At 55.7% G+C, this 97,077-nt stretch carries 84 protein-coding genes, 2 pseudogenes and 2 riboswitches (2 of these 88 cut by a window edge); of the genes and pseudogenes, 69 read left to right on the forward strand and 17 right to left on the reverse strand.

What is annotated here, in order from left to right:
- The 5 genes from nrdE to AC2TF6_RS04030 form a co-directional block, all read right to left on the reverse strand.
- Positions 1–192 carry the 5' portion of a class 1b ribonucleoside-diphosphate reductase subunit alpha gene (gene nrdE, locus AC2TF6_RS04010; protein ID WP_491310006.1) on the reverse strand. Its footprint begins 1,893 nt before the window's first position, so only the first 192 of its 2,085 coding nucleotides appear in the window; the start codon lies at positions 190–192; its stop codon lies beyond the left edge, outside the window.
- Positions 179–538: a class Ib ribonucleoside-diphosphate reductase assembly flavoprotein NrdI gene (nrdI, locus tag AC2TF6_RS04015; protein ID WP_491310007.1), complete on the reverse strand. Its 360-nt coding sequence runs from the start codon at positions 536–538 to the stop codon at positions 179–181. The genes nrdE and nrdI overlap by 14 nt, the downstream gene beginning before the upstream one ends.
- 290 nt (positions 539–828) lie before the next feature.
- A riboswitch (cobalamin riboswitch) is annotated at positions 829–1,024 on the reverse strand.
- A 295-nt stretch (positions 1,025–1,319) separates the two neighbouring features.
- A complete protein-coding gene (locus AC2TF6_RS04020) occupies positions 1,320–1,730 on the reverse strand; it encodes a hypothetical protein (protein WP_491310008.1) in 411 nt (136 codons plus the stop codon).
- Between the two features lie 289 nt (positions 1,731–2,019).
- The gene (locus AC2TF6_RS04025) at positions 2,020–2,973 is read right to left on the reverse strand and encodes an aldolase catalytic domain-containing protein (RefSeq protein WP_009676343.1); all 954 of its coding nucleotides are present in this window, start codon (positions 2,971–2,973) and stop codon (positions 2,020–2,022) included.
- A gap of 200 nt (positions 2,974–3,173) precedes the next feature.
- Positions 3,174–3,488, reverse strand: coding sequence for a hypothetical protein (locus AC2TF6_RS04030; RefSeq protein ID WP_491310009.1), 315 nt, complete (start codon positions 3,486–3,488; stop codon positions 3,174–3,176).
- Positions 3,489–3,620: 132 nt separating this feature from the next.
- On the opposite strand from AC2TF6_RS04030, the gene AC2TF6_RS04035 reads away from it, so the two are divergent.
- From AC2TF6_RS04035 to AC2TF6_RS04045, 3 genes are all read left to right on the forward strand, one after another.
- On the forward strand, positions 3,621–4,319 hold the full coding sequence (locus tag AC2TF6_RS04035) for an ABC transporter ATP-binding protein (RefSeq protein WP_218231501.1): 699 nt from the start codon (positions 3,621–3,623) through the stop codon (positions 4,317–4,319).
- Between the two features lie 13 nt (positions 4,320–4,332).
- Complete coding sequence (locus AC2TF6_RS04040) at positions 4,333–5,553, forward strand: ABC transporter permease (protein ID WP_491310010.1); 1,221 nt, start codon at positions 4,333–4,335, stop codon at positions 5,551–5,553.
- A gap of 109 nt (positions 5,554–5,662) precedes the next feature.
- Positions 5,663–6,145: a hypothetical protein gene (locus AC2TF6_RS04045; protein ID WP_491310011.1), complete on the forward strand. Its 483-nt coding sequence runs from the start codon at positions 5,663–5,665 to the stop codon at positions 6,143–6,145.
- Positions 6,146–6,678: 533 nt separating this feature from the next.
- On the opposite strand, the gene AC2TF6_RS04050 is transcribed toward AC2TF6_RS04045, so the two are convergent.
- Both AC2TF6_RS04050 and AC2TF6_RS04055 read right to left on the reverse strand, forming a co-directional pair.
- Positions 6,679–7,953 (reverse strand): BaiN/RdsA family NAD(P)/FAD-dependent oxidoreductase, encoded by a 1,275-nt coding sequence (locus AC2TF6_RS04050; protein ID WP_491310012.1) that lies wholly within the window; start codon positions 7,951–7,953, stop codon positions 6,679–6,681.
- Positions 7,954–8,187: 234 nt separating this feature from the next.
- Positions 8,188–9,255, reverse strand: coding sequence for a metallophosphoesterase family protein (locus AC2TF6_RS04055; RefSeq protein WP_491310013.1), 1,068 nt, complete (start codon positions 9,253–9,255; stop codon positions 8,188–8,190).
- 226 nt (positions 9,256–9,481) lie between these two features.
- Here AC2TF6_RS04055 and AC2TF6_RS04060 point away from each other — a divergent pair, with 226 nt between their 5' ends.
- The 10 genes and pseudogenes from AC2TF6_RS04060 (at position 9,482) to acpS (ending at position 17,131) form a co-directional block, all read left to right on the forward strand.
- Complete coding sequence (locus AC2TF6_RS04060; protein WP_326052709.1) at positions 9,482–9,775, forward strand: LiaF transmembrane domain-containing protein; 294 nt, start codon at positions 9,482–9,484, stop codon at positions 9,773–9,775.
- 35 nt (positions 9,776–9,810) lie between these two features.
- Entirely contained in the window at positions 9,811–10,473 is a 663-nt protein-coding gene (locus AC2TF6_RS04065) for a PspA/IM30 family protein (RefSeq protein ID WP_491310014.1), read from the forward strand.
- 3 nt (positions 10,474–10,476) lie between these two features.
- A complete protein-coding gene (locus tag AC2TF6_RS04070) occupies positions 10,477–10,980 on the forward strand; it encodes a PspC domain-containing protein (RefSeq protein ID WP_491310015.1) in 504 nt (167 codons plus the stop codon).
- A gap of 2 nt (positions 10,981–10,982) precedes the next feature.
- A complete protein-coding gene (locus AC2TF6_RS04075) occupies positions 10,983–11,681 on the forward strand; it encodes a PspA/IM30 family protein (RefSeq protein ID WP_009676348.1) in 699 nt (232 codons plus the stop codon).
- 271 nt (positions 11,682–11,952) lie between these two features.
- A complete protein-coding gene (locus AC2TF6_RS04080) occupies positions 11,953–12,081 on the forward strand; it encodes a hypothetical protein (RefSeq protein WP_255246872.1) in 129 nt (42 codons plus the stop codon).
- 125 nt (positions 12,082–12,206) lie between these two features.
- Positions 12,207–12,641 (forward strand): BrxA/BrxB family bacilliredoxin, encoded by a 435-nt coding sequence (locus AC2TF6_RS04085; protein WP_009676320.1) that lies wholly within the window; start codon positions 12,207–12,209, stop codon positions 12,639–12,641.
- 488 nt (positions 12,642–13,129) lie between these two features.
- Positions 13,130–15,097, forward strand: a pseudogene (locus AC2TF6_RS04090) (glycosyl hydrolase family 18 protein); the annotation flags it as partial.
- A gap of 15 nt (positions 15,098–15,112) precedes the next feature.
- A pseudogene (locus AC2TF6_RS04095) lies at positions 15,113–15,391 on the forward strand (cellulose binding domain-containing protein); the annotation flags it as partial.
- A gap of 131 nt (positions 15,392–15,522) precedes the next feature.
- Positions 15,523–16,332 carry an NAD(+) synthase gene (gene nadE, locus AC2TF6_RS04100; RefSeq protein WP_491310016.1) on the forward strand — a complete coding sequence of 270 codons (810 nt, stop codon included), beginning with the start codon at positions 15,523–15,525 and terminating at the stop codon, positions 16,330–16,332.
- A gap of 412 nt (positions 16,333–16,744) precedes the next feature.
- Positions 16,745–17,131 (forward strand): holo-ACP synthase, encoded by a 387-nt coding sequence (gene acpS / locus AC2TF6_RS04105; protein WP_491310017.1) that lies wholly within the window; start codon positions 16,745–16,747, stop codon positions 17,129–17,131.
- A 614-nt stretch (positions 17,132–17,745) separates the two neighbouring features.
- Here acpS and AC2TF6_RS04110 read toward each other — a convergent pair.
- A complete protein-coding gene (locus tag AC2TF6_RS04110) occupies positions 17,746–18,300 on the reverse strand; it encodes a hypothetical protein (RefSeq protein ID WP_491310018.1) in 555 nt (184 codons plus the stop codon).
- A 296-nt stretch (positions 18,301–18,596) separates the two neighbouring features.
- Between AC2TF6_RS04110 and mutY the strand changes: the two genes are divergently transcribed.
- A complete protein-coding gene (gene mutY, locus AC2TF6_RS04115) occupies positions 18,597–19,958 on the forward strand; it encodes an A/G-specific adenine glycosylase (RefSeq protein WP_491311588.1) in 1,362 nt (453 codons plus the stop codon).
- 348 nt (positions 19,959–20,306) lie between these two features.
- Here mutY and AC2TF6_RS04120 read toward each other — a convergent pair whose 3' ends face one another.
- Together AC2TF6_RS04120 and yfhS are read right to left on the reverse strand one after the other, a co-directional pair.
- On the reverse strand, positions 20,307–20,921 hold the full coding sequence (locus AC2TF6_RS04120; protein ID WP_009676925.1) for a superoxide dismutase: 615 nt from the start codon (positions 20,919–20,921) through the stop codon (positions 20,307–20,309).
- A gap of 94 nt (positions 20,922–21,015) precedes the next feature.
- Positions 21,016–21,204 (reverse strand): mother cell protein YfhS, encoded by a 189-nt coding sequence (gene yfhS, locus AC2TF6_RS04125; protein ID WP_491310019.1) that lies wholly within the window; start codon positions 21,202–21,204, stop codon positions 21,016–21,018.
- Positions 21,205–21,623: 419 nt separating this feature from the next.
- Between yfhS and AC2TF6_RS04130 the strand changes: the two genes are divergently transcribed.
- The 22 genes from AC2TF6_RS04130 to AC2TF6_RS04235 all read left to right on the forward strand — a co-directional run bounded on the left by AC2TF6_RS04130 (position 21,624) and on the right by AC2TF6_RS04235 (position 43,951).
- Complete coding sequence (locus tag AC2TF6_RS04130; protein ID WP_009676921.1) at positions 21,624–22,517, forward strand: carbohydrate ABC transporter permease; 894 nt, start codon at positions 21,624–21,626, stop codon at positions 22,515–22,517.
- Entirely contained in the window at positions 22,514–23,398 is an 885-nt protein-coding gene (locus tag AC2TF6_RS04135; protein ID WP_491310020.1) for a carbohydrate ABC transporter permease, read from the forward strand. Before AC2TF6_RS04130 ends, AC2TF6_RS04135 begins: the two co-directional genes overlap by 4 nt.
- A gap of 31 nt (positions 23,399–23,429) precedes the next feature.
- On the forward strand, positions 23,430–24,809 hold the full coding sequence (locus tag AC2TF6_RS04140) for an ABC transporter substrate-binding protein (protein WP_491310021.1): 1,380 nt from the start codon (positions 23,430–23,432) through the stop codon (positions 24,807–24,809).
- Positions 24,810–24,872: 63 nt separating this feature from the next.
- The gene (locus AC2TF6_RS04145; RefSeq protein WP_491310022.1) at positions 24,873–25,892 is read left to right on the forward strand and encodes a LacI family DNA-binding transcriptional regulator; all 1,020 of its coding nucleotides are present in this window, start codon (positions 24,873–24,875) and stop codon (positions 25,890–25,892) included.
- A gap of 61 nt (positions 25,893–25,953) precedes the next feature.
- Positions 25,954–26,916, forward strand: a complete 963-nt coding sequence (locus AC2TF6_RS04150; protein ID WP_491310023.1) for an N-acetylglucosamine kinase — start codon at positions 25,954–25,956, stop codon at positions 26,914–26,916.
- A gap of 22 nt (positions 26,917–26,938) precedes the next feature.
- A complete protein-coding gene (locus AC2TF6_RS04155; RefSeq protein WP_491310024.1) occupies positions 26,939–28,261 on the forward strand; it encodes a 6-phospho-beta-glucosidase in 1,323 nt (440 codons plus the stop codon).
- Between the two features lie 382 nt (positions 28,262–28,643).
- Complete coding sequence (locus AC2TF6_RS04160; RefSeq protein WP_016423621.1) at positions 28,644–29,075, forward strand: GNAT family N-acetyltransferase; 432 nt, start codon at positions 28,644–28,646, stop codon at positions 29,073–29,075.
- A gap of 280 nt (positions 29,076–29,355) precedes the next feature.
- Positions 29,356–29,907: a DUF402 domain-containing protein gene (locus tag AC2TF6_RS04165; protein ID WP_491310025.1), complete on the forward strand. Its 552-nt coding sequence runs from the start codon at positions 29,356–29,358 to the stop codon at positions 29,905–29,907.
- A 1-nt stretch (position 29,908) separates the two neighbouring features.
- Positions 29,909–30,517: a signal peptidase I gene (gene lepB / locus AC2TF6_RS04170; RefSeq protein WP_491310026.1), complete on the forward strand. Its 609-nt coding sequence runs from the start codon at positions 29,909–29,911 to the stop codon at positions 30,515–30,517.
- 146 nt (positions 30,518–30,663) lie between these two features.
- On the forward strand, positions 30,664–31,911 hold the full coding sequence (gene queG, locus AC2TF6_RS04175; RefSeq protein ID WP_491310027.1) for a tRNA epoxyqueuosine(34) reductase QueG: 1,248 nt from the start codon (positions 30,664–30,666) through the stop codon (positions 31,909–31,911).
- 73 nt (positions 31,912–31,984) lie between these two features.
- Positions 31,985–32,581 carry a methylated-DNA--[protein]-cysteine S-methyltransferase gene (locus AC2TF6_RS04180; protein WP_491310028.1) on the forward strand — a complete coding sequence of 199 codons (597 nt, stop codon included), beginning with the start codon at positions 31,985–31,987 and terminating at the stop codon, positions 32,579–32,581.
- Positions 32,578–33,609: an HD-GYP domain-containing protein gene (locus AC2TF6_RS04185; RefSeq protein ID WP_491310029.1), complete on the forward strand. Its 1,032-nt coding sequence runs from the start codon at positions 32,578–32,580 to the stop codon at positions 33,607–33,609. The genes AC2TF6_RS04180 and AC2TF6_RS04185 overlap by 4 nt, the downstream gene beginning before the upstream one ends.
- Positions 33,610–33,687: 78 nt before the next feature.
- Positions 33,688–33,930, forward strand: coding sequence for a YneF family protein (locus AC2TF6_RS04190; RefSeq protein WP_009676878.1), 243 nt, complete (start codon positions 33,688–33,690; stop codon positions 33,928–33,930).
- A gap of 93 nt (positions 33,931–34,023) precedes the next feature.
- Complete coding sequence (locus tag AC2TF6_RS04195) at positions 34,024–34,632, forward strand: TetR/AcrR family transcriptional regulator (protein ID WP_370000524.1); 609 nt, start codon at positions 34,024–34,026, stop codon at positions 34,630–34,632.
- On the forward strand, positions 34,622–35,209 hold the full coding sequence (gene folE / locus AC2TF6_RS04200) for a GTP cyclohydrolase I FolE (RefSeq protein ID WP_326055868.1): 588 nt from the start codon (positions 34,622–34,624) through the stop codon (positions 35,207–35,209). Before AC2TF6_RS04195 ends, folE begins: the two co-directional genes overlap by 11 nt.
- Before the next feature lie 332 nt (positions 35,210–35,541).
- Positions 35,542–36,648 (forward strand): putative 2-aminoethylphosphonate ABC transporter substrate-binding protein, encoded by a 1,107-nt coding sequence (locus AC2TF6_RS04205; RefSeq protein WP_491310030.1) that lies wholly within the window; start codon positions 35,542–35,544, stop codon positions 36,646–36,648.
- 71 nt (positions 36,649–36,719) lie between these two features.
- Entirely contained in the window at positions 36,720–37,766 is a 1,047-nt protein-coding gene (locus AC2TF6_RS04210) for a putative 2-aminoethylphosphonate ABC transporter ATP-binding protein (RefSeq protein ID WP_491310031.1), read from the forward strand.
- Positions 37,767–37,784: 18 nt separating this feature from the next.
- Positions 37,785–39,545, forward strand: a complete 1,761-nt coding sequence (locus AC2TF6_RS04215; RefSeq protein WP_491310032.1) for a putative 2-aminoethylphosphonate ABC transporter permease subunit — start codon at positions 37,785–37,787, stop codon at positions 39,543–39,545.
- A gap of 128 nt (positions 39,546–39,673) precedes the next feature.
- Complete coding sequence (gene phnX, locus AC2TF6_RS04220) at positions 39,674–40,516, forward strand: phosphonoacetaldehyde hydrolase (protein ID WP_491310033.1); 843 nt, start codon at positions 39,674–39,676, stop codon at positions 40,514–40,516.
- Positions 40,517–40,559: 43 nt separating this feature from the next.
- On the forward strand, positions 40,560–41,687 hold the full coding sequence (gene phnW / locus AC2TF6_RS04225) for a 2-aminoethylphosphonate--pyruvate transaminase (protein WP_491311589.1): 1,128 nt from the start codon (positions 40,560–40,562) through the stop codon (positions 41,685–41,687).
- A 67-nt stretch (positions 41,688–41,754) separates the two neighbouring features.
- Positions 41,755–42,939, forward strand: coding sequence for a saccharopine dehydrogenase family protein (locus AC2TF6_RS04230; protein WP_491310034.1), 1,185 nt, complete (start codon positions 41,755–41,757; stop codon positions 42,937–42,939).
- Positions 42,940–43,165: 226 nt separating this feature from the next.
- Positions 43,166–43,951, forward strand: coding sequence for a DeoR/GlpR family DNA-binding transcription regulator (locus AC2TF6_RS04235; protein ID WP_491310035.1), 786 nt, complete (start codon positions 43,166–43,168; stop codon positions 43,949–43,951).
- A gap of 267 nt (positions 43,952–44,218) precedes the next feature.
- Here AC2TF6_RS04235 and AC2TF6_RS04240 read toward each other — a convergent pair whose 3' ends face one another.
- Positions 44,219–46,015: a Fe-Mn family superoxide dismutase gene (locus AC2TF6_RS04240; RefSeq protein WP_491310036.1), complete on the reverse strand. Its 1,797-nt coding sequence runs from the start codon at positions 46,013–46,015 to the stop codon at positions 44,219–44,221.
- A 68-nt stretch (positions 46,016–46,083) separates the two neighbouring features.
- The gene (locus AC2TF6_RS04245) at positions 46,084–47,097 is read right to left on the reverse strand and encodes an alpha/beta hydrolase (RefSeq protein ID WP_491310037.1); all 1,014 of its coding nucleotides are present in this window, start codon (positions 47,095–47,097) and stop codon (positions 46,084–46,086) included.
- Positions 47,098–47,394: 297 nt separating this feature from the next.
- On the opposite strand from AC2TF6_RS04245, the gene AC2TF6_RS04250 reads away from it, so the two are divergent.
- From AC2TF6_RS04250 to AC2TF6_RS04260, 3 genes are all read left to right on the forward strand, one after another.
- The gene (locus AC2TF6_RS04250; RefSeq protein ID WP_009676919.1) at positions 47,395–48,135 is read left to right on the forward strand and encodes an IclR family transcriptional regulator; all 741 of its coding nucleotides are present in this window, start codon (positions 47,395–47,397) and stop codon (positions 48,133–48,135) included.
- Positions 48,136–48,622: 487 nt separating this feature from the next.
- Positions 48,623–49,558: a cation diffusion facilitator family transporter gene (locus tag AC2TF6_RS04255; protein ID WP_491310038.1), complete on the forward strand. Its 936-nt coding sequence runs from the start codon at positions 48,623–48,625 to the stop codon at positions 49,556–49,558.
- A gap of 267 nt (positions 49,559–49,825) precedes the next feature.
- Positions 49,826–50,026 carry a DUF1272 domain-containing protein gene (locus tag AC2TF6_RS04260; RefSeq protein ID WP_491310039.1) on the forward strand — a complete coding sequence of 67 codons (201 nt, stop codon included), beginning with the start codon at positions 49,826–49,828 and terminating at the stop codon, positions 50,024–50,026.
- Positions 50,027–50,233: 207 nt separating this feature from the next.
- Here the strand turns inward: AC2TF6_RS04260 and acnA are convergent, their stop codons facing one another.
- The gene (gene acnA, locus AC2TF6_RS04265) at positions 50,234–52,942 is read right to left on the reverse strand and encodes an aconitate hydratase AcnA (protein WP_491310040.1); all 2,709 of its coding nucleotides are present in this window, start codon (positions 52,940–52,942) and stop codon (positions 50,234–50,236) included.
- Between the two features lie 268 nt (positions 52,943–53,210).
- Here acnA and AC2TF6_RS04270 point away from each other — a divergent pair, with 268 nt between their 5' ends.
- The 9 genes from AC2TF6_RS04270 (at position 53,211) to AC2TF6_RS04310 (ending at position 61,427) form a co-directional block, all read left to right on the forward strand.
- The gene (locus AC2TF6_RS04270; protein ID WP_491310041.1) at positions 53,211–54,233 is read left to right on the forward strand and encodes an amidase domain-containing protein; all 1,023 of its coding nucleotides are present in this window, start codon (positions 53,211–53,213) and stop codon (positions 54,231–54,233) included.
- A 33-nt stretch (positions 54,234–54,266) separates the two neighbouring features.
- Entirely contained in the window at positions 54,267–55,406 is a 1,140-nt protein-coding gene (locus AC2TF6_RS04275; protein WP_491310042.1) for a D-alanine--D-alanine ligase, read from the forward strand.
- 164 nt (positions 55,407–55,570) lie between these two features.
- Complete coding sequence (locus AC2TF6_RS04280) at positions 55,571–55,894, forward strand: hypothetical protein (RefSeq protein WP_009676907.1); 324 nt, start codon at positions 55,571–55,573, stop codon at positions 55,892–55,894.
- A 213-nt stretch (positions 55,895–56,107) separates the two neighbouring features.
- Positions 56,108–57,109 carry a UV DNA damage repair endonuclease UvsE gene (gene uvsE, locus AC2TF6_RS04285; protein WP_009676914.1) on the forward strand — a complete coding sequence of 334 codons (1,002 nt, stop codon included), beginning with the start codon at positions 56,108–56,110 and terminating at the stop codon, positions 57,107–57,109.
- A 221-nt stretch (positions 57,110–57,330) separates the two neighbouring features.
- Entirely contained in the window at positions 57,331–58,107 is a 777-nt protein-coding gene (gene fabI, locus AC2TF6_RS04290) for an enoyl-ACP reductase FabI (protein WP_009676877.1), read from the forward strand.
- A gap of 206 nt (positions 58,108–58,313) precedes the next feature.
- Entirely contained in the window at positions 58,314–59,141 is an 828-nt protein-coding gene (locus tag AC2TF6_RS04295; RefSeq protein ID WP_491310043.1) for a hypothetical protein, read from the forward strand.
- Entirely contained in the window at positions 59,141–59,635 is a 495-nt protein-coding gene (locus tag AC2TF6_RS04300) for a S24/S26 family peptidase (protein ID WP_491310044.1), read from the forward strand. Before AC2TF6_RS04295 ends, AC2TF6_RS04300 begins: the two co-directional genes overlap by 1 nt.
- A gap of 144 nt (positions 59,636–59,779) precedes the next feature.
- A complete protein-coding gene (locus AC2TF6_RS04305; RefSeq protein WP_491310045.1) occupies positions 59,780–60,640 on the forward strand; it encodes an inositol monophosphatase family protein in 861 nt (286 codons plus the stop codon).
- A 133-nt stretch (positions 60,641–60,773) separates the two neighbouring features.
- The gene (locus AC2TF6_RS04310) at positions 60,774–61,427 is read left to right on the forward strand and encodes a hypothetical protein (protein ID WP_491310046.1); all 654 of its coding nucleotides are present in this window, start codon (positions 60,774–60,776) and stop codon (positions 61,425–61,427) included.
- Positions 61,428–61,686: 259 nt separating this feature from the next.
- On the opposite strand, the gene AC2TF6_RS04315 is transcribed toward AC2TF6_RS04310, so the two are convergent.
- Positions 61,687–62,580, reverse strand: coding sequence for an AraC family transcriptional regulator (locus AC2TF6_RS04315; protein WP_009676905.1), 894 nt, complete (start codon positions 62,578–62,580; stop codon positions 61,687–61,689).
- Between the two features lie 171 nt (positions 62,581–62,751).
- Here AC2TF6_RS04315 and AC2TF6_RS04320 point away from each other — a divergent pair, with 171 nt between their 5' ends.
- The 7 genes from AC2TF6_RS04320 to AC2TF6_RS04350 all read left to right on the forward strand — a co-directional run bounded on the left by AC2TF6_RS04320 (position 62,752) and on the right by AC2TF6_RS04350 (position 72,111).
- The gene (locus AC2TF6_RS04320; RefSeq protein WP_491310047.1) at positions 62,752–63,510 is read left to right on the forward strand and encodes a sugar phosphate isomerase/epimerase family protein; all 759 of its coding nucleotides are present in this window, start codon (positions 62,752–62,754) and stop codon (positions 63,508–63,510) included.
- Positions 63,511–63,783: 273 nt separating this feature from the next.
- The gene (gene bioB / locus AC2TF6_RS04325) at positions 63,784–64,803 is read left to right on the forward strand and encodes a biotin synthase BioB (RefSeq protein ID WP_491310048.1); all 1,020 of its coding nucleotides are present in this window, start codon (positions 63,784–63,786) and stop codon (positions 64,801–64,803) included.
- Positions 64,804–65,016: 213 nt separating this feature from the next.
- A complete protein-coding gene (locus AC2TF6_RS04330) occupies positions 65,017–65,985 on the forward strand; it encodes an ABC transporter permease (protein ID WP_009676918.1) in 969 nt (322 codons plus the stop codon).
- Between the two features lie 25 nt (positions 65,986–66,010).
- On the forward strand, positions 66,011–66,907 hold the full coding sequence (locus tag AC2TF6_RS04335; protein WP_491310049.1) for a carbohydrate ABC transporter permease: 897 nt from the start codon (positions 66,011–66,013) through the stop codon (positions 66,905–66,907).
- 90 nt (positions 66,908–66,997) lie between these two features.
- Complete coding sequence (locus tag AC2TF6_RS04340; protein ID WP_491310050.1) at positions 66,998–68,638, forward strand: extracellular solute-binding protein; 1,641 nt, start codon at positions 66,998–67,000, stop codon at positions 68,636–68,638.
- Positions 68,639–68,731: 93 nt separating this feature from the next.
- Entirely contained in the window at positions 68,732–70,303 is a 1,572-nt protein-coding gene (locus AC2TF6_RS04345) for a response regulator (RefSeq protein ID WP_491310051.1), read from the forward strand.
- Between the two features lie 41 nt (positions 70,304–70,344).
- Positions 70,345–72,111: a sensor histidine kinase gene (locus tag AC2TF6_RS04350; RefSeq protein WP_491310052.1), complete on the forward strand. Its 1,767-nt coding sequence runs from the start codon at positions 70,345–70,347 to the stop codon at positions 72,109–72,111.
- Between the two features lie 302 nt (positions 72,112–72,413).
- Here AC2TF6_RS04350 and AC2TF6_RS04355 read toward each other — a convergent pair whose 3' ends face one another.
- Together AC2TF6_RS04355 and AC2TF6_RS04360 are read right to left on the reverse strand one after the other, a co-directional pair.
- Complete coding sequence (locus AC2TF6_RS04355; protein ID WP_491310053.1) at positions 72,414–73,724, reverse strand: glutamate-1-semialdehyde 2,1-aminomutase; 1,311 nt, start codon at positions 73,722–73,724, stop codon at positions 72,414–72,416.
- A 124-nt stretch (positions 73,725–73,848) separates the two neighbouring features.
- Positions 73,849–74,937, reverse strand: a complete 1,089-nt coding sequence (locus tag AC2TF6_RS04360) for an LCP family protein (RefSeq protein ID WP_491310054.1) — start codon at positions 74,935–74,937, stop codon at positions 73,849–73,851.
- Between the two features lie 275 nt (positions 74,938–75,212).
- On the opposite strand from AC2TF6_RS04360, the gene AC2TF6_RS04365 reads away from it, so the two are divergent.
- The 5 genes from AC2TF6_RS04365 (at position 75,213) to bcp (ending at position 79,397) form a co-directional block, all read left to right on the forward strand.
- Positions 75,213–76,295 carry an ABC transporter ATP-binding protein gene (locus AC2TF6_RS04365; protein ID WP_491310055.1) on the forward strand — a complete coding sequence of 361 codons (1,083 nt, stop codon included), beginning with the start codon at positions 75,213–75,215 and terminating at the stop codon, positions 76,293–76,295.
- Positions 76,288–77,082 (forward strand): ABC transporter permease, encoded by a 795-nt coding sequence (locus AC2TF6_RS04370; protein WP_491310056.1) that lies wholly within the window; start codon positions 76,288–76,290, stop codon positions 77,080–77,082. The genes AC2TF6_RS04365 and AC2TF6_RS04370 overlap by 8 nt, the downstream gene beginning before the upstream one ends.
- A gap of 3 nt (positions 77,083–77,085) precedes the next feature.
- The gene (locus AC2TF6_RS04375; protein ID WP_491310057.1) at positions 77,086–77,871 is read left to right on the forward strand and encodes an ABC transporter permease; all 786 of its coding nucleotides are present in this window, start codon (positions 77,086–77,088) and stop codon (positions 77,869–77,871) included.
- Between the two features lie 152 nt (positions 77,872–78,023).
- Entirely contained in the window at positions 78,024–78,761 is a 738-nt protein-coding gene (locus AC2TF6_RS04380; protein WP_491310058.1) for a hypothetical protein, read from the forward strand.
- 171 nt (positions 78,762–78,932) lie between these two features.
- A complete protein-coding gene (gene bcp, locus AC2TF6_RS04385) occupies positions 78,933–79,397 on the forward strand; it encodes a thioredoxin-dependent thiol peroxidase (protein WP_491310059.1) in 465 nt (154 codons plus the stop codon).
- A 67-nt stretch (positions 79,398–79,464) separates the two neighbouring features.
- Here bcp and AC2TF6_RS04390 read toward each other — a convergent pair whose 3' ends face one another.
- Positions 79,465–80,625, reverse strand: a complete 1,161-nt coding sequence (locus AC2TF6_RS04390) for a Gfo/Idh/MocA family protein (RefSeq protein ID WP_491310060.1) — start codon at positions 80,623–80,625, stop codon at positions 79,465–79,467.
- Positions 80,626–80,787: 162 nt separating this feature from the next.
- On the opposite strand from AC2TF6_RS04390, the gene AC2TF6_RS04395 reads away from it, so the two are divergent.
- From AC2TF6_RS04395 to AC2TF6_RS04435, 9 genes are all read left to right on the forward strand, one after another.
- Complete coding sequence (locus AC2TF6_RS04395) at positions 80,788–81,558, forward strand: nucleotidyltransferase domain-containing protein (RefSeq protein ID WP_491310061.1); 771 nt, start codon at positions 80,788–80,790, stop codon at positions 81,556–81,558.
- 147 nt (positions 81,559–81,705) lie between these two features.
- Complete coding sequence (locus AC2TF6_RS04400) at positions 81,706–83,073, forward strand: polysaccharide deacetylase family protein (RefSeq protein ID WP_491310062.1); 1,368 nt, start codon at positions 81,706–81,708, stop codon at positions 83,071–83,073.
- Between the two features lie 72 nt (positions 83,074–83,145).
- Positions 83,146–84,126 carry an AAA family ATPase gene (locus AC2TF6_RS04405; RefSeq protein ID WP_491310063.1) on the forward strand — a complete coding sequence of 327 codons (981 nt, stop codon included), beginning with the start codon at positions 83,146–83,148 and terminating at the stop codon, positions 84,124–84,126.
- Between the two features lie 9 nt (positions 84,127–84,135).
- Positions 84,136–85,977, forward strand: a complete 1,842-nt coding sequence (locus AC2TF6_RS04410) for a DUF58 domain-containing protein (RefSeq protein WP_491310064.1) — start codon at positions 84,136–84,138, stop codon at positions 85,975–85,977.
- Positions 85,964–88,906 carry a DUF4129 domain-containing transglutaminase family protein gene (locus AC2TF6_RS04415; RefSeq protein ID WP_491310065.1) on the forward strand — a complete coding sequence of 981 codons (2,943 nt, stop codon included), beginning with the start codon at positions 85,964–85,966 and terminating at the stop codon, positions 88,904–88,906. The genes AC2TF6_RS04410 and AC2TF6_RS04415 overlap by 14 nt, the downstream gene beginning before the upstream one ends.
- Positions 88,907–88,970: 64 nt before the next feature.
- Positions 88,971–90,515: a glutamine-hydrolyzing GMP synthase gene (guaA, locus tag AC2TF6_RS04420; protein WP_491310066.1), complete on the forward strand. Its 1,545-nt coding sequence runs from the start codon at positions 88,971–88,973 to the stop codon at positions 90,513–90,515.
- A gap of 171 nt (positions 90,516–90,686) precedes the next feature.
- Positions 90,687–90,786, forward strand: a riboswitch (purine riboswitch).
- Between the two features lie 186 nt (positions 90,787–90,972).
- On the forward strand, positions 90,973–92,379 hold the full coding sequence (locus tag AC2TF6_RS04425; RefSeq protein ID WP_491310067.1) for an NCS2 family permease: 1,407 nt from the start codon (positions 90,973–90,975) through the stop codon (positions 92,377–92,379).
- A gap of 296 nt (positions 92,380–92,675) precedes the next feature.
- On the forward strand, positions 92,676–93,950 hold the full coding sequence (locus tag AC2TF6_RS04430) for an S-layer homology domain-containing protein (RefSeq protein WP_491310068.1): 1,275 nt from the start codon (positions 92,676–92,678) through the stop codon (positions 93,948–93,950).
- Between the two features lie 194 nt (positions 93,951–94,144).
- Positions 94,145–97,077, forward strand: partial view of a DUF5704 domain-containing protein gene (locus tag AC2TF6_RS04435; protein ID WP_491310069.1) — the 5' portion only. 445 nt of this gene lie beyond the right edge of the window; only the first 2,933 of its 3,378 coding nucleotides appear in the window; it begins with the start codon at positions 94,145–94,147; the stop codon falls past the right edge of the window.

Genomic DNA, 97,077 nt, shown 5'->3' on the forward strand with positions numbered 1-97,077 from the left:
GTGTTCGTACACGTTCTCGTAGAAATCTTCGCCGATCAGATAATCGTAGCGTTCTTTGATGCTGCCGAAAGGAACGGTCTGCCCCTGCACTTCCTCAAGGAAGGCGTCCAGCGCTTCGCGGTCTTTCTCCAGACGGTAAAACCCGTCTTCCCCCGGTATCATAAGTTCGTTGTTCAGTTCAATATGCTTCAAGATGGCGCACCCCTTTATGGAATCGTTCCACGTCGCTAGACGTGCCGGAAAGTTCGAATTTGGCAAGCACCGGAACACCGTATGCCGATGAAATGCGGTCGGCGCTCAGGGCAAAGGATTGTCCCCAGTTCTGGTTGCCGCTTGCGGCTACACCGCGCAGAAGGGAAGAGTGATGTTTCAGAAAGTCCAGCACTTTGCCGGGAATTTGACCGAATCCGGTCGTATAGGTAACAAGGACGAACGGCTCCTGGATCGTCAAATCCTCTTCGATCCGTACGGCCTTCACATTCAGCTTGTTAATGAATCGTTGAACATTTCCCGTACGGGAATCGTAAACTACCAGCATGGAAGCATCTTCCTTTCCACTCTTTCAAAAATACGGGGCGCGCCGACCACGGGAAGTAGTCGGCGCGCCCGGATGAAAGCCGCTCCTTGTGTGACAAAGAGCGGCTCTAAATTCACAGTCAGCTTCCAGCCCTTTCGCGCGCCGCTGACGGCTCTGCAAAAAGGCTGGCTGAAGCCGCGCGTACAAGCCGGCTGCCCGGCTCCCCGCCCGAAGGCGGAAGAGGGGGACAGCCAGGCTAGGCGGCTGTATGTGAAAAACGTCCGGACACCTCCCTATCTCCCGTAGGTTCAGCGGTGTCTTTCAGACAGGCAGGTCTCCTGGCTCCAGGTTCATTGCGCCCCTCCGCGGCCTTCCCGACGGCATTCGTCAGTGGCGGTATGGGTGGGGCGCTCCCCGTTGACAGTGGCGGGACCGCGCCGGATTCTCACCGGACTTCCCTTTTGATTCCCGCCTAGTAGGCGGGAAACCTGTCCAATCCATATATAGTCTATATATAGTGAATATGTAGGTGATAGATATGAATTTACCTCAATATATTGTGGTTTGTCAACTGTGCGTAAGGACCCAACAAGGGGAGGAAAACCGAGATATAAGGCGAAAAAGGTGTGATAACCTGCCCATAAACGGGCGAGATTTTATTTCGGATTCTTTTTATTTCGACAAATTTTGCGGGCGGCGGAGGAACGTGCATCCAAGCTGATTTTCGATGTGCTGCGCGGGAGTTTGTTCATGCACGCACGAAAAAGGATCAAGCTCCTGACGAACGGAGCTTGATCCTTTTTTACAGGTTTAGATTCTTTTTGTCGTTTTTTTTATAGAGGATCATTAGTCCTGCAAGTATCCACTCGATCACATGCAAAGCGACAGACAGGGTAAGGGCGGATAAAAAATCCTTGATGTACACACCGGGAATCAGATGAGCAAAAACATAAATCAGAAGACAGTCCGCAATTATCGTAATGATTTGTCTGCTGTAAATAGAGGGAGGCCGTTTGAGTCCGTAGCGGATCAGTGCATGGATTAGAGGATGAATAAAAGTCTCGAAGAACAGGAAGCTCAGCAGGATGACCAGGGAGAAAGTGAAGAGATCCGCTTTGCCGGTAAAACTGATTAGGGTGCTGGTATGCTCAATGCCCCGGAAGAAGAGCATATATAAGAAAGCAAAACCGGTGACTGGCGCAAGGATAAGCAAAGAAAAGAGCGGGATCGCCCAAATTTTCGTCTTCCATGATGGTCTTGGCTCCTTATCCCGGAGTGACAAATAATTAAGCGCGCTGTTTCAAAAGCATCGTGTTTGGTTTTGGCAGACATGGTCTCACCCCAGTGGTTAATAAGATGGGGTTCTTTTCCATGGACCACTATACCAAACCGAAATTTTTAAGAAAATTAACGAAAGTTAACGGAGAGAGAAGGATTTCAAAATTCCCGGAGCCGGCAAAGCAAAAAGATCCCTTCCCGGAGGAAAGGATCTTTTAAGGTGATTAATTGTTGGCGATAGTTTCCGGCGTTGTCAGCTTGTCGTAGAACTCGACGTACTTGTCCTTGTCTGCGGTGTTGCGGACAGCCATGGCTACGCGCGGGTGTTCGTTGAGCGTTCCGGCGACCATGTATGGAATGATGTAGCCCCACTCCACTTTCTCGCGCATGGCGACCATGTGGCGTTCGATCAGGTCCAGGACGGGACGCACGTCGTAACGCGGGTTTTTCAGGTAGCTGACGAGCAGCTCGGTGGTGCAGTTGCCTGCCGCGCGGCCCATGCCGAAGACGGAGGTGTCGAGGAACTCGACGCCTTTCTCGGCACCGATTACGGTGTTGGAGAACGCGAGCTGCATATTGTTATGCATATGAAGGCCCAGTTTCTTCTCCGGAAGAAGACGCTGGAATTTATTGACCATATAGTCGATATCCTTATGATTCATGCTGCCGTACGAATCGACGACGTATACCACGTCGACCGGACTTTTGTTGATGAGCTCGAACGCTTCGTTGAGTTCGTTTTCCATCACGTGGGAGAGCGCCATGATGTTCAGCGTGGTTTCGTAACCCATGTCGTGGAACTTTTGTACCAGCTGCAGACCCTTGTCCACATCTTTGATATAAGAAGCTACGCGAATCAGATCCAGCTGGCTCTGCTCGCGGGGGAGAATGTCGTTCTCGTCGACGCGGCCGATATCCACGAGCGCGGAAAGCTTCGTATCGTTTTTGGTAGGGATAACCTCACGCAGGAAATCCTCATTCAGAAAACGCCAAGGGCCCGCATTGTCGCTTTTCAGGAGCTTGGCCGAGTTTTTGTAACCGATCTCCATATATTCAACGCCGGCTGCGTTTAAGCCGCGATACATATCCTGAACAAATTCCACGCTAAAATCCCAATTGTTGACGAGTCCTCCGTCGCGTATCGTACAATCGAGAATTTTATGCTGATCGTGTTTCATTTCGGTACCCTCCAAAAGCCGCATACCGGCTCAACTTTTTGCTATATTATCACGCATCTGATAAGGGTTGTCAATCAATCGGCGCAATTGTCGGACAAACGAAAGAACTGACAGACGGTCAAATAAAAAAGCGGACCCCCTAAGGGAATCCGCCTTTTTACAGGTTCCGGCGCCGCATGCCTTCTTTTGTAAGTCCGGGTTTACCGGACGAGGACAAGCTTACCAATGAGTGGCAGCGGTTTCATTCTGCCGTCATGGGCGTTCCGGATTCCGATAAAAGCCAGCGCGAAGACGGAGATATCCAGGGGAGGCATAAGCAGGTTCTCCACACCCGGAAGCAGCCCGAGCAGCAGATGCGCGAAAACCGCGTAGAGCAGGAGCAGCAGCCCCTGGTTCGCATGGTACATCGCGAATCTGGAATGCCTGGCAACCATCAGCGGCAAACAAAAAATCAGATAAGCGGACATGGCGGCGGATTTGTTGCTGTCGATATCAGAGGAATTGTGATTGTGCATACGCGGACACCTCACACTCAGAATCGAAAACATGAAGCCGGAGAAATTTCTGCTATACTTCTACTATAGAATATGCATACCCCGTTTGAAAAGGGATAGACGCAGGCTGGATGCGGAAATGGAGGAATTTATTTGGAAAAAGCTTCGGTTCATATAAAAAAGGCGGGATACGGCGATTCCGGCGCGATTTTGCGGGATATCGACTTCCGTATCCTGGAGGGCCAGTTGATCGGTCTGATCGGGCCCAACGGCGCAGGCAAAAGCACGACCATCAAGAGCATGCTCGGCCTGCTGAAGGATGTCGAGGGGAACATCGAATTTGCCGACGGACGGGCTTCGGTGGCTTATGTGCCGGAACAGCCGGTGCTGTACGAGGAGCTCACGCTGTGGGAGCACATGGAGCTTGCGGCGGCGGCCTACGGGCTGGAGCGCCCGGTCTTCGAGGAACGGGCGGAGGCGCTGCTGGCCCAGTTTAAGCTGTCCGGTGACCGGCACCGGCTGCCGGTGGCCTTCTCCAAAGGCATGCAGCAGAAGGTGATGCTCATCATCGGCTTCCTTAACCGGCCCTCCTTGTACATCGTCGACGAGCCGTTCATCGGACTGGACCCGAGGGCGACGAAGGACTTCCTGGAGCTGCTGCGGAAGGAGCGGGAGAGGGGAGCGGGCATTCTGATGAGCACCCACGTGCTCGATACCGCGGAGCGCATCTGCGACTCTTTCCTGCTGCTCAGCGAAGGGCGGATCGTAGCGCAGGGGACGCTGGACGAAGTGCGGCAGGAATCGGGACTGCCGGACGGTACTCTCTTCGACTGCTTCCATGCGCTGGTCTGAGGAGGGGGAGAAGATGAACATGACACCGGCAAAATTATTCAAGCGAAGGCTGCTCGATGACTGGACCTACCAGTACCGCATTCTGCGCACGGCGGTAGACTGGACGGTGGCTGTGTATCTAATCGTTCCGGCCCTGATCTTCGCCTTCATTTATTATTCGGCGTGGTGGCGGACGCCGCCCGAATGGTTCGGCTATATCCCGGCATCGCTGGTCGCCGTTTTCTTGTATCTGTTCGCCTGGTCCGGCACCGTCCGCTTCTTCATCGAGGAAGCGGACCAGCTCTTCCTCGTCCGCAGCGAAGGCTGGATGCCCGCGATCAAGCGCCGCGGGCTTCTGTACTCGCTGGGGCTGCAGGCGCTGACGACGGCCCTGCTGGCCGGCGCTCTGCTGCCCCTGCTGCGCGCGGAAGGCTCGGGCGGCGCGCTGAAGCTTGCGGCCCTGTTCCTGGCCGTCTACGCGGCCAAGGTCAACCTGGGCCTGCTGCGCCAGCTTGCGGCGCTCGCCTGGGCGGGATGGAAGCGAGTGGCCGCTTCCATCGTGCTGTTCGCGGCAGGCTTTCTCATCTACTGGGCCTGCGTCCAGTTGATTCTGACGGATACTGCCGCGGGCTATCTCGCCGGGCCGCTGCTGCTTGCGGCCGTGGTTCCGCTCAGCCGCCGCCGTCTGCGGGCGGCGGGAGCGTTCTATCCCGACGTTCAGCGGGAGCGGGAGGCGAGGCTGAAGCTCGCCTCCCTGATGCTCCGCGGCATCGTCGAGGGCAAGAAGCCGCGGCAGCGCCGGGCTCCGCTGGTGCTGGGCCGCTCACAGCGGGTGGTCCGCGGGACGGGCGCTTCGGCGGTTCTGGCCGATTCGCTCGTCAAGTCGGTCCTCCGCCGGCCCGGCCAGTGGAAGCTGTACGCTCAGCTGACGGCTGTGCTCGCGTTCGCCGCATGGCGGCTTCCCGGTCCGATGCACGTCGTCCTGTGGGCCATCGCCGCTTTCGTGCTGGCCTACTGGATGAAGTCGGTCGCGCGGGAAACGCTGGGCGCTTCCTTCTTCCGCATGTTCGCGTGGAGCGAAATCAGCAAGCAGGAGGCGCTCCGCAAAGCGTCGTTCGCTCTGGCCGTGCCCGGACTTGCGCTGATCGGGCTTGTCGCGGGCGGCAGCATCTCGCTGCCGCTGGGGATTGCCGCTCTTGTGCTTTCCGTGCCCGCCGCGTATGCGGCCGCCTTTCTGGTGACCATCTGGTATTAAACGCCAGGGTTTGGCGAACACTAAGGGCGACCGGCAAGCGTGCGTCCCGGGTAGGAAGCTCGGTAGGAAGAGCGCACGGCGGATCTGACAGCACCGGAAAGGATGCCTTATGAGCGACACACCGATATTTTTCGAATTTCCGCAGGAACGAGATATGCGGCTTGCTTATGATACGTTGTTTGAGCTGGGCTACCGGCCGGGCGTCAATGCTTCGGAAGGAAAGTCTACGCTGCACATCCATGTGGAAGGGCAAGACCTTGCTTCCGCCATGCAGATCGCCCAGGCCCACGCGGGTGAGCTGATCGACGCGCCGCCTGCCGCCGAGGTCAGTTACAGCGAACCGGAGGCTTACGCGGCGGCGTACGATCTCGACACGATCCGGATCCCGGCTCACTTGATCCAGGATCCGGAGGAGGACGCGCCGGAAGGGACCTTGGCTGCTGTGCGCGGCGGGGACAGGCTCGGCAGCGTTCCGGACGCTTATACCGGTGCGGCGGGTGCGGGTGCCGACGGCTCGTACGAGGAGCCGCAGCGGCAGTTTGACCCGTCCGACGACGATCTGGACCGGTTCTCGGCCGGGATTCATTTATGAGACGGAGCTGCCCTGCGGGTCCCGGCTGTTCGCCGGACGTCCCGCGAGCTCTTGGCGCATAGCAGAGGCGGAGCGCCCCATGAGGATGGTCGTTGCATGATCCCGTCATCCTATTGTTATTCAGCGGCAGCGGATACCGGCAGGAACACGGCCGATCCGCGGCAGCCTGAACTCTCTTCGCCAGAACGACAAAAAAAACCAGCCTCTCCGGAAGGAGGAGTTGGTTTTTTTGGTTTAGACGGGGCGGTAATGTCCCGTTTGTTCAGCGCTTGGCTGTGCGATGTCATCCGGCCTGGCGGGCGGCTTCGAAGCACCCGCTCTGCGCGGAAACAGGCTGCATTTTACAGGGAGGCAGCTCCCTGCTTCCATCGGCATGCCGCAAGAGAATATGCTGCTAGAAGTCCTTCTCGATTCCCGAAAGACCCATGGGTGACGAATGGAACGGCACCGTACGTCCGATTTTCTCCGCTTTTCGTGCCGCATCGCAGCCGGTTAACGGCGATTCCTTTTTCCTTATGCCGCAGTCCCGCCTCTTAAACAGTCACTTCCTCCGCCCGCATAGCCGCATGCTTGCCCGCCGTATAACCCGTGGCGAAAGCCGCCGTAATGTTGTAGCCGCCCGTATACCCGTGAATATCCAGAACCTCGCCGCAAAAAAACAGGCCCTCCGTCAGCTTGGATTCCATCGTTTTGGGATCGATTTCTTTCAAGTTCACGCCTCCGCCGGTGACGAAGGCTTCCTCGATCGACAAAGTTCCGTTAACGCGGAGAGGGAAAGCTTTCAGGAGCTTGCTCAGCTCCATCCAGTTCTGCTTGGGCAGGTTGGCGTGGGTGAGCGCCTCGTCCAGCTCCGCTTTTCGGAGCAGCAGGGGAATGAGCCGCTCGGAAACGGCGCTCTTCAGCACGTTCTTGATCGCCCGTTTCGGTTCGGCCGCGGCGAGCGCCAGCGTCTGTTCGTACACTTCCTCCGTACTCCGGTCGGGGAACAGGTCGATAGTCAGCTCGACGCTGTCCTTCTGCGACTTGCGGAGTTCCTTGACGACGAACTGGCTGCAGCGCAGCGAGATGGGGCCCGAGATCCCGAAATGCGTAAAAATCATATCGCCTTGATGGGTAATCAGCTTCTTGCCCTTGGCGTTCCATACGGTAAGCGCCGCATTGCGCAGCGACAAGCCCTGCAGCTCCCGGCTTTTGATAAAAGGCTCAGCCGAAGTGAGCGGCACTTCCGTAGGAAAAAGCTCGGTAATGGTATGACCGGCCGCCTCCGCCCAAGCGTAGCCGTCGCCCGTCGAACCCGTGTGAGGCACGGACTTGCCGCCGGAAGCGACGATCACGCATTTGCCGCGCAGCGTTTCCCCGCTTTGCAGCCGCACGCCGGTCGTCCGCCCGTCCTCGTAAAGCACGCGGTCTACGGAGCAGTGGGTCCGGATGGTTACGCCTTGGCCGCGCACTTGGCGGATCAGCGTATCTACGACGGTTTTGGCTTTATCGGAAACGGGGAACATGCGCCCGTTGTCTTCCTCTTTCAGCCGGATGCCGAGATTTTCAAAGAAAGCGATAATATCCTGGTTGTTGAAATGAGAGAAGGCGCTGTATAAAAAACGGCCGTTGCCGGGAATGTGCCGGATGAGCTCGTCCATTTCCTTATTATTTGTGACGTTGCAGCGTCCGCCGCCCGAAATTCCGAGCTTCCGGCCCAATTTGTCGCCTTTGTCCAACAGAAGCACGCTGGCTCCGTCCGCGCTTGCGGCGACGCCGGCCATAAGACCCGCCGAACCGCCGCCGATAATAATGACATCGTAAATCATGTAGTTGTAAACTCCCTGAACCTTCGAATTTTATTCGATCATATCACGGATCGTCCGCTTTTCAAACCGGTAGGGATCGCGCCTTTGAAGGGGGTATGGAGGCGAAATTGGAAGGGACCGGCGGGCGATCAGGGAAGGGGCGAACCGCAGAAGTCTCCGCGGCGAGCCGGGGAACGAAGAGAGCGTCCAGCTTTCTCTCTTTTCTTATTATATAGGTCAGCTTAAAATGGCAGCTCAGGACGGGTTCAGCTCGTGAACGTAGGTACCGATCCACGACCGGCTGTAATGCTCCCGGACCCGGATGACCAGCTTGTCCGGATATACCTGGACAAGAAGACTCTCGCTCTTAGCCGGATTTACCGGCTTTTGATGGAAATCAAGAACTTTCCGTACCGAGGAAGATCCGACGGAGAGAAAATCGGTCGGGACTGCCTGACCGCCCAGACTCCAGTCGTAATGGGAGTGGCCGGAGAAAAGAACGGCCTGCGGATAGTCCGCCAATACGCGGCGGAACGCTTTATAGTCCGTTACGCCCCGCTCCTGCCCGGAGCCTTTCAGCGTATGGACAAGAGGCTGGTGCAGGAAGACGAAGACCGGCCTGCCGGGGTGCGTCCGGGAAGCCTCGGACAAGCGCCCGTCGAGCCAGTTCATCTGCTCTGCTGACAAGTAAGCGTCCTCCCGGGCATCTTTGACGACGTCCCGGTAGCCTTCTCCGCTGAGGAAGATGAACGTGTATCCGGCCATCTCCGCCGCATGGTAGGGCTTCTCGTAGCCGAAGCAGCGTGTGAACAGTCCGACCGCCTCGCGTGTGGACCAGAACGGATTGAGCCGGCTCGTATCGATAGAGCCGAACGGCGTACGCCACATCCGGTAATACTCGTGATTGCCCATTGTCGCATGAAGAGGCGGATGGGGCATGGCGTTCAGCACCGCTGCCAGCGCGTTGTAATCCGCCGGATTGCCGTCGGTCAAGTCGCCGTTCAGCACCATCATGCCGCTGTCCGGCGCTAGAGCCGCATGATCCAGTAAAGCCGTCCGCAGGAGATCCTGCGACAGTTTGTCGTGCGCCTCGATATGAATGTCGCTCAGCACGGAAAACGTCAGCAGCGCCCGGGGCGTCTCTTCCGAGGAAGCCGTCCGTTCGCCGTCCGCTCCGGCTCCGGCTTGCTGCCCGGAGTGCTGCGGTGGCGCTGCGGCAAGCAAAGCTTCTGCCGCAGGGACCGTCTGCCAGCCCGGAGGGAGAAGGCAGACGGCTGTGCAGCAGGCCAGAAAAACCGCGGCGGCACGCTGAAAAGGTTTCACGGCACAACACCTCCGTCTCCATTGTCAGGGTCATTTGGGTTAGTGTTCCTTGCCGCCTGTTTTTTATGCGTACGACCCGGGCCGGAGCCCGGTTATCCTGAGGTCGGATACCGGCCCCGACTTAGGTCCAGGACCAAAAACCGCCGCGAGTCCGTTTTGGCGAATGCCGCTGTCGACTAGAATAAAGACATAAGACAACCACAACGAAAGGCGGTGACGCAAAAAGATGAAACGCAATCCTAACATGGGTCTCGCGATCGTGCTGATCGCATTCGGAGCCTGGCTGATTCTCAGCAAACTGGGCATTCACCTGGGTCCGATTATGAGTTACCTGATTCCGATCGGCATGATCGTGGTCGGCTACTTCGGAATTCAGAGAGGCAGTAAGCTGGGCTGGGTAATCGCCCTTCTCGGTATCTTCGCCCTTCTAGGCAAAATGACGACATTGTTCATTATCCTGATCGCTGTCGCCATGATCGCGTTCGGTGTATCGATGCTGAAAGGCACGTCCAATTCCTAAGCCCAAGACGCTGATAAAAGAAGGTGGTAAATACAATGAGCATTCTGAAACGAATTCGTGATATAACGGTAGCAACGCTGAACGAGCGGCTGGAAGAAAGCGAAGATCCCATTCGCCTGATCGACCAATATCTCTCGGCCAAGAGAGAACAGCTCATGCAAAGCGAGCGTTTGTATCAGCAGTGCACGGCGCATGCCTCCTCGCTGAGACAACAATACTTAAGTGCACTGGAAACGAAAGAGAAACGCGAGCAGCAGGCCGCACTCGCCCTGAAAGCGGGCGAAGAGAATATGGCCCGCCTGATCCTTCACGAGAAGCTTCAGGCCGAAGAGCGCAGCGACCAGTACCGCGGCCTCTACGAGCAGGCCGGACAATCGGCCGCCGAGCTGGAAGAAGAGCTTCAGGCCATGCGCGCCGATTACCAGGAAGTGCTCGACAAGCGGGGCTACTACATGGCCCGCATGGAGTCGGCCAGGTTGCAGCAGCGGCTGAACTCGCGCCTGGGTTACGGAGAGGGTTCCTCGTCGCCCCGTATGTTTTACCGGATGGAAGAGCACGTATCTGATATGGAGATGCAGGCACACGTCCTTCGCGACCTGCGCCGTACAACCCGGGAGGGCGGCTCCGAGAACTCGAATCCGGCTTTAGAGAAGGAGCTTGAGGCGCTGCGCCGCAAGATTAACCGGGAGGAGTCATAATACATGAGAAAACTATACCGCTCGCGCACCGACAAGAAAGTAACGGGACTTTGCGGCGGACTTGCGGAAGTGTTGAACGTCGATGCAACCCTGCTGCGGCTGCTCACAGTCGTCGCGGTGTTCATCACCAGCGGTTCGCTGATCCTGCTTTACTTCATCGCCAGCTTTATCGTTCCGAAGGAACCGGGCTTCGACCCACCGCGCGGTCCTTACGGACCGGGTCCGTACGGCGGAGACTCCTACGGTCCTTACGGCAACGCCAACAACAATAACTACGGCGGGAACCAGGCTTACAACGGCTGGAACGGCAAAGAGGCTAAACACGGCAGACAGCAGTCGGCCGCAGGTTCCTCTTTCGGAGCGCCCAAGGCTGACAATATTGATGAAATGATGAAAGATATCGAGAAAAAAGCGATGCAGCGCGAAATCGAAGAGCTTCGCGGCAAGCTCGACCGCATGGAAAAGCAACAAAAACCAACTAATAACGATTCCAAAGGAGATGTATAAACATGGGAGTTTTTTCGAGAATTAAAGATATGACTAAGGCGTCTATTCACGAGGTATTGGATAAAGTCGAAGATCCGGTCGTTATGCTCAACCAGTATATTCGTGACATGGAAGAAGAAATCGCGAAAGCGGAAGTGACCGTGGCGAAGCAAATCGCCAACGAGCGCAAGCTGAAACAGCGCCTGGAAGAAAGCGTACGCCTATCCGCCGACCGTGAAGGCAGAGCGGCAGCCGCGCTGAAAGACGGCGAGGAGCAAGCGGCACGCCAAGCGCTTGAGGAAAAACTGTACCACGACGAGAAAATCGCCGAGTATACCGATCTTCACGAAGCTTCCAAAGGTCATGCGTCTGAACTGACCCAACAGCTTCACGACATGAAAGACGAGTATTACAAGCTGCGCAACAAGCGCAATGAGCTTGTGGCCCGCACACAGCTGGCCAAAGCGAAAAAACAAATGGCGCAAGTGAGCTATAACGGCGTGATCGAAAGCGGCAATGCCTCCAGAGGCTTCCAGCGCATCGAAGAGAAAATCATCCAACTGGAAGTGGAAGCGGAAATCGCCCGCAAGCCTTACGTACCGGCATCCGGTTACAGCAGCGTGTCGAGCTACAATCCGTCCGATTCCGCCAAGCAGGCCAAAGTCGACGAGCAGCTCCAGCAGTTGAAGAACAAAATCGGCGGTACGAAAGCCGAGAAGTAATCGGCTTCGCAGCAGCCTTACGACTGACCGGCAGGCGCCGGAATTCAGAGCAGGAATTCCGCGCCGCCTCCGGCCGGTTCTTGCCGCAATAAGCGGCACCTCTTGCACAGCTATACCTGACCTTGCCTTCGGAGATCGGACTCCGGAGGCTTTTTTTCTGTCCGCTCCCTGGTTGATTGACCGTCATGCGACGCGGCTCCGCAGGCGACAAGAGCGAATTGCCCTCCAACGTGGTGCGCATACTACGGAAAAGAAAGGAGATGAACCCCGAATGGCTAAATCCAACAATTCCAAAGAGCAGGATATTCACGAAAAAGAAAATAAACAACGCAAAAGCACCCCGTCCGAATCCGGCGGCGTCGACAAAAAACTGAGCGGGCCGAATTTTCCCGCGACGTAGCGGCATTTAGGGCCTTGCGGACGCGATGGATCTTATCCAGCCCCTTTGCTTTCTTTTCCTCCGATTGTATAATGGAATGGAAAAGAAAATGTCCATGACATTGATCACAGGGGAGTGAACCGATTATGGTGATGTCTTTTGACTCATATATGAGAGACATGGTACAACCAATGCGTGAGGATCTGACCCGCATCGGCGTGAAGGAACTTCTGACGCCCGAGCAGGCAGCGGAAACGCTGGAGAATTCGGAAGGAACGCTGCTGCTCGTTATCAACTCCGTTTGCGGCTGCGCGGCGGGCCAATGCCGTCCCGGCGTTGCCAAAGCTCTGCAGAACGAAGTGAAGCCGGATCACCTGTACACCGTGTTCGCCGGTCAGGAGAAAGAAGCGACGGCTAAAGCCCGCGAATATCTGGCGCCTTATCCGCCTTCGTCGCCTTCGATCGCGCTGTTTAAAGACGGCCAACTGGTGCATTTTATCCAGCGTCACCAAATCGAAGACCGTTCCGCCGACATGATTGCCGGCGATCTGACGGATGCCTTCGAAAAGTACTGCAAATAAGAACGAGACCGTTAACCGGTCCGTTCTCAATAAAGCAAGCTCCTGCGGCCGTCTTTTGACGGAAGCGGGGGCTTTTTTCTTGTCCACGGGAGGGCTTCGCGCGGCGTACGGCTTAAATTAGTCATGTGGCCCTAACACGTTGAGCATATCAGACTATAGCCCGGCCCGGAGGAATTGAGTAAAGTTTTAATATAAAGAGAGCGTTTCCAAGATGTGGGGATCGGGAAACGTCCGTGGACGTGAGTGTAAAACGAACAGCTGAATCCGGAGGCGGGCATGATTTTTTTCATGCGGCCCGGAGGAGGTGATTGAGCGGATAAAAGTCGGATGAGCGGGGCAAGTACAAACGGCGGCAGGACGCTGATTACAAAGCGGCGGAATGAAGCAAGCAAAAGGAGGTTTTTTGAAAGCGTTTACTAAACATCAAAAAGATCATCCACTCAAACGAGAAAGAAGGGAAATAAATGAAAAGCAACAAAAAAATAAAAATGACCTGGCTGGGTTTCTTTGCGCTTCTGCTGGCGCTGCTCCCTCTGTTCAACACGGGCGCGGGCAGAGCTTCGGCGGCCGAACCGGCCAAAATCGTCGGGTATTTTACCTCCTGGGGGATTTACGGCCGCAATTATCAAGTTAAAGATATCGACGGCTCCAAATTGACTCATTTGAATTATGCCTTTGCGGACATTTGCTGGGGCGGGGTGCACGGCAACAATTCGACCGACAGCCCTAACAAGCAGACGTGGTCTTGTACGGATTCACATGTGCCTCTGCAATCCAAATCCGTTCCGAACGGAACGATTGTGGTTGGAGAGCCGTGGGCGGACGTAAATACGCCGTACTCCGGCTACTCGTACGAGGAGTGCGACCAGAAGGCGCTTTGCGGCAACTTTGCGGGTCTACGCGACCTCAAGAAAAAGAACCCGTCGCTCAAAACGCTCATCTCCGTGGGCGGCTGGACTTGGTCCAACCGTTTCTCCGATGTGGCGGCCAACGCGACTACGCGCGAAACTTTCGCCAATTCCGCTGTCGAGTTTATCCGCACGTACGGTTTTGACGGTGTAGATCTGGACTGGGAGTATCCCGTAGCGGGCGGCCTGTCCGGCAACACCTACAGCCCTGCGGATAAGCAGAACTACACGCTTCTGCTCAAAAAAGTCCGCGAGAAATTGGACGCGGCCGGAACTACTGACGGCAAGAAATACCTCTTGACCATCGCGTCCGGCGCCAGCCAGAAGTATGCGAACAACACGGAGCTTTCCGAGATCGCCAAAACCGTCGATTGGATCAACATCATGACCTATGATTTCCACGGCGGCTGGGAAAAATCAACCAACCACAACGCGGCGCTTTATCCGGACCCGAACGATCCGTCCACGGGAGACATCAAGAAGTACAACACGAGCGACGCGATCGATATTTACTTCCAGTCGGGCGTTCCCGCCAACAAGCTGGTACTGGGCCTTCCTTTCTACGGCAAGGGCTGGAAAGGCTGCGCTGCGGGACCGAACAATGACGGCCAATATCAGACCTGCACACCGGGCTGGGACGGCAGCGTTCTGCCGACCGGCACTTGGGACGACTGGGCGTCCGGTAACAGCGGCACGTTCGATTACGGCGATATCATGGCCAACTATGTGAACAAAAACGGCTTCTCCCGTTACTGGAACGACACGACCAAAACGCCGTATCTGTTCAACCCGACGAGCGGCACGTTCATCTCCTATGAAGACACGCAATCCATTGCCGCCAAAACGGCTTACATCAAAAGCAAAGGCCTGGCCGGCGCGATGTTCTGGGAAACCAGCTCCGACTGCCGCACCAGCCCGAAATTCTCCTGCACCACCAAGCTGCTCGATAAAGTAGCGGCCGATCTTCTGAGCCCCGTAACACCGGATACACAGGCTCCGACAGCGGTTACGAATCTGATTTCCACCGGCAAAACGTCGACCAGCGTAACCTTGAGCTGGACGGCCGCGACGGATAACGTGGGTGTAGTCGGTTACGAAGTGTCCTACGGCACGACGAAAGTCAATGTGACGGGAACCACCGCCAACATCACGGGCCTGACGGCCAATACCGCTTATACGTTCACCGTAAAAGCGAAAGACGCGGCAGGCAACGTATCCGCACCGGCTTCCGTAAACGTAACGACGGATGGCGGAACGACAACCCCGGATACGCAGGCTCCGACAGCGGTCACGAACCTCGTCTCCACCGGTAAAACATCGACCAGCGCAGCTCTTAGCTGGACAGCAGCGACGGATAACGTAGGCGTTACGGGCTATGACGTCACATACGGCACGAAAACCGTCTCCACGACGGCGACAAGCCTCAACGTGACCGATCTTACGCCGAACACAGCCTATACGTTCACGGTCAAAGCCAAGGATGCGGCGGGCAACATATCCGCTCCGGCTTCCGTCACGGTTACCACGGACCCAGCGACGAACCCGGGCTCTCCGGTTCAGCCGACCTTCACGGTAACGAGCGATTGGGGAACGGGCTACAACTTCAGCTTCTCCATCAAGAACACGGGAACGACCCCGATCACGAACTGGAAGCTGGAATTCGACTACACGGGAAGCATCACGTCCGTCTGGGATGCATCCATCGTCAGTTCCGCCAATAATCATTTCGTGATCAAAGGCGCAGGCTGGAACAACACGCTTCAGCCCGGAGCTACCGTTACTTTCGGAGGCGCGGGACTTGTCAAAGCCCAACCGACGAACATTGTGGTAACAGGCAGCTAATCCGCTGCGGATTTTGAAGTGAGGTAATCTGACATGAAAAACCGTCCCGGCCATCCTTTTGGTGGTTGGGGCGGTTTTCTTTGTGGTAAGATAAGTTCAAACCTTAGGTGTGGAGAAGGAGGATTTTTTTAATGAGCCTGCAGCAGGAAATTATCAAAGAACTTGGCGTTAAACCGCAGATCGACGTTCAGGAAGAAATCCGCAGACGCGTAGATTTCCTGAAGCAGTATGTAAAATCGGCTGGCGTATCCGGTCTGCTGATTGCCATAAGCGGGGGCATCGACAGCGCCGTTGCCGCCGGTCTGTGCAAAATAGCGACGGACGAGCTGACGGAAGAGAGCGGCAAAGAGTATAAGACAGTCGGCGTTTTCCAGCCGTACGGGACACAAGAGGATATTCATGACAGCTATGCGACGGCAGAAGCGTTCAACCTCAAATACCGCATGGAAACCAATATCGAAGAAGCGGTGAACGAGATCGCGCTCGAAGTCGAGTTCGGTCTGAAAAATGCGGGCGACTCCCGTCATATGAGTAAAGAAGGCAAGGGCAACGTGAAGGCGAGAACACGGATGGTCGTGCAGTATGCCATCGCTTTCGAAATGAACTTGCTCGTCGTCGGTACGGATCATGCTTCCGAGGCGATTACGGGATTCTTTACGAAGTGGGGCGACGGCGCCGTCGATATCACTCCTCTCAGCTCACTCAACAAGCGTCAGGTACGCGCTCTGGCGGCCGAGCTGGGCGTTCCGGACAGTGTGCTGCATAAAGCTCCGACTGCCGGACTGTGGGAAGGACAGACGGACGAGAAGGAACTTGGAGTCAGCTACGAGGACAACAGCAACTATCTGGAAGGCAAAGCGATCGATCCGGCCGCCGCGGAAAAACTCGAGAAGCATTATATGAAAACGAGACATAAGCGCGGCCGCATTCCCGGCATCTAAATCCGAGCGTTCAGGCGGAAACTTGGCTGGTATTCGGAGACATGTTCTTTTTCGGGAAAAAGATAAAAAAGCGGAGGAGCGGAGCTCTTTCGCTTCTTTTGTGTATGCCAGTGCTGCGGTTTTACCGGAGGACGGCAGGCGGATTCCGGTTCCTCCTTTTCCGGAGCGCGCCAAGTTGCGCACAGATCAGCCAGAGCCGTAATTTATGCAGATCCTGCGAGTCCGAGGGGGCGGTCAGGCGAAGCGCAGCCAATGCCCGGAGCGGAACAGTACAGTACGGCTGGATGTGCAGGCTGACTGTTTTATTTTTGTATATTGAAGGCGCCTCCCGGCTTGACCTCGCGGAATGGCCGTGCCACAATCAGGCAAGGTGAACGAAACGGAAAAAAGGATAAGTAACGGAGGCGTACACATGATTATCGGAGTCGGAATGGACATGGTTGACATCGCCCGTGTAGCGGGATTGCTGGGGGAAGAGAGCGGAGATCGGTTCATGCGGAGGATTTTAACCGAAGAAGAACAGCAGCTTGCAGCCGGGAAAAGAGGCAGGCTGGCCGAGTTTACGGCAGGGCGTTTTGCCGCGAAAGAGGCCGTGGTCAAAGCGTTGGGGTGCGGAATCGGCCGCCAGGCGGGGTTTCATGACGTCAGCGTCCTTCCGGACGAGTCGGGTAAGCCCCATTGTTTCCTATCCGAGAGGACGAGGCAGAGGCTGGGGCTCGGACAGGACGTTGTCATTCATTTGAGCATTACACACACGGATACGATGGCGGCGGCCTACGCGGTTGTCGAGCGGCCTTAGCCCGGAAAATGCCGGAAGGCGGAATACACTCACGGTTAAGGGACGTTATGAAGGCGCATCGGAAGTTGAGCGGGCCTGCTTAACAGCGCTTGTCAGGTATGCGGTAAATCGCCATCAAGCGGAAGCCTCAAGAAGGCGTACAGTGTAAGCCGGCATTCGGAGGATAAAACGCGAAGGTAAATGAAAATCCACAGTCGCGGTCAAACGCGAACGGTAAGCGAAAGGGACTGCTGTAGAACATAGAACGGCAAGCGAAAACGGAGAGCTATAGAACGGTAAACGGAACGGAGAGCTATAATCTGGCGCTCTTCTGAGTGCAGTCCGTGTGCGCTGTCAAAGCGGGCCGATGGAGCGCTGGACAAAAGGCTGGGTGTTTTGTAAACTCCCCGGCGCAAAAAAAGACAGCCCGTTTCCGAAGCTGTCCGAGCTGCCTGATTCTGTGCCCAGAGGGCCGTGCGGTTGACTGCCGTAAGCAAGGCGAGCGCCGCACCACCACGCCCCGGGAGCCGCGACTCAAAGATGGAAAGCCGTCTGAGCCGGGCCGGCGGCCAAGCGGAGAGCTTGGCACGTGAGGCAGAGCCTGCGAGACAGACGGCCGCAAAAAACTTGCGGGGCTATCCCGTCGCAGGCGTCAGCGGCCTTGTCAGGGACCAGGCGCAAACGAGCAGGCTGAGGCCGCTCATCCCTTGCAAAATGACGCCGGAGTAGCCCAAATACCAGAGGGCCATCACGATCGTAAGCGCGAAGAGCCACAGGCCGAGCCAGAAAAGCCGGCGGTCGGCGGCCGCTCCGAGCAGGACGAAAACGACCGAGAGCAGGAACGCCCTCAGAAGCGCGACGAAATAAGGGCCGACCGCCTGCACATATTCGAGCACGGCTACGGCGCCGATCAGCATAACGGCGGGAAAGGCGAGCATAACGAGGGAAATGGAGCCTTCGCGCGCGGCGCCGGCTTTGCGGCGCATTTTTACCCAGATCACGATGCTGGCAAGCACGGCCGCCGCGAATATTCCCTGTGCGAGCCAGTCTAAATCGACCCATTCCTGAAAGAAATCGACCGCCGCCGCGACGACTCCCTGAATGCCCCATACAGCCAGATAAGGCGCGAGCCAGCGAAAGCCGGAAGGAATCATGGCCGGTCTGCCGGGTGCCGTTCGGGCTTCTTTCATTTTGTACAACCTCCGTTCCCGAATCCAATCATCCGAAAAAGTCCGAATACGACAAGAATACCCAATTCAGCCCGCAAAAACAAGCAAAGGCCGGCCAGTTCCATCCTCCCCTCTTTTGCTTTATAATAAAAGGTTGTGGGTGTTCAAAACGTGAGCCCCGGAGAGGAGAGGGAATCCAGGTGGCAGAGCTTGAACGGCAGCAGGAACGCAATGAGCCGGTACCGGCTGAAGAAGGACAAGTTCCGGAGAAGCCGAAGAAAACAAAATCGGCATCCAAAACGGATAAAACACCGCCGGTGGAATACCCGACGGAACAAAAACGATTTTTCTCCGCCAATTTGTTGGCGTGGTATTTGATACATCGCCGCGATCTCCCGTGGAGACGCAGCCGCAACCCTTATTATATCTGGATTTCGGAAGTTATGCTCCAGCAGACGAGAGTGGACACGGTGATACCGTATTTCCACCGGTTCGTCGATTTGTTCCCGACGGTAGAGGCTTTGGCCGAAGCCCCGGAGGATGAGGTTCTGAAAGCGTGGGAAGGGCTCGGCTACTATTCCCGCGCGAGGAACCTCCAGCAGGCCGTACGCGAGGTTCACGAGCGTTACGGGGGCATCGTGCCGGACACGAAGGAGGACATCTCCTCCCTCAGAGGGGTAGGCCCGTATACGTCGGGCGCGATTCTCAGCATCGCGTACAACAAGCCGGAGCCCGCCGTCGACGGCAACGTCATGCGGGTGCTTTCGCGCTACTTCCTCATCGAGGACGATATCGCGAAGCCCGCCGCAAGAGTGGGGATGGAGCGGCTGGCCCGCGATCTCATCCCCGAAGGCTCCGCGGGGGACTTCAACCAGGCGCTGATGGAACTCGGCGCCATGGTCTGCACCCCGCGCTCGCCGCAGTGCCTGACCTGCCCGGTCATGGACCACTGCTCGGGCAGGCTGGCCGGCAGGGAAGAGACCCTGCCGGTGAAGAGCAAGGCCAAGCCGCCGAAGCCGGAGCGGCGGCTTGTGGCCCTGATCGAGGGCGAGGGCGAGAACGCCGGGCGGATACTGATCCGCCAGCGGCCCCAGGAGGGCCTCCTCGCCCGCATGTGGGAGCTGCCGCACGTAGAGCTGCGGGCGACCGCCTCCGGCGGCGCCCGCGGCTCCCTCGCGGCAGCGGAACCTCCCGGCCCCGAGGGCGGGCCGGGGCTGCTTCTCGCGGCGGCGGATGAAGCCGCCGCATCTTCCACCGCCGTGGATCGGCCAGCGGAGGCACAGCCTGCCGTCGGCAGCGCGGCCGCCGGGCCGGAAGCGCCGGCGAAGCGGGGCCGCCGCGGCAAAGCCGCCGCTGCGGGGAGCGAGGCTCCCGCAGCCTGGCCGGGCGATGCGCACAGCATGGAGCAGCTGCGCATCGCGCTGGCCGAGGAGGAGCACGTGGACGTGCTCCCGCAGGGCTGGATCGCCAATACGAACCACACCTTCAGCCATCTCTACTGGGACATGAAGGTGTTCCGGTGCCGGCTCGGCGGCCAGGGAGGCGCTCCCGCGGGGCAGCTTCCTTACCGCTACCGCTGGATGTCGCCGGAGGAGCTGGAGCGCTACGCGTTCCCGAACGTGTTCCTGCGCGTCTTGAAGATGTACGCGGAGGAACAGGGCGTATGGGCGGGGAAGTAGACCCGGCCGCCGTATAAACGCGCATCACCGGGAAGTAAAGCGCGACAAGGGCTCTGAACCGTTCCTTCGCAGATCCTTCAGCGCCTCGGTTGTTAGCTAGGCATCGCATTCGCTGCTGGATCTGTTCGGAAGAGTCACGGTCGCCGGCAGCCGGTTCTCCCTTGCCCCGTATGTCACGCTCCTGAGCTGAGCAAGCACGAAGAACGTGTACCGCACCGGAAAGGGCAGATTCTTTATGCCTTATAAACGCATTCCCATAAAAACATTCTTATAGACAATACAGCCTCATATAAAAAAGACGCCCTCCCAGGCTTATCGCCTGGGGAGGGCGTCTTGCGTATGCCGGAATTATTTCTTAGCGGCTTCGTAACGCTTGTTAACGGCATCCCAGTTAACAACGTTCCAGAAAGCGGAGATGTAGTCCGGACGTTTGTTTTGGTATTTCAGGTAGTAAGCGTGCTCCCATACGTCCAGTCCGAGAAGCGGAGTGTCGCCTTCGAAGAGCGGGCTGTCCTGGTTAGGAAGGCTGTATACTTTCAGCTGGCCGTCTTTACCGAGCGCAAGCCATGCCCAGCCGCTGCCGAAACGGGTAGTAGCCGCTTTGGCGAAATCTTCTTTGAATTTATCGAAACCGCCCAGCTCGCTGTCGATAGCTTGAGCCAAAGCGCCGGTAGGCTGACCGCCGGCGTTAGGAGCGATGGTTTCCCAGAAGAGGGAGTGGTTGGCGTGTCCGCCGCCGTTGTTGCGTACTGCAGTGCGGATCGCTTCCGGAATGCTGTTCAGATCGCTGATCAGGTCTTCCAGGGATTTGTTCTGAAGGTCGGCATGGCCTTCAAGTGCCGCGTTCAGGTTCGTTACGTATGTGTTGTGATGACGGTCGTGGTGAATTTCCATCGTTGTTGCGTCGATGTGCGGTTCCAGTGCGTTATTCGGATAAGGTAGAGCCGGTAATTGATGTGCCATGATTTGAATACCTCCTAAGCGATATGTTAACACTTACCTGTTTATTATAAGACGATTTTTGATAGTAAATCAACATTTATGTATATTAAGTCGGTTAGACCGTATTCTCCCGCCTTCTTTCAATCTCCCGGATGACCTGCGCGTGTATAGCCGTACCCTGTGCGTTGAGCCAGGGAGACAGCTCGCTCATCACCGAATGGTGATAAGATAATTCTTCTTCATCCCAGGCGGAAGCGTCCAGTGAACTCAGTTCGTGCAGATGCCGTTTTTCCTGCTGTGCCATTTTTTTTCACCTCCTTTTATTAAGAATGACCGGAAACCGGAGTTATTATCAGAAATTTTCTGCAAGAAGGCGCCGGGAAGATGTGAAGAAGACGGGGGTGAGGTTTAGAAGAACCGGAAAGGACAACATTTTTCTTTACCGCATGATTTGTAAGCGCTATACATTTTTGCTTGCAAAAGCAAATAAGGGATTGACACCCGGCATGAAAGCGTTTATCTTAAATTTATAAAAGTTAAACCCTTTTAATTTTTGAGAACAAGCTGACACGGATGACAGAAAAGGAATTTGAAGTGGTTTGCGAGGTTTTAGGCTGAAAAATGGGCATAATATCCAGAAATCCGAATCGGTTTACATGGAAATCATGTCTTTTATTTTTGGACTAAAATTAAAGCGTTTTAACTTTCGGAAGGAAGGATGCCATGAGAACCAAAACGGCAAGGCACCAAACGCTCTGGTTTTACATCTTCATTTCACCCTGGCTGATCGGAGCTGTTCTGTTTGCCCTGTATCCCATCGTATCATCAGCTTATTACAGTTTTACCGAGTATGACATCGTAAATCCCCCGAAATGGGTCGGCTTTCAGAACTACGTCGATTTGTTCCACGATGATATCTTTTGGATTTCCATCTGGGCTACCGTGCGGTATACGCTGCTGAGCGTTCCGATCCAGCTTGGGCTTTCGCTTCTTTTCGCGCTCCTGCTCAATCAGAAAATCCCGTTCAAAGGTTTTTTCCGGACGGTCATGTATTTCCCGAGCATGATATCGGGTGTGGCTATGGCTCTGATCTGGATGTGGATTTTCAATCCGCAGAGCGGGCTGCTCAATCAGGGGCTCAGCCTGCTGGGACTGCCCGGGCCGCTTTGGCTGTTCGACGAGAAGTGGGCCATCTTCGCTCTCGTGCTCATGTCGCTGTGGACCGTAGGCGGGGGAATGGTCATCTTCCTGGCCGGTTTGCAAAGCGTGCCGCCAAGTCTGTACGAAGCGGCCGAACTGGACGGCGTAACGCGCCTCCGCTCCTTCTGGCACATTACGCTGCCGATGATCTCGCCCGTGTTCCTTTTTCAGCTGATCATGGGTCTGATCGAGTCTTTCCAGGTCTTTACCCAAGCGTTCATCATGACCAAGGGCGGACCGAACTATTCGACGATGTTCTATGTGTATTACCTGTATCAGAACGCCTTCAAGAACTTCAAGATGGGCTATGCTTCCGCGATGGCCTGGCTGCTGCTGATCGTCGTCATGGTCCTTGCCCTGCTTATTATGAAAGGCTCTAAACGATTCGTTCATTACGAAGGGGGAGACGGAGTTTGAGCGGCACGGTGCATACACAGCCCGGTCGGGCCTATAAACCTTCGAAGCTGAAGGCGGGACGCAGGACGTGGTTCGACTGGTTCGTCTTCGCAATGCTGATCGTCCTGTCGGTCTTGATGATTTTGCCGTCGGTTCACATGCTGTCCACGGCTTTCAAAACGCGGGCGGAGTCACTGAGATTCCCGCCGACGATCCTGCCGGATAAATTCGTAACGGAAAACTTCAAGAAATTGTTCGAGCTCGATTTTCTCAACTGGTATCAGAACAGCCTGCTCATCGGCATTATGACGGTGATCGGCACGGTGCTTTCTTCCGCTCTGGTCGCCTACGGTTTTTCGCGGTACCGGGCGAAGGGCAAGGACGCCCTGTTCGCTTTTCTGCTGGCCACGATGATGCTGCCTTACCCGGCCGTCATGATCCCGCAGTTCATCCTGTTCAAGGAACTCGGATGGATCGATACGTTCCTGCCGCTGATCGTTCCGGCCTTTCTAGGCTCCGCCTATTTTATATTCCTGCTCAGGCAGTTCTATACCTCCCTGAGCAACGAGCTTTTCGAAGCGGCCAAAGTCGACGGCTGCTCGGAGCTCCGCCAGTGGTGGAGCATCGCCCTTCCGCTGTCGGGCCCAGCCCTGGCGACCGTCGCCATCTTCTCCTTCATCTGGAGCTGGAACGACCTGCTCGGGCAGGTGCTTTATCTGAACTCGACCGAGAAGTTCACTCTGCCGATCGGTATGGCCGGCATGGTGTCCTCGACCACGCGCCCTCCTTCCTGGAACGTCGTTATGGCCGCATCTCTGCTGGCGCTGGTGCCGATTCTGGTTTTATTCTCCGTCGCGCAGCGCTATTTCGTACAGAGCATCGTGCTGACGGGTGTGAAATAAGAGAGGGAAACAATAAGGAGGTCTACCTTAAATGTGGATGACTAGAAAACCGTATCATATGACGCTCGCGGCCGTATTGGCGGCGTCGGTAACGCTGGCGGGCTGTTCCGGGGGAGACAAGAAGACCGAGGGAACGGGCGGTTCCGGCAAGCCGGGAGAAAACGTAACGATTACCCACTACACCCAGGACGCGCCGGACAAAGCCTACGTGGAGCAGCTCATTCCGGAATTCGAGAAGAAGTTCCCCAACATCAAGGTCAAGGTGGTAAAAGCACCTTACGAGCAATTCGAATCGAAGCTGCAGAGCATGGTAGCCGCCGGCAATTCGCCGGACGTCACTTCCCACTGGGGCGATGCGGGCTTCGCGGAATATTACAACAAAGGCTTGGTCCGCGACATAACGGATCTTCTGAAAGAAGACAACTTCAAACCTTCCGACTATGGAATTTCGGATCATTTGATGGATATCTACAAAGTCAATGGCAAAACTTATGGAATTCCTGTCTATAGTTACGTATCTGTTCTCGTATATAATAAGGATATGTTTGACAAGGCAGGAATTCCGTACCCTCCGTCCGATTATGAAGACAAATCGTGGACATTCGAGAAGATGCAGGAATATGCCAAGAAGCTGACCAAAATATCCAAAAACCTGAACGATACCCAGTACGGCATCGATTGGGGCTGGTCCGAGAGAGATATGAGACCGCTTTATTTCGGCGCCAGCACGTATCCGGAAGAAACGTTTACGAAGAACGGGGGCAACCCGGAGGTTTCCAAATTCAATTCGCCTGAAGTGAAAGACGCTTACCGGACGTTGTTCGATATGATGCACAAAGACAAAAGCATGATCGATCCCGTTACGACCAAAGCTGTCGCGGGCGAAGGCGGAGACCCGTTTGCCGCAGGCAAAGTCGCGATGTCCGTGGGCGGCGCCTGGCTTCTCGCCGGTTCCAACGATTTCGGCTTTAAAGTCGGCGTAGCCGCCGTCCCGGCCGGGAAGAACGAGAAGGCGAGAGACGTGCTGTTCGTCGATCCCCTGTTCATCCTCAAAGACTCCAAGCATCCGAAAGAAGCGCTGGAGTGGATTAAATTCCAGCTTTCCAAGGAAACGCAGGAGAAAGCGGTCGAACTCAGCGGAGGCACGCCGCCGGCGAATTCGCAAGCAGGCGAGAAGTATTTCAGCTACTTCCAGAATATCGATCCGAAAGACCTCAAGAACGTGTACGAAGGCGGCCTGAAGTACGGCGTGGAATCGTGGAACCATATGATTCCGGGTTACGCGGAGCTTAACACGATCATCAAAAACGAAATGGAGCCGATCGAGAACGGCAAAAAATCGGTCGACGAAGTCATGCCGGATCTTGAGAAACACATCAACGACGTTTTGGCGAAAAGGCAGAAAAAATAACACAGTCGGACTCTTGACCAGCCCCGCTGCATGGTGGGATTCCGACGTTGGGAGTTCGATTGGATGAAAATAAGCATATTTGACGTTGCAAAAAGAGCGGGAGTATCGGTGGTCACCGTCTCCCGCGTTCTAAACGACTCGCCTACGGTGAGGGAAAACAACCGGCAGAAAGTGCGCCAGGCTATCAAGGAGCTCGATTACCGGCCCAATTCGGCCGCAAGGAGTTTAGCCAGAGGGAAGACGGGCGTAATCGGTCTTACGCTTACGACTTTGCAGGATTCCCTGTTCGACGGAATCGTCAAGTGCGTGAACGATGCGCTGAAGGAGCACGGCTATTTCCTGGCCCTGTCCATCGGACCGGACACGAGCGATTCCGACTGGGGAGAAGGCAGCAACTTTCTGTATCAGGAAGACAGGGTGGACGGAATTATCGTACTTTCTCCTCTTAAGGAGGAAAACGACGTCCTGGAGTTGAAAAGGAAAAAGATCCCATTTGTACTGGTGGATAACCAGCAGGAAGACATGAGCGCCTCGGTCGTTAACGTCGATAACTATATGGGCGGTTTGGAGGCGACGCGTCACCTGCTGAGTCTCGGGCATACCAAAATCGCGCATATCGCGGGTCCCGAGCTCTACCGGAGCGCCAGGGAGCGGAAACGGGGCTATATCGATGCCATGGCGGAAGCGGGGCATCCCCCGTTTCTTTTGGTGGATTCGGATTTCGATATCCGAAGCGGCTTCGACATCGCCAAGGGCTGGCTGGCGGAGGGCGAAAGGCCGACGGCCGTATTCGCCGCCGACGATTTCATCGCGCTGGGCGTGATCGAGGCTTTCCGCGATGCGGGACTTCACGTGCCGCGCGACCTTTCCGTCATCGGTTACGATGACCAAGCCTTCTCGTCGGCGATTCATCCCCGGCTGACGACAGTCCGTCAGCCCTCCGAGGGGATGGCGCAAGAAGCGGTGAAGCTGCTGCTGAAGATCGTGAACGGCACGCAGAAACGGAATGCTTCGGTGAAGCTGGAGCCGAAATTGATCGTGCGCGAATCCACGGCGTCTCCGGACGGCAGAACACTCAAATAGACAGATAAAACAGGAGCTGTGAAATAGAAGAACAATTGCATGAAACGGGAGATGGAGAACTGTGAACTATTATTTGGGCATGGATGCAGGCGGCAGCAAAACCTATGCGGTTATCGCCGATGAAACCGGACGGGTGGTCGGCACCGGCAGAAGCGGCATGGGGAATCATCAAATTCATCACGACCGGGCGGCCGCGAGCATCGGGGGCGCCGTGGACGAGGCGCTTCGCGAGGCGGGCCTGACGAAAGCGGATATCGCTTTCGCTTACTTCGGGCTGGCGGGGGCGGACCGCGAGATCGACTTCCGCATCCTGCGGAAGCTTCTGGAGCCGATCGGCTTCGCGAACTGGGATCTCGCCTGCGATACCATCGTCGCCATGCGGGCGGGCACCACGAAGCCTTACGGCGTCGTCGCCATCTGCGGCAGCGGCGTGAACTGCTCGGGCATGAACCGGCAGGGCGAAGCCTACCAGTGCGGCGGCTTCACCTACACGTTCGGCGACTTCGGCGGCGGGGGCGGCCTTGCCGTCGAAGCGTTCCGCTCGGTCGTCCGCGCCTGGGACGGACGGGGAGAGCAGACCCTGCTGACGGGACTGGTTCTGGAGCTGCTCGGCTACGAGACGGTCGGAGACATGTTCCACGATTTTCTCGACCATAACAAGTCCGTTCCGCTGGAGCTCGCGAAGCTGCTCTTCACGGCCGCAGGCCAGGGAGATCAGGTTGCCCTCGATATCTTGAAGGAGCAGGGCGAGGAAATCGGTCTCTCGGTCAAGGCGATCGTGAACAAGCTCGGCATGGCCGAAGAAGAGTTCGATGTCGTGCTCGCCGGCAGCGTGCTGATGCGCGGAAACGGCGATTACGTCGAGAAGTATATCGTAGACGCGGCGAAGAAAGCGGCTCCTGCAAGCACGATCCGCCGGCTGGACGCCGAGCCTGTAGTGGGCTCTGTGCTGCTTGCGATGGAACGCGGCGGCTTGACGGTCAGCGAAGAAGTGAGCGAGAAACTGAAGCAGTTAAAAATGTAAACCAAATCGGGGAGTGAGAGAGATGGACAAAAGCTTGAAAATCGTCGTCATCGGTGGAGGTTCCTCTTATACACCGGAAATCGTAGAAGGATTTATTCTGAATTACGACAAGCTGCCGATTCGCGAAATTTGGCTCGTCGACATTCCGCAGGGCGAATGGAAGCTGAACATCGTGGGGAGCCTGGCGAAGCGCATGGTCGAGAAATCCGGCCTGCCGATCCAGGTTCATCTGACGCTGGACCGCCGGGAAGCTCTGCCGGGCGCAGACTTCGTCTCGACGCAAATGCGTGTCGGCATGCTGGAAGCCCGCGCCTGGGATGAGTCCATCCCGCTGAAATACGGCGTCATCGGCCAGGAAACGACGGGACCTGGAGGCATGATGAAGGCGTTCCGGACGATACCGGTTCTGCTCGACATCTGCCGCGATATGGAAGAGCTGTGCCCGGACGCTTGGCTGCTCAACTTTACGAATCCGGCCGGCATGGTAACGGAAGCTATCTCCAAGCACAGCTCCATCAAATCGATCGGCCTGTGCAACGCTCCGATCGGCATGCACAAATGGCTGATGAAAGAATACGACGTTCCGGCGTCGAGCATTTATACCGAGTTTGTCGGTCTTAATCACCTTCACTGGATCACGCAGATCACCGTGGACGGGGAGTCGAAGCTGGAAGAACTCGTCGGCAGCGGCAGCGGATATTCCGCCAAGAACGTGCCCCAAATGGAATGGAACGCAAGCTTTATCCGCGGTCTGGGCGCGGTGCCCTCCTACTATCTCAAGTATTTCTACCTGAAGGATGAAATGCTGGAGGAACAGATTGAGGCATCGAAGAAGGACGGCACGCGCGCCGAGGTCGTCAAACGGGTCGAAGACGAGCTTTTCGAGCTCTATAAGGACCCGGATCTGGCGGAGAAGCCGAAGCAGCTGGAGAAGCGCGGCGGAGCTTACTATTCCGAAGCGGCGGTTAACCTGATGTGCTCCCTTTATAACGACTCAAGGGATATTCAGACCTTGAACGTGCGCAACGACGGCATTCTGGATTTCCTTCCGAACGAGTCGAGTATCGAGGTGAACTGTGTCGTGACCCGGCAGGGACCGATCCCGCTTTCGGTAACACGCGTGCCGGAGGCTGTCAAAGGCCTGATCCATGCCGTGAAAACGTATGAAATCCTCGCGATCGAGGCGGCCGTTACGGGAGACAGAAGCATCGCCCTCCAGGCACTTGCTCATCATCCGCTTATTTCCTCGGTCAATACGGCCGAAAAAATGCTGGACGAAATGCTGGAGCAGAACCGCGCATATCTGCCTAATTTCTTTCCCGCTGCCGAACATTCGAACGTTTAACGGTTTACGGCCCTAATCATTATCGACAAAAGAAAAATCGACAATCGAAGAGACGATTTAGTTGTTGGAATAGAACGAAAGACAGCCGGGATTACCCGGCTGTTTTTTTTTGTGCCCGGAAGTCGACCTTCCAAAAGATTCAAATGAGGAAGAACCCGAAAACGGCTTCTTCTGGGTCCGTAATCCTATGAAACTGCTGGAAGAAGAAGGACATTTTAGGCGAAAAAAAGCACAAAAAGTCATGTAAACGCTTCCTATTAAGCGCTTTCAAGAGATTTATTAAGAAAAGCTAGTGTTTTTTGAAAAAAAGGGAGGATTTTCGGCGTTTTTTGTCGTAAAATTATTTTTACACCGAAAAATTGATATTGTGGGAGTGGACCTCATGCGTGTTCGTTCTTTTCGATTGTCTGATTACAGCTCGATCTCCGGTTTGCTTCAGGAAGCGCTCAGCGATCCTTGTTACAAGGAAACGATGCAGGCGTTTGCCAAGCAGCTGTCGTGGGACGGCGAATTAGTGTTGGTTGCGGAAGAGCAGGATGAGCTGGTTGGTATGGTAATCGGGACCATCGATGATAACAAAGGGTACTATTACCGCCTGGCAGTTGCACCCGGGCATCGTCGCAAGGGAATCGGCAAGGCTTTGATTGAAGGAATGAAGCAGCGTTTTATGCAGCGTAAGGTTAAACGCATTCTTGTCACAGTCGATCATCACAATGAATTGGTGCTGCCTGTTTATGAGTCGGCGGGATACAATCACTCCGATTTTACGAGAACGGCAAACCGGCTCAGCATTGTAAAGAAAGCAAGCATGTAGGGGTCAATTATAGTATAATGAAGGCATATCTTTTTGTCGCTGGCGGACAGGCTCCGCTCCCGGGAGGAAGGTATGCTTTTATTGTAACCACTTCTTTTATGCCGGGAAGAACGGGCTCCGTAGGGAGCTTTTTTAGTCGCTGCGTATTTGTTTTTCTACGCGGGTTCCGGTCGTTTCGTTTCAACCTGATCGAATTTCAAATTAACCGACAATAACAATGAAGTCATGAGCATAAGCTGCATTAGCCGGATGAGACGGTTTATATAGAGGGGCAATTTCAATGGAATCTTTCGAGCATTTTGTCATTAAGAGCTTTAAGCACGACGGTCATCTGCACCGGATGTGGCTGGAGAACTGGAAAGTGCCCCAGCACGAGCTCCATCCCGAACATCAGAGAGAAAACATGAACGTGTTTATCAACAACCAGACGAAAATCCAGGAAGCGGACGGGAAGGAATGGACAAGCCGGATTCCGGGCGTCTCTTTTTTTATACCGGGGGAATGGTACAATATCGTCGCTCTTCTCGAAGAGGGGGGCGTGCGCTACTACTGCAACGTAGCCTCTCCGTTTTACCGGGCGGGCAACGTCATCACCTACATCGACTACGATCTGGATGTGATCCGGATGGCCGGAGGCGACGTTCATGTCGTGGACCGGGAGGAATACGAGCAGCATAAGGCGCTGTACCGGTATCCTCCGCTGGTCGAGTCGAAAGTAAAGGCGGGGCTGGACACCCTGCTGAAGCGAATCGGCAAACAGGGCGCCCCGTTCGGGGACGAAAGCGTCCGCCGATACTATCAGTTGTGGAAGGACAGGGAAACGGAGGCGTGAGGTGACGGATTCCGGGCGGGAACCCCGGTCTTCTTCCGCGCCCGCACCGGAGACGGGCGGAGTGCAGGGAGGCGGCCGCATTTCCGGGAAAAGAAACTGGAGCAGGCTGGGAACTTTCGTTGTCATTATACTGGCTGCTGCCGTTATTCAGCGGTACGGGTTCAACATTTCCGCCGTCCGCGGAATATCGATGGAGCCGACCCTGCATGAAGGGCAGCGGCTTTTTGTGAATAAAACGGCTGCTTGGACCGGGAGTTTCAGCCGGGGAGACGTCGTAGTCCTGAAAGAACCGGATGGGACGGGCACGGAGAAGACCCACCCCTATCTGGTCAAAAGGATCGTGGCTGCGGCCGGTGACCGGCTTGAAATTACGGACGGCCGGGTATTTGTAAACGGGGAAGAACTGAAGGAGCCCTATACGGACGAAAGGATCGGGGACGGCGATTACGGTCCTTTTACCGTAGGAAAAGGTTATTGTTTCGTCATGGGCGATAACCGGCGCAGCGGAGCGAGCCTGGACAGCCGGAGTTTCGGTCCGGCAGCCGTTAGTTTGCTGGTCGGTCGGGCAGAATGGATAGTATGGCCGCCAGACGCTCTGAAAGGTCTCTAGGGAGGCTTTAGGGTCACGAATAAGACCTGAGAAGCAGCTGGCACTTAAAGGGCGCAAACGCAGGAAGAGAGGCCCCGGTTACGCCGTCCGTTAGCAGAGACGACTTGGACGGTTCAACTCAGATGATACGGAAGGAGGGATAGAGCATGCGGATCACACTTGCGGATGCTTCCGAAAGGGAACTGCTCCTGCTTAAGCAGGAAATCATCCAGGCGGCGCCGTCGCTCGGAATCGATAAAATCGGATTCGCTTCGGCGGAGCCTTTTCACGATTTGAAGGATATTCTTCTTCGGCACCGCGAGAAGGGTTACGAATCCGGCTTCGAAGAGCCGGATATCGATAAGCGCGTTAACCCGGACCGCAGCTTCGAAGGGGTCAAATCCATCATCGCTATCGCGGTCGCCTATCCCTCCAAGCTGGTTAACCCTCCACGCTCGGAAGCGGGAGCGTACCGGGGGATGCTGGCCCGGGCCGCCTGGGGCGACGATTACCACCTTGTCCTGCGGGAGCGGCTGAAGCGCCTGGGCGCGTTTCTGGAAGCGCGCGTCGAAGGGGTCCGGTTTATGGACATGGTCGACACCGGAGCTCTCGTGGACCGCGCCGTGGCCGAGCGTGCGGGAATCGGCTGGGTCGGCAAAAACTGCGCCGTCATAACCCCCGAGTGGGGTTCCTGGGTTTACCTCGGCGAATTGCTTACAAATCTTCCTTTCCCCGCCGATACTCCTATTATGGACCAGTGCGGGGAATGCCGGATTTGCATCGACGCCTGCCCGACGGGAGCGCTTGTCGGGCCCGGGCAGCTGAACTCCAGCCGGTGCATCTCCTTCATCACGCAGACGAAGGGGACGATTCCGGACGAGTTCAAGGAGAAGATCGGGAACCGGCTGTACGGATGCGATACGTGCCAGATCGTCTGCCCGGTGAACAAGGGCAAGAACTGGACGCATCACGAGGATCTCCAGCCGGATCACGAGGTCGTGAAGCCGCTGCTGATCCCGCTTCTCACCATGGGCAACCGGGAATTCAAGGAGCGCTTCGGAAGAAGCTCGGCGGCCTGGAGGGGGCGCAAGCCCATCCAGCGCAATGCGGTGCTCGCGCTGGGCAATTTCAAGGACCGGTCGGCCGTTCCGGTGCTCGCATCCCTGCTCAAGGACGATCCGCGTCCGGAGCTTCGGGCCACGGCGGCCTGGTCGCTCGGCAAGATCGGAGGCGAGGCGGCGCTGGAAGCCGTGCTCCGGGCGCAGCGCAGCGAACGCGACGAAGCGGTGCTTGCCGAGCTGGACAATGCGGCGCGGAAGCTCGGCGGGCTTTCGCCAAGCGGCGGCGATCCGGCCGCGCCAGAAGCCGGCGGGCCGCAGGCGGACGGCGCCGGAACGGCACCCGCTGCGGAGTAGCCGCCGTGCGTTAAGCCCGGGGCGTGCTGCCGGAAGCGCCGACAGCCAACTACCACAAGCGGAGGGATGCGTAATGGACGACAGCGGCAGAGGAACGGTCACGACGGCAGGGGAATCTGTCTATATAGAAACCGATACGCTGGATTCTCCAATCGGCCCTATGCTTCTCGCCAGGACGGAGACGGGACTCTGCGCGATCGAATTCGGGAGCGGGCCGGAAGCGTTCCGCAAGCTGGAGCAATGGACGGACCGCTGGATTCCGGGCGGCACCCTTGTTCCGAGTCCCGGAGGACTCCGGGAAATCAGAGAACAGCTTGAAGAGTATTTCAGCGGACAGAGACGCTCGTTCGACCTCGCATTCGATCTGCGGGGGACGGAGTTTCAGCTCCGGGTCTGGAAGGCGCTGCTGTCCGTTCCGTACGGAGCTACCGCTTCTTATAAAGACATCGCCGCCGCCATCGGATCGCCTCAGGCGGTCAGGGCGGTCGGCGGGGCCAATAACCGCAATCCGGTCCCGATCGTCATCCCGTGCCACCGCATTATAGGCGCAGGCGGGCAGCTGGTAGGATACGGGGGCGGACTTCCCGTCAAGACGGCCCTGCTTGAGCTAGAGGGCTGGTCGCCGGCGGATGTCCGGCATACATCGAAGAATCGGGAGTGGAAAGCATGAAATATGTTCCTATTGATTCCATAGAACCGGGACAATATCTGGGAAAGACGATTTTTACGGCGTCCGGGGCGGTTATGCTGGCCGAGGGGGTTCAGCTTACCGTTTATATGATTAATACGCTGAGACGCATCGGGGTTTCCATGCTCTATATCCAGGATCAGGAGACGGACGATATCGAAATTCCCGAAGTCGTCAGCGAGGAAACGAAGCGGATCGTCATCCGGCAGATGCTGGACACCTTCGATTCCATCCGGTCCGGTAAAGACTTCAATACACGCCACATGAGCAAAAACGTGGATACGCTGCTGGACGAAATTTTAAAAAACAAGGACGTTCTGATCCAGCTGACGGATATCCGTACGAAAGACAATGACATGTACCTGCATGCCCTTAACGTCTGCATGATTTCCATACTGATCGGGATCAATATGAATTTGAATCCGCAGCAGCTGAAAGAGCTGGCTATCGGCGCGTTGCTTCACGACGTAGGCAAGCTGGACCGGATTACGGACGACGAAGCCAAGGACGACCGGCTTCATCATACGTGGAGAGGCTTCGAGCTGCTTAAAGCCAAGCGGGAATACAGCCTGCTTATCTCGCATGTCGCGTTCCAGCACCACGAAACGCCCGACGGGCTCGGCAAGCCGCGCAGACTCCTGGGAGAACAGATTCATCTGTACGCGAAGATCGTCAGTGCGGCCGATACCTATGACAATCTCCTTCAAGGCAGCGGCCTGGACGCGGGGCTGCTCCCCCATGTGGCGATCGAGCACATGATGGCTATGGCGGGTACGAAGCTGGACAGGGACATCCTGATTCACTTCCTGCGCACCGTATCGGTCTATCCGACGGGGATTTCCGTCCGTCTGTCCACTCGTGAAACGGGTGTCGTGGTCGGCCAGCACCGGGGCTTGCCGGGCCGTCCGGTGGTCCGCATCATCAAACAGGGCGGCGGCAAAGAGTACGATGTGAAGGAAATGGATCTGGCGAAACACACCACGCTTTTTATCGAACACGTGTTGGCCTGAGAAGCTTGGATTTTCGGCTTTATAATGCTATGATGAGTTTGACTGAAAACAATTTTTGAACGCAGGGGGAAAAGCAGGATGTGGCAAATTATCATTCCGATTCTGACCTTGATAGCGGGACTGGTCGGAGGCTTTTTTATCGGAGTGTTCTATCTCCGTAAGCAGCTCGAATCGATGCAGAACAATCCGGAAATGATCCAGAAGATGGCTAAGCAGATGGGCTACAACATGAACAAGCAGCAAATGAACAAAGTGCAGACCATGATGAAGAACCAGAACCTGACCAGCAAAAAGCCGAATAAAAATGCAAGATCCAAATAAAAAATCCGCATGAAAGCGGCCGGGAATCCTGTTTCACAGGCTGCTCGGCCCTTTGAGTAGAACGGACCAGTATTATCCAGAGGTGGTTGGCTTATGCCCAGCAACAAAGACAAGATTATCGCTGCTGCCATGGAACTTTTTCACGAACAAGGCTTTCAGGCTACGGGTCTGGAAGAAATTCTCTCCCGGTGCGGCGTGGTGAAAAGCAACTTTTACTACCATTTTAAGAGTAAGGAAGAGCTCGGCCGGCAAGTCATTCAGCAGAAGATCGCGCTGATGGAGGAGCAGATATTCGGGCCGTCGCTGGGCAACCGGGCGCTCGGGCCGAAAGAGAGGCTGGGACGGCTGTTCCGCCTCATGCAGGTCTCGGCGGAAGAGCATGATTGCCGCAGGGGATGCTACATCGGCAACCTGGTTCTTGAATTGGGGGACCGGTACGAAGAACTGCGCCGTTTGCTGGTGGATTTTCTCGAAGACATAGAGAATAGAATCGAAGCCTGCCTGCAGGAAGGGGCAGCTAATCAAGAGATCAACCTTCATGGCATGAAAGCCAGGGAAACGGCCGTTGCGCTGACCGCATTGCTGCAGGGCGGCATGCTTCTCGGCAAAGCGCACCGCAGCAGTTTCGCGCTGCAGTACGGCGGCAAGCTGGTGAAACATATCATAGGGAACGGATCGGAAGGAGAGCAACATGCCGGCTAAAGAATACAAAAACACGAAAGTCGCGGATAACCGCGAACAGATTGAAGGGCATATCCGGGAAATACTTCGTCTGATCGGAGAGAACCCGGAACGCGAGGGGCTGCTGGATACTCCGGCGCGTGTAACCCGGATGTACGAGGAGATCTTCGCCGGATATGAGGCGGATTTTCGCGACGTACTCGGCGTAACCTTCGATGAGCAGCACGAGGAACTCGTCATCATCAAAGATATCGTCTATTACAGCCAGTGCGAGCATCATATGGCGCCGTTTTTCGGCAAAATCCACGTGGGCTACATTCCGAGCGGAAAGATAGCGGGCCTCAGCAAATTCGCCCGTCTGGTTGAAGCCATCACGCGCAAATTGCAGGTGCAGGAGCGCATTACTTCCCAGATCGCCAACACGCTCGATGAGGTGCTGGAGCCGCACGGCGTTATGGTCGTCGTGGAAGGCGAGCATCTGTGCATGTGCTCCCGCGGCGTGAAGAAGCCCGGCAGCAAAACCGTCACGTCGGCCGTACGCGGCTCGTTCCGGACGGATTCCGCTTTGCGGGCGGAGTTTTTATCGCTGATTAAGTAGTTGGCGGAAAAATGCGAGCGAACCTGCCGGACCGCTGCGGGAAAGTCAGGCGAACGTCTGATCCAAGCAATCGCAGGCAAAACAAAGTAAATAAGAATTTCGGCCCAACCGAAATTCAAATAGCAAGAAGGACAGTCTTAAAAAGGCTGTCCTTTTTTGTTATGTGCACAGTCCTAAATACAACTAAAAACAACAAAATAAAATTAAACACACAATCTTTACTTGTATTTAATCATGAGTTTACAAAACTTCTTTACCATAACAACTGTAAGAGAAATGAATCCAAACGCAGCTTATTCCATTTTACAAATTCGAGAGGATGAACGACGGTCATGAAAAAAACAGCTTCACTTTGCCTGACTCTTCTTATGGCGATTTCCCTGCTGGCAGGCTGCGGTAAAAGCGGCAGCGAAGCGGGCGCCGCGACCAAACCCCCGGAAAAGGCAGGCAGCAGCGAGGGCTCTTCCCAATCGGGCGCTCTGAAAGGCGACCTGACGGTGTACACCGCACTGGAAGACGACCAGATTAAAGCTTACCTCGAATCGTTCAAAAAAACGAACCCGGATGTAAAGGTAAATATCGTCCGGGATTCGACGGGCATTATCACGGCCAAGCTGCTGGCCGAGAAGGATAACCCGCAAGCGGACGTCGTCTGGGGCGTAGCGGCGACAAGCCTGCTTGTGCTCGATCAGAACGGCATGGTGGAGGGCTACTCGCCCAAAGGGATCGAACGTGTCTCCCCGATGTTCAAGAGCACCGGTACTCCGGCGAAATGGGTGGGTATCGACGCGTGGGAAACGGCTTTTATCGTCAACACGAAGGAACTCGAGAAAAAGAAGCTTCCGGTTCCGAAGACTTACCAGGATCTAATCAAGCCCGAATACAAAGGCATGATCGTGATGCCTAACCCGGCTTCCTCGGGAACGGGGTTTTTCGATGTAACGGGCTGGCAGCAGCTCTACGGCAAAGGTCCTTCCTGGGAGTTCATGGACAAGCTTCATGACAATATCGCCGTCTACACGCACTCCGGTTCCAAACCGGCCAAGATGGCGGCTGCCGGAGAATACCCGATCGGCATCTCGTTCGGTTACCGGGGCATTCAGGAGAAGAAGAAAGGCGCGCCGGTTGAGGTTGTTTTCCCGCAGGAAGGCTCCGGCTGGGATGTGGAAGCGAACGCCTTGATGAAGAAAGCGGCGATCAAGCCCGAAGCGAAGGCGTTCCTGGACTGGGCGATCGGCGACGAGGCGATGAAAGCCTACAACAAGAACTATGCAATCATCAGTGTGAACGACGGTTCCGGCACGATACCGGAAGGCTACTCCAAAGATCCGCTCAGCCAGCTCATCAAATACGACCTGAACGATGCGGCGAAGAATAGAGACAGTATTTTGAAAGAGTGGGAAAAACGCTATAACGCCAAGAGCGAGCCCAAATCCTAAAATAAAGCGGTAATCCCGCTTGCGGCAACAAGCCAGAACCGTTAAGCCGGCAGCCGGAAGGAGAGGAACACATGAATCAGGCACACTTATCGATCCGGGGGATCCGCAAGACATTCGGTTCTTTCACGGCCTTGGACAGCATTCACCTGGATGTCCGCAAAAATGAATTCGTCTGCCTGCTCGGCCCCAGCGGCTGCGGCAAAACGACGCTGCTCCGCATCATTGCCGGGCTGGAGCACCCGGACACGGGCACGGTATCGGCAGGAGGAAAAGACATCACCGCTCTTCCTCCGGCTCAACGGAATTTCGGCATGATGTTCCAGTCCTATGCCTTGTTCCCGAACATGACGGCAGCGCAGAACATCGCGTTCGGCCTGAAGAGCAGGAAGCTCGGCAAACTCGATATCGCCGAGAAGGTGAGAGAATCGCTGGACTTGGTGGACCTCTGGGAGATGAGGGATAAGTACCCGTCCCAGCTCTCGGGAGGCCAGCAGCAGCGTATCGCGTTGGCGCGCGCCGTCGCGCTGTCCCCGGACTTCCTGCTGCTGGATGAGCCGCTGTCGGCGCTGGACGCCAAGGTGCGGCATAAGCTGCGCGGAGAAATCCGAGCGCTGCAGGAGAAGATCGGCGTCACGACCATCATGGTGACGCACGACCAGGAGGAGGCGCTGACGATGGCGGACCGCATTGTGGTAATGAACAATGCGGAGGTCGCACAGATCGGCACGCCGAGAGAGGTTTACGAACGGCCGGCTTCGCCGTTCGTAGCCGATTTCATCGGCGCGATCAACTTCCTGGACGGAGCCGAGCTCCAGGGAAGGGGCTTGCGCGGCGCCGGCGGCATGATGGCGGTCCGGCCCGAGCACATCGGCGCCGAAGAGCCCGGTTCGCGCGGCGGTATACCGGCCATCGTCCGCGGCATCGAATTCCGCGGACCTTTCTATCACGTCATGCTGGACGTACTGGGCAGCGGCGGGGAGCCGCTGGGACGCCCGATGACGATTCACGTGTCTGCCCAGCATTATCAGCAGTTGGGCCTCGAGAAGAATAAGAAGCTGTCGCTCCGCCTGCCGGAAGAACGGCTGATCGCGTTCGAGCCCCAGGCCGCAGCGAAGTAAGAGAAAGGAGTCCTTGTCATGATGATCGTACGCAGGGTGCAGGGCGCCGCCAGAGACCTTCGCTCCAGTCTTACGGGAACGGGAGGGAGGATCAGGCGCCGGCACGGCAAAGAGGAGCGGATACAGCAGGCTCTGATCGCCCTCATGATCGCGGTGCTGGCCGTTACGGTGCTGCTGCCCCTGATCGGGTTGTTTTCCAAAGCGTTTTACGATAAAACGGGGCAGTTCGCGGGTCTGGAAAACTTTGTCGTGTATTTCACGACACCGGCCCTTCTCCGTTCGCTCCTTCATACCTTGAACGTGTCTTTACTCACTACAGTCATCTCAGTCGGTCTCGCGTTCTTGTATGCGTATGCGTTGACCCGCACGGATATCAAAGGAAGGACGCTTTTCCGCTATATCGCGCTGCTTCCGCTTTTTGCCCCGACGATGATGCACGGCATCGGCCTTATTTATTTGTTCGGCAACCAGGGGCTGGTGACGACCGGTTTGTTCGGTCTTCTGCCCGCCGGTCTGGATATCGGCCTGTACGGCCCGGTCGGAATCGTACTGGCGGAAGTGGCGTACACCTTTCCCCAGGCGATGATGATCATGCTCGTGTCGCTGGCTGTCACCGACAACCGGCTGTACGAAGCGGCCGAAACGCTTGGGGCGGGGAAGTGGAGAACCTTTCTGAGCGTGACGCTGCCCAGCGTGAAATACGGCGTCATCAGCGCTCTGTTCGTCTGCTTTACGATGAGCTTTACGGATTTCGGCGCCCCGAAAATCGTTGGGGGCAATTACAATGTGCTTGCAACGGATATTTACAAGCAGGTGATCGGCCAGCAGAACATGACGATGGGCGCGGCCGTAGGCATCCTGCTTACACTGCCGGCTATTCTGGCTTTTGCGGTGGACCGTTTCGTGGAACGCAGGCAGAAGGCGCTCGTTTCGTCCAAATCGGTTCCCTATCGGATTCAGAAAGGAAGCTGGCGCAACGCCGTGTTTTACATGATTTGCAGCTTGATCGGGGGTGCCATCCTGCTCCTGCTCGGCGCCGTAATTTTCGCTTCCGTGATTAAGGTGTGGCCCTATGATTTATCGTTTACGTGGAATCATTTCGATTTCACATCCGTGGCCGGCGAAGGGCTGGCTCCTTTCTGGAACAGCATGCAGGCGGCTCTCTATACCGCTTTGATCGGTACGGCGCTTACATTCATTTTCGCTTATCTAATTGAAAAAGTGCGCCACTGGCACGCTCTGCGGCAGTTTGCTTATTTCCTGTCGATTCTGCCGCTCGCGCTGCCGGGAATGGTGATCGGGCTTGCTTTTATCTTCTTCTTCAACCGGCCGGACAATCCGCTGAGCGGGATTTACGGCACCATCTGGATCGTCGTTCTGGCCAACATCGTGCATTTCTACGCCGTCCCTTTTATTACGGCGACAGCCGCACTCAAGAAGCTGGACAAAGAATTCGAGACGGTTTCGGAATCGATGCGGGTCCCGTTCTACCGGACATTCGCACGGGTCACGGTCCCCATGTCCCTGCCGGCTGTTCTGGAAATGTTCGTTTATTACTTTGTGAATTCCATGGTAACCGTGTCGGCAGTCGTGTTTCTGTACTCCGCCGATTTCAAGCTGGCTTCGGTAGCCATTGTCAATATGGACGATGCGGGGGATACCGCCCCGGCCGCCGCTATGTCCGTCCTTATTCTGCTGACCAACATTGTCGTGAGGATCGGCTATGAGCAGCTTACGAAAGTGATGAGAAATCGGGCTTCCGCCTGGCAGCGGAAATAATTTTTTTAACAGACTTGACCGTTAACACGCTCTACTATAAACGTCCTTACTTCTTATTTCATCAAACCGAAAGCGGAGCCGGATAGGCGGATGAGCCGCCACGGCCCGTTACCAGGAGGAGACTTGACATGATCAAAGCCGTCATTATGGACTGGGCAGGCACGACTGTAGATTACGGCTGCTTTGCTCCCTTGAACGTTTTTATAGAAATATTCCGCCGCAAAGGCATTGAAATTACGCAGGAGGAGGCGCGGGAGCCGATGGGGCTTCTGAAGTGGGATCACATCCGTGAAATTACGAAAATGCCTCGCGTGGCCGACCTTTGGGAACAAAAATTCGGCAGCCGGCCGGACGACCGCGACGTGGATGCCCTGTATGCGGATTTCGAGCCGCTCTTGTTCGCCTCGCTGTGCAATCACTGCGAACCCGTTCCTGGCGCGGTGGATCTGATGAGAAGGCTGCGCGAACGCGGGATCAAGATCGGGTCGACCACCGGCTATACCGAAGAAATGATGGACATCGTTGTGGAGGAGGCCGGCAAAAGAGGCTACCGTCCCGATGTGCTCGTGACGCCTACGGAAATGCCTGCGGGCCGTCCGTATCCCTGGATGATCTACGAGAACTGCATCCGTCTCGGCGTTTACCCGCTGCATCATGTCGTGAAAGTCGGAGATACCTTGAGCGACATCCGGGAAGGTCTGAATGCAGGCGTCTGGACGGTCGGGGTTGTGCTCGGCAGCAGCGAGCTCGGAATGAGCGAAGCGGAGGTATCCGCCTGCCCGCCGGAAGAATTGAAGCGCAGATGCGAGGAAGTGCGCGGGAGATTTTATGAAGCCGGAGCCCACTATGTGATTGAATCCGTCGGTAAGCTGGATGCGGTGCTGGAACTAATTGAGGCGAGTCTGAAAGCCGGTGCGGTCGCCCCTGCGGGCACGGCTGTATCTGCGCCGGAAGGTGTACGGCATGCATAAGGGGGAAGCGGAAATGGTACAGACGGACACCATGTACTCGGCGATGCCGGACAACGAATACCTGCTGCTGACGCCGGGGCCGTTGACGACGACGAAACGCGTCAAAGCGGCCATGCTGCGGGACTGGTGTACCTGGGACCGGGATTATAACGGACTGGTCCAGGATATACGCGCCCGCCTCGTCGCTTTGGGTGCAGGACGTGCGGAAGGCTACACCTGCGTGCTGATGCAGGGCAGCGGAACGTTCTGCGTGGAGTCCGTCATCGGCTCCGTTATCCCGCAGGGAGGCAAGCTGGCCGTGCTGACGAACGGGGCTTACGGCGACCGTATCGCCCAGATGGCACGCGTACTCGGCATCGAGATGGCCGTTCTCGATTCGGGAGAGCTCAGCCCGGTCAATCCCGGCGAGCTGGAGGAACTGCTTCGGCGGGATGAGGCGATTACCCACGTGGCGGTCGTTCATTCGGAAACGACGACGGGCATGCTGAATCCGATAGCCGAAGTAGGCGCCGCAGCCAAGAAATACGGCAAAACCTTTATCGTCGATGCCATGAGCTCTTTCGGCGGCATTGAAATGGACATGAGCGAGCTCAATATCGACTTCCTGATCAGCAGTGCCAACAAGTGCGTTCAGGGCGTTCCGGGCTTCGGCTTCGTGCTGGCCCGCACGGAGGAACTGAAGCGCTGCGAAGGGCAGGCAAGGTCCCTGTCGCTGGATCTGTATGACCAGTGGAACACGATGGAACGCCAGTCGGGCAAGTGGAGATTTACATCTCCCACGCACGTGGTCAGAGCTTTTCACGAAGCGCTGAAAGAGCTGGAGGACGAGGGCGGCATCCAGGCCCGCTGCGAACGTTACACCGAGAACCAGCGCACGCTGGCCGAAGGGATGGAAGCGATCGGGTTCCGGCCGCTGCTGGACCCGTCCGTGCAGTCTCCTTTTATTACTTCTTTTTACTATCCCGATTCAGCGGACTTCACGTTCCTTGCCTTTTACGAGGAATTGAAAAAGAACGGGTTCGTCATTTATCCCGGTAAAATATCCACCGCCCAGACTTTCCGAATCGGATCGATCGGCGATATTCATCCGGCCGATATGCGGCGGCTTGTACGCACAATAGCGGACGTCACAGGGGGCACTGCGGTAACGGCGGCTCCAGCCCGGAACTGAGGCGGGAGAGCGCGGGATTTAAAGCGAACGAGACAAGCGGAATGATCACTTGCGGGGAGGATTCGTCATGAAAGTATTTTGTCTGGGCGGAGCGGGCCGGATTTGCAGGGAAGCGATCCTGGATCTTGTCCAGTATTCCGTTTTCGAGCAAATTACGGTCGCCGATTTTAACGAAGAGGAAGGACGCAAGGTCGTGCGGGAGCTGAACGATCCGCGTGTGGATTTCATAAAAGTGAACGTCTATGACAAAGAAACGACCGTCGCGCAGATGCGGGGCTACGATATCGTCATGGACGGTACGGCGATCACGCTCAACGGCTTGTCAACGGCGTGCATAGCGGAAGCGGGCTGCCACGGCATCAACCTGAACGGCTTCGGGGACGAAGACGCTTCGGCGGCTCTGTTCGAGCGGTACGGCAAAACCTGCGTACCCGGCTTCGGCATGACCCCGGGCGTCACCCAGATGATGGCGATGCACGCCGCTTCGCAGCTCGATACGGTGGATACCGTCCGCGTCAGCCACGGGTCTTACCGGCCGATCGCTTTTTCGAGGTCCATTACGGAAACGACGACCTATGAGTACGATCCGAACCTTCCGGGCCGGGTCGTGTACGAAAACGGGCAATTCATCCAGGTGCCGCCGTTTGCGCGTCCCCGTGAAATCCGGCTCCCCGAGCCTTACGGCACGTCGGTTCAATATATCATCCCGCATGCCGAAACAAAAACGCTGGCAAAGGCTCTGGCGAAGAAAGAAGTCCGTCTGATCGAAGTCCGCGGTACTTGGCCGCAGCCGAATATGAGACTCGTCCAGGCTCTTTATGAGTACGGGTTTATGCGCAATGACAGGATACGGGTCAACGGCGCGGAAATCGGCATCATGGACTGCATCAGCGAATATTTGTACCACTCCCGCGAAGGTTCGGAGACGGAGCTGTACGGTTACGCGCTGCATATCGAAGTCATCGGCGTTAAAAACGGCGTGCCGATGCGGCTGACGCTTACGCATACGCATCCGGTCTCCGACGGCTCCGTGCCGGGCTGGGAAGGGCTTCGCGCCTACACCCGCAATGTGGGCATCCCGATGGCCATTGCGGCCGTCATGATCGCGGAAGGCCGGGTCAACGGCGCGGGCATCCTGACGCCGGAAGAAGCTTTCGAGCCGCAGGCGGTCTTCGCCGAGCTGGAGAAGCGGGGCATCCGCATTCATCAGGACACGGAAGTGTTGATGGAACGGGAGCCGGTCCAGGCATGAGCGCATCGATATCTTTCCACTTCGTTCTGCTCGGCTGCGCAGTTGATTTTGCACGAAGGCACAGAATAAAACACGAACGGCCGATCATCAAGCGGCTGACCGTATTGATTGATCCGTCCGGAATTCATCATGGGTGCCGTATCCATAAAAGGCTGTCGCCCTTCCGCAAGGTTGGGTATAATGAATCCGGAAACTATCACAGAACCGAAAGAACGGAGGCGGGCATGTGTCTCTAGTAGGGGAAGAACGCAAGGAACACATCCTCCACTTGCTCAATCTTCACAATAAAGTCCGGACACACGAACTGGTGGAGCATTTCGAAGTTTCCTCGGAAACGATCCGGCGCTATCTGGAGGAGCTGGAGCAGGAAAACAAGCTCAAGCGCGTGTACGGCGGAGCGGTCAAGTTTGACTTGATGAGGGAAGAACCTTCTCCCTTTAACCGGGAAGTCACGAAAGCGGAGGAGAAGAAGCGAATCGGCCGGGCGGCGGCCGCGATGGTCCGGGACAACGACGTGATCGTCATCGACGACGGAACGACGACCCTGCAGATGATCAATTATTTGGCGAATACGCGGAATCTGACCGTTCTGACGCCGTCGGTGCCCGCCTTGTCTCTGCTTATCGAATACAAGAACAAAGAAATGTTCTCCGGGGACATTTATTTTATCGGGGGCAAAATCAATGCGAAGCATTACCGTGCATCCGGATCGGTAGCCGAGAGTATGATGGAATCCTTCTACGTGGACAAAGCGTTCGTGGCCGTCGACGGGCTTCACCCGCAAAGCGGGTTAACGAGCTACGATGCCGAGCGGGGGCTTCTCGTCCGGAAGTTTATGGAACATGCGGCCCAGACAGTCGCGCTGATGGATCATACGAAGAACGGCAAGACGCACTTCTACAAAATTTCGGATCTGAAAGAAATCCACACGGTTATTTGCGATACGGAGCATCCACCCGAGTGGAACGGGGATTTCGAGGCGATAGACACGAAGTGGATTGTGGCGGAATAACCCGCCAGGACGGCGCGCGGTGTTAGGCGTCGCATGACGGGGGTCAACTACATGCAGGAATAAGGGAAGCTGGCTCTGTAAGCCGTCCCCCTTCTCAAGAAGGTCTTGTCCCAAAAAGTGTTCGCACGGTAGGGCGGTATCTCCAATGGAAAACGAAAAGATCTCAAACCCACCGCAAGGTGGAGATGAGATCTTTTTTTATAGAAACATTTGATTGAAGTGGGGCGCGTAAAATCAAAATTGACTTTGTAACGGCCCCTTCGCCGCTTAATAGGGAAGCCAGGTGAGCTTGCTGGCGGGCTCGAATCGTTCATTGACATGATCCCAGTTGACGACTTTCCACCAGTCTTCGATGTATTTGGCCCTGTTGCTTTTATGTTTGAGGTAATAAGCGTGTTCCCACACGTCAAGCACCAGCAAAGGAATAACGTCCCATTGGGACAGGTTCTGGTGTTTTTCCGCCTGCAAAATTTCAAGCCGGTGACTGCGCGGGCTCCAGACCAGAATAGCCCATCCGCCGCCCTCCACTTTCTTGGCGGCTTCGGTGAACTGCTTCTTGAACCGGTCGAAGCTGCCGAACGATCTGTTGATTTCAGCGGCAATGGGACCGTAGGCTTTCCCGCCGCCGTTCGGTTTCATGATGTTCCAGAAAATCGTGTGCAGGTAATGGCCCGCGCCGTTGAAAGCCAGCTCCCGCTCCCAATGCTTGACGAGATCGAAGTCTCCGCTGTCGCGGGCTTTCGCCAGCATCTGCTCAGCTTTGTTGAGATCATCGACATAGGCTTTGTGATGCTTGTCGTGATGCTCGCGCATGGTCGCCTCGTCGATATGAGGCTCCAGAGCGTTGTAAGCGTACGGCAGGGGAGGAAGCTTGTGCCCGCCTATCGGCACGGGCTTGTAGGGCGACAGAGCCGGAACGGTCTGCCCCTGCCCCGACGTATATGCCGGAGGCGGCGCTGCACCGCTCTGCGCCGCCATATCGCTTAGGGGCGGACGATCGCCTTCCGTGCGCGTGTCCCAGGGGCCTTCCGGCCCGACAGGTCCGATCCCCGCGCCGGGATAAGCGGACGGTCCCGGCGTGTAGCTCGCCGGAGGACCGGGCACCCCGACGCCGAAGCCGGGAGGCACGCCCGTTCCGGGTGTGGGGCCCACGCCCGGCGGGACGGGGAAGCCCGGGCTGCCGGATGAGTAGCCCGGAGGGGTATACCCGGGGTATCCGACGGGATCGGGGCCGTCCGAATCGTGGCCGGGGACGGGCACGCTGTAGATCCCGTACGGTCCCGGGCCGGTCCCGGGACCGGCTCCTCCGCCCGCCTTCCCCGCCGTGCTGACGCCTTCCAGCGAGCTGCCGGCTCCGCCGATGGAGGTACCGGGCAAGTCATGGCCGTCCGGGTTGTTCTCGGACCTGCCGAAGCCCGCCCCGGGCAAGATTACGCCGCCCGGCCCGTAATAGCCGGGAGCGCCCCATGCCCCGGGCGCTCCCCACGCTCCGGGAGCGCCGCCCGGACTCCCGGGCGCCCCGAAAGCGCCCGGACCGTCCCCGGCTTGGCCCGCGTAGCCGCCAAGGCCCGAATGAGCGCCCGGCGGCCATTGGCCCGGTACGCCGAAGCCCCAGCTCCCCGTACCGTAGGGGCTGCCCTTCTGGGCGGTTTCAAGGCCTTTGAGCGTGCCGAGGAAATACTCCGACTCGCGGATAATATGCTCGATGACCGTTTTGACAACGGGATTCGAGCTGACGGGTTTGCTTTCTTTTTCTACAATCTGCAAAAATTCGATGAATTGAACCGATTGTTTGGTGGAGACATCAATGAGCTGCCGCAACTGCTGCTGAAGGAAGGGATCGGTGGGATTTTGGGTGCGGATCGCCCATTCTACCCATTGTACGGCTGCCGCCTCCGTCTTGGCGAAAACTTCCTCCCACTCCTTGAGCGCCTGCACATAGGCGGGCTCCAGCGCAGGGACCAGTTCGCGGATAACGACGGTATGTTCCTTCTCCTGGGTTTTCCAGAAACGGATTTCTTCTAAAATTCTAAGCGGCATCAAGCTGCCGTAGACCGAAAGCATTAGGACTAACCTCCCCGGAATCAACGTTATTCCTATCTTTATTCAAGGGAGGGATTGGCCTATTCTACTTACATTTCAACAAAACCCGATTCCGAAAGCTGGGGGCGGGAGATTGTTTTCAGGAACCCGAAGGTGCGGGTGATATATTCGTCGGGTTTCGCCGAGTAGATCAGTTCGTGTTTGCCGGTCGGAAGCACCCAGTAGTTGCTGAACACGTTGTGCTGATTTTTATAGACCTGTTCGGCAATTTCATGCGGGGCCCGTTCATCTTCATCGCCGTGAATGAAATAAATCGGCATCGGATATTCATGAGTAGTGACGGCCTGATACGGAATCTGATTCATGTTAACCCCGTTAAGAAGCGGGAAAAATACACGGACAAGAGGGAGCGAAGGGAATTTAGGAATATTTACATACTGTTTCATATTATGATAAAGCGTGTCGGGATTGAGCAGGAATGTACTGTCCAGAATCATGCCGTCGATATCTTTGGTCTGCAGGGCGGCCTGGAGGGCTGTGCCCGCTCCCATGGAGAAGCCCCATACATAGACGCGCTCGGAGCCTTTTCCTTTAATATAATTAACGGCTCCAAGAAGCTCTTTGGATTCCTGGATACCGGCCGTAACGATCCGGTCGTTTTCGGGATGGACGTAGCCGTAATCGAACATCAGCACGTTGTATCCGCTGTCATGAAGCTTTTTGGCAAGAGAATAGATGGGGACCCACAGTTCTTCGCGGTTGCCGCCGTACCCATGCGAGAAAATGACCGTCTGGGAGGAAGCTTGTGCCGTCGGAATATACCAACCGCTAAGCGTGCTGCTGCCGTTCGAGCTGGGAAACGTAACGTTCTGGTAAGGCAGACCGACCGCTTTCGCAGGGTTCGAGCTTAACGGCGCAATGGTAGGCCGAGCCAGCGTCCAGGCGATAAAACCGTGGAAGCCGAGGATCAGACTGGAACATAGCACGAAGAAGCAGAGAAGAGAAAGCAGGACAGCCTTCTTGCGTCGCGAAAACGATTTAACCGGAATATGATCCAGCGGTGCGGGTTGAAGGGGAGTCGAGTTAACGGGATGCATGCTCATATAGGTTCCCTCCTTTGGAGAATGGGTCTTTGTAGGAGAATTTAGTTAGTAGGAACCTGAATAATTAGAAGGTTTATAATTAACTAAATATTCTGAAAAGGACCTCGTGGTACTCTTATATTATGTCAACTTACACACTTCGTCAATATGTGCAACACAATGTTAATTGTCTTGTAATCTCGCTGTAATACAAGGCTTTCGGGCGGTTTTTTCCTTTGCCTTTCGGGGGTACATCAAGTATAATAAAAGAAACAGAGTTTCACTATGTGAAACAAAAATAGGCGGTGGTGAAACCCGATGGAGGAAGCAAAATCGACCGTCCGCGCCGTGGAACGGGCACTGGATGTACTCCTGTGTTATACCGACGCAACCGAACTGACGTTAACGGAGATTTCATCCAAAGTCTCTTTGCATAAAAGCACGGTTTACCGTCTCCTTGCGTCCCTGGAGGCGAAGGGATTCCTTGTGAGGGAGTCCGACGGAGACAAATACAGGCTCGGCTTCAGCATCTGGGAACTTGCCGCGCATATGTCCCAGAGCGACGACCCCGGCATGATCCTGCTGCCGGAGATGGAACGCTTGCGCGATCAGGTGAACGAGACGATCTCGCTGTACGTGCGAGACGGCCGGGAACGCGTACGTGTCCAGGCCGTGCAGAGCAACCACGCGATCCGGCGGGTCGCGCCGATCGGTGCGAGAATGCCCCTGTTTGTCGGGGCATCGAGCAAGATCCTTCTCGCCTTCGGCGAGGCGGAGGTGCAGGAACAGGCGATGCTGGAGGCCGAGCTTGCGGGCATCCTGCGGGAACCGTTCCTGCAGCAGCTTCACGAGACGCGGAAGGCGGGCTACGCCACCAGCGTCGAGGAGCGCGAACCGGGAGCGGCGGCGCTTGCCGCTCCGGTGTTTAACCGCGCGGGCAAGCTCGTGGCCGCGCTGGCGGTGTCGGGGCCGTCCAACCGGCTCACGCTGGAAGCCATGCTGGAGCAGGCTCCAGTCGTGATGGAGGCGGCCCGGCGGATGGGCACCATGCTGAGATAGCGCGGCATGGGGGTTGTGCGGGCATAGGAAACAAGATGGCCGCAGAGGGACTGCGGGAGAAGCACCGGAGGGAATGCCGGAGAACGGCCGGGACAACCGCAGAACAACCGCAGAACAACCGAAGAACAACCGAAGAACAACCGAAGAACAACCGAAGAACAACCGAAGAACAACCGGGAGACTACCGAAAAACAGCCGGACAACCGACTGCCGGAGGCGTTTATCAGCCGGAAGGCCCCTGTCCGGGATCTGGAGTTAGGCCCGCGGTCGGCCTGTTGTTTCAAACCATCCGCGGAAGCGTATCAATAGATAAGGCCAGCTGAGCCCTCGTCAGCTGGCTTTCGCTTGCCCGTGCGGGAAAGGGGAGGGAAAGCATCCTTTCCGCGCGGCCGTTTTCCCCAGTATTCGATTGAGGAATACGCAGGAAGGCATTTTTTTCCACCATGGGGGCAATACTAGATCGGAACATACGGAAGGGGACGGGTTGATGGAACAGCGCAAGTCGATGATTGCGATCTGGATCAGCCTGATTAGCAATGTCGTCCTAACGGGCATCAAGCTGGTCGTCGGCTGGTTGTTCGGCAGCCAGGTTCTGATTGCAGACGGAATACATAATGCCGGAGACGTGATTGCCACGGCAACGGCTTACAGCTCCATGCGGATTTCCAACCGCCCGGCCGACCACGATCATCCTTACGGGCACGGCAAAGCGGAGGTGCTCGGCTCGGGGGCCGTCGCGCTTCTGCTGGGCGCCGCGGCAATCTATATGGGGTATCATGCGGTTATGGCGCTGTTAGAGCCGCCCGGCGAAGCTCATGTCCTCGCTCTGGTCGCGGCGGTTATTTCCCTGGTCTGGAAGCAATGGCTGTACGTATATACGATGAGGCTGGGCAGGGCCGCGAACAGCAAAGGCCTTATTGCCACGGCTTACGATCATCTGGCTGACGTTTATGCTTCTATTGCGGCATCTGCAGGGATCGCACTGGCCCTGGCCGGGGATTACCTTGATATTCCTTTCTTGGCCTACGGGGATCCGGCAGCCGGAATTATCGTCTCTTTTCTCGTCATCAAGCTCGCTTATACGATGGGGACGGAAGCGGTCAATATTCTGATGGAAACGAACGTTGAAGACGCCAAGCTGCAGCAGTATAAAGAGATCATTGAGTCGTTCCCCGACGTCAAACGCATCGACCGGCTGCGTGCCCGCGAACACGGCCATTACATACTCGTTGATGCGCGGATCGGTATTATGGGTACGTTAACGATTCAGCAGGGGCATGATATCGGGCGCAGCATCAAGGAAGCGATCCGGGCCAAGCATCCCGAAGTGGACGAGGTGCTTGTGCATCTGAATCCTTGGTACCCGGATGAGGAACATAACCCGGATGCCGGCCGGGATCACTCATTCAAAAGCAGCAGCTAACCCGGTTAACGGAAAAAAGTGAAAAGCAACGAAGACGGCATTCCTGCGGAAGGAAGGGCCGTCTTTTTTTATGCCATACAAAGCGGGTTTTATGAACGCCATAGCCTGATTTTAAAATTTAAGTTTTGCACAGCCTTTTACTAAAATTTATAGGATCGCTGCACCCCTAAAGGTTTAGAAGATGTCTGTATGCGGCGGCTTTTCTTTTATACACTGAAGTTAGATCAAAGCATCGAGGATCGAATTTCGTGTTAAGGGGATATGGGTATGGGTCTTGCCATGAAAACGGATTGCCAGATTTGCGGGCACACGCTTGACGCTCAGTCGGAAGCTTACATTTGCGTGCATGAATGCACATTCTGTAAAAATTGCACGGAAGAGAGAGGTCACATCTGCCCTAACTGTTCGGGAGAATTGGTGCGAAGACCGCGTACGCCGTTAACTGCAGCAGCTTGTCCGCTGGGCTAAGAAGAACGAGAAGGGAAGCGCAAGAGGTAGCTCATGTCCTTGATTGTTAAGGACAGAAGAGGGTCTCAGGAAGCATAAAGTTGAGGGCATGCCCCTCTTTTTAGTGCCGTTCGAACTCAGAGGAATGAGGACCGCAGCATTTCTAACGCAAAAAAAGAGAGCCCTAGGGCTCTCTTTTTTGTTTACTGGTTCATTAAGCGTTGGTTTTTAGTACATCATTTGACGGAGTACGGTTTGCAGGATACCGCCGTTACGGTAGTAATCCACGTCCACCATGCTGTCCAGACGGACGATAGCTTTGAATTCGAACGACGTGCCGTCTTCACGGGTAGCCGTTACGGTTACTTGCTCGCCTGGCTGTACATCGTTGGACAATCCGGAAATTTCGATTGTTTCGCGACCGGTCAGACCAAGCGTTTTCCATCCTTGACCTTCAAGGAATTGAAGCGGAAGCACGCCCATACCTACCAGGTTGCTGCGGTGAATACGCTCGAAGCTCTCTGCGATAACGGCTTTGACGCCCAGCAGAAGCGTACCTTTGGCCGCCCAGTCACGGGAGCTTCCGGTTCCGTATTCTTTACCCGCGATAACGACGAGGGAAGTATTTTTATCCTGATAGTTCATCGAAGCATCGTAAATCGACATCACTTCGCCTGTCGGCAGGTAAGTCGTTACGCCGCCCTCGGTGCCCGGAGCCACTTGGTTACGGATGCGGATGTTCGCGAACGTACCGCGCATCATGACTTCGTGGTTACCGCGGCGGGAACCGTAGGAGTTAAAGTCTTTTTTGTCCACGCCATGCTCGATCAGGTATTTGCCCGCAGGGCTGTCTGCCTTGATGTTACCGGCAGGAGAGATGTGGTCCGTCGTAACGGAGTCGGCAAGAAGCGCAAGCGTTTTGGCGCCGCGGACGTCTTTGATGTCGTCCAGGGACTGGCCAAGGTTTTGGAAGAACGGAGGCTCTTGAATGTAAGTGGAGTTTTTGTCCCACTCGTACAGTTCGCCTTCCGGTACCGCGATTTGGTTCCAGCGCTCGTTGGCACGGAACACGTCTTTATATTTCTCGCGGAAAGCTTCGGCCGTAACGGCTGTTGCAACAGCTTCCTCGATTTCTTTGTTGCTCGGCCAGATGTCTTTCAGGTAGACAGGCTCGTTGTTCGTGCCGTAGCCGATCGGATCTTTCGTCAGGTCGATGTTCACGTTGCCTGCCAGCGCGTAAGCGACAACCAGCGGCGGGGAAGCGAGGTAGTTCGCTTTAACCTGCGCGTGAACGCGACCTTCGAAGTTACGGTTACCGGACAGAACGGCAGCGACCGTCATGTCGTTGTCGGCAACGGCTTGGCTCACTTCGTCCGGAAGCGGACCGGAGTTACCGATACAAGTTGCGCAGCCGTAACCCGCCACGAAGAAGCCAAGATCTTCAAGCGGTTTAAGCAGGTTGGCTTTCTCCAGATAGTCGGTAACGACCAGGGAACCCGGAGTCAGGGAAGTTTTCACGTAAGCCGGCGTTTTCAGGCCGCGCTCGACGGCTTTCTTCGCGAGAAGGCCCGCACCGAGCATAACATTCGGGTTGGATGTATTTGTACAGCTCGTGATCGCTGCAATTACAACGGCGCCCGTGCTCATTTTGGCTGTTCTGCCGTCCGCGTATTTCACTTCGACTTCTTCGGCGATTTTCTCGTCGGACAGGCCGTATCCGCCTTTGTCTACAGGCGTACGCAGGATGTCGTTGAAAGATTCTTTCATCGCCGTCAGCTCGACGCGGTCTTGAGGACGTTTAGGACCTGCAAGGCTCGGTACGACGGTGGACAAGTCGATTTCGATTACATCGGAGTAGATCGGATCTTCCGAGTCTTTCGTGCGGAACATGCCTTGCGCTTTATAGTAAGCTTCAACGAGAGCGATCTGCTCTTCGCTGCGGCCTGTGTTTCTAAGGTATTCCAGCGTGCTGTTGTCAACCGGGAAGAAACCTACGGTTGCGCCGTACTCAGGAGCCATGTTGGCAACCGTTGCACGGTCGGACAGGACGAGGTCTTCAAGGCCGGGACCGAAGAACTCGACAAATTTACCGACAACGCCCTTCTTGCGAAGCGTTTGAGTGACAGTGAGGGCAAGGTCAGTCGCCGTTGCGCCTTCGGCAAGACGGCCGGTCAGTTTGAAGCCGATAACTTCAGGCGTTACGAAGTAAAGCGGCTGTCCGAGCATACCGGCTTCGGCTTCGATACCGCCAACGCCCCAGCCTACGATACCGAGACCGTTGATCATGGTGGTGTGGGAGTCGGTACCTACCAGGGAGTCCGGATATACGGTCGTTTCACCGTCTACGGTTTTGGTAGCCGCTACGGAAGCGAGATACTCCAGGTTTACCTGGTGAACGATACCGGTCGCCGGAGGTACGGCACGGAAGTTATCGAATGCGGTTTGCGCCCAGCGCAGGAAGCGGTAGCGCTCTTCGTTACGCTCGAATTCAAGCTCCATGTTGGTTTCAAGCGCCATACCGTTACCGAAAGCGTCGACCATAACGGAGTGGTCGATTACGAGGTCAACCGGTACGAGCGGGTTAATGCGTTTAGGGTCTCCGCCTGCGCGTGCAACGGTGTCTCTCATTGCCGCGAGGTCAACTACGACCGGTACGCCTGTAAAGTCCTGCAGGACGATACGGGCAGGAATGAAAGGAATTTCTTTATTGTGGTCGGCGTTCTCGTCGCCCCAAGTTGCGATTTGCTTCACGTGTTCGTCCGTGATGGCGCGGCCGTCGTATTGGCGGATCGCGGCTTCAAGCAGAACTTTAATGGAGAAAGGCAGTTTGGAAATTCCGGCGAACTGCTGCTGAAGATCCTGCAGGCTGTAGTAGTGGTAAGATTTACCGCCTACCGTCAGCTGCTTGCGTACGTTAAAAGCGTCTTTTTGCGGCATTGCAAAGCCTCCCTTATGATCTTTGAAATGGCGAATTGAAATTTGTCCGTGTCTTACGTTTGGTTGGTTGGTGGTGTTTCATCTGATGAAACTCAATTTCATATTTCGCTATATCCTTAGTATACCGTGTTCCCCCTGCCGCGTAAAGAATAAAATGACTCATTTTTATTTGAAATTTTTCATATATTTAAGCGAATATCCACGCGTATTATCCATGCGTATAAGGCCGGTCCCCGCAACGGACTGTAGGCTCTTGGGAGGGAAAGGCATGTCCTGGAAAACAGCGCTGTACGATTATCTGCACGCACGCAATACGGCGGAAACGGAAGCGTCGGCCGGAGTGCTGGCAAACGTGGTGGAAGACGAACGGTTCAGCCGGGAAACCGACGCCAGGTATCACCGGCTGATCGAAAGCCGCAAAGAACGCGGAGTCAAGGCGCTGCGTGGAGAAATGCGGCTTAAGCTTCAGCATGTGCACGAACACGAGGAAGGCGTTACCGCGGATGTCGAGTGCCAGCGGCAGTTTTTTTACGAACAAGGGGGCAGGGAGCGGAAGGAATGCATCGTCATCCGGGAACGAGTCGGCTTGATCCGTAAGGGATCGCGCTGGAAAATCGCTCAGATTTCGGCCCGGGAGAGTGAACGGGAAAAAACGAGACAATCATACTCCTGGCTGGCGGAGGAAGGAATTTACACGCCCGAAGGTGAAATCTCCTCGTCGCAGCCCTACCTGAATTATAGTATACTGAACCATGTCGGAACTTACCCCGAAACCCGGAAGAAGCTTTACGATCGCGGCAAAGCGGTCAAATATGCGGACACCTGGTGGAACCGGTACAATCCGGCTTTTATTGAATTTGAAGTGGACTGCACAAGCTACGTCTCCCAATGTCTCTTTGCAGGGGGGACACCGATGAACTATACTGGGAAAAGAGGCGCCGGCTGGTGGTACGCGGGCAAGCAGGGCAGCCGCGAGTTCTGGAGTTACAGCTGGGCGGTTGCCCAGGCTCTTCAGCTTTACGTGCCCGCTTCCCGCAGAGGACTGAGCGGAACGCTCGTTTCCTCGGCCGCCGAACTAAGGCCGGGCGATTTTATCAGCTATGACTGGGACGGGGACGGACGTTTTCAGCACAATACGTTCGTGACCGCACTGGATGCGAGCGGCATGCCGCTCGTGAATGCGCATACCGTCAGCAGCAAGCACCGCTACTGGGATTATAAGGACTCGTACGCGTGGACGGATAAAACCCGGTACGCCTTTGTCCGTGTTTCGGATGAAATGGATGGATAAATAAAGATTATAGAAATCAGGCGGAGGGGAAACATGAGCCGGAAATTGCGGATAGGACTGATCTATGGCGGTAAATCCGGGGAGCATGAGGTATCTTTGCAAACCGCGCATGCCGTCATCGGAGCATTGGATGTATCGAAGTATGAAATTACTCCTTTCTATATTACAACGCAGGGGGAATGGCGCCGGGGAGCGGCTCTGAACGGCCGGGTGGAGCGCAAGGAGCTGCTCGCTTTCGACGCTTCCGAGGGCGAATCGGCGGGTGCGGCTCTGGCTCCTTTCTTCTCCGGCCTTACGAGCCAGGCGGGCGGCGTACTGGCCGAAGTGGCCGCTGCGGGTGAAGCCGCCCGGACGGAAGCCGTCGATGTCGTGCTGCCGCTGCTGCACGGCACCTTCGGAGAGGACGGCACCATCCAGGGGCTGCTTGAGATGGCGAACATTCCGTACGTGGGAGCGGGCGTGCTCGCTTCGGCCGTCGGAATGGACAAAGTCGCCATGAAGAAAATGTTCGCGCAGGAGGGGCTCCCGCAGTGCGTGTACCGACACTTCACCCGCTCCCAGTGGGAGAAGGATCAGCCGTTCTTCCTGATGGAAACCGAAATTTCCATCGGCTATCCGTGCTTCATCAAGCCGGCCAACCTCGGTTCGAGCGTGGGTATTTCCAAAGCCCGCAATCGGCAGGAGCTGATCGAAGCGGTGGAGTATGCCTTCCAGTTCGATCGGAAGGTGATTGTGGAAGAATTCGTGGACGCGCGGGAGATTGAAGTCGCCATCCTCGGCAACGAAGAGCCGCTGGCCTCCGTTCCGGGCGAGATTGTATCTTCCAGCGAGTTTTACGACTACAAGGCCAAATACGTCGACGGCAAATCGACGATGGTCATTCCAGCGGATCTGCCGGAAGAAACCGCCGCGCAGATTCAGGAGCTCGCCGTCCAAGCGTTCCAGTCCATCGACGGATCGGGCCTGTCGCGGGTCGATTTCTTCCTGACCCGGACGGACGGTCAGATTTATATCAATGAGATCAACACCATGCCGGGCTTTACCCCGTTCAGCATGTATCCCCTTCTCTGGAAGGAATCCGGCAAACCTTACGCGGAGCTGCTGGACGATCTCATCCGGCTTGCGCTGGAACGCCACGCGGCCAAACAGCAAATCAAATATACGGTGGAGTAACGGCTTGGCCGGACACCGATTTCGCATGCAGGGGAGCAGGCTGCCGTTCGCAGGTACAACCCCGCGGGCCCGGGGAAACCGGAGGCTGACGCTGACGCCGGAGAGCGGCTCTCCCGTGTGCGCTTTTAGCAACGACTACTATTTCGATCAGCCGGGAGGGCGCTATGGGCTTTCAGACCGAATTTAATTCCGTATGCAAATTCAAATCCGAGCAGGAACTGTACGAGCTGTTGGAATACGGGCGCTGTAAAATGCGCAAAAGCGGGTTCCGCGTGTATCCGACCGGCCAGAAAGTAATCGCGTATTCGCCGGCCAACGAGGCCGTGGCTATCGTAAAGATCAGCGCTTCCATCGCGGAAATCACTTTTCAGGGGGATGAAGTTACCCTCGTGGAGATGGATCTGGTGCGCAAGCTGACCGAGGAAGAGGCGCGCGTGCAGACCGCGTTGGCCCACGAGATGTTTTTCGGCGAACAAGGAAGCCAGTAAGAAGCGACCGTTTCGTACAATCCGTTTCGGTTTTATACCATGAATATGAAAAGCAGCTTTGATCTCGGCCCCGGTTGAGACAACGGCTGCTTTTTGTTTTGGGCCGCTGAAATTTCGGATCGTTAAAATTTTGCCTCCATAAATATAGTAGCCTTTTATTCGGGGCATCTTATCACTAAAGACCAATCAGGAGCAAGGATGTGACCAACGGCCATGATCGTACGCCTGGGGTATGTGGCGATGTCCACGGAAGTGAAGAATGCGTCCCCGTCCAAGACGATGACGGCAACGCTGTTCGGCCAGTTGAATGACCGGGAAGCCGCTGTCCGCAAGCTGGAGAGAATAGGAGCCGAGAACCTTCACAATACGCTCCGGCTGCTTAGGCATAACCGCGCTTACGATATCAAGGTGTACCGCTACTCGTCCAAACTGATTCCCCTGCTGGGCCATGACATGCTGGAAGGCTGGGATCCGATCCCGGCTCTTGCCGAGGAATTTAAAGAAGTGGGGGATTACGCCAAGCTGCACGGAATGCGGACGAGCTTCCATCCCGATCACTTTACGGTTCTTAGCACCCCCCGTAAAGATGTCCTGCTCAAGTCTTATGCGGACCTTGAGCGGCATGCCGCGATGCTGGAGGCAATGGGACTCGGAGAGGACGCCAAGCTCAACATCCACGTAGGCGGAACTTACGGAGACAAACCGAAAGCGGCCAAGCGGTTTCTGGCTCATTTTGCCGATTTGAACGAAAGCGCCCGGCGCCGTCTCACTCTGGAGAACGACGACAAAACGTTCACCGCCCGCGAAACGCTGGAAATTTGCGAGAAGGTCGGAGTGCCCATGGTGCTCGATGTCCACCATCATCAAGTGAACAACGAGGGAGAGGACATTCTGGAGCTGTGGCCCCGGATACAGGCGACATGGGAAGGGCAGCTCTGCGTCTCGCTTCCGGATAGCGCGGATCAGCCGCTGCCGCCCAAAATCCATGTGTCGAGCCCCAAGAACGATAAAGACATTCGCAGCCATGCGGATTATGTGGAAGCCGGACCTTTACTGGAATTTTTCAGAGGCATTGCCGGAATCACTCCGCGGCTCGACGTTATGATTGAAGCCAAAATGAAGGACGCCGCCCTTTTTCGTCTGATGAAGGATCTGGAGCCGGAAAAAGACGTAGACATACTGACAGAGGCTTCCGTGCAAATAAACGTTCCGTAGGATCGTGCCGGAAGCGATGAAGGCAAGGGAATCGGACTCTGCGAGATGATGGCCCACATAGGCTGTGATTTTTCGCTTAAATCTATAAAAACCTCCGGAATTCCGGGTTAATCCGGTAACGGTGCATGTTTTTGCCGTGTTCTTCTTGTCTTTGCCGGTCAAATGGGGTACCTTGTTAAAGTGAAGGATTGTCCAATTTCGAACCGAGAGGAGATTGTCGAATGACGACATCGGGTTTATTGAACGGCAAGAACATTCTGGTTATGGGGGTTGCCAACGACCGCAGCATCGCATGGGCGATTGCGCAATCTTTGGCGGCTCAAGGCGCGCGCCTCGCATTCACTTACGAGAGCGAGCGTGTGGAAGAGCGTGTACGCAAATTGGCCGGTAATATTCCGGATTCGCTTATTTTGCCCTGCAACGTAACGGTAGACGAAGATCTCGTACGCCTGGCTGATACGCTCAAAGGCGAGTTCGGCGTTCTGCACGGAGTGGTGCACAGCATCGCGTTCGCACGCACGGAAGAGCTGGAAGGCATGTTCGTGGATACTTCCCGCGACGGCTACGCTCTGGCACAGGACATCAGCGCATTCTCGCTGGTTGCGGTGTCGAAGCACATGTATCCGCTGATGACGGAGGGCGGCAGCATCATGACGATGACCTACCTTGGCGCGGAACGCGTTATGCGCAACTACAACGTGATGGGCGTGGCCAAAGCGGCGCTGGAAGCAAGCGTACGTTACTTGGCAGCCGATCTTGGCCAGCACGGTATCCGTGTGAACGGCATTTCGGCCGGTCCGATCCGTACCCTCGCCGCCAAAGGCATTAAAGATTTCAACTCCATCCTGCATCAGGTGGAAGAGAAAGCTCCGCTGCGCAAAACGACGGAAACGGCGGAAGTCGGCGATACGGCCATGTTCCTGATGAGCCATCTGTCCCGCGGCATTACCGGCGAAATTATTCACGTAGACGGTGGTTACAACATCGTAGGCGCGTAAAGCTGCGCTGCCTGCAAGGAATAGTCCTTCCGAAAATTTGCAACTCCATACATACATGAAGACCCCTTTAGGCGGTTACACCTTGAGAGAATGGGAAGGTGTGCGCCGTCTGTGGGGGTTTTTGTGTTTTTTGTTGTTGTGAAGCGATCCGATATCAGGTAAAATTTATGAAAATCAAGCTTATTTTGCAAAAGAGAGGACCTTCCATGGCGCGTTTTTTGACCCGGATCGGAAATGAGCGAATCGGCATTGAAACGGACTCCCCGGTACTTGGTGAGTGGTTGAGAGAATCATTTGATAGAGGCTTCGGGGATGACGGGGAAGAGCCGCGTCTGCGGCTGAATATAAAGGGCGGCTACGGCGTGCCGTTTGTCGATTTCGACGTTGCCGCGGAGAAGCGCGGCGGGAAGGTTATCTATACCCGGGCCGATTACCGGATCGAAGCCGACGAGGACCTTAAGTCGGCTTCCGTGGCGGTTCAGGACGAGTTCGCGCTGAAGCATGCGCTGATGAACGTCTACAGCGCTTTCCTGATCCGCAACGGGCTGGGCTTGCTGATGCACTCTTCGTGCGCCGTTCAGGACGGCAGGGGCTACTTGTTCGCCGGCCCGTCCGGAGCAGGCAAATCAACGGCCGCGCTGCTGTCCAGGCCGCGTGTCCTGCTCAGCGACGAGGCGACGGTGATCGCCCTTCCCGAAGCGGGACCGGACGGCGGAGCCGGGGCGCTGGCGTACAACTCGCCTTTCCGCAGCGATTCGCGCTGGGATATCGGCGAGGGCATTCCGGCCGCTCCGCTGGAGGGGATGTACGTGCTCAGGCAGTCGGAGGATGTCCGGACGGAGCCGATGAAAGCGGCGGACGCCCTGCCGATCGTTATGAGCCAGGTTTTCTTCTGGACGACGGGGGCAGAGGAGACCCGTGCGGTGATGCAGCTGTGCATGCGTTTCCTGGAACGGGTACCGGTCCACGAGCTTTTCTTCCAGAAGAACGATCTCTTCTGGAATGTCATTGCCCCCCGGAAGGCCGGCGTCTGATGGGCGGAGAGGTCCGTAGCCGCCTCGGCAGCGGAGGACTCGGCGCCGAGGCGCTTGTCGTGCGGCGCGCCCTGGAGCTTAAAGGGCGCGTGGAGATTCCGTCGCGCGGCACGAGCATGCGGCCGCTGATCCGCGAGGGCAGCGTCTGCACGTTCGTGCAGGTGAGCGCCGCGGATCTTCGGAGAGGCGATATCGTCCTCTTCCAAGGGGAAGAGGGCGGGCTTATCGCCCACCGCCTGATCCGCCGTGGAGGAGAAGGCCCGCAGGCTGCGCTGCTCTGCAAGGGCGACGCGAACATCGGCTTCGATCCGCCTGTGCCCGCCGCGAAGGTGCTGGCCCGGCTGGAGACGATAAGCCGGGAAGGCCGCGTATCGTCGAGGCTGTCGCCCGGCTTCCGGATCTGGGGCCGGATCATGACGGCTTTTCCGGTACTTTCGCGGGGATTCCGTCTAGCTTCGCAGGTTGCGGGAAGGCTGCGCGGGCAGAAAAATTGACCGGCGGATGAATGCGCCGCGCGTGCGGCTTTATTTTTTTGGCAGATCCTACGAGGAAATTTGGGTGAAACGATGTGGCACGGAATTCGTTTCATTTACTATACTAGAACTATACTAGATTGCGAGAGAAAAGAGTGATATCCAATGACGACTGTAAATCAGGAACCTTACCGTGTCGGCGGCAAAAGCTTTACGGCCGTCGCTATCAATACCGCCGCGAAGGCGGGCGAATGGATTAAGAGCCGGGTGGGTGAAATCCGCCGGGTGGATGTGAAGTATTCCCCCCACGATCTTGTGACGGAAGTGGACAAGGGATCGGAGAAAATGATCCGCAATCTGATTCTGACGCATTTTCCCCATCATGCGTTTCTTGGCGAGGAAGGCGTGGAGCCGGGTCCCGAGGCGTCGGCGGCCGCCCTTGACAACGTGAGCGATGCCGAGTACTTATGGATCGTCGATCCAATCGACGGTACGACGAATTTTATACATGGATTTCCGTTCTTCAGCGTGTCCATTGCGCTTGCTTACAAAGGCGAAGTGATTGTGGGCGTGGTCTACGATCCCATGCGCGACGAGCTGTTTGTGGCGGAAAAAGGCAAGGGTGCTTATCTGAAAGCCGCCAAGCTTGGCGTATCGGGTGAGTCGGCGCTGTCCGAAAGTCTGGTCGGAACCGGTTTCCCCGCCGACCGTGAAGGCGCTCTTCCGATCAACCTGGCCGGTATCAACGCTCTCATGCCGAAGGTGCGCAATCTCCGCAATGCGGGTTCGGCGGCGCTGCATCTGGCTTACGTAGCGGCGGGCCGTCTATCGGGCTTCTACGAAATCGGGCTGAATGCCTGGGATATAGCCGCGGGTGCGCTGCTCGTCCAGGAATCGGGCGGTCGTGTAACCGATACGGCGGGACAGCCTTATACGCTTGGCGTACGCAATGTGATGGCGACAAACGGTTTCATTCACGATGAGCTGCAAAACGAGCTTCAGCAGGCCGGCGCCACAGGTTTATAGGCTTTTCGGACTTGTTGACTTGAGGCGCTGCCGGAACCCCCTTAGGTACCGGGACGCAAGGAAATGCGAAGGCTTAGGCCCGAGGCCCCGAAGGATACTTCGGGGTTTGTTTTTTTGGCGCGGAGGAAGTAACATGGACAAAGAGAGAAACGGAGGGGAACGGATGAATAGAAGAAAATGGCTGTTCGGACTCATTTTGTTGTGTCTGGCTGCCGGGATATATGCGGTGATCCGTTTTAACATAGATCCGACGCTAGCGCCCGAGGACATTAAGCTCCGTGCCCGGGTCGTGCCTGCGGCGGAGAAGCCTGCGGAGGTGCCGTCTCAGGCATCCGCAGCCGCGGCGTACGCCACGGTGGTCGAGGTAGAGCTGGAGAGCACCGGCGGCAAAGCGCTGAAGCAGGAAGGATACAGCTACAAGGTGTATCCTTACGTTCAGAACGGCACTGTGGCCGCTTGGGAGCCCGCGCCTGACGCGCTCGGCAAGGGCCAGAAGCCGGAGAGCTACGCCTTCGGACCCGATGCCGTGACGATGCCGCGTGCGCTGGAGATGATCGAGCGGCTTACAGGCGCGTCGACGAACGAAGAAGAAGCGAAGAAGGCGGGCATGTCCGGCGGGTTCGTCTACACCGGCGAGACTTTCCCGGCGAAAGTGCGCTATTACGCCAAGGAAGCGGGAGCGGGCACGGATGCGAATGACGGGCGCACCTATATCCTGTTCTCGTACCACGAGAAAAAATGGGGCAAAGACGTCAGTTGGGTCAAAGCGGTGAAAGTCACTCCTTAGCCGTCGGCGGAGCCGTTCGGGGGAAGGCAAGCGGGTCCGCGTCGCGTATGAGCAGAGCGGAATGAGCGGCTTGATGGCGCATCTGCAGGAGCATGAACGGGGCGGCCTCCGTATGTGGCGCTGCGTCTGGATGCCTGGAGCTTCGGATAGCAGCGCGAAAAGATACAAAAAGCCGGTTCGGCGCAGCAGGAAAACAGCCCTTGTCCGAGAGTGGACAAGGGCTGTTTTGGTTTGGCCGCTATTTCGGCCGGTACGGTCTTCACGTCACGCCGTGTTCTTGAGGCTTCTCCAGACTGCCGAGCTTGCCGTCGCGGTACTCGCGGGGAGAGAGGCCCATCCGCGCCCGGAAGGTGCGGTGGAAATACGAATAGCTGTGGAAGCCGCACGATTCCGCAGCCTGCTCCAGCGTCATCGCACCGAAGCGGATGCGCTCGCACGCCATCGAGATCCGGACCTCGATGGCGTAATCCATGACGGACTGGCCGAACGTTTCACGGAACAGGTGACCCGCGCGCGAGGTGCTTAGTCCGACGTGGTCGGCCAGATCCTGGAGCGTGAAGGCCTCCGAGGCATTCTGCTCGATGTACGTTTTCATGCGCTGGACCATGTAAGAGAAGCGCGGCTTCTGGGGAAACGATCCCAGATCCGCGAGATCGCCGATGACGCGGTCCAGCGACAGGCAGAGCACGCGAACGAGATAATCGCCGATTTCCTGAAGGTTATCGTGCAGCCGGCGGCGTTCGCGGAAAATTTCCCGCCAGATGTTCAGCCAGCTGTCGTCCAGGCCGACCCGGATAATGCCGGGCCTCTTGAAACGCTCCCACCAGGCGTCCATCCAGCTTCCGCTGCACATCAGGTAATAATCGCCGCTGTATACGGTGTCGGCGTCCGGCGGTAAAGTCTCGTGCTGGCTGCCGATGCGCAGCTCGTAGGCGTCTCCGGGACGGTACAGCAGAAGATCGCCCGGCTCTGCGGTTACGTAGCGGCCTTCCTGCCAAACCTGGCAGGTGCCTTCCGTTTGAAGACGCAGCAAATAGTATTCAATTCCGTCCCGCTGATTGGAGACGAAAGGCTTGCGGTGCACCGAATAACCGGCGGACAAAATATGGACCTCATCTTTAACGGCTGACGCCGGGTCCTGAATTCCTGTCACGAGGCATCGTTCCTTTTTGATAATTTAGCAAAATAGTTCATGTTCTGCGTGGATCATTCATTCTCATTATAAACGAGGTATGGTATCAATAGAAGGAGAGGTTTTTTGGCGAAGGGAAGCGTTTCCCTTCCGACATCCCCATAACCCAGGACAGAGGAAAGGTGATCGTAGATGACAAAGATCGGAATTGGCGTGCAGTTATACACCCTGCGTTCGGAAACGGAGAAGGACTTCAGAGGCTCTTTGAAAAAAGTGGCGGAGCTCGGGTATGAAGGGGTAGAATTTGCGGGTTACGGAGGGCTTTCTCCCCGTGAATTGAGTGAACTTCTGAAAGAACTGAACCTGACTTCGGTCGGCAGTCATGTGGGCATTCACCGTCTTCAGGAAAACCTGGACGAGGAAATCGAAATGAACGTGGCCATCGGCAGCAAGTATGTCGCCTGCCCGGGCTGGTTTCCGCCTGAACGTACGGAGGAAGGCTTCCGTGAAATCGTGGAGATTCTCAAGGAGAGCAGCCGCCGTTTCGCGGAACACGGAATCGCCTTCGGCTACCATAACCATTCGTTCGAGTTTGAAGAGAAGATCGGCGATCAGACGATGTTTGACGCATTTTTCTCCGCGCTCCCGGAAAATGAGCTGTTCGTGGAATTGGATGTGTGCTGGGCTCATAACGCCGGCTTCGATCCGATCGGGGTTATGAAGCAGTATGCGGGCAGAACGCCGCTTCTTCACGTGAAAGACTTGCGCAAGGAAGACGGCAAGCTGCTCACGGTTGAGCTGGGCACAGGCGAAGTCGACCTGAAGCCAGTACTGGCCGCCGCCGAAGAAATCGGTACGAAGTGGTTCATCGTCGAGCAGGACGAGTGCCAGAATCCGCCGTTTGAAAGCATTGCCGCAAGCCGGGAATGGCTGCGCCAAAACTATCGGTAAGCATTTAACCCGCCGGGGTTCCGGCGGTTCAGGAAGAGCATTTCCCTTCGGGGAGATGCTCTTTTTTTTGTGAGCATTAAAGGGGAGGGATTGCCTTTACGAATACCGGACTAGGAAATAACTTCCCGTGCGGATGAAATCCTGTTACAATAAACCTAATTGTAAACCTTTATTTATTTTATTTGGTTAACAATTAACGGCCGGGCGAAATTTATGGAATGTAAAATTCGGATGATTATTCAACTTTTTTTGGCAAGAAAGGACGTGCTGAGCATGCATACGGAACAACAAACGGCGGCGGGAGCAGGAATCCTGGCTAGATGGGATCATTACGCGGACAAGGCGCTTCGGGGTGAGAAGCTCGAGATGGAAGAGGCGCTTACCGTACTCCGGGCCGACGACGATGAGCTGCTGCCTCTTATGCAGGCGGCTTTCCGTGTACGCAAGCATTATTACGGACGCAAGGTGAAGCTCAATCTCATCATTAACGCGAAGAGCGGACTGTGCCCCGAGGACTGCGGCTACTGCTCTCAATCCATCGTGTCCAAGGCTCCCATCACCAAGTACCCGCTTTTGGAGAAGGATGTTCTGATCGAGGGGGCGCGGAAAGCGCTGGAAATGAAAGTGGGCACCTACTGCATCGTCGCCAGCGGCAGAGGACCGACTAACCGTGAGCTGGATCAGGTGATTGAAGCCGTGCAGACAATTAAAGGGGAAATGCCCCTGAAAATTTGCGCCTGTCTGGGCATCTTATCGGACGAGCAGGCTGTGCGCCTGAAAGAAGCCGGGGTGGACCGCTACAACCACAATCTCAACACGAGCGCTTCCCACTTCGCCAAAATTACGTCCACGCATACATACGATGACCGGGTCCGGACGGTAGAGCAGGCGAAGCGGGCCGGAATGTCGCCCTGCTCCGGAATTATTGCGGGGATGGGCGAGTCGGAAGAGGAACTGGCGGAGATGGCTTTCGCGCTGCGTGAGCTGGATGCCGACTCCATTCCCGTCAACTTCCTGAATCCGATTCCCGGCACGCCGCTGGCGGAGCAACGGAGCCTGAATCCGCGACAATGCCTCAAAATTCTCGCGCTCATGCGGCTGATTTGCCCGTCGAAGGAAATCCGCATCGCCGGCGGCCGGGAAGTGAATCTGAAATCGCTGCAGCCTCTGGGCCTGTATGCGGCGAACTCCATTTTCCTGGGGGATTATCTGACCACGGAAGGCCAGGAAGCCGGCGAAGATCACCGGATGCTGGAGGATCTCGGCTTCGAGATCGAATTATGCGCCTTGTAGGCGGCCTTTTTTAAGCAATTAGCGCAGCGGATAATCTCGAACGGAAAAAGAGCAGAAGGGCAGAACGCCCTCTGCTTTTTTTTTGCATTTTTATACGAACTAATGTGAATTGCATTGAATAGTATTAATTTTCGTTGTTCCGTCAAATGGGCGGACAAAGCGAAAGCGGATACAATTAGTCTAACGGCTTAAGGCCGGAAAGGAGGGGAGACAATGGCACAAGTTGCAGTAGAAACCAGCGTAAGTAAAGAGGCGAAAAGCCCGTCGATATGGAAGCGTTTTTTCAAACAGTGGGATATTCAGCTCATGGTATTGCCAGGGATTGTTTTTCTTCTTATCTTCCATTACATTCCGATGTACGGAGTGTTGACCGCATTTAAGGATTATGATCTTTTCAACGGTTTTTTCGGAAGTCCTTGGGTAGGGCTTAAGCATTTCAAAATGTTTTTCGAGTCTCCTGATTTTCCGAGGGTTATGAGGAACACGATCATGATCAGCTTGTTCAAGCTTCTGATCGCATTCCCGGCGCCTATTATACTGGCCCTCATGCTGAACGAGGTCCGGAACAAGTTTTTCAAAAACGTCGTACAAACGGTCACGTACCTGCCCCACTTCTTGTCCTGGGTTGTCGTGGCGGGATTCGTGACGTCCTTCCTGTCCACGGACAACGGAAGTTTGAACATCGCTATGCAAAAGCTGAGCATGATCGACGAGCCGATCAACTTCCTGGCGATTCCGGAATATTTCTGGACGATCCTGATCTCCACGGGGATATGGAAAGATATCGGGTTCGGCTCGATCGTCTATTTGGCGGCTATCGCGGGAATCGATCCGGCTTTATACGAATCCGCCTCGATCGACGGAGCGTCGCGTTTTAAGCAAATCTATCTTATTACATTGCCTTGCATTTTCCCGGTCATCATCATTTTCCTTATTCTCGCCATCGGAAGTCTGATGAACGCGGGCGCCAACGGCGGATACGAAGATATTCTTCTGCTCAGTGCGAATCCGGTCCTTCGGGAATACTCGGACGTGCTGGATACGTTCGTATACCGGACCGGCATTCAGAACCAGTTGTTCTCTTACGCGACGGCAGTCGGATTGTTTAAAGCGGTGATCAGTATTGTTCTGCTGAGCGGCGCCAACCTCCTTGCCCGCAGAACGGGGCAAAGTCTATGGTAGCTGGAGAAAGAGAGGCGGACACAACATGTTGAGAGCAAGCTTTGGGGACCGGTTCATGACGGTCGTCATCTATACGCTGCTGATACTTCTGGCCTTCATTACGCTGTATCCGTTCTGGAATTCGGTGGTCATTTCGTTCAACAGCGGGAAAGACACGATGCTGGGCGGTATCACCTTCTGGCCGCGTGATTTTACACTGGAAAACTACAACGTCGTTTTCGAAGACAAGAGGATCATTCAAGGCTTTCTGATTACGATCAGCCGCACGGTGATGGGAACCATTCTCGGCATTCTGGCGACCTCCATCTTCGCCTACGGGATGTCCCGGCGCGATCTTGTCTTCCGCAAATATTACATGGTTATGGCCGTGGTCACGATGTATTTCACCGGCGGCCTGATCCCGTCCTTCCTGCTCATCCGAGGCCTCGGCCTGATGGATACGTTCTGGGTCATGATCTTGCCGGTACTGATCAACGTCTGGAACATGATTATCTTCATGACTTTCTTCCGGAGTATTCCGGCGGGGCTTGAAGAAGCCGCCAAGCTGGACGGCTGCAGCACCTGGTCGGTGTTTTTCCGGATCGTGCTTCCATTGTCCGGGCCCGTTATCGCCACGCTGGGGCTGTTCACGGCGGTTCAGCACTGGAACGAGTGGTTTCTGCCCAGCATCTACCTGAACAACACCGATTTGTACCCAGTACAAACGTTGCTGAGACAAATTTTGAACTCCAATATTATGTCGGAGCAGCTAGCCAATCTGGACTCTGCGGCCCTGACCCAACTGTCCAAGATGCAGTCGATTACGACCAAATCGTTGTCGATGGCCACGATGGTCGTTTCTACCCTGCCTGTTATGCTCATCTATCCGTTTGTTCAGAAATATTTTTCCAAAGGCGTTATGATCGGCTCCCTTAAGGAGTAGATCTTCGCTTTTCGAACGGAATGTAAGCGCAATCACATGCAACACGATTGACCACATAGATTATAATATCGATTAAGGGGAGTGTCACAAATGGCAAAATGGAAAAAAGGGGTTTCGCTCACGCTCATTACCGTGCTGTCTTCCATCGCGGTGCTTAGCGGCTGCAGCAGCGACGGCAAGCCGGCTGCTTCGGATTCCGGCAAACAAGGTACCGCTCAATCGACCGGAGTGAAGTTCGGCGAGCAGCAGCTGGATATCAGCTTCTACGGCAACTACGACTGGTTCACTATGCCGGTGTGGGGCCAGGATCTTGCTACAAAATGGGTAAAAGAAAACAAGAAAGTCAACGTAACGGGCGTACCTAACGGCGGGAACTCCGAGCAGAAGTTCAATACGCTGATGGCTTCCAAAGAGCTGCCGGATGTCATCTGGCTGGAGCGCGGAGCCCAGGTAGAGAAACTGCGTGCGGCAGGCATGCTGGTGTCTTTCGACGAATACCTCGACAAATATCCTAACCTCAAGAAGTGGGCGGGAGAAGCGACCCTCAATATGCTGCGCTCCAGCGACGGCAAGCTCTATCAGTTCCCGAACTGGTATACGCAGCGTCCTGCAGGCAACGCGGGTTATATGATCAACCTGAAAATTTACAAAGAACTGGGCGAGCCGAAGCTCGAAACCTACGATGATCTGTACGCTTACCTGAAACAAGTGAAAGCGAAATATCCGGACGTGACTCCGTTCGATTCCGGCGTGCAGGCTCAAAACGTTGAAATCATGTACCCGGGCTTCGCCAACGATCATCCGGTCACGAACATCTCTATGCGTGCCGTTCCGGAAGGCAACGAGCTGAAATCGATCTTCGCGGATCCGGTTTACCGGGAGTCTCTGACTTACTCAAGCAAGCTTTTCCGTGAGAAATTGATTACTCAAGACGTATTGACTCAAACGAAAGACCAGATCGACGAGAAAGTGAACAACGGCAAAGTTGCGGTTATGGCAGCTTCCAGCGTGACAGAATTCGGCTCCAAAGGTACGACGGCTCTTCAAACGAAGGATCCGAACCACCCGGGCTACCAAATGATCTGGCCGGTTCATAAAGAAGGCGTGGACAAAACCAAAGTATTCCCTGGCCACTACGCAACACTCGGCTGGAACGTAAACGTTATTACGAAGAGCGCCAAAAATCCGGAAGCGATCTTCGCCTTTCTCGATTGGATGACCGGAGAAGAAGGACAGCGCGTTATGTTCTGGGGTCCTGAAGGCGAATACTGGAAGGGCACAGACGAGAAAGGCACACCTAAATTTACGGATAAATACTACAGCGACGCAACCGGACGCGCGAAGCTGATGGATTCTCTCGTCAACCTGCAATGGGTCGGCAATACGACCTACATCGATACGGCGAAGACGGATATCGAGCTGAAGCTTCCTGCTGAAAAACAAAGCTGGGAAACGCGCAATCAGACGCAAGTGGCATGGAAAACCGTATTTAACCGTACGGAGTTCGTAAACCTCGATCCGCCTTCCAACACGGAAGAAGGTATGGTACAGCAGCGCATTAAGGATATCTTCACCGAATCCCGCGCCAAAGCTCTCTTCGCGAAAAGCGACGCGGAAGTGACATCCATCCTGGATAAAGCGGATAAAGACGCTCAGGCTGCCGGATACGCCAAGCTGCTGAAATACCAAACGGAACGCTGGCAGGAAAACAAGAAGAAAATCGGCAAATAAGAAATTGATTGGAAATTTAATGCCGCCTAGGCGGGCAGAAGAGGTATACTTGGGGTATACCTCTTTTGCTATTCGCCGGGAAAGGAGAACAACATGTATAACGTGCTGCTGGCAGACGATGAAATATTGGACCTGGAGGGCATGCAGACTTTTATCCCTTGGGAACGTCTCGGTCTTCATGTGGTCGGGGCCGTCAATAACGGTTTCGATGCCGTAAGGGTTATGGAACAGGAAAAGGTTGATATCCTCGTGACGGACGTACGGATGCCGAGCATGACCGGTCTGGAGCTGGCCCGTAAGGCGCTGGAGCGGCATACGGGGCTGCGGGTTATTTTCGTCAGTGGGCATCAAGACTTCGGCTATGTTAAGGAAGCGCTTTCCTTGAAAGCGTGCAGTTATGTGTTAAAGCCCATGGATGATAACGAACTGATCCAATCGCTGGAAACGATTATCGGGGATCTCAACCGCGAGCAAAAGCGCCGCAAAACGGAACGGGCCTTCGAGCAGATGAGACCGATTGTGCACAATGAATATGTGTTTCGTTTGCTGGAAGGCACGGCCGGCCGGCAGGAGCTCGATGACCTGTTGACCGAGGAAGGCCTGGAACCGATCCGGTATCCCATCCGGGCCGCGGTTTTGGAAACCGACGATCTGTCGTGGAAGCTGAATCCTTATACGGCGAAGGAACGCCAGGATATGCTCAACGATTTCGGCGGACAGATTATGGATTTGTGCCGGCCGCGCGGAATCACCCATATGTGCCGGATCACGAAGCAGCGCTTGGGCCTGCTGGTTACGGCCGATGAGAAGGGGACCAGGGAGCTTCAGGAAGTGATCGCATACGTGAAGGAGCATTTTCCTTTTACGATCACGATCGGGCTCGGCAACCCGGCTGACGATCCGTCGGCTCTGCAGGAGTCTTACCGCGAAGCGCTTGCGGCGCTTGATGCCAAGATGTTCTACGGAAAAGCGAAGATTATCGAGACCCGCGAAATTCCGAAGGAAGAAATCGCCGACGCCAAGCAGCTGGAATTCCGGCTCGACGCTTTGTTCAACGCGATGGTCCAGTATGACCTGGTCGGCATTCATGATGAAATCGACCGGCTGTTTAACGTGGCGGTTTGTCTGCGTTCGCGTTTTACGATCCATAACTTTGCCACGTACCTGATCGTCAAGCTGGACGGCTATCTCCAGACGAGAAACGAGCAGCTGTTCACCCTGTTGGGGATGGAGCTGCAGAACCTCGATATTTTGCTGCAATTCGAAACCATCGAGGACATACGGAGCTGGATGCGCCGCATGCTTTTCGAAATTTCGGAGAAGTTGAACATGGGAAATCAGAGCAAAAACCGCAAGCTGATCCGCGATATGATGGAGTATATCAAGGAACGGCTGCAGGAGAATGTGACGCTGCGCGATGTGGCGGACCGTTTTTCTTTTTCCCCCAACTATCTCGGCCATGTGTTCAAAGAAGAAACCGGCCAAAATTTCAGCGATTACGTGATTGCGCTGCGGATGGAGAAGGCGAAGGAGCTTCTGGGCGATCCGACGCTTAAAATTTACGAGGTGGCGGACCGGATCGGTTACAGATATCTGCCTTATTTCAGCCGGCAGTTCAAGGAAACGTTCGGTATGACCCCCATGCAGTTCAGAAGAAACCACTAACAGCGGAATGCACCCCGGGTGCAGGAAAGGAGCCGGAACGGATGAAACCGGAAGAGCGCCGGCGGTTCGTTCCGTTCGGCTATAAGCTCATGCTTTCGTACGCGCTCTGTATTCTCGTGCCGGTGATCATTGTAGGCTCGTTCGCGGTTTCTACTTTGGTAAAGTCGGTGCGTGAGCAGGCGGAGAGCAGCGTACAGGGCACGATGAGACAGATCAGGGACAATATCCAGTACAAAATCGAAGATATGAGACGTCTGACGAATATGATTTACGGGGATACGACGCTGGCCAAGCATTTGAAGCATTACGAGGAAGGCTGGGTCAGCTACGATGCGACGACGTCTTACCTGCTTCCCAAAATGATGCAGACCATTCAATCGAGCAGCCTCAGGCTGTGGCTATCCGTCTATCTGCACAATGAAATCCTGCCGGAAGTATACTACAACCACGAGAATATCGATCCCCTCATGACGGTAGGAAAGCTGTACGAGCTCTATCATATGAACCGGATTGAGAACGCCGACTGGTATAAAAGTTTCCCGCCCGAGCGCTACGGAACGACGATGCAGTGGCGGCAGATTGAGGACGACGCGAAGTTCGGCCGCCTTTCTTTGCTGCGCAGAATCGTGGATACGACGAACGGGGTGGAGCTGAGGGAAATCGGTTTCATCCGGGTTACCGCCCATCTGCAGGATCTTTTTGAAAGTGTGGATTACACGAAAGTCGGGGAAGGCAGCGCCATTTACATCGTCGGTCCCCAGGGTGACATTCTTTATTCGTCGGCGGCCGATCCAAACATGACGGGCAAGACATGGAATGAATCGTGGACCCGGAATCATCTCGTGCTGCGCCAGCCTCTGGAAGGTCTGGAGTGGAGCGTGGTTTCGCTCGTTCCGACCGCGATCATGGAACAGGATGCCGACAAAGTGCGGATGCTGACGGCGATCGTGTGCCTGATTTCCGTGCTGGTTATTTTTTTCGTGGGCTGGATGTTTTCACGGTTCTTCTCTAAAAGGGTGACCAAAATCGTCTCCGTCCTGCACGCGTTCAGGGAAGGGGAATTCCGCAAGCGGATGGCGTACGAAGGACGGGACGAATTCGCCCAGATTGCGGCCGCGCTGAACGATATGGGGCAGCACACGGAAGGGCTCATAAGGGAAGTTTATCTCACGAACCTTCAGAAAAAAGAGGCGGAGCTGGAATCGCTGCAGGCGCAGATCAACCCGCACTTTCTGTATAACACCTTATCGTCGATCAGCCGCCTGGCCCGGTTTGGCGATATCGACAAGCTTCACCGAATGGTGATCGGACTGGCGAAATTTTACCGGCTGACGCTGAACGACGGACGGACCTTCATCCCGCTGAGCAAGGAGCTGGAACAGGTTCAGGCTTATGTGGACATTCAATCGATCAAGTACGGCGACCGTATGGAAGTCCTCTTCGATATCCAGCCGGAAGTGAACCGGTACGATACGGTGAAGCTCATCGTGCAGCCTTTTATCGAAAATGCGCTTCAGCACGCCTGGTGCGGCGATCATATTCACATCCGGATCAGCGGGGAAATTATCGGCGACGATATTCATCTGAAAATCATCGATGACGGCAACGGCATCCCGCAGGACCGGTTCCGCAAGCTTTTCGATCCTCTGGCCGAGGTGGAATCCGGTTACGGCATCCGCAATGTGGACCAGCGGATCAAGCTTCATTTCGGCAAAAAGTACGGCGTCTCGCTGGCAAGCCGGCCCGGAATCGGCACTGCCGTGCTGCTGCGCATACCGACCTATAAGCACAAGAAGAACCGAGAGTGACTCTGCTAAAAAAGCTCCCGTCCTGCATAAGCAGAGCGGGAGCTTTTGGTATAGGGATGGTTGCGCAAGCGAAGCGGCCTCTGTGAACGGCGGAGGCTGGGCCTCACGCTACGGTGCGCACCGCAGCGAGCGTAAGGCGGCGCTTACGGCGCGGATGGAGCGGCCGCTTGAGCCGATGTCCGGCTTTTCGTGCACGCGGATACGAAGCTCCGGCCTGCGCCGGCATCACAAATGCGACGGACAAGAGACGGAGCCAGGGCTGCGAGGAGACGTCGTAAGAACGACTCTTCCGCCCCGGAGCATCAGCCCAGCAGGCGGAAGGCCTCGTCGGCCGCCTGCAGCGTGCGGGCTACGTCTTCGTCGGTGTGCGCGGTGGTCAGGAACCACGCCTCGTACTTCGACGGCGCGAGATTGATGCCGCGCTCCAGCATGAGCCGGAAGAAGCGGCCGAACCGCTCGCCGTCCGTGTCCTGCGCCTCGTCGTAGTTCGTGACCGGATGGTCGCAGAAGTGCGTCGAGATCGCGCCGGCGATGCGGTTCACGGTCAGCGCGACGCCGTGGCGGGAGGCCGACTCGCGGAGGCCTCCCGCCAGCTTCGCGCCGAGCTGCTCGAGGCGCTCGTACGTGCCGGGCTGCCTCAGCACCTCGAGGCAGGCGATGCCGGCGGAGATGGAGGCGGGGTTGCCCGCCATCGTGCCGGCCTGGTACGCGGGTCCGAGCGGAGCGACCTGCTCCATCACTTCCTTACGGCCGCCGTATGCGCCGATCGGCAGACCGCCGCCGATGATTTTGCCGAGCGCCGTAAGGTCGGGCTCGATCTCCTCGGGCCGGCTGTTCAGGCCCGCGTAAGTTTGCGCCGTTCCGTAGTGGAAACGGAACGCGGTTATCACCTCGTCGTAGATGACGAGGGAGCCGTTTGCGCGCGCGGCGGCGCAGAGTCCTTCGAGGAAGCCCGGCTTCGGCATCACCATGCCGAAGTTGCCGACGATGGGCTCAACCATCACCGCGGCGATGTCGCCGCCCCAGCGCGCCAGGGCTTCTTCCAGTGCCGGGATGTCGTTGAACGGCACGGTGATGACCTCCTGCGCGATGGAAGCGGGGACGCCGGCGCTGTCGGGCGTGCCCAGCGTGGACGGGCCGGAGCCGGCCGCGACGAGCACGAGATCGGAATGGCCGTGGTAGCAGCCGGCGAATTTGATGATCTTCGTGCGGCCGGTGTAAGCCCTCGCCACGCGGATGGTCGTCATGACGGCTTCCGTGCCGGAGTTGACGAATCGGACTTTGTCCAGCGACGGAATGGCTTCCTTCAGCATCCGGGCGAAGGTGATTTCAAGTTCCGTCGGAGTGCCATAGAGCGTGCCGCTGCGGGCGGCGCGGATGATGGCTTCGGTCACATGCGGATGGGCGTGTCCCGTAATAATCGGTCCGTAAGCGGCTAGATAGTCGATGTATCGGTTATCGTCCTCGTCCCAGAAGTAGGCGCCTTCCGCACGCTTCATAAATACGGGAGCGCCGCCTCCGACCGCTTTGAACGAACGGGAAGGGCTGTTGACTCCACCGACGATATGCTGGAGCGCTTCTTCATGGAGCTTTTCGGAACGTGTATGATTCATGGCTTTGTAACTCCTTTGTTTATGTAGTTGGATCGTGTCCTCTATAGCCTATCACCGAATGGCGGAGGCCGGGAAGAAAAATAACGTGCCGTCTCCCCGGAGGAGACGGTCACGTTAGAAAGCTTTACTGCCTGGTGTTCTTGTTGGCGCCGGAGGTTTCGGAAGACGAGCTTCCTGAATTGCCGCCGGACGTGCTGCTTCCCGAGCCGGTGCCTGTACCGGTTCCTGTGCCTGCTGCGGGAACGTCCGTCATGCCGTCGAATACATCGTCAATGTAGCGCTTGAGCTTCGTCTTGTCGACGGAGAGGACCTGTGCCCCGCTGATTCTGCGTTCGACGACCAGGTTTTCCGGCGGAAGCTGGATGCTCTGAATGCCTTTGGCTCTCGCGTCGAAGGCAAGCCCGCCGAGTTTCAGCATATCCCCAAATGACATGTTCGTATTGATGTAAGGCTCCATGCCCTTCAAAATGGAAGGTAGTTTAAGAATGGATTGCGTACTCTGCATTTTGTCGGCTACTGCCGTCAAAAATTTGCGCTGGCGTTCCGTACGGGCGTAGTCGGACTGGGCGTCGTGGCGGAACCTGACGTACTGCAGAGCGGTCTGGCCGTCCAGATGCTGCATGCCCTTTTTCAAATTAATATCGAATACGTGTCCGTCCGCGGCATCGGTGTACTTCATGTCCTTCTCGACTTCGAGGTCGATTCCGCCGATGGCGTCCACAAGGGCGATAAACCCTTTGAAATCCGTGTACAAGTAGTACTGGATCGGAATCCCGGTCAGCTCGCTGACGGTTTTCATCGCCAGATTGGGCCCCCCGATGGTGAAAGCGGAATTGATGCGCCCTTCATCGTTGCCGGGGATCTTGACCCAGGTATCCCGGAGAATAGACATCAGGGAGGCCTTCTTGGTCACGGGATCGATGGAGGCGATCATGAGCGTATCGGAGCGCGGCGGCTCCCCGTTCTCTACGCCCCTGGAGTCCGCGCCGAGCAGAAGCACGTTCACGCGCCCGGTTCCCTCCCAGACCGGAGGCTTATAGTCGTCCCCCTGGTACTTCTTATCAAATCCCTGGATTGCGTCTTTATTGTTAATGTTATCGGCGAAGCTGTATATGCTGTAAGCAAAATAGCCTGCGGTGCAGATCAGGGCGAAAATAATCCCGACAATCAGCATCCGCCACGGTCTTACCCGTCTTTTTTGGGGCTTCGGCATGTGAGTTCATTCCCTTTCCATCTATAAAATAGGCGTTGTCTGTACATGATTAACTGGATATCCGGCTGCTGAAACAAGGCTTCCGTATTCCCGCGATTTGTACCGGAGCCGCCTCCGGGTATTTTTACAAAAAGCTCTTTTGTTGTATGATGAGGGGTGGGAATGGCGAACTCATGTATTTCATTATAGGGGCAACTTCTTCTCTGCCGCAAGTTACACATGAATTCACAGGGCTTTCAAACTTTCCCAGTCCAACTAAACAGCAGGAGGAAAACATGCCAGCCATCGAAGTGAGAGATCTTCGCAAAGAGTTCCGCGTGCAGAAAAGCAGAAGCGGGCTCAAAGGAGCGTTTCGCGATCTGTTCGACCGTGAATATAACCAGGTTACGGCCGTTAAAGATATCAGTTTTGAAATCCCCGAGGGAGAGATTTGCGGCTATATCGGAGAGAACGGCGCCGGCAAATCGACGACGATCAAGATGCTCACGGGCATTCTCGTTCCCACTTCGGGCCATCTTCAAGTGAACGGATATATCCCCTACAAGGACCGCGAAGCTTTTGTCAAAGGCATCGGGGTCGTTTTCGGCCAGAGGAGCCAGCTGTGGTGGGATATCGGCGTCATCGAATCGTTCCAGCTGCTTAAGAAAGTATATCGGGTTCCGGAAAACGATTTTAAAGCGCGGCTGGACGAGCTGTCCGACCGGCTCCAGCTCGGCGAGCTGCTCAGCCGGCCGGTCCGGAAGCTGAGTCTCGGTCAGCGGATGCGCTGCGAGCTTGCGGCTTCGCTGCTGCACAACCCCGCGATCGTTTTCCTGGACGAGCCTACGATCGGGCTCGATATCGTAGTGAAAACCGAGATCCGCGAGTTCCTGAAATCGCTGAACCAGCGATACGGGACGACCATTCTGCTTACCACGCACGATCTTCAAGATATCGAAGCCCTATGTTCAAGGGTCATCATGCTGGACGACGGACGCATCATTTACGACGGCGGTCTCGATCAGTTGAAGGAGACGTGGGGCAAAGGCAAGGAAGTGGTGCTGCAGTTCAACGACCCGGTGCCTCTTGAAAGTCTGAAGCTGCTCACGGAAGGTCTGGACGTGACCTGGGAGCAGGACAGCTCGCTGGACGCCCGTGTGTTCATCCCGCAGCGGAGCGCCAACGTGTCCGACGTTCTGGCGCGGATCGTCGGTGTCGTCCGGATCGCGGATATCCGCATCCTGGAAACGAATACCGACGATATCGTCCGCGAGATTTACAAATCCGGTTCGGCCGAAGTCCGGAAGCCGTCCGCGCCGGAAGCGGGGGAGCCGGGCAGCGGGGCCGAAGAGGATAAAGGAGCGGTGCCGCATGTATAAGGCTTATGTGGAGCTGATCCGCATCCGGTTCATAACCATGCTCGCCTACCGGGTTAACTATTACAGCGGCATCCTGGTGTACGCGCTCAACATCGGTTCCTACTATTTCCTGTGGAAGGCGATTTACGGCAGTCAGGAAACGCTTGGCGGCCAGACGCTGGGACAGATGACGACGTATATCGTGGTGTCCTGGATGAGCCGCGCTTTTTACTTCAATAACCTGGACCGGGAAATCGCGAATGAAATCCGGGACGGGAGCGTCGCGATCCAGTTTATCCGTCCTTACAATTATGTCGTGTACAAAATGATGCAGGGCCTCGGAGAAGGCTTGTTCCGGTTCCTTCTCTTTACGACGCCGGGTCTCGTGATCGTCTCACTTTTGTTCCCGGTCGAGCTGCCGACGGATCTATCCTTGTGGCTTGTCTATCTGCTCATGCTGCTGTTCGCTTTCTTAATCAATTCCCAGATTAATATTATGACGGGATTGTCCGCGTTTTTCCTGGAAAACAGCGAGGGTATGATGCGGATGAAGCGGGTGGCGGTCGATCTGTTCTCCGGGCTGATTCTGCCGATCACTATGTTCCCCGGCTGGACGGCGAAGCTCCTGGAATGGCTGCCGTTCCAGGCTATTACGTATTTGCCCGGTTCGGTGATTACCGGCAAAATGACCGGAAGCGCCGTATGGCAGGCGGTTTCGATTCAAATCATCTGGTTCGTCGCGCTTCTTGTGCCGATTGCCTTCATGTGGCATAAAGCAAGAACCCGGCTGTTCGTGCAGGGGGGTTAACGCATGTTCTATTTATCGCTTATTCTGGATTACCTGAAAAATTATTTGAAAACCAGGCTGACCTACCGCTCGGATTTCTGGATCGAGGTCGTTTCGGATTTGCTGTTCAACGGGTTGAACCTCGTGTTTATTCTCGTCGTTTTCCAGCAGACCGCGCTTCTCGGAGACTGGAACCGCGATCAGATTCTGTTCGTATACGGCTTCTTTATGATCCCGTACGGATTGTTCTCGACGATTTTCAATTTGTGGAATTTCAGCGAGCGCTATATCGTCAAAGGGGAAATGGACCGCATTCTGACCCGTCCGGCCCACAGCCTGTGGCAGGTTATGCTGGAGAACATGGACCCGGCCTCCCTGTTCAGCGCTCTAGCCGGACTGGTCGTGATGATCTACTCGTGGGGCCAGCTCGATTTGCCGGTCCACTGGAGCGATCCGTTAGTGATGCTGATGATGGTCGTGTCCGGCGTGCTGATTTACGGCGGCATTTACGTCTCGCTGAGCGCGCTTGCGTTCTTTTCCGATTCGCCGACCGGCATTATGCCTCTAATCTGGAACATCCAGAACTACGGGCGGTATCCGGTCACGATCTACAACAAGCTGCTTCGCGGTATTCTGACGTGGATTCTGCCGTTCGCATTCGTCGGGTTTTATCCGGCGGCTTATTTCCTGGATCCGCTCAATTGGAAGGGCTTCGCCCTGCTGACGCCGGTCATGGGGATCATTTTCATTACGATCGGCCTGAGCGTGTGGAACATCGGGGTCAAGCGCTACCGGGGGGCGGGGTCCTGATTCGGCGGGTGAGAGGAAGCTGCCACAATTTTCAGGTTGCTTTCAGCAAAGTTTTAGCTGCCGCTAAGCTTGGCGTAAAAGTTCCGTCATAATTCCTGCCTATACTTGGGATGTAGCATAAACAAGCCCCCATTTGAAAGGTGGAAATAAGAATGAATAAAACCCGCAGCCAATTGATGGTATCCACGTTGACCGCAGCACTTCTGCTTGGCGGAGGAGCGGCTCTTTCCAGCCAGGTATTCGCAGCCGACAGCACCGATTCGGGTCAAACGTCGACTCAGCAGTCGGCGCCATTCAAGCATGACGGCAAGGACCGCAAACCTTTCGGACAATTCGGCGGTCCGGGATCTTACCTGAAAGATGCGGCAGCCGTTCTCGGTCTGGAAGAAAACGCCTTGATCACCGAGCTGAAAGCGGGCAAATCCCTGGCTCAGCTGGCCGAAGCTCAAGGCATCAGCCAGGCGGACCTGGTGAAGAAGCTGGTGGAAGCTTCCACGAAAGAGATTGATGCCAAAGTAACCGAAGGCAAAATCGACAGCACGAAGGCGGCCGAACTGAAAGCGGACCTTCAAAAACGCATCGAGAATGCCGTCACAACTACCGGCTTCAAAGACTTTAAAGGCGGCAAGCACGGCCGCGGCGGCGGCTTTGTAGATCCGGAGAAGCTTGCGGCTATCCTCGGCATTACCAAGGAAGAGCTGAAAACGCAGCAGGAAGCCGGTAAAACCGTCGCCGAGATTGCGTCGGCCAAAGGTATCACAAGAGAGCAGCTTCTTGAGAAGCTGAAAACAGAGCTGACTCCTTCGCTGGAGAAGTTTATCGACGCGAAGAAGGGTGATAAGCCTCAGAAGAAAAACCAGAAACAAGCCCAGACGGAGCAAGCCGAGTAAGAACGGCGGCATGCAGCAAGCAATACAGTCAAGGGAATGAAAGAAAGACCGGCAGCGGACAACGCTGCCGGTCTTTTTGCGTAACAGGCTTGAACTCGATTTCCAATGAATCCGTTAGATGAGTATAATGGAAACTAATGCAAAAACGACGAACCGAAGGAGGCTCCCGATATGAGTATAAACACGGGGCAGCAAGCACCGGATTTCGAACTGCCGGCCAACAACGGGCAGCAGGTGAAATTGTCCGATTTTAAAGGGAAGAAAGTGGTCCTGTATTTCTATCCGAAAGACATGACGCCGGCCTGCACGACCCAGGCGTGTGATTTCAGGGACAAGCATACGGAATTCGAATCTTTAAACGCCGTCATTCTGGGCGTCAGCACGGATTCTCTGAAACGGCACGAGAAATTTATCGACAAGTACAGCCTGCCCTTCCTGCTGCTGGCCGATGAAGACCACGCGGTAGCCGAGATCTACGGGGTCTGGAAAGAGAAGAGCATGTACGGCAAGACGTTTATGGGTATCGAACGCTCGACGTTTCTCATCGACGAAGAAGGCATCCTTGTCAAGGAATGGCGCAAGGTCAAAGTGAAAGGCCATATTGAGGAAGCACTGGCTTATCTGAAGGAACACTAAGCGGTTTTGAAGAAACCCGCTTGCATACTTGGACAGCGGGAGAAGAGCGGAAGAAGAGGGCGGTAACTTACACGTCCACCCATCGCTGGCGCTCATGGCTTTGCAGAACCGCTTCGACGATTCTCATCACGCCGCAAGCCTGATTGAACGTAGCGAATTTGGAGCTCGTTTCATCCGTCTGGCGCGCTCTGCGCTTGCTGATGAGAGAGTAGTAGTCGAGCAGCAGGTTTTTAAGCGCATCGGGCCAGCCTTCTTCATGACCGCCGGGATAATGGGTGATGGAGGCGGCCTGGGAGCTCATCAGGCTGGCATCGCGCATCTGGATCTGATTGGGCACATCACGGGAGCCGATCCACAGCCGGTTCGCTTCCTCCTGGTCCCAGCGCAGGGCGCCTTTTTCGGCGGAAATCTCGAAATACAGCTTGTTTTTACGGCCGGGACTGACCTGGGAGATGCAGAAGACGCCTTTGGTGCCGTCCTCGAACCGGACCAGAATGGACCCGAAATCCTCGGTGTCCACCTCAACGCGTTCGCAATCCTCCGGCTTAGGCGCGGCGTTCGTGAACGTGGCCTGCTCGTCCTTGGGCTTATACCGTACGGGATGGACGATTCCGAGGTCCGCGAAGACCGACACGATCCGGGTGCCCAGCACGTACTGGACGGTATCGCACCAATGGGAGCCGATGTCCGCCACCGCCCGTGAGGGCCCGTTCAGGCGCGAATCCATGCGCCAGTTATAATCTGTCTCGTACAGCAGCCAGTCCTGGAGGTACCCGCCCAGCACATAGTGCGGCTTGCCGTATGTCCGGGAAGCGATCTGCTGCTTGATTTCCTCGACGAGGGGATAGTGGCGGTAAATAAACGCCACGCCGGCGACGAGATCTTTTTCCCGCGCAAGCTTCTGGAGTTCATCCGACTCCTCGACGGTAACGGAGAGCGGTTTTTCGGACAAGACGTGTTTGCCGGCAAGCAGAGCCGCCTTATTGAACGTGTAGTGCAGATGATTGGGCGTGCAGTTGTGTACAACGTCGATATCTGGGTCCTGGATAATCTCCATGGCGTCTCCGTAATACATGGGGATCCGGTAGCGGGCCGCCGCTTCCTCCGCATGCGACAGCCGTGAAGAAGCAATCGCGACGACTTGAACCGAAGGCACCCGCTGGAGGGCCTCGATGTGGGCCATGGCCGAGAATCCGGTCCCGATCACGCCGACTTTAATATCTCCCATTCGTTTCACCTCTTTAATTAGTCTGGTTTGCGGTTAACTGCGCTAACGTTTAGCTCCCTGGAACAGGCGGCAGGTTACAGATTAAGCTTTTAATCTGCTTTTACCCCAAAAAGCGCCGGATTGATTGAAGAACTGAAAAATTTCGGAAACCGGAGGGCTTTTATGGAAGCGGTCATACGTGAAAAATTAAAAGAAATCGAAGAGAACGAGCAGGTAAAAGTCTTGTTTGCCATTGAGTCGGGAAGCCGCGCCTGGGGATTTCCTTCCAGGGACAGCGACTATGACGTGCGGTTTGTTTATGTCCGCAGACCCGAATGGTATCTTTCCATCGACGACAAAAGAGACGTGATCGAAGTGCCGATCAACGAGATGCTTGATATTAACGGCTGGGATATCCGGAAAGCGCTGAAGCTGTTCCGCAAATCGAATCCGCCTCTTATGGAATGGCTGATTTCGGATATCGTCTATCACGAAGCTTACGGATTCAAGGAAGAGATGCTCCGCCTCCGCAGCGAGGTATTCTCGCCCAAGGCGTCGCTTCATCATTATCTGAGCATGGCGAAGGGCAATTTCCGGGAATACCTCCAAAGGGACCAGGTCCGGATCAAAAAATATTTCTACGTGCTCCGTCCGATTTTGGCCTGCAAATGGATCGAGGAAAACGACACGACCCCGCCTATTCTTTTTCAGGAGCTGGTAGATAGGCTTCTGCCCGAATCCGGGTTGAGAGATCAGATAAATGAGCTTTTAAGGAGAAAAATAGCCGGGGAAGAACTGGATCTCGAAGCGAGGGTCGAGGAGATCCACGCGTTCATCGGGAAAGAGATCGAGCATCTGACCAAGGTGGCCGCGGCAAGCACGGCGGAACTGACGGACCCGACGCCCCTGCTTGACGATGTATACCGCCGCTATTTGACCCTCGTATGGAAATAAAGTGCTAGATTTATCTATCCGCATACCGCTTAATTACGGGAGCCTGGCGTCAGCCGGGCTCTTTTTTACGTGCAAAAGCATACCCCCGGCAACTCTCTCATATACTCTATCAGCAGCCAAATGATTGAATAATGCGGAGGGATTGTCATGCTGAAAACGAAGTTGTCCCACTTTCGCTTCACCCGGATCGCTCTTATCCTTCTCCTTATTTTCGTTGTATTTCCGTCCATACAGCCTGCGTACAGAGCTTATGCGGCCGAAGCGGACGGCGATCCGGCAGAGAGTATTTACGAAGCGCTTATAAGCGGGCAGAAGGTCGCCTCGGACCGGCCCTACGCTGTTCCTGACAAACCGACGGTCTATTTGACGTTCGACGACGGACCGAGCAAATATACACCGGAAGTGCTGGATATTTTGCGAAAAGAAGGAATCCCCGCCACATTTTTTGTCGTCGGAGAGCACGTGGAGGAAAATCCGAAGATGGTCAAGCGGATCGTCACCGAAGGCCACGCGCTTGGCAACCACAGCTACGATCATACCTACAAGAAGCTGTACTCGGATTACAAAGGCTTCTGGAAGCAGGTCGAGCAGACCGACAGGGCTATCGAGAAAGCGGCCGGTTTCCGGACCGGTTTGATGCGGGCACCCGGCGGAACCGCCGAGAATTTCGATGCCTTCTACTTCTACTACATGAAGGAAGCGGGCTACACGCTGTTCGATTGGGATATCGACAGCGAGGACTCCAAACGGACGGGCGTTCCCGCGGCGGAAATTATCCGCTCGATCCGTAAAGCTCCGCTTAAGCATGAGCTGACGGTTTTGTTTCATGACGGGACCGGGCACAAGGAAACGGTAAAAGCGCTCCCGGAAGTTATCCGGTACTTCAGGGACAAGGGCTATACCTTCGCGAGGCTGGACGATCAGGTGAAGCCCGCCCAGTTCCCCGTCCGCAAAGCCGGGCGGTGGCACCGGAGCGCACCCGGCGAAGCGGAATTCGCCCGGACGGCTGCGGCGATGAGAGACTGGGCCGCTTCCGTTTCCGGCGGGCGCGCGCCTGTCCCGTCCGGCGAAGAAGCGGCCGTGGGAGCGGGGGGCTCCATCCGGCCCCGGCAGGCGGAGCCGCAGCTTCCTCTGACGCTGACCGTAGACGGCAGAAGGACGGTGCTTCCCCCCGAGCAGGCTCTTTTCCGGGAGGAGCGGCTCGAAGTGCCGCTGCGAGTGCTTGCGCAGCAGATGGGGGCCAAGGTCAGCTGGGACCAGGCGGCCTCCACAGCGAGCGTCGACTACGGGTTCACCCGGCTGGACTACAATCTGCGCGACTATACCTTGTCGGTGCGCCTATGGGCCGGGGTGACGGCCGTCTATCATCTGCCCAATATGCGTCTTCTCGACGGGAGTCTCTATGTCCCTCTGAGGAAGACAGTAGAGCTGCTGGGCGGCGACATACTAGACTATCACGCGGACGAAAGCGGGAGAGAAGTGACGATTTCCGGCGGAACCGCTCTTTTTTCCTAGCAAACTGCAAGTCTATTTCCATAGAGAACGGGGAACACTGGGAATATATCATTTCACTAGGAGGCTTTCCCCGTGATTTCCAATCGGACGTTCTTATTTGACCAGCCCCATACTCTTCTTCAAAAAGTAGTCGATCAAGTCGCCAAAGTCGTTGTCGGCAAACGGGATGTGATCGAGAAAAGCGTCATTGCCATGCTGTGCGGAGGCCATGTTCTTCTGGAAGATGTGCCGGGCGTAGGCAAAACGCTGCTTGTCCGCAGTCTGGCGGCCACGGTAGGCTGCGGCTGTAAAAGAATTCAATGCACGCCGGATTTAATGCCGTCGGATATTACGGGAGTTTCCGTATTCCAGCCGCAAACCGCCGCATTCGAATTCAGGCCGGGACCGATTATGAATCCGGTCGTTCTGGCCGATGAACTGAATCGCGCGCTGCCGAGGACACAGGCGGCTTTCCTGGAAGCGATGGAGGAGCGCAGCGTAACCGTGGACGGTGTCACCTACGAGCTTCCGAAGCCCTTCCTGCTGCTCGCCACGCAAAATCCGCTCGATCATGAAGGGACGTATCCCATTCCCGAAGCGCAGTTGGACCGCTTCCTGATGAAGCTGTCGCTCGGCTATCCGGAGCACGGAGACGAAGTCGGCATGCTGGAGCAGCAGCTTCAGCGGCGTTCGCCCGACAGCTTGAGGCCTGTTTTGCTGCAGGAAGAATGGGCGCAGCTGCAGAACGAGGCCGCCACGGTCAACGTCGACGAGTCCCTGCGCGAATATATCGTAAGCCTCGCCGGGGCCACGCGGAGGCATCCCGATCTGCGGCTCGGGGCCAGTCCCCGCGCATCCGCGGCCTTGATGCGGGCCGCTCAGGCCAGAGCGCTGATGCAGGGCCGCCGCTACGTCGTGCCCGACGACATCAAATGCCTGGCCGTGCCCGTTTTCGCCCATCGGCTGCTGCCCTCGACGGACGCGCTTATCGGCGGCAGGACCCCGCAGGCTGCGGTCGAAGCGGCCGTCGCTTCCGTGCCGATTCCCGTGCTGCGTTTTGCGGCTGTCCGCTAGGAGGACGCCATGATGAAATCTTGGCTGAATCTGGCGGGAACCGTCGCGGGAGCGTTAGGGGCGCACGTTCTTTACCTCGCTGCCGGGGGACTGGTTCCTCTGATCATCGAGTGCCTGCTCTGGGCGAATGCGGTCTCCGGCGCTTCCGTCCTTTTCTTCACGCTTAACGGTGCGGAGGTTTCCCGCAGGCTCGGGGCGCCCCGGCTTTTTGCCGGTCAGAACGTGGAAGTGAAGCTTGAAGTGACTCAGCGCTCTCTGCTGCCCGTATGCTGGATGGTGGTCCGCGAGCACTGGGTGCATGAGGGACGGGAAGAGAGCAGCTGCAAGTCGCTGCTTTGTTTTCCCTGGACCGCGCCGACTGTATCACTTTCATACAGCCTGGATGAGGTGGGACGGGGACAGTATGTTTTGGAACGGACAGAGCTGCTTTGCGGGGATTTGTTCGGGCTGTTCACCAAAAGGCGCGTCGTGAAAACAGAAGCCGCCTTCACGGTCTACCCGGCGCCTGAATCATTCGGGCTGCGCGGAGTGCCGGGGGCGGAAAGCGAAAGCAGGGGGAAGCCGTCCCGGCACCTCCGTACAACCGGCATGTCTGCCGGCATACGGGCCTATGCCGAGGGAGATCCCATGTCATGGATCGACTGGAAAGCGACCGCCCGTACAGGCTCGCTGCAGACGCAGGTGCGTTCCGGGGTGGTTAAACCGTCCCGGATTATCGTGCTCGACACGGAGCCGGGCTGCGGAGGAGCGGACACCGGGTGCGAATGCGGGCATTCGGCGGGCAAGGGCGCCAAAGGCGGGAAGAGTGCAAGAAGCGCAAAAAAAGGCAAGAACGGGAGCAAAGACTGGAGCGGTACGAGCAGGGAGAGCGATAGATCCGGGGAAAGCGGCCGGGGTGAGAAGCTCGGCAGCCCGACCGGGACGTTAGTTCCAAATTCGGAAGACCGGAACTACCCGGATGGAACGGATGAACATCCGCAAGCAGACCGCCGCCGACTCGCTTTCGGCAAAAGCAAACATATCCGCGGCAAGCGCTCGGCATCCGGCCCATGTGGTCTGGGACAGGCCATGCTGGAGAAGCGGATCCGCCTTGCCGCCTACGCCGTCCTTGAACCGGATACGGGAACCGGCGGGATCGTTACGGGGACCTCCTTCCGGGAAAGGGCTGTACTTGCTCAATCGGCGCAGCCGTACAGCTTTCCCGGGTTCCAGGGCGTATCCTCTTTTAACCTGGATAACGGCGCTTCGGCTCCAGTTGCAAACGCGCCTCTGGAACTGCTGGCGGCCGTCCGGGGCGAGACAGGCAAAGGGGTACACATGCTGCGCAAGGAGAATGCTTCCAGAGGCCCGGGCGTTACGCTGCTCTATCTGACTTCACGTTTGGATGAAGCCCTGATTGTCTGTGCCATGGAACTGCTTGCCGCAAGACGGCCTCTGCAGATTGTGTACGTTTCACAATCGCACATGCTTACGTCTCAGGAGCAAAAACGGCTCTCCGTGCTGCGTGAAGCCGGGGTGGAGGCGGCTTGTTTTGCCGCCGCGGAAGATACGGCTGCCGAGGCGCCTGCCGCGGGGTACAAACAAAGCGCGAAAAACTCCGGTTCCCCCGTCAACAAACGAACATTTTTCATGAAAAAACATAAAGCGAAACGAATGAAAGTTCCTGCCTCCGCCGATAATTCCGCGGGAATTCAGGAGATGGAGAAGGCCGGCAGCAACGCTTATCCGGGGGTCGTGTCCCGGTCATCCGGCAGCGCTGATTTTTTTAATGAGCATTTGTCTGTCCCTAACCGCATCGCGGGAGATCAAGAGAAGCCGAAAGAGGGAGGGGCGGAAGATGCAATCGGTTAAAAAATCGCTTATTTCACCCCATAAAGCAGCGGATTCCGGGACTTATTCTGAAAGGAACCAAGCTGCCGGACGCCTCGTTGAAAAACAGGGGGAGATTCCCTGGGTGCGGGACGCTGCGCTGACTGTGATCTGGTATATGCTTCTGCTCGAATGGCTGAGTCCGCTTGCTCTCGGTTCTGCCGAATTCCAGCCTTTCGGCATCGCTCCTTATGCGGTCATGTTCGGATACTTTCTGCTGATTTCAGCCGGCGTGCGTTCCTTTACGCTGTTATGGACACTTAAGCTGGCCGGGATTGCCGCCGTTTCGGGCTATCAGTTTCAAAAAGAGCTGTTTCCTTTCGGCCCTTGGCCGGTCAGACTTTGGGAAACGTTCTTGACTGACCTCGGCTATATGGCATCCGGTCAACTTGGCGCACTTAGCGGATTGACCGAATCGCTGCTGTTTTTGTTAGGGGCGGCCGCTTTTATTTCGGCTTCCCATCAACTGCTGCTGCACCGGCAAAACGGGGCCTGGTTTGCAGCCGCAACCGGCGGTTACTTGATGCTCCTCCAGGTCGGCCTCGGCATCGACACAACGCCCGGTTTGATCCGCACCGGGGCGCTCGGCCTGCTTCTGCTTGCGGGCCTGACCGTTCCCCGTCTGCGGAGACAATTCGGCATCGCCGAAACCGGCCGCGGCGGGTCTTTGCCGTGGATGGGCATCAGTGTCCTTGCTGCAGCGGTTTTCTATGCGGCGGGTACCTGGGCAGCGGGCGAAGCCGGATCAGCGGCAAAAATGAAGCCCCTGAGCTTGTCCGCCACCGCAGACAAGTGGGCTGCGCTTACGCGCGGACATACGGGCTCAGGCGCCGGACAGGCAAACGGCTCATCCTCCTCCCTGAGAATTTCGGGATACGGAGCCGATGATTCCGTGCTGGGCGGTGCGCTGATTTCCGACAACCGGGTTGTGTTTACCGCCCGGACGCCGGTTCTCGCGTATTGGCGCGGGGAAGCCAAGAGCGTCTATGACGGGCGCGGCTGGTCCCAGCCTTCCGGTACGCTCCGTCCGGCATTCCCGGCTTTGTTGGGGCAGACGGAGTCGGCGGGGAGAGATGCGGTTTCTACGGGCGGCGCGTCGCCCGTAGAGGCTGAAGCCGGAGCGGCCGCCGGTAACGGACAGTCTGCGGAGGGAAGTAACACGGCTTCGGTCGATCGCAAAGTCTCTGATGCAGCAGCCGTGAAAGGCCCCTACACCCAGGAGGTCACAGGGATTTCGGGGCAGCTGGGGATGCAGCTGTTTGCCGGAGGTGAAGTGTTGAAGCTGGAAGAAGCCAAAAATACTTCCGGCCAATCCGTTAAGCCGGAGACCCTCTGGCTGAACAACGAAAGCGGGAAAGTTGCCCTACCCGTGACGGATGATCCGCTGCAATCCTACCGTGTGACGGTTAAGCTTTTTGCATTCGGCAGCGGCTGGTCCATGCCCGATCCGGGCCCGCAAGCGTCCGCGATTAAGCCGGTGAGCGACGCCGAGATCAGAAGCGGATTGCGAAGCAGTGGACTTGGAACGGAAAATAGCGGAGATGGTAGAGGGAATGGGGCCGTGGACGAAAATGCCAGCGGTTTGGGGACCGCAGGAGGCGGTTCCGGTTCAAGTAATGGTGGTGGAAACGCTAGTGGTACGGGAACCACAGGTGACTACTCTGGCGCAGCGAATGGCAGCCCGGGAGCCAGCGGCACAAACGTCAGCGGCAGGGGAAGCGCAGGCGAGCATTCTGACACTGTAAGCGGCAGCGAAACAAACGCAGGTTCCGTCAGCAGACCCGGACCCGAGGCGAATGGTGCAAATGCCGACCGTACGGGAAGCGCGGGCGAACGATCCGGCACAGCTGACAGCAGCGAAGTAAATGCGGCGGCTGATAGCCGTACTTCCGCTGCCGGAGGCAACGGCAGCCGCAGTGAAACCGTAGGCGCGGAAGCCGGAAGCCCCGAGCGGAACACGCATGCTTCAACTGCGCTTGCCGAGCCGGAGCCTGCCGAGCTCGCCGCGTACCTCCAGCTCCCAGACCGGCTGCCGCAGCGCGTCCGCGACCTTGCGGAGCGCGTGACCGCCGGAAGCGGGCAGGACCGCCTCGCGGCGGCGCTCGCCCTGGAGCGGTACCTCCGCACGGAGTACCGCTACAGCATGGACAAGCCGACGCTCCCCGCCGCCGGCGAAGACTTTGTCGACCACTTCCTGTTCGTCGACAAGCTGGGGTACTGCGACCATTTCTCGTCGGCCATGGTCGTGATGCTGCGCGCGGCGGGCATTCCCGCCCGCTGGGTCAAAGGCTTCGCCCCCGGCCAAGCGGGAGAACGCGGCCCGGACGGCAGCCTGGCGGTTACCGTCCGCAGCCGCGACGCCCACTCGTGGGCCGAAGCGTACATCCCGGGCGCCGGCTGGCTCGCGTTCGAGCCGACGCCCGGCTTCGCGGCTCCGTCCGGCGCCGGAGCCGAGGCCGTGCCCGCAGCCGTCTCCTCGCCGGAAGAGGAGACGGCTGCTGCGGACACGGCCGGCCCTTGGGCAGCTGAGCTGCTGCCCGCACTTGCCCGGGCGGCCGCGCTGCTCGCTGCGCTGCTCGCTGCGCTGGGCGCGGCCTGGCTGCTGCGGCGCTTTGTCCCGCGCCGCGCATCCGAGGTGCCGCTGCGCAAGAGCGCGGCACTCCGCCGCGGCACGGGCAGCACGGCGCTGATGGAGCGGCTGTGGCTGAAAGTGTTCCGCAGCCACGGTCGCCTCGCCCCGCAGCAGACGCTGCGCGAGTACGTCGCGGGGCTCGCGGGACTTGATCCCCGTCGCCGACGTGCGCTGGAGGAATTTGCCGCTTTGTACGAGGAAGTCCGCTACGACCGCAGCGGCGGCGGGATTATCGGCAAAAGGCGCATTCTGGATCTTTGGAAGCGGATCGAAGGCTAGGGTATGCCTTGATTCATCCGCCTTTGTTATATATAATGATCAAGATTATACTAGGAGGCGGACCATGGATATCCAAAAATCACACGAATTGATTGTCGTTTTAGACTTCGGCGGGCAGTACAATCAGCTGATCGCCAGACGCATTCGCGACCTTGGCGTTTACAGCGAATTGCTCCCTTACAATACTTCAGCGGACAAAATCCGCGAATTGAACCCGAAAGGGATCGTTTTCTCGGGCGGACCGGTCAGCGTATACGGGGAAGGTTCTCCGGTCGTAGACCCTGCCGTGTATGACCTCGGTATTCCGATCATGGGCATTTGCTACGGCATGCAGATGATCGCACACCAGTTGAACGGTAAAGTGGAACGCGCCGCTACGCGCGAATACGGCAAATCGGAAGTTCAATTCCAGTCTCACAGCCGTCTTGCGAAGAACTTGGATTCCAAGCAAGTGGTCTGGATGAGCCATGGCGACCATGTATGCGATCTGCCGGAAGGCTTCGTTCTTGACGCAAGCACCGAAACGTGCCCGATCGCGGCGATGAGCCACCCGGATAAAAACATCGTGGCCGTCCAATTCCACCCGGAAGTCCGTCACTCGGCGCAAGGCAGCGAAATGATCCGCAACTTCATTTTCGATATTTGCGACTGTACGGGCGACTGGAGCATGGAAAGCTTCATCGAAGATACGATTCGCGATATCCGCGAACAAGTCGGCGACCGTAAAGTGCTGTGCGCACTGAGCGGCGGCGTAGATTCTTCCGTTGTGGCCATTTTGATCCACAAAGCAATCGGAGATCAGCTGACCTGTATGTTCATCGACCACGGCCTGCTCCGTAAGGACGAAGCCGAGAGCGTAATGGAGACTTTTGTAGGCAAATTCGATATGCATGTTGTCAAAATCGACGCACGCGACCGCTTCCTGGGCAAACTGTCCGGAGTGAGTGATCCGGAGCAGAAGCGTAAAATTATCGGCAACGAGTTTATCCGCGTTTTCGAAGAAGAATCCGCACAGCTGGGCGATTTCGCTTTCCTCGCCCAGGGCACACTGTACACGGATATTGTCGAGAGCGGCACGGCAACGGCTCACACAATCAAATCTCACCACAACGTAGGCGGACTTCCCGAAGACATGAAGTTCCAGCTTGTCGAGCCTCTTAAGGCGCTCTTCAAGGACGAAGTGCGCAAAGTCGGCGAAGAATGCGGCCTTCCGGGCGCCATCGTTTGGCGTCAGCCGTTCCCGGGCCCGGGTCTTGCGATCCGTGTTCTCGGCGAAGTAACGGAAGAGAAGCTGAAAATCGTCCGCGATTCCGACGCGATCCTTCGCGATGAGATCGCCAAAGCGGGTCTCGACCGCGAGATCTGGCAGTACTTCACGGCTCTTCCTAACATGAAGAGCGTGGGTGTTATGGGCGATGCCCGGACATACTCTTACACAGTAGGCATCCGTGCCGTTACATCCATCGACGGCATGACGGCCGACTGGGCGCGTATCCCTTGGGACATCCTGGAGAAAATCTCCGTGCGGATCGTCAACGAAGTGGAGAACGTTAACCGTATCGTCTACGATGTGACGTCGAAGCCGCCTGCAACAATCGAGTGGGAATAGCATAAAAAGAGCAAGGCCGGGACCCTTACCGAAAGGGCTCCGGCCTTTTTTATCGCCTCCATTTCTCTCCGCCTACATGGAAAAAATCCCGAACATTAACTCTTTTTTGCCAGTTAAATATTCGTTATTCCGTATTGACAAGATCCGATTCGCTTACTAGAATGAAGAAGAATAACAAAATTGAATGCTTTTCGTATAATTCCGGGGATTGGCCCGGAAGTTTCTACGAGGTCACCGTAATGATCTGGCTACGAAAAGAACGTGCAGCCCAGCGGCCTTTGGCGCCTCTTTTTGAAATGGACGATCGCGAATTTGCTCCGGCAAATTAGGGAAGTTTATTTCCAAAGGAAGTGACCGATGACCGTGGGAGCCGCTCTTTCTTGCAACCGGCCCAGGTGATAAAACGTCGCCCGGGCTTTTTGTTGTTCTCATCCAATTTAAGGGGGATTTCGTTGCAATGGATCGTTTTTTTAGATTAAAGGAAAACGGCTCAAACGTACGGACCGAAATTATGGCGGGAATCACCACGTTTATGGCAATGGCTTACGTGCTGGTGATTAACCCGAACATCTTGACCGCTTTCGGCAAAACAGGCATGGAGTGGTATCCCGTGTTTCTCGCGACGGCTCTGGCCGCCGGTATTTTTACCATCGCCATGGGTCTGTTCGTGAACTTTCCGGTCGCTCTGGCGCCGGGTATGGGACTTAACGCGTACTTTGCGACTGTCGTGGTATCCACCGCTTCCACCAACAACCCGATTACTTGGCAGATGGCTCTGACCGCCGTCTTTATCTCGGGGATCATTTTTATCATTCTGACCATTACAAGACTGCGGCAGATGCTGCTCGTCGCGATTCCGGACGGAATCAAGCACGCGATTACGGTGGGGATCGGTCTTTTTATCACCATCGTGGGGTTGAAAAATACCGGCCTTATGACAATTGCGGCTGAAACCGTTAACGATATTCCGAAAGGCCAGTTTACACCGCTTAAGGGCTTCGAAACCGTTATTGAGCTGGGCAGCTTTAAAAGCCCGGACGTGATTATGGCTTTGATCGGCCTCGTCCTGATTTCCATTCTGATGGTGCTCCGTGTACGCGGTGCGATTTTGTTCGGTATCCTGGGCACGACGATTATCGCTCTTCTGATGGGATACGTTGACCTGAGCTCGCTGAACAATCCCCAGACGCCTTGGATTCCGGATCTCGGCCAGCTTAACTTCTGGGAGTTTGATTTTGCCGGTATTATGGGCGTCGGCATCGTATCGGTCATCGTGACCTTTACCTTCGTCGAAATGTTCGACACGTTCGGTACACTTGTAGGTACGGCTAACCGTGCCGGCATCATGAAAAACAAAGAAGAAGGCAACAAACGCGTCGGTAAAGCGATGTTCGTCGATGCTTTTGCGGTGAGCGGCGGCGCCATGCTGGGTACCAGCACCGTAACCGCTTATGTGGAAAGCTCCGCAGGTGTTGCGGAAGGCGGCCGTACCGGTCTGACTTCGCTCACGACGGGCATCCTGTTCATTCTCGCTCTGTTCTTCGCTCCGATTATCGCTTTGATTCCGGGTTCCGCGACAGGCGCGGCCTTGATCGTCGTAGGCGTTCTGATGATGCAGACGGTGCGTGACATCGACTTCCAGGATCTCGTGATCGGGATTCCGGCGTTCCTGACCATCACGTTCATGCCTTTCACTTACAGCATTGCCAACGGTATTTCTCTTGGTATCGTAGGTTATGTCATTCTGGCGGTTATTTCTCAGCTGAGCAGCCGCGTTGAAAAGAAACACAGCATTCACTGGCTCATGTGGGTATTGTTCGTCCTCGTTATCGCGCGCTACGTGTTTATCGGCGTGAGCGGTTAATGGTTTGAAAAGTCCCGGACCGGCCTCGGATTAAATCCGACTGGCCGGTTTTTTTATGTGCATTTATTTGATTTTATTTTCACTATTTCCAAAATTTGATAGATCGTATATACTAGGTTTTGTGCCTTTGTTTTTCCTCATCCCCCTCCCGCTTGTCCCTCTAACTCCTTTCGTGTCCTTTCGTGTCCTTTTTTATCTCTTCCATTGTGGTACCAGTTAAAGCTATTGGTTTACTCTCCATGTTTGTATTTGCTGTGCCTGATTCTATTATTTAACGTGTGAAAAGGGGTTTTTTAATGGTTTTTCTCAGAAAAAACAAAAGTATTTGGGGAGCTGCCATTTTATTTGGGACGGCCGCTTTACTCCTGCATGATGATGCAAAAGCAGTTGGCCTTACGACAGAGATTGCCGCAGCTGTTCCGGTCCGGTCTTTTAGCGATGTAGGTGGGCACTGGGCTGAAACGCTTATCCGCAAGGCAGCCGAGCTTAACCTGGTACAAGGGTACAGCGACGGCACCTTTCACCCGGATGGCAAAATTACGCGTGCCGAATTCGCGGCTATGCTGAACCGGGCTACAAAGCAGAAAACGGACACTACGGCGGCAGAGAACTCCCTTTCCGGCTTGCAAAACCACTGGAGCCAAGCGGAGGTGAACAAGCTTGCTGCTCTCGGCTTTATAGACCTGGGGGACTATAAGGACGGCTTTTCACCCGACCGGGAGCTGACGCGCTACGAGATGATCAAATGGATTTCATCGGGCCTCGCCCAATCGGAACCAAGCTTTAAACAGGCGTTGGAGGACACCAAGGGGACCCTGCTGCCGACTCCCGAAACCTACAAAGGAGGTATTGCCAGCGACCAGATTCCTTACGTAGCGCTCGTAAAGGGGACCGGTATCGTAGACGGGTTTGAAGACAGCACGTTCCGGCTTGCCCAAGCGACCACAAGGGCGGAAGTCTCCGCCATTTTGATGCGTTTTATGGAGGTGGAAGGCAACAAAGCCGAACAATACAAGGGGCTTAACGAGCTTAGAGAGGTTGGGCTGACGGGGTCTAATGTACTTTCTATTACAAAATATTTGTACTCTAAAAATTATAGTAATGAGGAAGCAAGCTTCGATAAAATCCTGAACAAAGAGATAACTCTAAAAAATAATATCGCAACAATGAAAGTTAAAAGAATTATATTTATTGATACCATCGGCACAAAAGCTTCAGGTGTATACGCCCAAATGTTCTTAGATCAAGTTGAAAAGTACCAAAATAACAGATATATTGCTGTTTCTGAAATTTCGATTACCTCAAATTTAGATAAAATTGATCCAAACACCTTAGCTAATGGTATGGGAAATGGCATTACATCTGCTACCCGATTAAGTGATGCTTCAGCTACACGATATGGGATTCCAACAATCCCATTATTATCTGCTGGCTTTTTCCAAAAAGGAGTTGAAAACTCAGTTTGGGTTCTTCAAACAATGCCTAAAATACCGCCAAACAATAGAGAGTACATCTCTTATAGTTTAACAACAGACTCCGGAGAAAACGGTGGGATAATTTTAAGGAAATAATTTAAACGAAAGGAATGGTTCTAATTCTTCAAAGAATTTTATTGGCTATATCTATCTTACTATTAATAACTTCAACAAATTCATTCTCCGAGGTGAAGGCTGCTACTCAACCACCACCCATAATGCAAAAGTCGAGTCCTAAAATTATATATTCAGAACCACGAATAGCTACTCCTGGGGTTTATTGGTACCAATTGGATGCGGGTGGTTTTAGAGTAGACTATTCTGGTGGGCAAAGTGATGTAGGGTGGGATGGAGATTGTTACAATCCGAGACCAGCGTATACTGAAATACCTGATGATGTTAATCTTTCTAAATGGGCGGCTCAGATCTGGAAAGATGAAAGAGGGAAGATCATTCAGGCTGAGAACATTACTAAACCACATTTGGATACGGTTGAATATGAACCCAGTAATTCATACGATCCAGCTAATACAAAGCCAGATATAACTGGCAAAGAAACTGCGTTGATTAGAACCAGTACTGGAGGCAACAAAGTTCCCACATATCTTGAAGAATTTATGAAAAGACCAAATGGATGTCCCAAAATGATTGTTGAATATGACACTCCTGTAATCATCACCTGGGCAGGAGACATCTACGAGGAAAAAGAAATCACCGTAATACCTGACTCGTCCATTTCCGTAGGTCAAAAAGTTCAGCTCCAGGCAAACGTCAAAACAAAGGACTGGGGAGCGAGTGACTGGGGAAAGGAATATGACGTTGCCACCCGAACAACCGAAACCACGTGGAAATCCGAGGACGAAACCATCGCGACTGTGAATGCCTCCGGACAAGTTCAAGGAAAGAAGGCCGGCAAGGTTAAGGTAAGAGCAACTTGGGATAACGGCGATTACCGCATCTCAGATGCTGCTGAAATTACGGTTACGACAGACCCCGGCCTTGTCATCAATCTCCCGAAGCCCGAATTCTGCACCTCCGACTCCTCTCCACAGCAGGCGGAAGCCATATTGACTAAGCCGAACGGCACCTCCTGGCCCCTCCAAAAACACGATAAACTTACTTGGGCCAGTTCCAACCCCTCCATCGCAGCCATTGACCAAACCGGCAAAATCACCCTGAAAGCAGCAGTTGGAGCAACGGAAATCACGGCTCATTTCAAAGATGATCTTCAGCATCTGGATGAGAAGAAATCGGTGACTTTAACGGTCAAAGATTGCGGCTCCTCAGGCGGAGGAAACCCCGGTACGGGAAATCCCCAGCCTCCCGGAGGAACCAACGGATGCAGTCCGGTGATCAATCCGCCGGCTAGAGGCCTCACGCAAAGCGGCTACTCCATGGACCCCCAAGCAAGCGGAATGCTTCGTGCCGACAGGCGCGGTGCCGAAACCTTTAACGTCCTCGAAGGCATCCCCACTTCCGAAAGCCTTTACGCCAATGTACAAAGCCTCCACTACCTCTTTCAAAACAAATTCACCAACATGACCGGAGAGGTCACTTACAGAGTCCCCGTCACCAAAACGTATATATGGACCGTTCCCGTTCCTCCGCCCGGCGTTCCGATCCCCATGAGCCAGACAGTTACTCAAACGATGACCGTCAAGCGTCCTTACGGCTACTGGCAAATCGATAATTTGGAAATTTATCGGTCCGGGCAGGCGCGACTCAGCAACTATGCTCTTGGCGGGTATGGCGGTTCAGTTACCTTGGACGCTAAAAATTACACACCTCCCGTTATAACAAGCACAAATAAAGAAGACGCATCCTCTCACGTACAACCCTCGAACTGCAATTCCGTAAACTTGGGTACCGGCGGAGGCCCGCCTATGAACGAGACCGGCTTGTTTCAAGCTGCTGCGGAAGCTGCGGTCGGCGCTAACAAAGTGAGCAACGATCTTCTGGTGTTCGACGGGGTCACGCTTATGGACAACCGGATTCACGACGCCGCGGCTCCACTGCCCAAGCCTATTCCCGAGCCTGCCAGGTTAGGTGCGGATACTTTTTACGGGACCGGCTACATGATCAGCAAAACACTGGCCAATCGGCAGGCTCAGCCAACAACGGGAACAATCGCGTACACGCTTCTCCCGGGGAATATTAAAGGAGGAGCGGACAAAACCTTCGACATCCCCGGAATCAATCCCGTCACGGTTCACACGCCGGTCATTATGGTGCCTTCGGTTTCCGACGATCAGGCGCATAATCAGAAAACGTCCCCTGCCTACGACCGCTCCGCCCTGATCCTTGACCGTCCTTTTAGCGTAACCGTACCCACAACGGGTCCGCACCGCGGCATCCCGGGTTACGGAATTCGTGATTATGCCAAGTACACCAGGCAGAAACAAGTGTGGTTCCCGTTTGACACTTACGACGCATCTATGAAATTCATACCGAAGCATACGTGGATTGACATACCGGTAGGGCAATTGTCTGCCACGTTTTATATGCCTGTATGGGTCGACGAAGGTCCTTACAGTGTTCTTTTTCGCTCTATTGCGGAAAATGCTCCGGCATCGTTTACGACAGAACCGCAGGCTAACCTAACCTTGACCAATCATGTTGCCACTGATACGGTTCCGGTCGATGTGATCGGACGTCTCTATGATTTTAAAGTGACGGACATCGCAGATTATAATTGGGAAAACGTGTTTCGTACGGCTAAAGGCAGTGCAGCACACACCGGAACGAAATATTGGATAGGGGAAAAAGGTATCGACGGTCAACCACGGCCGACAGGCTATCCCTTCATCCTTCCGATTCATCCGGGAAGCCACCCTGAAGCGGGATATAAGAACATTTCGGTCAAAACAGGCTATCATATCAAGTTTGACCTTAAGACTAAAGGCAACATGTTCGGTTCGGACGATGGTGTGCAGATTACGCCTGCGTTCTATTTCATCTCTAATGAAGGAGGCAAAAGACAGCCCGTTGATTTGTATTATCATGCCGCTAACAAACCTTTTGTCCGTATCGGTTCCGCGCAGGACCAGGAAAAGCGTTTTGTCGTATTAAACGATCGGCTTCGCAATTTGAGCGCGCTGGAGCTTGAGCAGACGGCCGGGTTTCTTTTCGATCAGGCTCCGGGTTCCTTCACGAACCGGGCGGCATTTACGGCCGACTATATAAAGAAGGCGGCCAAGCCGACCTGGGTGGGGACTTATCATTG

Source organism: Paenibacillus sp. JNUCC 35 (genome assembly GCF_058269095.1).

What these genes read in the sequence shown, in the direction of transcription:
- nrdI (WP_491310007.1), bottom strand. Translation starts at nt 538, where the DNA reads ATGCTGGTAGTTTACGATTCCCGTACGGGAAATGTTCAACGATTCATT.
- AC2TF6_RS04025 (WP_009676343.1), bottom strand. Translation starts at nt 2,973, where the DNA reads ATGAAACACGATCAGCATAAAATTCTCGATTGTACGATACGCGACGGA.
- AC2TF6_RS04030 (WP_491310009.1), bottom strand. Translation starts at nt 3,488, where the DNA reads ATGCACAATCACAATTCCTCTGATATCGACAGCAACAAATCCGCCGCC.
- AC2TF6_RS04040 (WP_491310010.1), top strand. Translation starts at nt 4,333, where the DNA reads ATGAACATGACACCGGCAAAATTATTCAAGCGAAGGCTGCTCGATGAC.
- AC2TF6_RS04045 (WP_491310011.1), top strand. Translation starts at nt 5,663, where the DNA reads ATGAGCGACACACCGATATTTTTCGAATTTCCGCAGGAACGAGATATG.
- AC2TF6_RS04050 (WP_491310012.1), bottom strand. Translation starts at nt 7,953, where the DNA reads ATGATTTACGATGTCATTATTATCGGCGGCGGTTCGGCGGGTCTTATG.
- AC2TF6_RS04060 (WP_326052709.1), top strand. Translation starts at nt 9,482, where the DNA reads ATGAAACGCAATCCTAACATGGGTCTCGCGATCGTGCTGATCGCATTC.
- AC2TF6_RS04065 (WP_491310014.1), top strand. Translation starts at nt 9,811, where the DNA reads ATGAGCATTCTGAAACGAATTCGTGATATAACGGTAGCAACGCTGAAC.
- AC2TF6_RS04070 (WP_491310015.1), top strand. Translation starts at nt 10,477, where the DNA reads ATGAGAAAACTATACCGCTCGCGCACCGACAAGAAAGTAACGGGACTT.
- AC2TF6_RS04075 (WP_009676348.1), top strand. Translation starts at nt 10,983, where the DNA reads ATGGGAGTTTTTTCGAGAATTAAAGATATGACTAAGGCGTCTATTCAC.
- AC2TF6_RS04080 (WP_255246872.1), top strand. Translation starts at nt 11,953, where the DNA reads ATGGCTAAATCCAACAATTCCAAAGAGCAGGATATTCACGAAAAAGAA.
- AC2TF6_RS04085 (WP_009676320.1), top strand. Translation starts at nt 12,207, where the DNA reads ATGGTGATGTCTTTTGACTCATATATGAGAGACATGGTACAACCAATG.
- nadE (WP_491310016.1), top strand. Translation starts at nt 15,523, where the DNA reads ATGAGCCTGCAGCAGGAAATTATCAAAGAACTTGGCGTTAAACCGCAG.
- acpS (WP_491310017.1), top strand. Translation starts at nt 16,745, where the DNA reads ATGATTATCGGAGTCGGAATGGACATGGTTGACATCGCCCGTGTAGCG.
- AC2TF6_RS04110 (WP_491310018.1), bottom strand. Translation starts at nt 18,300, where the DNA reads ATGAAAGAAGCCCGAACGGCACCCGGCAGACCGGCCATGATTCCTTCC.
- AC2TF6_RS04120 (WP_009676925.1), bottom strand. Translation starts at nt 20,921, where the DNA reads ATGGCACATCAATTACCGGCTCTACCTTATCCGAATAACGCACTGGAA.
- yfhS (WP_491310019.1), bottom strand. Translation starts at nt 21,204, where the DNA reads ATGGCACAGCAGGAAAAACGGCATCTGCACGAACTGAGTTCACTGGAC.
- AC2TF6_RS04130 (WP_009676921.1), top strand. Translation starts at nt 21,624, where the DNA reads ATGAGAACCAAAACGGCAAGGCACCAAACGCTCTGGTTTTACATCTTC.
- AC2TF6_RS04140 (WP_491310021.1), top strand. Translation starts at nt 23,430, where the DNA reads ATGTGGATGACTAGAAAACCGTATCATATGACGCTCGCGGCCGTATTG.
- AC2TF6_RS04145 (WP_491310022.1), top strand. Translation starts at nt 24,873, where the DNA reads ATGAAAATAAGCATATTTGACGTTGCAAAAAGAGCGGGAGTATCGGTG.
- AC2TF6_RS04155 (WP_491310024.1), top strand. Translation starts at nt 26,939, where the DNA reads ATGGACAAAAGCTTGAAAATCGTCGTCATCGGTGGAGGTTCCTCTTAT.
- AC2TF6_RS04160 (WP_016423621.1), top strand. Translation starts at nt 28,644, where the DNA reads ATGCGTGTTCGTTCTTTTCGATTGTCTGATTACAGCTCGATCTCCGGT.
- AC2TF6_RS04165 (WP_491310025.1), top strand. Translation starts at nt 29,356, where the DNA reads ATGGAATCTTTCGAGCATTTTGTCATTAAGAGCTTTAAGCACGACGGT.
- queG (WP_491310027.1), top strand. Translation starts at nt 30,664, where the DNA reads ATGCGGATCACACTTGCGGATGCTTCCGAAAGGGAACTGCTCCTGCTT.
- AC2TF6_RS04180 (WP_491310028.1), top strand. Translation starts at nt 31,985, where the DNA reads ATGGACGACAGCGGCAGAGGAACGGTCACGACGGCAGGGGAATCTGTC.
- AC2TF6_RS04185 (WP_491310029.1), top strand. Translation starts at nt 32,578, where the DNA reads ATGAAATATGTTCCTATTGATTCCATAGAACCGGGACAATATCTGGGA.
- AC2TF6_RS04190 (WP_009676878.1), top strand. Translation starts at nt 33,688, where the DNA reads ATGTGGCAAATTATCATTCCGATTCTGACCTTGATAGCGGGACTGGTC.
- AC2TF6_RS04195 (WP_370000524.1), top strand. Translation starts at nt 34,024, where the DNA reads ATGCCCAGCAACAAAGACAAGATTATCGCTGCTGCCATGGAACTTTTT.
- folE (WP_326055868.1), top strand. Translation starts at nt 34,622, where the DNA reads ATGCCGGCTAAAGAATACAAAAACACGAAAGTCGCGGATAACCGCGAA.
- AC2TF6_RS04205 (WP_491310030.1), top strand. Translation starts at nt 35,542, where the DNA reads ATGAAAAAAACAGCTTCACTTTGCCTGACTCTTCTTATGGCGATTTCC.
- AC2TF6_RS04210 (WP_491310031.1), top strand. Translation starts at nt 36,720, where the DNA reads ATGAATCAGGCACACTTATCGATCCGGGGGATCCGCAAGACATTCGGT.
- AC2TF6_RS04215 (WP_491310032.1), top strand. Translation starts at nt 37,785, where the DNA reads ATGATGATCGTACGCAGGGTGCAGGGCGCCGCCAGAGACCTTCGCTCC.
- phnX (WP_491310033.1), top strand. Translation starts at nt 39,674, where the DNA reads ATGATCAAAGCCGTCATTATGGACTGGGCAGGCACGACTGTAGATTAC.
- phnW (WP_491311589.1), top strand. Translation starts at nt 40,560, where the DNA reads ATGCCGGACAACGAATACCTGCTGCTGACGCCGGGGCCGTTGACGACG.
- AC2TF6_RS04230 (WP_491310034.1), top strand. Translation starts at nt 41,755, where the DNA reads ATGAAAGTATTTTGTCTGGGCGGAGCGGGCCGGATTTGCAGGGAAGCG.
- AC2TF6_RS04240 (WP_491310036.1), bottom strand. Translation starts at nt 46,015, where the DNA reads ATGCTTTCGGTCTACGGCAGCTTGATGCCGCTTAGAATTTTAGAAGAA.
- AC2TF6_RS04245 (WP_491310037.1), bottom strand. Translation starts at nt 47,097, where the DNA reads ATGAGCATGCATCCCGTTAACTCGACTCCCCTTCAACCCGCACCGCTG.
- AC2TF6_RS04250 (WP_009676919.1), top strand. Translation starts at nt 47,395, where the DNA reads ATGGAGGAAGCAAAATCGACCGTCCGCGCCGTGGAACGGGCACTGGAT.
- AC2TF6_RS04255 (WP_491310038.1), top strand. Translation starts at nt 48,623, where the DNA reads ATGGAACAGCGCAAGTCGATGATTGCGATCTGGATCAGCCTGATTAGC.
- AC2TF6_RS04260 (WP_491310039.1), top strand. Translation starts at nt 49,826, where the DNA reads ATGGGTCTTGCCATGAAAACGGATTGCCAGATTTGCGGGCACACGCTT.
- acnA (WP_491310040.1), bottom strand. Translation starts at nt 52,942, where the DNA reads ATGCCGCAAAAAGACGCTTTTAACGTACGCAAGCAGCTGACGGTAGGC.
- AC2TF6_RS04270 (WP_491310041.1), top strand. Translation starts at nt 53,211, where the DNA reads ATGTCCTGGAAAACAGCGCTGTACGATTATCTGCACGCACGCAATACG.
- AC2TF6_RS04275 (WP_491310042.1), top strand. Translation starts at nt 54,267, where the DNA reads ATGAGCCGGAAATTGCGGATAGGACTGATCTATGGCGGTAAATCCGGG.
- AC2TF6_RS04280 (WP_009676907.1), top strand. Translation starts at nt 55,571, where the DNA reads ATGGGCTTTCAGACCGAATTTAATTCCGTATGCAAATTCAAATCCGAG.
- uvsE (WP_009676914.1), top strand. Translation starts at nt 56,108, where the DNA reads ATGATCGTACGCCTGGGGTATGTGGCGATGTCCACGGAAGTGAAGAAT.
- fabI (WP_009676877.1), top strand. Translation starts at nt 57,331, where the DNA reads ATGACGACATCGGGTTTATTGAACGGCAAGAACATTCTGGTTATGGGG.
- AC2TF6_RS04295 (WP_491310043.1), top strand. Translation starts at nt 58,314, where the DNA reads ATGGCGCGTTTTTTGACCCGGATCGGAAATGAGCGAATCGGCATTGAA.
- AC2TF6_RS04300 (WP_491310044.1), top strand. Translation starts at nt 59,141, where the DNA reads ATGGGCGGAGAGGTCCGTAGCCGCCTCGGCAGCGGAGGACTCGGCGCC.
- AC2TF6_RS04305 (WP_491310045.1), top strand. Translation starts at nt 59,780, where the DNA reads ATGACGACTGTAAATCAGGAACCTTACCGTGTCGGCGGCAAAAGCTTT.
- AC2TF6_RS04310 (WP_491310046.1), top strand. Translation starts at nt 60,774, where the DNA reads ATGGACAAAGAGAGAAACGGAGGGGAACGGATGAATAGAAGAAAATGG.
- AC2TF6_RS04320 (WP_491310047.1), top strand. Translation starts at nt 62,752, where the DNA reads ATGACAAAGATCGGAATTGGCGTGCAGTTATACACCCTGCGTTCGGAA.
- bioB (WP_491310048.1), top strand. Translation starts at nt 63,784, where the DNA reads ATGCATACGGAACAACAAACGGCGGCGGGAGCAGGAATCCTGGCTAGA.
- AC2TF6_RS04330 (WP_009676918.1), top strand. Translation starts at nt 65,017, where the DNA reads ATGGCACAAGTTGCAGTAGAAACCAGCGTAAGTAAAGAGGCGAAAAGC.
- AC2TF6_RS04335 (WP_491310049.1), top strand. Translation starts at nt 66,011, where the DNA reads ATGTTGAGAGCAAGCTTTGGGGACCGGTTCATGACGGTCGTCATCTAT.
- AC2TF6_RS04340 (WP_491310050.1), top strand. Translation starts at nt 66,998, where the DNA reads ATGGCAAAATGGAAAAAAGGGGTTTCGCTCACGCTCATTACCGTGCTG.
- AC2TF6_RS04345 (WP_491310051.1), top strand. Translation starts at nt 68,732, where the DNA reads ATGTATAACGTGCTGCTGGCAGACGATGAAATATTGGACCTGGAGGGC.
- AC2TF6_RS04350 (WP_491310052.1), top strand. Translation starts at nt 70,345, where the DNA reads ATGAAACCGGAAGAGCGCCGGCGGTTCGTTCCGTTCGGCTATAAGCTC.
- AC2TF6_RS04355 (WP_491310053.1), bottom strand. Translation starts at nt 73,724, where the DNA reads ATGAATCATACACGTTCCGAAAAGCTCCATGAAGAAGCGCTCCAGCAT.
- AC2TF6_RS04360 (WP_491310054.1), bottom strand. Translation starts at nt 74,937, where the DNA reads ATGCCGAAGCCCCAAAAAAGACGGGTAAGACCGTGGCGGATGCTGATT.
- AC2TF6_RS04365 (WP_491310055.1), top strand. Translation starts at nt 75,213, where the DNA reads ATGCCAGCCATCGAAGTGAGAGATCTTCGCAAAGAGTTCCGCGTGCAG.
- AC2TF6_RS04370 (WP_491310056.1), top strand. Translation starts at nt 76,288, where the DNA reads ATGTATAAGGCTTATGTGGAGCTGATCCGCATCCGGTTCATAACCATG.
- AC2TF6_RS04375 (WP_491310057.1), top strand. Translation starts at nt 77,086, where the DNA reads ATGTTCTATTTATCGCTTATTCTGGATTACCTGAAAAATTATTTGAAA.
- AC2TF6_RS04380 (WP_491310058.1), top strand. Translation starts at nt 78,024, where the DNA reads ATGAATAAAACCCGCAGCCAATTGATGGTATCCACGTTGACCGCAGCA.
- bcp (WP_491310059.1), top strand. Translation starts at nt 78,933, where the DNA reads ATGAGTATAAACACGGGGCAGCAAGCACCGGATTTCGAACTGCCGGCC.
- AC2TF6_RS04390 (WP_491310060.1), bottom strand. Translation starts at nt 80,625, where the DNA reads ATGGGAGATATTAAAGTCGGCGTGATCGGGACCGGATTCTCGGCCATG.
- AC2TF6_RS04395 (WP_491310061.1), top strand. Translation starts at nt 80,788, where the DNA reads ATGGAAGCGGTCATACGTGAAAAATTAAAAGAAATCGAAGAGAACGAG.
- AC2TF6_RS04400 (WP_491310062.1), top strand. Translation starts at nt 81,706, where the DNA reads ATGCTGAAAACGAAGTTGTCCCACTTTCGCTTCACCCGGATCGCTCTT.
- AC2TF6_RS04410 (WP_491310064.1), top strand. Translation starts at nt 84,136, where the DNA reads ATGATGAAATCTTGGCTGAATCTGGCGGGAACCGTCGCGGGAGCGTTA.
- AC2TF6_RS04415 (WP_491310065.1), top strand. Translation starts at nt 85,964, where the DNA reads ATGCAATCGGTTAAAAAATCGCTTATTTCACCCCATAAAGCAGCGGAT.
- guaA (WP_491310066.1), top strand. Translation starts at nt 88,971, where the DNA reads ATGGATATCCAAAAATCACACGAATTGATTGTCGTTTTAGACTTCGGC.
- AC2TF6_RS04425 (WP_491310067.1), top strand. Translation starts at nt 90,973, where the DNA reads ATGGATCGTTTTTTTAGATTAAAGGAAAACGGCTCAAACGTACGGACC.
- AC2TF6_RS04430 (WP_491310068.1), top strand. Translation starts at nt 92,676, where the DNA reads ATGGTTTTTCTCAGAAAAAACAAAAGTATTTGGGGAGCTGCCATTTTA.